The organism is Paraburkholderia agricolaris, from assembly GCF_009455635.1.
GTDB lineage: Bacteria > Pseudomonadota > Gammaproteobacteria > Burkholderiales > Burkholderiaceae > Paraburkholderia > Paraburkholderia agricolaris.
On record NZ_QPER01000001.1, the window covers coordinates 1,375,649 to 1,487,535 of the forward strand.

General features: G+C 61.1%; 122 protein-coding genes, 1 tRNA gene, 3 pseudogenes and 1 riboswitch (2 of these 127 running past the window's edge). Of the genes and pseudogenes, 88 read left to right on the forward strand and 38 right to left on the reverse strand.

The genetic code is table 11. The annotated features are described in order from the left end of the window. The 6 genes from GH665_RS06205 to GH665_RS06230 form a co-directional block, all read right to left on the reverse strand. Nucleotides 1-356: the beginning of a DMT family transporter gene (locus tag GH665_RS06205; RefSeq protein ID WP_153135112.1), read on the reverse strand. The gene continues 571 nt to the left of window position 1, outside the view; the window shows 356 of its 927 coding nt (coding positions 1-356); its start codon is at nt 354-356; the stop codon falls past the left edge of the window. A gap of 356 nt (nt 357-712) precedes the next feature. Next, nucleotides 713-2,311 carry an L-lactate permease gene (locus GH665_RS06210; protein WP_153135113.1) on the reverse strand — a complete coding sequence of 533 codons (1,599 nt, stop codon included), beginning with the start codon at nt 2,309-2,311 and terminating at the stop codon, nt 713-715. Between the two features lie 416 nt (nt 2,312-2,727). Next, nucleotides 2,728-3,261, reverse strand: coding sequence for a hypothetical protein (locus tag GH665_RS06215; RefSeq protein ID WP_153135114.1), 534 nt, complete (start codon nt 3,259-3,261; stop codon nt 2,728-2,730). Nucleotides 3,262-3,534: 273 nt separating this feature from the next. Further along, nucleotides 3,535-3,747, reverse strand: coding sequence for a glycine zipper 2TM domain-containing protein (locus GH665_RS06220; protein WP_153135115.1), 213 nt, complete (start codon nt 3,745-3,747; stop codon nt 3,535-3,537). 279 nt (nt 3,748-4,026) lie between these two features. After that, a complete protein-coding gene (gene thiC, locus GH665_RS06225) occupies nt 4,027-5,958 on the reverse strand; it encodes a phosphomethylpyrimidine synthase ThiC (protein ID WP_153135116.1) in 1,932 nt (643 codons plus the stop codon). Between the two features lie 180 nt (nt 5,959-6,138). Further along, nucleotides 6,139-6,257, reverse strand: a riboswitch (TPP riboswitch). Between the two features lie 153 nt (nt 6,258-6,410). Then, a complete protein-coding gene (locus tag GH665_RS06230; protein WP_046568436.1) occupies nt 6,411-6,821 on the reverse strand; it encodes a GreA/GreB family elongation factor in 411 nt (136 codons plus the stop codon). Between the two features lie 527 nt (nt 6,822-7,348). Between GH665_RS06230 and GH665_RS06235 the strand changes: the two genes are divergently transcribed. From GH665_RS06235 to GH665_RS06255, 5 genes are all read left to right on the forward strand, one after another. Next, nucleotides 7,349-8,191 carry a DUF1223 domain-containing protein gene (locus GH665_RS06235; RefSeq protein ID WP_153135117.1) on the forward strand — a complete coding sequence of 281 codons (843 nt, stop codon included), beginning with the start codon at nt 7,349-7,351 and terminating at the stop codon, nt 8,189-8,191. Nucleotides 8,192-8,236: 45 nt separating this feature from the next. After that, nucleotides 8,237-8,875: a cytochrome b/b6 domain-containing protein gene (locus GH665_RS06240; RefSeq protein WP_153135118.1), complete on the forward strand. Its 639-nt coding sequence runs from the start codon at nt 8,237-8,239 to the stop codon at nt 8,873-8,875. Nucleotides 8,876-8,918: 43 nt separating this feature from the next. Next, nucleotides 8,919-9,722 (forward strand): molybdopterin-dependent oxidoreductase, encoded by an 804-nt coding sequence (locus GH665_RS06245; protein WP_153135119.1) that lies wholly within the window; start codon nt 8,919-8,921, stop codon nt 9,720-9,722. 123 nt (nt 9,723-9,845) lie between these two features. Next, nucleotides 9,846-10,079 carry a pentapeptide MXKDX repeat protein gene (locus tag GH665_RS06250; RefSeq protein WP_153135120.1) on the forward strand — a complete coding sequence of 78 codons (234 nt, stop codon included), beginning with the start codon at nt 9,846-9,848 and terminating at the stop codon, nt 10,077-10,079. A 367-nt stretch (nt 10,080-10,446) separates the two neighbouring features. After that, nucleotides 10,447-11,376: an EamA family transporter gene (locus GH665_RS06255; protein WP_153135121.1), complete on the forward strand. Its 930-nt coding sequence runs from the start codon at nt 10,447-10,449 to the stop codon at nt 11,374-11,376. A 118-nt stretch (nt 11,377-11,494) separates the two neighbouring features. Here GH665_RS06255 and GH665_RS06260 read toward each other — a convergent pair whose 3' ends face one another. Then, nucleotides 11,495-13,606 (reverse strand): NADPH-dependent 2,4-dienoyl-CoA reductase, encoded by a 2,112-nt coding sequence (locus GH665_RS06260; protein WP_153135122.1) that lies wholly within the window; start codon nt 13,604-13,606, stop codon nt 11,495-11,497. 198 nt (nt 13,607-13,804) lie between these two features. On the opposite strand from GH665_RS06260, the gene GH665_RS06265 reads away from it, so the two are divergent. Next, nucleotides 13,805-14,602, forward strand: a complete 798-nt coding sequence (locus GH665_RS06265) for a DUF4397 domain-containing protein (protein ID WP_153135123.1) — start codon at nt 13,805-13,807, stop codon at nt 14,600-14,602. A gap of 237 nt (nt 14,603-14,839) precedes the next feature. Here the strand turns inward: GH665_RS06265 and GH665_RS06270 are convergent, their stop codons facing one another. Together GH665_RS06270 and GH665_RS06275 are read right to left on the reverse strand one after the other, a co-directional pair. Continuing rightward, nucleotides 14,840-14,974 (reverse strand): entericidin A/B family lipoprotein, encoded by a 135-nt coding sequence (locus tag GH665_RS06270; RefSeq protein ID WP_012433647.1) that lies wholly within the window; start codon nt 14,972-14,974, stop codon nt 14,840-14,842. A 231-nt stretch (nt 14,975-15,205) separates the two neighbouring features. Then, nucleotides 15,206-16,651 carry a sensor histidine kinase gene (locus GH665_RS06275; RefSeq protein ID WP_153135124.1) on the reverse strand — a complete coding sequence of 482 codons (1,446 nt, stop codon included), beginning with the start codon at nt 16,649-16,651 and terminating at the stop codon, nt 15,206-15,208. 257 nt (nt 16,652-16,908) lie between these two features. On the opposite strand from GH665_RS06275, the gene GH665_RS06280 reads away from it, so the two are divergent. The 5 genes from GH665_RS06280 (at nt 16,909) to GH665_RS06300 (ending at nt 19,289) form a co-directional block, all read left to right on the forward strand. Beyond that, nucleotides 16,909-17,085: a DUF1328 domain-containing protein gene (locus GH665_RS06280; protein ID WP_153135125.1), complete on the forward strand. Its 177-nt coding sequence runs from the start codon at nt 16,909-16,911 to the stop codon at nt 17,083-17,085. A 118-nt stretch (nt 17,086-17,203) separates the two neighbouring features. Further along, on the forward strand, nt 17,204-17,365 hold the full coding sequence (locus GH665_RS06285; protein WP_006052455.1) for a DUF1328 domain-containing protein: 162 nt from the start codon (nt 17,204-17,206) through the stop codon (nt 17,363-17,365). A gap of 85 nt (nt 17,366-17,450) precedes the next feature. Further along, a complete protein-coding gene (locus GH665_RS06290; protein ID WP_153135126.1) occupies nt 17,451-18,023 on the forward strand; it encodes a ferritin-like domain-containing protein in 573 nt (190 codons plus the stop codon). Between the two features lie 184 nt (nt 18,024-18,207). After that, nucleotides 18,208-18,840 (forward strand): response regulator, encoded by a 633-nt coding sequence (locus GH665_RS06295; protein WP_153135127.1) that lies wholly within the window; start codon nt 18,208-18,210, stop codon nt 18,838-18,840. A gap of 20 nt (nt 18,841-18,860) precedes the next feature. Beyond that, nucleotides 18,861-19,289 carry a response regulator gene (locus GH665_RS06300; protein ID WP_153135128.1) on the forward strand — a complete coding sequence of 143 codons (429 nt, stop codon included), beginning with the start codon at nt 18,861-18,863 and terminating at the stop codon, nt 19,287-19,289. 703 nt (nt 19,290-19,992) lie between these two features. Here the strand turns inward: GH665_RS06300 and GH665_RS06305 are convergent. After that, nucleotides 19,993-21,186 carry an MFS transporter gene (locus tag GH665_RS06305; RefSeq protein ID WP_153135129.1) on the reverse strand — a complete coding sequence of 398 codons (1,194 nt, stop codon included), beginning with the start codon at nt 21,184-21,186 and terminating at the stop codon, nt 19,993-19,995. 281 nt (nt 21,187-21,467) lie between these two features. On the opposite strand from GH665_RS06305, the gene GH665_RS06310 reads away from it, so the two are divergent. Further along, nucleotides 21,468-21,953 (forward strand): DUF2569 domain-containing protein, encoded by a 486-nt coding sequence (locus GH665_RS06310; protein WP_153135130.1) that lies wholly within the window; start codon nt 21,468-21,470, stop codon nt 21,951-21,953. A gap of 18 nt (nt 21,954-21,971) precedes the next feature. On the opposite strand, the gene GH665_RS06315 is transcribed toward GH665_RS06310, so the two are convergent. From GH665_RS06315 to GH665_RS06340, 6 genes are read right to left on the reverse strand one after another with little or no spacing between them, the layout of a single operon-like run. Beyond that, nucleotides 21,972-22,799: a phosphodiesterase gene (locus tag GH665_RS06315; protein WP_153135131.1), complete on the reverse strand. Its 828-nt coding sequence runs from the start codon at nt 22,797-22,799 to the stop codon at nt 21,972-21,974. 46 nt (nt 22,800-22,845) lie between these two features. After that, entirely contained in the window at nt 22,846-23,892 is a 1,047-nt protein-coding gene (locus GH665_RS06320) for an ABC transporter ATP-binding protein (protein WP_153135132.1), read from the reverse strand. After that, nucleotides 23,889-24,800 carry an ABC transporter permease gene (locus tag GH665_RS06325; RefSeq protein ID WP_153138259.1) on the reverse strand — a complete coding sequence of 304 codons (912 nt, stop codon included), beginning with the start codon at nt 24,798-24,800 and terminating at the stop codon, nt 23,889-23,891. Before GH665_RS06325 ends, GH665_RS06320 begins: the two co-directional genes overlap by 4 nt. Before the next feature lie 32 nt (nt 24,801-24,832). Next, nucleotides 24,833-25,657: an ABC transporter permease gene (locus tag GH665_RS06330; protein ID WP_153135133.1), complete on the reverse strand. Its 825-nt coding sequence runs from the start codon at nt 25,655-25,657 to the stop codon at nt 24,833-24,835. Further along, nucleotides 25,654-26,733, reverse strand: a complete 1,080-nt coding sequence (locus GH665_RS06335) for an ABC transporter substrate-binding protein (RefSeq protein ID WP_153135134.1) — start codon at nt 26,731-26,733, stop codon at nt 25,654-25,656. Before GH665_RS06335 ends, GH665_RS06330 begins: the two co-directional genes overlap by 4 nt. Nucleotides 26,734-26,792: 59 nt before the next feature. Further along, entirely contained in the window at nt 26,793-27,863 is a 1,071-nt protein-coding gene (locus GH665_RS06340) for a LacI family DNA-binding transcriptional regulator (RefSeq protein WP_153135135.1), read from the reverse strand. Between the two features lie 194 nt (nt 27,864-28,057). Between GH665_RS06340 and GH665_RS06345 the strand changes: the two genes are divergently transcribed. Further along, nucleotides 28,058-28,142 (forward strand) — tRNA-Leu (locus GH665_RS06345). 68 nt (nt 28,143-28,210) lie between these two features. Here the strand turns inward: GH665_RS06345 and GH665_RS06350 are convergent. Then, nucleotides 28,211-29,221, reverse strand: coding sequence for a tyrosine-type recombinase/integrase (locus GH665_RS06350; protein ID WP_153135136.1), 1,011 nt, complete (start codon nt 29,219-29,221; stop codon nt 28,211-28,213). Between the two features lie 429 nt (nt 29,222-29,650). Here GH665_RS06350 and GH665_RS06355 point away from each other — a divergent pair, with 429 nt between their 5' ends. Next, nucleotides 29,651-30,169, forward strand: a complete 519-nt coding sequence (locus tag GH665_RS06355) for a hypothetical protein (protein WP_153135137.1) — start codon at nt 29,651-29,653, stop codon at nt 30,167-30,169. Between the two features lie 89 nt (nt 30,170-30,258). Here the strand turns inward: GH665_RS06355 and GH665_RS06360 are convergent, their stop codons facing one another. After that, the gene (locus GH665_RS06360) at nt 30,259-30,912 is read right to left on the reverse strand and encodes a hypothetical protein (protein ID WP_153135138.1); all 654 of its coding nucleotides are present in this window, start codon (nt 30,910-30,912) and stop codon (nt 30,259-30,261) included. On the opposite strand from GH665_RS06360, the gene GH665_RS06365 reads away from it, so the two are divergent. After that, entirely contained in the window at nt 30,911-31,558 is a 648-nt protein-coding gene (locus GH665_RS06365; protein WP_153135139.1) for a hypothetical protein, read from the forward strand. The two genes, GH665_RS06360 and GH665_RS06365, sit on opposite strands and share 2 nt — an antisense overlap. A gap of 47 nt (nt 31,559-31,605) precedes the next feature. Here the strand turns inward: GH665_RS06365 and GH665_RS06370 are convergent, their stop codons facing one another. From GH665_RS06370 to GH665_RS06380, 4 genes are all read right to left on the reverse strand, one after another. Beyond that, entirely contained in the window at nt 31,606-32,298 is a 693-nt protein-coding gene (locus tag GH665_RS06370) for a dATP/dGTP pyrophosphohydrolase domain-containing protein (RefSeq protein WP_153135140.1), read from the reverse strand. Between the two features lie 332 nt (nt 32,299-32,630). Continuing rightward, a complete protein-coding gene (locus GH665_RS06375) occupies nt 32,631-33,680 on the reverse strand; it encodes a DNA-methyltransferase (RefSeq protein ID WP_246216151.1) in 1,050 nt (349 codons plus the stop codon). Then, on the reverse strand, nt 33,677-33,769 hold the full coding sequence (locus tag GH665_RS39620) for an LPXTG cell wall anchor domain-containing protein (RefSeq protein ID WP_167530919.1): 93 nt from the start codon (nt 33,767-33,769) through the stop codon (nt 33,677-33,679). The genes GH665_RS06375 and GH665_RS39620 overlap by 4 nt, the downstream gene beginning before the upstream one ends. Further along, nucleotides 33,770-34,498, reverse strand: a complete 729-nt coding sequence (locus tag GH665_RS06380) for a hypothetical protein (RefSeq protein WP_153135142.1) — start codon at nt 34,496-34,498, stop codon at nt 33,770-33,772. On the opposite strand from GH665_RS06380, the gene GH665_RS06385 reads away from it, so the two are divergent. From GH665_RS06385 to GH665_RS06395, 3 genes are all read left to right on the forward strand, one after another. Beyond that, a complete protein-coding gene (locus tag GH665_RS06385) occupies nt 34,497-34,997 on the forward strand; it encodes a hypothetical protein (protein ID WP_153135143.1) in 501 nt (166 codons plus the stop codon). The two genes, GH665_RS06380 and GH665_RS06385, sit on opposite strands and share 2 nt — an antisense overlap. A 125-nt stretch (nt 34,998-35,122) precedes the next feature. Next, a complete protein-coding gene (locus GH665_RS06390) occupies nt 35,123-35,716 on the forward strand; it encodes a hypothetical protein (RefSeq protein ID WP_153135144.1) in 594 nt (197 codons plus the stop codon). Between the two features lie 105 nt (nt 35,717-35,821). Beyond that, nucleotides 35,822-36,466 carry a hypothetical protein gene (locus tag GH665_RS06395; RefSeq protein WP_153135145.1) on the forward strand — a complete coding sequence of 215 codons (645 nt, stop codon included), beginning with the start codon at nt 35,822-35,824 and terminating at the stop codon, nt 36,464-36,466. A 237-nt stretch (nt 36,467-36,703) separates the two neighbouring features. Here the strand turns inward: GH665_RS06395 and GH665_RS39385 are convergent, their stop codons facing one another. The 5 genes from GH665_RS39385 to GH665_RS06415 form a co-directional block, all read right to left on the reverse strand. Continuing rightward, the gene (locus tag GH665_RS39385) at nt 36,704-36,838 is read right to left on the reverse strand and encodes a hypothetical protein (protein WP_281357205.1); all 135 of its coding nucleotides are present in this window, start codon (nt 36,836-36,838) and stop codon (nt 36,704-36,706) included. Continuing rightward, nucleotides 36,838-36,990, reverse strand: coding sequence for a hypothetical protein (locus GH665_RS06400; RefSeq protein WP_153135146.1), 153 nt, complete (start codon nt 36,988-36,990; stop codon nt 36,838-36,840). The genes GH665_RS39385 and GH665_RS06400 overlap by 1 nt, the downstream gene beginning before the upstream one ends. Further along, complete coding sequence (locus GH665_RS06405) at nt 36,987-37,376, reverse strand: MazG-like family protein (protein WP_153135147.1); 390 nt, start codon at nt 37,374-37,376, stop codon at nt 36,987-36,989. The genes GH665_RS06400 and GH665_RS06405 overlap by 4 nt, the downstream gene beginning before the upstream one ends. A gap of 211 nt (nt 37,377-37,587) precedes the next feature. Then, nucleotides 37,588-37,971, reverse strand: a complete 384-nt coding sequence (locus tag GH665_RS06410; RefSeq protein ID WP_153135148.1) for a hypothetical protein — start codon at nt 37,969-37,971, stop codon at nt 37,588-37,590. Between the two features lie 17 nt (nt 37,972-37,988). After that, nucleotides 37,989-39,296: a S24 family peptidase gene (locus tag GH665_RS06415; RefSeq protein WP_217361866.1), complete on the reverse strand. Its 1,308-nt coding sequence runs from the start codon at nt 39,294-39,296 to the stop codon at nt 37,989-37,991. Nucleotides 39,297-39,329: 33 nt separating this feature from the next. On the opposite strand from GH665_RS06415, the gene GH665_RS39390 reads away from it, so the two are divergent. From GH665_RS39390 to GH665_RS06485, 14 genes are all read left to right on the forward strand, one after another. Next, nucleotides 39,330-39,461 (forward strand): hypothetical protein, encoded by a 132-nt coding sequence (locus GH665_RS39390; protein ID WP_281357206.1) that lies wholly within the window; start codon nt 39,330-39,332, stop codon nt 39,459-39,461. A gap of 285 nt (nt 39,462-39,746) precedes the next feature. Next, nucleotides 39,747-39,914: a hypothetical protein gene (locus GH665_RS06425; protein WP_153135151.1), complete on the forward strand. Its 168-nt coding sequence runs from the start codon at nt 39,747-39,749 to the stop codon at nt 39,912-39,914. A 137-nt stretch (nt 39,915-40,051) separates the two neighbouring features. Then, nucleotides 40,052-40,498, forward strand: coding sequence for a phage regulatory CII family protein (locus GH665_RS06430; protein WP_153135152.1), 447 nt, complete (start codon nt 40,052-40,054; stop codon nt 40,496-40,498). Further along, entirely contained in the window at nt 40,498-40,776 is a 279-nt protein-coding gene (locus GH665_RS06435) for a hypothetical protein (RefSeq protein ID WP_153135153.1), read from the forward strand. The genes GH665_RS06430 and GH665_RS06435 overlap by 1 nt, the downstream gene beginning before the upstream one ends. Then, nucleotides 40,773-41,783: a helix-turn-helix domain-containing protein gene (locus tag GH665_RS38695; RefSeq protein ID WP_246216152.1), complete on the forward strand. Its 1,011-nt coding sequence runs from the start codon at nt 40,773-40,775 to the stop codon at nt 41,781-41,783. The genes GH665_RS06435 and GH665_RS38695 overlap by 4 nt, the downstream gene beginning before the upstream one ends. Next, nucleotides 41,780-42,349: a DUF1064 domain-containing protein gene (locus GH665_RS38700; RefSeq protein WP_167530920.1), complete on the forward strand. Its 570-nt coding sequence runs from the start codon at nt 41,780-41,782 to the stop codon at nt 42,347-42,349. Before GH665_RS38695 ends, GH665_RS38700 begins: the two co-directional genes overlap by 4 nt. Before the next feature lie 2 nt (nt 42,350-42,351). Next, nucleotides 42,352-42,696, forward strand: a complete 345-nt coding sequence (locus tag GH665_RS06450) for a hypothetical protein (RefSeq protein ID WP_153135154.1) — start codon at nt 42,352-42,354, stop codon at nt 42,694-42,696. Then, nucleotides 42,693-43,058 (forward strand): DUF4406 domain-containing protein, encoded by a 366-nt coding sequence (locus GH665_RS06455; protein WP_153135155.1) that lies wholly within the window; start codon nt 42,693-42,695, stop codon nt 43,056-43,058. The genes GH665_RS06450 and GH665_RS06455 overlap by 4 nt, the downstream gene beginning before the upstream one ends. Then, entirely contained in the window at nt 43,055-43,519 is a 465-nt protein-coding gene (locus tag GH665_RS06460; protein ID WP_425496031.1) for a nuclease domain-containing protein, read from the forward strand. The genes GH665_RS06455 and GH665_RS06460 overlap by 4 nt, the downstream gene beginning before the upstream one ends. Then, nucleotides 43,519-43,839 (forward strand): hypothetical protein, encoded by a 321-nt coding sequence (locus GH665_RS06465; RefSeq protein WP_153135157.1) that lies wholly within the window; start codon nt 43,519-43,521, stop codon nt 43,837-43,839. Before GH665_RS06460 ends, GH665_RS06465 begins: the two co-directional genes overlap by 1 nt. After that, entirely contained in the window at nt 43,836-44,105 is a 270-nt protein-coding gene (locus tag GH665_RS06470; RefSeq protein ID WP_153135158.1) for a hypothetical protein, read from the forward strand. Before GH665_RS06465 ends, GH665_RS06470 begins: the two co-directional genes overlap by 4 nt. A gap of 182 nt (nt 44,106-44,287) precedes the next feature. Then, nucleotides 44,288-44,677: a hypothetical protein gene (locus tag GH665_RS06475; RefSeq protein ID WP_246216154.1), complete on the forward strand. Its 390-nt coding sequence runs from the start codon at nt 44,288-44,290 to the stop codon at nt 44,675-44,677. A 29-nt stretch (nt 44,678-44,706) separates the two neighbouring features. Further along, a complete protein-coding gene (locus tag GH665_RS06480; protein ID WP_153135159.1) occupies nt 44,707-45,078 on the forward strand; it encodes a phage protein NinX family protein in 372 nt (123 codons plus the stop codon). A gap of 77 nt (nt 45,079-45,155) precedes the next feature. Further along, nucleotides 45,156-45,383, forward strand: coding sequence for a hypothetical protein (locus tag GH665_RS06485; protein WP_153135160.1), 228 nt, complete (start codon nt 45,156-45,158; stop codon nt 45,381-45,383). A 108-nt stretch (nt 45,384-45,491) separates the two neighbouring features. Here GH665_RS06485 and GH665_RS06490 read toward each other — a convergent pair whose 3' ends face one another. Next, the gene (locus GH665_RS06490) at nt 45,492-45,794 is read right to left on the reverse strand and encodes a HigA family addiction module antitoxin (RefSeq protein ID WP_153135161.1); all 303 of its coding nucleotides are present in this window, start codon (nt 45,792-45,794) and stop codon (nt 45,492-45,494) included. A gap of 61 nt (nt 45,795-45,855) precedes the next feature. Continuing rightward, the gene (locus tag GH665_RS06495; protein WP_153135162.1) at nt 45,856-46,134 is read right to left on the reverse strand and encodes a type II toxin-antitoxin system RelE/ParE family toxin; all 279 of its coding nucleotides are present in this window, start codon (nt 46,132-46,134) and stop codon (nt 45,856-45,858) included. Between the two features lie 91 nt (nt 46,135-46,225). Here GH665_RS06495 and GH665_RS06500 point away from each other — a divergent pair, with 91 nt between their 5' ends. The 32 genes and pseudogenes from GH665_RS06500 (at nt 46,226) to GH665_RS06645 (ending at nt 70,735) form a co-directional block, all read left to right on the forward strand. After that, nucleotides 46,226-46,633 (forward strand): hypothetical protein, encoded by a 408-nt coding sequence (locus GH665_RS06500; RefSeq protein WP_153135163.1) that lies wholly within the window; start codon nt 46,226-46,228, stop codon nt 46,631-46,633. 6 nt (nt 46,634-46,639) lie between these two features. Beyond that, entirely contained in the window at nt 46,640-47,038 is a 399-nt protein-coding gene (locus GH665_RS06505; protein ID WP_153135164.1) for an HNH endonuclease, read from the forward strand. A gap of 147 nt (nt 47,039-47,185) precedes the next feature. Then, nucleotides 47,186-47,656 carry a terminase small subunit gene (locus GH665_RS06510; protein WP_153135165.1) on the forward strand — a complete coding sequence of 157 codons (471 nt, stop codon included), beginning with the start codon at nt 47,186-47,188 and terminating at the stop codon, nt 47,654-47,656. A gap of 2 nt (nt 47,657-47,658) precedes the next feature. Next, nucleotides 47,659-47,832 (forward strand): hypothetical protein, encoded by a 174-nt coding sequence (locus GH665_RS38705; protein WP_167530921.1) that lies wholly within the window; start codon nt 47,659-47,661, stop codon nt 47,830-47,832. After that, nucleotides 47,832-49,544 carry a terminase large subunit gene (locus tag GH665_RS06515; RefSeq protein WP_174771703.1) on the forward strand — a complete coding sequence of 571 codons (1,713 nt, stop codon included), beginning with the start codon at nt 47,832-47,834 and terminating at the stop codon, nt 49,542-49,544. Before GH665_RS38705 ends, GH665_RS06515 begins: the two co-directional genes overlap by 1 nt. 7 nt (nt 49,545-49,551) lie before the next feature. Further along, nucleotides 49,552-50,835 carry a phage portal protein gene (locus tag GH665_RS06520; RefSeq protein WP_153135167.1) on the forward strand — a complete coding sequence of 428 codons (1,284 nt, stop codon included), beginning with the start codon at nt 49,552-49,554 and terminating at the stop codon, nt 50,833-50,835. Continuing rightward, complete coding sequence (locus tag GH665_RS06525) at nt 50,813-51,658, forward strand: head maturation protease, ClpP-related (protein WP_153135168.1); 846 nt, start codon at nt 50,813-50,815, stop codon at nt 51,656-51,658. The genes GH665_RS06520 and GH665_RS06525 overlap by 23 nt, the downstream gene beginning before the upstream one ends. A 4-nt stretch (nt 51,659-51,662) precedes the next feature. Next, the gene (locus tag GH665_RS06530) at nt 51,663-52,943 is read left to right on the forward strand and encodes a phage major capsid protein (RefSeq protein WP_153135169.1); all 1,281 of its coding nucleotides are present in this window, start codon (nt 51,663-51,665) and stop codon (nt 52,941-52,943) included. 70 nt (nt 52,944-53,013) lie between these two features. Beyond that, nucleotides 53,014-53,169, forward strand: a complete 156-nt coding sequence (locus tag GH665_RS38710; RefSeq protein ID WP_167530922.1) for a hypothetical protein — start codon at nt 53,014-53,016, stop codon at nt 53,167-53,169. A gap of 3 nt (nt 53,170-53,172) precedes the next feature. Continuing rightward, the gene (locus GH665_RS06535; RefSeq protein ID WP_153135170.1) at nt 53,173-53,514 is read left to right on the forward strand and encodes a head-tail connector protein; all 342 of its coding nucleotides are present in this window, start codon (nt 53,173-53,175) and stop codon (nt 53,512-53,514) included. Then, complete coding sequence (locus GH665_RS06540; protein ID WP_153135171.1) at nt 53,514-53,867, forward strand: phage head closure protein; 354 nt, start codon at nt 53,514-53,516, stop codon at nt 53,865-53,867. The genes GH665_RS06535 and GH665_RS06540 overlap by 1 nt, the downstream gene beginning before the upstream one ends. Next, entirely contained in the window at nt 53,860-54,213 is a 354-nt protein-coding gene (locus GH665_RS06545; protein ID WP_153135172.1) for a DUF3168 domain-containing protein, read from the forward strand. The genes GH665_RS06540 and GH665_RS06545 overlap by 8 nt, the downstream gene beginning before the upstream one ends. Before the next feature lie 4 nt (nt 54,214-54,217). Then, complete coding sequence (locus GH665_RS06550; protein ID WP_153135173.1) at nt 54,218-54,652, forward strand: phage tail tube protein; 435 nt, start codon at nt 54,218-54,220, stop codon at nt 54,650-54,652. Nucleotides 54,653-54,655: 3 nt separating this feature from the next. Beyond that, the gene (locus GH665_RS06555; RefSeq protein WP_153135174.1) at nt 54,656-55,039 is read left to right on the forward strand and encodes a hypothetical protein; all 384 of its coding nucleotides are present in this window, start codon (nt 54,656-54,658) and stop codon (nt 55,037-55,039) included. A gap of 2 nt (nt 55,040-55,041) precedes the next feature. After that, complete coding sequence (locus GH665_RS06560; RefSeq protein WP_153135175.1) at nt 55,042-55,347, forward strand: phage tail assembly protein T; 306 nt, start codon at nt 55,042-55,044, stop codon at nt 55,345-55,347. Then, complete coding sequence (locus GH665_RS06565; protein ID WP_153135176.1) at nt 55,340-55,741, forward strand: HK97-gp10 family putative phage morphogenesis protein; 402 nt, start codon at nt 55,340-55,342, stop codon at nt 55,739-55,741. Before GH665_RS06560 ends, GH665_RS06565 begins: the two co-directional genes overlap by 8 nt. A gap of 79 nt (nt 55,742-55,820) precedes the next feature. Further along, nucleotides 55,821-57,512, forward strand: a pseudogene (locus tag GH665_RS39625) (phage tail length tape measure family protein); the annotation flags it as partial. A 275-nt stretch (nt 57,513-57,787) separates the two neighbouring features. Next, the gene (locus GH665_RS39045) at nt 57,788-58,534 is read left to right on the forward strand and encodes a phage tail tape measure protein (protein ID WP_246216273.1); all 747 of its coding nucleotides are present in this window, start codon (nt 57,788-57,790) and stop codon (nt 58,532-58,534) included. Between the two features lie 2 nt (nt 58,535-58,536). Next, nucleotides 58,537-58,890, forward strand: a complete 354-nt coding sequence (locus GH665_RS06580) for a phage tail protein (protein WP_153135179.1) — start codon at nt 58,537-58,539, stop codon at nt 58,888-58,890. Nucleotides 58,891-58,895: 5 nt separating this feature from the next. Further along, nucleotides 58,896-60,212 carry a hypothetical protein gene (locus GH665_RS06585; RefSeq protein WP_153135180.1) on the forward strand — a complete coding sequence of 439 codons (1,317 nt, stop codon included), beginning with the start codon at nt 58,896-58,898 and terminating at the stop codon, nt 60,210-60,212. A gap of 3 nt (nt 60,213-60,215) precedes the next feature. Beyond that, nucleotides 60,216-60,899, forward strand: coding sequence for a phage minor tail protein L (locus GH665_RS06590; RefSeq protein ID WP_153135181.1), 684 nt, complete (start codon nt 60,216-60,218; stop codon nt 60,897-60,899). After that, nucleotides 60,899-61,642, forward strand: coding sequence for a C40 family peptidase (locus tag GH665_RS06595; protein ID WP_153135182.1), 744 nt, complete (start codon nt 60,899-60,901; stop codon nt 61,640-61,642). The genes GH665_RS06590 and GH665_RS06595 overlap by 1 nt, the downstream gene beginning before the upstream one ends. Nucleotides 61,643-61,645: 3 nt before the next feature. Continuing rightward, a complete protein-coding gene (locus tag GH665_RS06600) occupies nt 61,646-62,221 on the forward strand; it encodes a tail assembly protein (protein ID WP_153135183.1) in 576 nt (191 codons plus the stop codon). 2 nt (nt 62,222-62,223) lie between these two features. After that, nucleotides 62,224-65,496 carry a TipJ family phage tail tip protein gene (locus GH665_RS06605; protein ID WP_153135184.1) on the forward strand — a complete coding sequence of 1,091 codons (3,273 nt, stop codon included), beginning with the start codon at nt 62,224-62,226 and terminating at the stop codon, nt 65,494-65,496. Nucleotides 65,497-65,806: 310 nt separating this feature from the next. Next, nucleotides 65,807-66,553: a hypothetical protein gene (locus GH665_RS06610; RefSeq protein ID WP_153135185.1), complete on the forward strand. Its 747-nt coding sequence runs from the start codon at nt 65,807-65,809 to the stop codon at nt 66,551-66,553. Between the two features lie 74 nt (nt 66,554-66,627). Beyond that, on the forward strand, nt 66,628-67,461 hold the full coding sequence (locus GH665_RS06615; protein WP_153135186.1) for a hypothetical protein: 834 nt from the start codon (nt 66,628-66,630) through the stop codon (nt 67,459-67,461). Between the two features lie 81 nt (nt 67,462-67,542). Then, the gene (locus GH665_RS06620) at nt 67,543-67,857 is read left to right on the forward strand and encodes a hypothetical protein (protein WP_153135187.1); all 315 of its coding nucleotides are present in this window, start codon (nt 67,543-67,545) and stop codon (nt 67,855-67,857) included. Between the two features lie 100 nt (nt 67,858-67,957). Further along, nucleotides 67,958-68,302 carry a hypothetical protein gene (locus GH665_RS06625; RefSeq protein WP_153135188.1) on the forward strand — a complete coding sequence of 115 codons (345 nt, stop codon included), beginning with the start codon at nt 67,958-67,960 and terminating at the stop codon, nt 68,300-68,302. After that, the gene (locus tag GH665_RS06630) at nt 68,299-68,565 is read left to right on the forward strand and encodes a DUF7940 domain-containing protein (RefSeq protein WP_153135189.1); all 267 of its coding nucleotides are present in this window, start codon (nt 68,299-68,301) and stop codon (nt 68,563-68,565) included. The genes GH665_RS06625 and GH665_RS06630 overlap by 4 nt, the downstream gene beginning before the upstream one ends. After that, nucleotides 68,552-69,049, forward strand: coding sequence for a hypothetical protein (locus GH665_RS06635; protein ID WP_153135190.1), 498 nt, complete (start codon nt 68,552-68,554; stop codon nt 69,047-69,049). The genes GH665_RS06630 and GH665_RS06635 overlap by 14 nt, the downstream gene beginning before the upstream one ends. Continuing rightward, nucleotides 69,012-69,428 (forward strand): hypothetical protein, encoded by a 417-nt coding sequence (locus GH665_RS06640; RefSeq protein WP_153135191.1) that lies wholly within the window; start codon nt 69,012-69,014, stop codon nt 69,426-69,428. The genes GH665_RS06635 and GH665_RS06640 overlap by 38 nt, the downstream gene beginning before the upstream one ends. Nucleotides 69,429-69,676: 248 nt before the next feature. Then, nucleotides 69,677-70,735: an STAS-like domain-containing protein gene (locus GH665_RS06645; protein ID WP_217361867.1), complete on the forward strand. Its 1,059-nt coding sequence runs from the start codon at nt 69,677-69,679 to the stop codon at nt 70,733-70,735. A gap of 62 nt (nt 70,736-70,797) precedes the next feature. Here GH665_RS06645 and GH665_RS06650 read toward each other — a convergent pair whose 3' ends face one another. Both GH665_RS06650 and GH665_RS06655 read right to left on the reverse strand, forming a co-directional pair. Next, a complete protein-coding gene (locus GH665_RS06650; protein WP_153135192.1) occupies nt 70,798-71,187 on the reverse strand; it encodes a hypothetical protein in 390 nt (129 codons plus the stop codon). Between the two features lie 37 nt (nt 71,188-71,224). Then, nucleotides 71,225-71,554, reverse strand: a complete 330-nt coding sequence (locus GH665_RS06655; protein ID WP_153135193.1) for a phage protein NinX family protein — start codon at nt 71,552-71,554, stop codon at nt 71,225-71,227. 113 nt (nt 71,555-71,667) lie between these two features. On the opposite strand from GH665_RS06655, the pseudogene GH665_RS06660 reads away from it, so the two are divergent. The 17 genes and pseudogenes from GH665_RS06660 to GH665_RS06740 all read left to right on the forward strand — a co-directional run bounded on the left by GH665_RS06660 (nt 71,668) and on the right by GH665_RS06740 (nt 93,738). Next, nucleotides 71,668-72,588: pseudogene (locus tag GH665_RS06660) on the forward strand (SOS response-associated peptidase family protein). 1,567 nt (nt 72,589-74,155) lie between these two features. Then, nucleotides 74,156-75,358: a pyridoxal phosphate-dependent aminotransferase gene (locus GH665_RS06665; protein WP_167530924.1), complete on the forward strand. Its 1,203-nt coding sequence runs from the start codon at nt 74,156-74,158 to the stop codon at nt 75,356-75,358. Nucleotides 75,359-75,458: 100 nt separating this feature from the next. Further along, nucleotides 75,459-76,643, forward strand: coding sequence for an acetylornithine deacetylase (gene argE, locus GH665_RS06670; protein ID WP_153135195.1), 1,185 nt, complete (start codon nt 75,459-75,461; stop codon nt 76,641-76,643). A gap of 88 nt (nt 76,644-76,731) precedes the next feature. Further along, on the forward strand, nt 76,732-78,120 hold the full coding sequence (locus tag GH665_RS06675) for an MFS transporter (protein ID WP_153135196.1): 1,389 nt from the start codon (nt 76,732-76,734) through the stop codon (nt 78,118-78,120). A gap of 133 nt (nt 78,121-78,253) precedes the next feature. After that, a complete protein-coding gene (locus GH665_RS06680; protein WP_153135197.1) occupies nt 78,254-79,339 on the forward strand; it encodes a porin in 1,086 nt (361 codons plus the stop codon). A gap of 59 nt (nt 79,340-79,398) precedes the next feature. Then, on the forward strand, nt 79,399-80,541 hold the full coding sequence (locus tag GH665_RS06685; RefSeq protein WP_153135198.1) for an aminotransferase class V-fold PLP-dependent enzyme: 1,143 nt from the start codon (nt 79,399-79,401) through the stop codon (nt 80,539-80,541). Nucleotides 80,542-80,590: 49 nt separating this feature from the next. Beyond that, nucleotides 80,591-82,009 (forward strand): amino acid permease, encoded by a 1,419-nt coding sequence (locus tag GH665_RS06690; RefSeq protein WP_153135199.1) that lies wholly within the window; start codon nt 80,591-80,593, stop codon nt 82,007-82,009. 12 nt (nt 82,010-82,021) lie between these two features. Then, nucleotides 82,022-82,774 (forward strand): ethyl tert-butyl ether degradation protein EthD, encoded by a 753-nt coding sequence (locus GH665_RS06695; protein ID WP_153135200.1) that lies wholly within the window; start codon nt 82,022-82,024, stop codon nt 82,772-82,774. Beyond that, nucleotides 82,771-83,868: an LLM class flavin-dependent oxidoreductase gene (locus GH665_RS06700; RefSeq protein ID WP_217361868.1), complete on the forward strand. Its 1,098-nt coding sequence runs from the start codon at nt 82,771-82,773 to the stop codon at nt 83,866-83,868. The genes GH665_RS06695 and GH665_RS06700 overlap by 4 nt, the downstream gene beginning before the upstream one ends. Nucleotides 83,869-83,879: 11 nt before the next feature. Next, entirely contained in the window at nt 83,880-84,434 is a 555-nt protein-coding gene (locus GH665_RS06705; protein WP_167530925.1) for a flavin reductase family protein, read from the forward strand. Nucleotides 84,435-84,494: 60 nt separating this feature from the next. After that, nucleotides 84,495-85,196: a GntR family transcriptional regulator gene (locus GH665_RS06710; protein ID WP_153135202.1), complete on the forward strand. Its 702-nt coding sequence runs from the start codon at nt 84,495-84,497 to the stop codon at nt 85,194-85,196. A 73-nt stretch (nt 85,197-85,269) separates the two neighbouring features. Next, on the forward strand, nt 85,270-86,016 hold the full coding sequence (locus tag GH665_RS06715) for an HpcH/HpaI aldolase family protein (RefSeq protein ID WP_153135203.1): 747 nt from the start codon (nt 85,270-85,272) through the stop codon (nt 86,014-86,016). An 88-nt stretch (nt 86,017-86,104) separates the two neighbouring features. Further along, the gene (locus tag GH665_RS06720) at nt 86,105-87,439 is read left to right on the forward strand and encodes an MFS transporter (protein ID WP_153135204.1); all 1,335 of its coding nucleotides are present in this window, start codon (nt 86,105-86,107) and stop codon (nt 87,437-87,439) included. Nucleotides 87,440-87,459: 20 nt separating this feature from the next. After that, a complete protein-coding gene (locus tag GH665_RS06725) occupies nt 87,460-88,884 on the forward strand; it encodes an FAD-binding oxidoreductase (protein WP_153135205.1) in 1,425 nt (474 codons plus the stop codon). Nucleotides 88,885-88,978: 94 nt separating this feature from the next. Further along, entirely contained in the window at nt 88,979-91,237 is a 2,259-nt protein-coding gene (locus tag GH665_RS06730) for a thiamine pyrophosphate-dependent enzyme (RefSeq protein ID WP_153135206.1), read from the forward strand. Then, complete coding sequence (locus GH665_RS06735) at nt 91,230-92,864, forward strand: indolepyruvate oxidoreductase subunit beta family protein (protein ID WP_153135207.1); 1,635 nt, start codon at nt 91,230-91,232, stop codon at nt 92,862-92,864. The genes GH665_RS06730 and GH665_RS06735 overlap by 8 nt, the downstream gene beginning before the upstream one ends. 88 nt (nt 92,865-92,952) lie before the next feature. Continuing rightward, nucleotides 92,953-93,738 (forward strand): cyclase family protein, encoded by a 786-nt coding sequence (locus GH665_RS06740; RefSeq protein ID WP_153135208.1) that lies wholly within the window; start codon nt 92,953-92,955, stop codon nt 93,736-93,738. A gap of 75 nt (nt 93,739-93,813) precedes the next feature. Here the strand turns inward: GH665_RS06740 and GH665_RS06745 are convergent, their stop codons facing one another. Then, on the reverse strand, nt 93,814-94,704 hold the full coding sequence (locus GH665_RS06745; protein WP_153135209.1) for a LysR family transcriptional regulator: 891 nt from the start codon (nt 94,702-94,704) through the stop codon (nt 93,814-93,816). Nucleotides 94,705-94,905: 201 nt separating this feature from the next. Here GH665_RS06745 and GH665_RS06750 point away from each other — a divergent pair, with 201 nt between their 5' ends. Next, the gene (locus GH665_RS06750) at nt 94,906-96,063 is read left to right on the forward strand and encodes a porin (RefSeq protein WP_153135210.1); all 1,158 of its coding nucleotides are present in this window, start codon (nt 94,906-94,908) and stop codon (nt 96,061-96,063) included. 67 nt (nt 96,064-96,130) lie between these two features. Further along, nucleotides 96,131-98,575 carry a penicillin acylase family protein gene (locus tag GH665_RS06755; RefSeq protein ID WP_153135211.1) on the forward strand — a complete coding sequence of 815 codons (2,445 nt, stop codon included), beginning with the start codon at nt 96,131-96,133 and terminating at the stop codon, nt 98,573-98,575. Between the two features lie 46 nt (nt 98,576-98,621). On the opposite strand, the pseudogene GH665_RS06760 reads toward GH665_RS06755, so the two are convergent. Together GH665_RS06760 and GH665_RS06765 are read right to left on the reverse strand one after the other, a co-directional pair. Next, nucleotides 98,622-99,104 (reverse strand): annotated as a pseudogene (locus tag GH665_RS06760) (MFS transporter); the annotation flags it as partial. Beyond that, nucleotides 99,092-99,229, reverse strand: coding sequence for a hypothetical protein (locus GH665_RS06765; protein ID WP_153135212.1), 138 nt, complete (start codon nt 99,227-99,229; stop codon nt 99,092-99,094). The gene GH665_RS06765 and the pseudogene GH665_RS06760, both read right to left, overlap by 13 nt. Nucleotides 99,230-99,297: 68 nt before the next feature. Here GH665_RS06765 and GH665_RS06770 point away from each other — a divergent pair, with 68 nt between their 5' ends. Beyond that, nucleotides 99,298-100,188: a LysR family transcriptional regulator gene (locus GH665_RS06770; protein ID WP_153135213.1), complete on the forward strand. Its 891-nt coding sequence runs from the start codon at nt 99,298-99,300 to the stop codon at nt 100,186-100,188. Here GH665_RS06770 and GH665_RS06775 read toward each other — a convergent pair. After that, on the reverse strand, nt 100,135-103,731 hold the full coding sequence (locus GH665_RS06775; RefSeq protein WP_153135214.1) for an indolepyruvate ferredoxin oxidoreductase family protein: 3,597 nt from the start codon (nt 103,729-103,731) through the stop codon (nt 100,135-100,137). The genes GH665_RS06770 and GH665_RS06775 overlap by 54 nt on opposite strands. 97 nt (nt 103,732-103,828) lie before the next feature. Here GH665_RS06775 and GH665_RS06780 point away from each other — a divergent pair, with 97 nt between their 5' ends. Then, the gene (locus tag GH665_RS06780) at nt 103,829-104,734 is read left to right on the forward strand and encodes a LysR family transcriptional regulator (RefSeq protein WP_153135215.1); all 906 of its coding nucleotides are present in this window, start codon (nt 103,829-103,831) and stop codon (nt 104,732-104,734) included. A gap of 94 nt (nt 104,735-104,828) precedes the next feature. On the opposite strand, the gene GH665_RS06785 is transcribed toward GH665_RS06780, so the two are convergent. Next, nucleotides 104,829-105,620, reverse strand: coding sequence for an AraC family transcriptional regulator (locus GH665_RS06785; protein ID WP_153135216.1), 792 nt, complete (start codon nt 105,618-105,620; stop codon nt 104,829-104,831). Nucleotides 105,621-105,709: 89 nt separating this feature from the next. On the opposite strand from GH665_RS06785, the gene GH665_RS06790 reads away from it, so the two are divergent. Further along, a complete protein-coding gene (locus GH665_RS06790; protein ID WP_153135217.1) occupies nt 105,710-107,194 on the forward strand; it encodes an SLC13 family permease in 1,485 nt (494 codons plus the stop codon). Nucleotides 107,195-107,225: 31 nt separating this feature from the next. On the opposite strand, the gene GH665_RS06795 is transcribed toward GH665_RS06790, so the two are convergent. Beyond that, on the reverse strand, nt 107,226-108,296 hold the full coding sequence (locus GH665_RS06795) for a rhodanese-like domain-containing protein (protein WP_153138272.1): 1,071 nt from the start codon (nt 108,294-108,296) through the stop codon (nt 107,226-107,228). 36 nt (nt 108,297-108,332) lie between these two features. Continuing rightward, the gene (locus GH665_RS06800; RefSeq protein WP_153135218.1) at nt 108,333-108,989 is read right to left on the reverse strand and encodes a peroxiredoxin; all 657 of its coding nucleotides are present in this window, start codon (nt 108,987-108,989) and stop codon (nt 108,333-108,335) included. Between the two features lie 485 nt (nt 108,990-109,474). Between GH665_RS06800 and GH665_RS06805 the strand changes: the two genes are divergently transcribed. Beyond that, entirely contained in the window at nt 109,475-111,181 is a 1,707-nt protein-coding gene (locus GH665_RS06805) for a glycoside hydrolase family protein (protein WP_153135219.1), read from the forward strand. 222 nt (nt 111,182-111,403) lie between these two features. Beyond that, nucleotides 111,404-111,887: the 5' end (the start) of a TonB-dependent receptor gene (locus GH665_RS06810; protein ID WP_153135220.1), read on the forward strand. It continues 1,688 nt past the right edge of the window; 484 of the gene's 2,172 nt are visible here — the first part of the coding sequence; it begins with the start codon at nt 111,404-111,406; its stop codon lies beyond the right edge, outside the window.

Genomic DNA, 111,887 nt, shown 5'->3' on the forward strand with positions numbered 1-111,887 from the left:
TCGCGCAGCCATAGAAAGCCGACGAGTGCGCCCCACAGCGGTGTCGTCGCGTTGATCACGGACGTCACGCCCGCCGATAGCGTCAGCTCGGCATACGCGAACAGGCAGAACGGCGCCGCCGAATTCACAATGCCAACCACCAGCAGCGGGAAGCCGTGGGTGCGCAGGATGGTTGCGGACTGGTGCAGCGGCCGCCGCACGACCAGCACGATGGCGAGGAAGACCGCGCCGATGCCGACCCGCAATGCCATCAGCGGCGCGACGCCGAAGTCGGCCACGCCGACGCGGATAAAGAGGAACGAGGCGCCCCATAGGGCGGCGAGGATCAGCAACTGGAGCAGGTTTCTGGCATTCATTATCGTGGCGCCGCGCGCGGTTGAGTCGAGACGCATGGGCATCGTAACAGCGCGATTGCGCCAAACGTTTCAGGCTGGAGTGAAACAGCAAGATGCGGGAGAGGACGGGCGTCGGGCTATCGTCATGCTAAGCGTGAACGAGCCGGCCGCAAAACGAGCAATTCTCACGCTGATGTGAGAAAAATTGCGATGAGAGAGGGGTGGTAAGAAGGCGGCGCCAACCCTGTCGGGGTTGGCGGCCACAGAGCGTGAATTATTTTGCGGCCGCGCAGGTGCTTTGACGAGGTTGGCAACGGCTCCCGCCGCGCGCGCAGCGACGGCCGCCCATGCGGCCTCGCGCGGGTCGAATGCCTGCCTCAGTGCGGAATCATTCCTTGCAGGAAGTTCTGCTGCACCCACACCAGCACGCCGAGAATCACCGTCAACAGAATCGAATGCTTGAAGGTCTTGGCGAACACCACGCCTTCCTTGCCTTTGAGTTCGGTCGTCGCCACGCCGGTCGAGATGTTTTGCGGCGAGATCATCTTGCCCATCACGCCGCCCGACGAATTGGTCGCCGCCATCAGGATCGGATTCAGGTTCAGTTGATGAGCCGCCACCACCTGCAGGTTGCCGAACAATGCGTTGCCCGAGGTATCGCTGCCGGACAGGAACACCGCGACCCAGCCGAGGAACGCCGACACCAGCGGAAAGAACGGTCCGACCGACGCCGCGCCGAGCCCGAGCGTATAGGTGAGCCCCGAGTAGTTCATCAGATACGCTAGTGCGACGATGGTCGCCACCGTCAGAATGGCGATGCGTGTCTGGACCCAGGTGTCGACAATGGCCTTGCCAAATTCACTGATCCCCAGACCCGTCACGAGCGACGTGATGATGGCGGCGACCAGAATCGCCGTGCCGGTGGCCAGTGGCTGGAAGTCCCAGATCGCGCCGTACGGCGTGTTGTACAGGGTGATGTACACGGCCTTATCGAGACCCGGCCACGGAACCTTGACGTCGCCGATCAGGAAGATCTTGGCGATGGTCCAGACGATCACCACCGCCGAGACGATGATCCACGGATACCAGCCCTGGCCGCCGCTGATCTTGCCGCGCACCTCACCCACGCGATCGATGTTGATCGCGAACTTCGGATCGACGGCAGGCTTCCATACGCGCAGGAACGCGATCGTCAGGATCAGCGAGACCAACGACGACAGCACGTCGGTCAGACTGTAGTTCACGTAATTCGCCGTGACGAACTGGGTCAGCGCGAAGCTTGCACCCGACACCAGCAGCACCGGCCACACGCGCAGCATGTTACGAAAGCCGGCATACACGCCGATCACGTAGAACGGCAGCAGCAGCGCGAAAAACGGCAACTGCCGTCCGACCATCTTGGCGAGCGAGTCTGCCGGCAGGTGGGTGACCGCGCCGAGCACCGTGATCGGGACACCGAGCGCGCCGAACGCGACCGGCGCCGTATTGAAGATCAGCGTGAAGGTGAGTGCTTCGAGTGTGGGGAAACCCAGCAGGATCAGCAGCGAACTGGTGATCGCGACCGGCGTGCCGAATCCGGAAATCCCTTCGAATAGCGCGCCGAAAGAAAAGCCGATCACCACCAGCACGACGCGGCGGTCGTTCGGCAGGTTATCGATCATCCACATGCGAAAGGCGGCGAAGCGGCCCGAGCGCTGCGAGATGTTGTAGAGCAGGATCGCGCTGAACACGATCCACATAACGGGCCAGCAGGCAAACACCGCACCGTTGGCCACGGAGGCGGCCGCGAGTCCGACCGGGAACTGCCAGACGAAGATCGCCACGATCAATCCGACGATCAGACCCGCGAGCGACGCCTGCCAGGCCGGCCGGCGGGCCCAGCCGAGCAACAGCAACACGACGATGATCGGCAAGGCCGCGACGAGGAACGACAGCAATAGCGAATTGCCGACTGGAGTGAGTAGTTGGTGAAACATCACGTCTCCTTCGTTGTTGTTCGAAATCGACGCGGACTACGCATTGCGGGGCGCGTCGCTCTGGCAGGACGGATGGGCGCCGGCGGCGCATGCAGGACGCGCCGGGTCGCTTATTTAAACAAGTACTGCGTGTGGCTTTCCCAAGCATAGAGCCCGGTTGGGAAGCGTCAAGAAGGGTAAGTACGGGCGAAGGAGAGAGGGCGCCGCCGGGGGCCTGTGAGCGGGGATCGTTGCGGCGTGATGAGCACGAGCCGGGTCTGGCGCGGCATGTATGTGCGTGCTGACGGCCGCGCCGGCTGCCGGGCCTGATTCCGGGCCACAGCGCGTGCGCCGGTTGTACGGGATAGGTCCGCCCCGTGCTCCGATTTCAGCGCACAGGGGACGATCAAGGAAGCCTGGCGAGACGGGTGTGAGCTTCAGTGCCAGTGGCCGTGTCCGCCGCCCCAATAGCCATGCCCACCACCCCAATAGCCATGGCCGCCACCCCAATAGCCGCCAAAGCCTACGCCGATCGAGACCGACGGGCCGTACCAGCCGGGGTAGCCGTAATAAGCGGGATACACCGGCGGCGGATAGTAGGCGGGATAGGCGGGGTAGGCCGGAGCCACGTAGACGGGCGGGGCGGCAGCAACCGTATAAGCCGGCGGCGGATTTTGCTGCGCGTTTTGCGCCTGCTGGGCCCGCTGTTGCGCCGACGATTGCTGCGTGAGCTGTGCCGCCTGTGGATCAGGCGGGCCGACTTGCACGTCCTGTTGCGTTGTAGTCGCGGGGACCGTGGCGTAATACGGATAGTAGCCACCCGGATAGTAACCGTATGGGTAGTAGCAGCCGGACAGCGTCAGCACGCTGACTGCTGCGGTGAGCGCGAGCCCGGTGTGTGAAATACGGGAGAAACGGCGCGGCAGTGGCTGGCCGATCATGCCAGGCGTGTTGATGATGCGGGACTTCATGACGCGCTCCTGTTGCAAACCGACGCCGCCATGCGGGGCGTATTGCCTTGAGCTTACGCCCCCGTCGCGTTCGCAGGATTGCAAAACCGTAACGGCTTATTTCACGTCATTGCAAAAACGTTCTTCGGCGCGACCGGCATGTCGCCGGTCGCGTTCGCGATGTCGCGCCCGCCGGTTCGTTGGTGCGGGCATCTTCGTTCTTTGTGATGGGTTGAGACAGTTGGCCCCGTGCGCCCTCGTGGCGAAAACGCCTCGCTAGTGCTTACTTGCCGCTTACTTGCCGACCTGATTGCCGATGATGCCGCCTGCCGCCGCACCACCCAGCGTCGACAGCGCATTGCCGCCGATCAGACCGCCTGCGGCGCCGCCCACACCGGCGCCGATCACCGTATCGCGTTGCCGGGTAGTCATGTTGTCACACGCGGAAAGACTTGCGGCAACAGCGACGATCGTCGCGAGCGCGCCGAGTTGACGAATCGATTTCATGATGCTGACTCCGTTCATTGTGTCTGGAAGTGGTTGCCTGGAAATGGACAGATCATGCCGTCCTTACACTTGATCTTATCGCCGCAACCCGTATCCAGATGTGTGAGCTTGTCAGTGGATTGTCGGTTTCGTAATCAAATGTTTTCCTTTTGTCAGCATGCGGCGTGCCCGCCGCGCAGAAACGCAAAAAGCCCGCCAGTGGCGGGCTTCGGTGCTGCAGGGCGGTGATGCGGGAGGTTCGAGTGGCGGGCGCGTGCTAATGCACCCACGATCCCTACCTTACTGCCGCTGATAGATCTCAGCACCCTTCTTCATGAACTCGATCGACTTCACTTCCATGCCTTTCTTCAGCGCGTCGTCGTCGGAGAGGCCTTGTTGCGCGGCGAATTCGCGTACGTCCTGCGTAATCTTCATCGAGCAGAAGTGCGGGCCGCACATCGAACAGAAGTGCGCGACCTTGGCCGAATCCTTGGGCAGGGTTTCGTCGTGGAATTCGCGCGCCTTGTCCGGGTCGAGGCCGAGATTGAACTGATCTTCCCAGCGGAATTCGAAACGCGCCTTCGACAATGCATTGTCACGCACCTGCGCGCCCGGATGGCCCTTCGCCAGATCGGCGGCGTGCGCGGCGAGCTTGTACGTGATGATGCCGGTCTTGACGTCGTCCTTGTTCGGCAGCCCGAGGTGTTCTTTCGGCGTGACGTAGCAGAGCATCGCCGTGCCGAACCAGCCGATCATCGCTGCACCAATGCCCGACGTGATGTGGTCGTAGCCCGGTGCGATGTCCGTGGTCAACGGTCCCAGCGTGTAGAACGGTGCTTCGTCACACCATTCCAGTTGCAGGTCCATGTTTTCCTTGATCAACTGCATCGGCACGTGGCCCGGGCCTTCGATCATCGTCTGCACGTCGTGCTTCCACGCGATCTGCGTGAGTTCGCCGAGCGTCTTCAGTTCGCCGAGTTGCGCTTCGTCGTTCGCATCGTAGATCGAGCCGGGACGCAGGCCGTCGCCGAGCGAGAAGGCCACGTCGTACGCCTTCATGATTTCGCAGATGTCTTCGAAGTGCTCGTACAGGAAGCTTTCCTTGTGGTGAGCGAGGCACCACTTCGCCATGATCGAGCCGCCGCGCGAGACGATGCCCGTCATGCGCTTCGCTGTGAGCGGCACGTATTGCAGACGCACGCCGGCGTGAATCGTGAAGTAATCGACGCCTTGTTCGGCCTGTTCGATCAGCGTGTCGCGGAAGATTTCCCACGTCAGGTCTTCGGCCTTGCCGTTGACCTTTTCGAGCGCCTGATAGATCGGCACCGTGCCGATCGGCACCGGGCTGTTGCGGATGATCCACTCGCGCGTTTCGTGAATGTGCTTGCCGGTGGACAGATCCATCACCGTATCGCCGCCCCAGCGGATCGCCCACGTCATCTTGTCGACTTCTTCGCCGATCGAGGACGTCACCGCCGAGTTGCCGATGTTCGCATTCACCTTCACGAGGAAGTTGCGGCCGATGATCATCGGCTCGCTTTCCGGGTGGTTGATGTTGTTCGGGATGATCGCGCGACCGCGGGCGACTTCCTCGCGCACGAATTCCGCGGTGATTTCCTTCAGGCCGTCGGGACCGAATGCGCTCGCACCGAACGCCTGGCCCGGATGCTGGCGGCCCATCATCGCGGCGAGTTTTTCGCCGTTCGGACCGCTCGTCTTCAGGCTTTCCAGATATGCGGCGCGTTGCTGGTTCTCGCGAATCGCGATGTATTCCATTTCCGGCGTGATGATGCCTTTGCGCGCGTAGTGCATCTGCGAGACGTTCTTGCCGGCGACGGCGCGGCGCGGCGTGCGGTGCAGCCCCTTGAAGCGCAGATCGGCGGTCGCCGTATCGGCGGCGCGTTCGCGGCTGAAGTCGCTCGACAGGCCTGTCAGCGCTTCGGTGTCAGCACGCTCTTCGATCCACGCTTGACGCAGCGCGGGCAGGCCGGCGCGAATGTCGATCTTCGCTTCCGGATCGGAGTAGGGGCCGGACGTATCGTAGACGTAGACCGGCGGGTTCTTCTCGCCGCCAAAGCTATCCGGCGTATCCGCCTGGGAAATCTGGCGCATCGGCACGCGAATGTCGGGCCGCGAGCCGGTCACGTAGACCTTGCGGGAATTCGGCAGCGGGGCGACAGCGGCAGCGTCGACGTGGGCGTCGGCGGAAAGAAACTTCGGATTGGCGTTCATGCGTATCTCCTCTGTCGACCGGAGTTAGCGCTTTAGCGCCTTACTCCGGTCCCATGCAACTTGTTGCGGTCGACGAGAGTTGGCGCTTAAGCGCCAACCCCGGTTTCCCAGGTGTGGGGCGGCTAAGCAGGAGACGAGATGGAAGTTGTCGGATTCGCGAGAGATGAAACGGTAGACCAGCTGCGAAATCCGTACGCTTCCCTGCGCTGGCATTATCCAGATCAGGTTCAAAGGGTATTTCTCACCCACGCGACACGGACCTCCAACCTCCGTGCCACGCAGGACCCCCGCGTTAGCAGCGCACACGATACACCGCCTGGGCGTCGCTTGGCAACCCGTCTTGAAAAGTCAGATACCGGAGATAACACCGGGCAGCCGCGCACTATTCTTATGCTGAAAGGGCTGCCGGGAATGATGCGGCGCAGCAGTTCTGCGGCGCGAATGCGTGTTGCCTAGAGCGTGAAGTCGTCGGCAGCTTCGGGCTGGAAGAGGATTTTTTCGAGCTTCAGCACTTTCTCCGTGCCGCTCGGCGGCGTGAAACGGATGCGTTCGCCGCGCTTGGCGCCGAGCAGTGCAAGGCCGACCGGCGAGAACACGTTCAGGCGGCCTTGGGCGAAATCCGCGTCGGGTGGATAGACCACGGTCCAGGTCATCTGCTCGCCGCTGGTTTCGTCGACCAGCGTGGCTTGCGAATTCATCGTAACGACGTTCGCGGGAATGTCGCGCGATTCGACGATCACGGCGCGCTCGAGCACGTCGTCGAGCATGTCTTGCAATTTGGCTTGCGCGCCGGGCGCGGCCGCGTGCTTTTCAAGACGGGCGACGTCGAGCTCGGTGAGGTAACAGGTTTTCGTCTTTTTCATGAAGGGTTCTCCAATTCGATCTGCATGTAAAGGGACTGCGTGCGGATGAGATCAGCCCGGAGCCCGACAACGCGGCTCCGGTAATGGAGGGAGCTGCGTTAGATCGGGCGCCGGGCGGCGAGAAGCGGGAGCGTTCGGGACGGCTGGCCGGCGTGAGGCGTCGCGATCTCCGGGCGCGCACAGCCGGTTGCGCGGCGCGGGCGCAAACGGGTGAGGGCACGGGAGAACGGAAAACGCATTGGGGTAGCCGGCAGATAACGAAAGGGGTTAGGGCGCGTCGCAAAGAAAGCTCAATCGACGCAACCGAAAGGTGAATGTTAGCACGGGCCGCGATGTCTCTTTAAGCGCCGCCCGCAGAGGCCGTGCGGGCGCGGTGCGGCATGTCTGAATTGCATGGAGCTGTTCGAGGACAGCATGAAACGGCCGGGACCGTGGGCGGATATCCCGAATCAAAAATAAAAATCACAACCGGCTGTCATAAGTGGTCTCGTGGTTCGACAAACGTGCAGATCCTGATGGAGCACGCCATGCGAACCGTACGAACCCGCAACGCCACCTGGCATACAGGCCGCTGTATCACCCGCGTAATCGCGCTGGCCGTCGCGCTGACGACCCTGTTTGCCAGCGGCGTTGCAACCGCAGCCGGTGCCGTATGCGCGTCGCACAGCCCGTCGCACCGCGTAGCGCTTGTGGAGCTTTACAGCAGCGAAGGCTGCAACAGCTGCCCGCCGGCCGACAACTGGTTGAGCCAATGGAAAAACAGTGGCGCGACCCAAAGCATCGTGCCGTTGGCTTTACACGTGGACTATTGGAATAGCCTCGGCTGGACCGATCGCTTTTCGCAGCATCGCTTCACCGAGCGTCAGCAAACCCTCACCGATCTGGCCGGCGGGCACACGATCTATACGCCCGAGGTCTTCGTCTCGGGCCGCGAATTGCGCGGCTGGTCGCAACGCGACAGTTTTCAGAGTCGCATCGAAGAGCTTGTTGCCGAACCGGCCCAGGCGAATGTCGCGCTCGAACTGAAACCGCAGGCGAAGGGCGCTTTCAATGTCGATGCGCAATTCACCAGCAAGGCGGCCGACGCCAGCGGCACATTAAATGCCTACGTCGCGCTCTATCAGAACGCGTTGAACTCGCAGGTCAAAGCCGGGGAAAACGACGGCGCCACGCTGCATCACGAACGCGTCGTGCGGCAATGGATCGGCCCCGTGCCACTGGTTGCCGGTCACGCGCAAATCCACCGCGATCTCCACATCGACGATGCCGACGCCAACGCGCCCGCTGACACCTTCGGCGTTGTCGCGTTCGTCGAAAACGCCGCGACCGGCGATGTGTTGCAGGTCGGCGAGCTGGCCGCCTGCCACTGATCGCGCGACACCCTCGCAGCGTTTCTCATTTCATCGGAGATTCTCATGGCAACGCCTCATGCTCTTAGCGAAACCGCTCCGCCCGCGACGCCGAAGAGCGGCACGATTCACCCGGTGTGGGTGCGCGTCACGCATTGGCTCAACGCACTCGCGGCCGTCCTCATGATGCTGTCCGGCTGGCGCATCTATGACGCGTCGCCGATCTTCAAAAGCTTCACGTTTCCCACGGCGCTCACGCTCGGCGGCTGGCTCGGCGGCGCGCTGCAATGGCACTTCGCGGCGATGTGGCTGCTGGTTTTCAACGGCCTGCTGTATCTCGCGCTGAACCTGGTCGGCGGGCGCTTCGTGCGCAAGTTCCTGCCGGTTTCGCCACGTGCCGTGCTGCACGACTTTGTTGCCGCGCTGACCGGCAAGCTCTCGCACGCCGATCTGCGCGTCTACAACGCTGTGCAGAAATTGGCCTATCTGTTTGTCGTCTGCGATCTGATCGTGCTGGTGCTCTCCGGTCTCGCGATCTGGAAGTCGGTGCAGTTTCCGCTGTTGCGCGAGTTGATGGGCGGCTACGACAACGCACGCATCGTGCACTTCTGCGCCATGTCGCTGATGGCTGCGTTCATTGCCGTGCATCTGGTGATGGTGGCGCTCGTACCGCGTTCGCTGCTGGCGATGCTGCGCGGACGCTAAGCGGTCAATCCACGGATACGCAAAGCTTTAAGGATATCGAATCATGTTCAAACCTGAAACCAGAGCCGATCGAAAGCCCGCTTCAATGCCTGACGACAAGCTCGATCGCGAATCGATCCTGATCGACGCCCGGCGCGAACTCGCGATGCCGTCGCGGCGCCTGTTCGGCAAGCGGCTTCTGACGCTCGGCGGCCTGTCGATGCTGACGGGCTGCTCGCTGACCGATAACGATTCGGTCAACACATTCCTCACGGCCGTGTCGCGTCTGAACGACCGCGCGCAGGCCGCGCTGTTCGATCCGAAGCAACTCGCGCCGACCTACACCGAAGCGCAGATCACGCGGCCGTTTCCGTTCAACGCGTTCTACGGTATCGAGGACGTGCCCGACGTCGACGCCTCCGACTACAAGCTGAAAATCAGCGGTCTCGTTACCGGTCAGCGTGTCTGGACCTTGCCCGAGTTGTACGCGCTGCCGCACGCCGAGCAGATCACGCGGCATATCTGCGTGGAAGGGTGGAGTGCGATCGGCCGCTGGGGCGGCACGCCGTTTGCCGATTTTCTGCGGCGCATCGGCGCGGACACGAGCGCGAAGTACGTGGGCTTCAAATGCGCCGACGACTACTACGAAAGCATCGACATGCCGACCGCGCTGCATCCGCAAACGCTGCTCACATTCTCGTATGACGGCGAGCGTCTGCCCGCGAAATACGGCTTCCCGATGAAGCTGCGCATGCCGACCAAGCTCGGCTACAAGAATCCGAAACACATCGTCGAGATGTTCGTCACCAATACGTACCCTGGCGGCTATTGGGTCGACCAGGGCTACAACTGGTTCGGAGGCTCCTGACGCGCGCGAGTCGGCGCGTGCCGGTCCGTACGCGCGACCCCGGGCGGCAGAAGCTTCGGAAGTACCCCGGTGTCCCCTGGACGCCGGTTTAGATTCACCATCCATAACGAAACGGAGTTTCCCATGAAAAAGTTCGCAATCGCAGCAATGGCCGTCGCCCTCCTGACCAGCGGCGGCGCCGCGTTCGCTCAGGCAAGCGGCGCGATGTCCAACGATGCAATGTCCAAGGACACCATGTCGAAAGACTCGATGTCCAAAGACAGCATGAAGAAGGACACGATGAAGCACGACAAGATGAAAAAGAGCGGCGACGCGATGGGCATGAAGCACGAGGCATCGGGCGCGATGGCCAACTGAGTGTTGCCGGAGATGCCGGCCGCATAGTTCAGGCGCCGGTTTCACACGTAAAGCGAAAGCCGGGGATGCGTCCCCGGCTTTTCTGTTGCAAGTACGCAAAAAAGTTACGATTCTTTCAAGCGACGCGGTGGGCGCTTACTGCATAATGCGGCGTCGCGCCCGTTGTTTGGCGCGTGTCAGCCGTGGATCGATTCCTTTCGACCGCCGCGGCGTTGTGGCCCCATTGGCCATCTATCGTCTTTCCGTTCCACCGACATGTCCGCCAGCCTCGCCCGTCAGACCGCATCGCCGATGCGGTATCCGCCATCCCGCCACCGGGTCTTCAGCGGGGGCGCAGCACCTCGAGCGGCATGGGCGGATTGAACGCATGTCGCCGCAACTCCCCAGCCGTTTTCCGCGTGGTTTTCCGATCCGTTTGCCGCAGTCCCGCAACGGACAGATCGCGCTCGCGCTCGCCGTCGTTTATCTCGTGTGGGGTTCGACCTATCTCGCCGTGCACGTCGCGCTCGGTTCTTTTCCGCCGCTGCTGCTCTCGGGGCTGCGCAATCTGTTTGCCGGGGTAGGGCTCTTCATTTTCGCGGCGCGCCGCAATCCGGTTTGGCCGAGCGCCGCTGAAATCCGCAATGCCGGCCTGGTCGGCACGATGCTGGTCGGTTTGTCGAGCGGCATGCTGGCCTATGGCATGCGCACTGTCGGCACCGGCACCGCGGCCGTGATGGTCGCGACCGTGCCGCTGTTCGCGACCGTGATCGCGGCGGTGGCGGGGCGCAAGATCGGCCGGGGCGAGTGGTTCGCGATCGGCCTCGGGCTGGTGGGCATCGCGATTCTGAGTCATGGCGACAGCGCGCCGGGATCAGCGGGCGGCAGCCTGGCGATCCTGTGCGGCGCGCTGTTCTGGGCCGGCGGCGCGCATCTGGCCGGCCGACTGAAACTGCCTTCGGACCTGTTTCTATCGACGTCGCTGCAGATCGGTCTCGGTGGCGCGATGTCGACGCTGGTCGCCTGGGTGTCCGGCGAGCGGATGATGGAAGTGCATTTTCTGCCGGTGCTGGCCTTCGTCTACCTGATGCTGATCGGCACGATGGCCGCCTACGTCGCGTACGGTTTCCTGATCCGGCATACGAGTCCGATCATCGCCAGTAGCTGCATGTACGTGAACCCGGTGGTCGCGGTGGCGCTTGGGGCGTTGCTGCTCGGCGAGCCGGTCACGCATTCGACGGTCATCGCGACAATCGTGATTCTGGCCAGCGTGGGGCTGTCTTTCTGGTTCGATTATAGGAAGAAGGGGCTTGCCTGAGGACGGACGGCGGGCTGTTCAGGTTGCCCGCCGCCTGCGCGCTGATGTTCGGTCTCCGCCGCGTGCCGCGGCATCGGAACGCGTTGACCCTCGCCGCGTTCCGTCGCGTTTCACCGCTTCAGAGCGACGCCGCCACTTCCGCACCTTCGCGAATCGCGCGTTTCGCGTCCAGTTCGGTTGCCACCTTTGCGCCACCGATCACGTGATAGCGCGGAGCGCTCGCATCATTCGAAGCTTTTACGCCGGCCCTGCTGTGGGCCCCGCTGTTGACCCCATTCGAGCCGCTTGATCCACTCGCCGTTTGAGCCGCAGTTTCCGGCACCAGATCCCGCAAGGATTCCTGCCCCGCGCACACCACGATCGTGTCAACTTCGAGCCATTCTTCGACACCCTCGCGCGCGATCTTCAAGCCACGGTCGCTGATTTCCAGATACGCCACCCCGCCGAGCATCTTCACGCCATTTCTTGCCAGCGTCGCGCGATGCACCCAGCCCGAGGTTTTACCGAGCCCCATACCGAGCTTGCCTGGCTTGCGCTGCAGCAGCCAGATTTCGCGGACCGGCTGTGCCGGCGCCGGCGCTTTCAAGCCGCCGCGTTCTTGCACCGTGAGATCGACACCCCATTCGTCGAGCCAGGTATCGCGCGGTATCGGCAGCGGGTCGCCCGTACGATGCAGCAAAAATTCGCTGACGTCGAAGCCGATCCCGCCCGCACCGATCACGGCGACACGGCGTCCCACCGCCGCGCCGCGCAGTACGTCCACATAAGACAGCACGTTAGCGCCGTCGATGCCGGCAATCGCCGGGCTGCGCGGCACGATGCCCGTGGCGACGATCACATCGTCGTAGCCGCCTGCGGCAAGCAGCGCCGGATCGACGCGCGTCTCGAGCCGCACGTCGACGCGGTGCCGCTGCAACTGGCTCTGAAAATAGCGGATCGTCTCGCTGAACTCTTCCTTGCCGGGCACGCGCATCGCCAGATTGAACTGACCGCCGATGGTTGCGCTCGCATCGAACAACGTCACGCGATGGCCGCGCGAAGCCGCAACGGTCGCGGCGGAGAGTCCCGCCGGCCCGGCGCCGACCACCGCAACCGAACGCGCTGCCTGCGGGCTCAAGACCGGCCGGTAGATCAACTCGGTCTCGCGTCCCGCACGGGGATTCACGAGGCAAGTCGCGCGCTGGTTCTTGAACGTGTGGTCGAGGCAGGCCTGATTACAGGCGATACAGGTGTTGATTTCATCCGCGCGTCCCTCGGCGGCCTTCACGACGAATTCGGGATCGGCGAGCAGGGGCCTTGCCATCGACACCAGATCGCCCGCCCCCTCGGCGAGCAGTGCCTCGGCGACTTCGGGCGTATTGATGCGGTTCGATACGATCACCGGCACCTTGACCGCAGCCTTCAGCCGCGCGCTCAGCGCGGCGAATGCGGCACGCGGCACCGAGGTCACGATGGTCGGCACCCGCGCTTCATGCCAGCCAATGCCCGTGTTGAACATCGTCACGCCGGCGGCTTCGAGCGCCTGGGCGACCTGCACGGTTTCTTCCCAGGTGTTGCCGCCTTCGACCAGATCGATCAGCGAAAGCCGGTACACCACGATAAAGCGTTCGCCGCATGCCGCGCGTACGCGCTCGACGATCTCGCGCGCGAGCCGCATACGGTTCTCGATGCTGCCGCCGTAGCGGTCGGAGCGCTGGTTCGTACGTGGACACAGGAACTGGTTGAGCAGATAGCCCTCGCTGCCCATGATCTCGATGCCGTCGTAACCGGCGCGCTGGGCAAGGCGTGCGCAGCGGGCATAGTCGCGCACGGTCCGGGCGATACCGGCTTCGGTGAGCGCGCGCGGTTTGAACTTCGAGATCGGCGACTTGAGCGCTGACGCGGACACGACGAACGGCTGGTACCCATAGCGCCCCGCATGCAGGATCTGCAACGCGATCTTCCCGCCTTCGGCATGCACGGCCTCGGTCAGCAGGCGGTGATTGCGCAGATCGAACACCGAATTCAGCGTGCCGCCGAAGGGCAGCAGCCAGCCTTGCCGGTTCGGCGAGATTCCGCCCGTAACGATCAGACCGACCCCACCCTTCGCACGCTCGCGGAAATAGGCCGCCAGCTTCGGGTAATTCCAGAAACGGTCTTCCATGCCGGTGTGCATCGAACCCATCACCACGCGGTTGCGCAAACGGGTGAAGCCGAGGTCGAGTTCGGCGAGTAAGTGTTGGTAAGACATGCAGGGACCGTGTAAGTATGGGTTGTGCGCGAACAATACACTGCCGAACGCGCCAACTCTCCGAGGGAAAATTCTAATCCGCGTAACGCGTTGCTCCGTAAAGGATTGTTCGGCTGCCGGCCTCCTGTCCGACCCTGCGGCACGTGCTTTGCTCAAGCCGGATGCACGGGCCGCGGGCTCGACACAGAGAGGTGAACAATGAAAATGATCCGAACCATGGCGGCTGTAGTCGCTGTTACATCCATTTTGAGCGCATGCGGTGGCGGCGGCAGCAGCGACGTAGGCAAGGAACTCGGACTGACGAATCCGGAGATCCATTTCATCAATGCGATTCCCGGTGGCCCGTCGGTCGACTTTCTCGTGAATGGCTCCGCGCCGTCGGGACAGACGAACGTCGGCTATAAGGGTGTGACGAATCTCACCAACATCAACACCGGCTCGACCACGGTCGCGTATGCGCCCACCGGCACGACGACCGCGTTGGCGAGCGGTAACTTCCCCGATGCGGCCAAGGGTCACGATTACACGGTGCTGGCGTTGCCGGGCCTGGCCGCGCCGGATATCGGCCTGATCGACGATCCGTTCGACAAGGGCCTGCTGTCCAACAGCGCGCGTCTGCGCGGCTTTAATGCGTCGGCGAACGCGACCAACCTCGATCTGTATCTGGTTCAGTCAACCAGCACCGACATCACCAACGTCAGCCCGACTATGGCGGGCGTGTCGTTCAAGAATGCGGTGCCGGCGAGCGGCCAGGATTCGATCTACGTGTCCGGCGGCCAGTATGTGCTGATCGCGACGGTGGCGGGCAGCAAGACGCCGATCTTCCAGTCGGCAGCCTTCTCGCTGTCGAACAACGCCGACTGGCTGGTGACGTCGGTGCCGATCGGGGGGACGTTGAGCCAGCTCGTACCGGGGCAGATCCATCTGCTGGTCGCGCAGAACGGCAATACCGGCACGCCGAGTGTCGAGTTGACGAACACGCTGACGGGCCAGTAAGGGGCGCATAAAAGGCCAACAGGCTCCCGAAGCTGCATGGCGTGCATGGCACACTGCACATGCAGCCATGCAGCAATCGATGGGAGGGTATAGCGGCGATCCACGTGAGTGGATCGCTGTTCCCGTTTATGTGTCCGGCGACGAAAAAAAGCCCGCCGCGGTTTCCCGCGACGGGCTATGGAGATTCGGCATCCCAGGGCGCCGTGAGGCGCCGGGAATCCTTGAGTTGCTGCTAGCTTACTTTGCCTGCTCGGCTGAATTCGTGATGGCGTTGCCGCCCTTCGAAATATCCTGCCCGGCTCCCGCCATCGTGTTGCAACCCGCAAGAGCGGCTGTTCCCGCAATGAGAAGCAAAGCGATCAGTCGGTTCATGAGAGTTCTCCTTGTCGAGAATGCATCGGTTGACGTGCCCATCCTGGAGGACACGCGCTAGCCTGGCTAGCTGTCGTCCGACCGCGGCTTGCGCCAGTCGATCCGGTCTGATTGCATGTTAAAAAAAGGGCGTGGGAAGCGCTGTCAGTTGCGCTGCGATTTTGTTGTAGGCGTGATCCTGTGTTTGCGTCGGCGCACTCCTACACGCTCGCTTCGATACGCCGAAAAACCTTACTGGACAGGTGTTTCCGAGGGCGGCGATGCAGGCGAATCCATCGACGGCGTTGCCGTGCTGACACTCGGCATCACCACATGGATGTCGGTGCCGTTCGGCACACCGCGTTGAATATCGAAGCGCCCGCCGTGCGCGGCGACCCGTTGGCGCATGCCGAGCAGCCCGTGGGTGTGGGTGCGCTTCAGATCGGCCGCCGTGATGCCGACGCCGTTGTCGGCGATATGCAGCGCCACCTGGCCGTCGCCGACCTGTAGCGCGATCGACACCTTCGAGGCTCGCGCGTATTTGGCGGCGTTCGTGAGCGACTCCTGCGCGACGCGAAAGAGGGCGATTTCGGTTTGCTCGTCGAGCTGGATATCGTCGGCCGGCAAATGCGATTCGAGCGCCCAGTTGTTGCGCTGCGCGGCTTCGTCGGCGAGCGTGCGCAGCGCGGTGACGAGGCCGAAGTTCGCCAGCACCGTGGGCCGCATGTCTTCGATGATGCGCCGTTTCAACGCAATGCCCTGATCGAGATTGGCGAGCGCGCGCTTCAGTTTCTCCGTAATGTCCGGGTGGTTGTCTTTCAGTTTGCGATGGGCCCAGGCTACATCCATCTTGCTGGCGGTCAGAATGGCGCCGAGTTCGTCATGCAGTTCACGCGCGAGCTGCGTCTTTTCGTTTTCGCTGACAGCCTGCAAGTGCCAGCCTAGCGCTTCGAGCTGGCGCGTGCGTTCGTTGACGAGCTGGTCGAGTTCCTCCTGTTGCGTGATCAGTTGACGCTGCACGCGCGCCTGCCGGTCCATCTGGATGCCGAGATTGCGAAACAGCAGAATGAACAGCACGATGTTCAGCGCGGACAAGCCGGCCGCGCATAGCGTGGAGATGCGCTGGTCGGCGCGGCTTGCGTCGAGTGCGTGCTGTGCGCGGCGTTCCTCGTTGTCGCGCAGCAATGTGAGCGTACTGTCGATCAGCGCGGCGTCGGCGGGATTGGCCGTGCTTGCGCTGCCACAGGCAGACAGATTCAACGGCTGCGGTGCCGCGCGTTGCAACGCAGCGGCGCCGGCACCGATGCGCGCGTCGATTAGCACGGCGATCTGCGTGAAACTCGCGAGCTCGGCGCTATCCGCCTTGCCGCTGCGGTAGAACTTGCCCAGTTGTTGTTCGTTCTGCCGTATCTGCCCGGCGGTTGCGCAAAAACCCTGAGCGGCCACCTCCTGCTTCGTCAGAAGAAAATCGCTTTGATGCGCGCTCAGGCGGGATAGCTGGCTTGCAAGCGTGCTCAATTGCACGGTGACGTCGCGTGCCTCGAGCGCCGTTTCGTACTCCGCGGCAATGCGCTCGCGCGCGGTTTCGAGAATCACGAGTCCACCCACCGTAATGACAATTGCCACGGTCATCGCGATTGCCCAGCTGCGATTGCGCATCCAGCCGCTCAATCGCGCTGTGGCCGGGGGTTTCTGCATCTTCGACGCGTACGGCACCTTCGACTCCTTAAATGGGGCATCGGTCTAACGGCCACGGGGCCAGGCAAACGAGCGCCGGCATCGCTTCCCGAGCCGCAATTTCCGTGCGCCTCGTTCGATGCAATCAGCGTAACGCTGCCGTAATTCCATGTAAGCGGATTCTCACACGAAAAACGGAGCATGTCGGAATGCGCCGACTGTCGACGACCGATAGGATGAACCTGATCGTTCATTGACTGATTCTGGAGGAGGCCATCATGTTGAAATGGGCATTGTTCTTCGCCGTCGTGGCGATAATCGCCGGGCTGCTCGGCTTTACCGGCGTAGCGGCGGGCGCAGCGGCGATTGCGAAATTCCTGTTTGTCGTGTTCGTGATTCTGTGCGTGGTGTTCCTCGTTCTCGGTTTCGTGGTAACGAAGAAAATTATCGATTAGCGCCGCTCGACGAGGTGGCCGCGTGCCGTTCCCGCAGGTTGCCGGAGAGCGGTTCGCCTCGGGTTCGTCCCAGTTCGCCTCAGAGTCTCTTTCGCAGACATCTACAAGGAGAATCGCCATGCTTCACTATGCCATCGTCTTTTTCGTGATTGCGATCATTGCCGCTGTGTTCGGTTTTACCGGTATCGCGGCGGGTGCGGCGGAAATTGCGAAGATCCTGTTCTACATCTTCCTTGTCGTGTTCGTGGTCACGCTGCTGCTCGGCGTATTTCGAACGTAGACGAATAGCCTTTCCTTAAACGGGCGTATCAGGCGCGATTCGTGCGGGATACGCAGTTCCCCATACCGGATAAAGGAGAATCTTAATGACGAAATCTTCTGGCGCTCAAGGCGCAGCCTCTCAATCCAGCGATTCGTTCGTGATGGACCTGAAAAAGATCCGCGAGGACGCGCGCAAGCATATGTCGGATGGTCCGGTTACGCAAAGCTACGGAGCTGACCGTAAGACGGTGCTGAAACTGCTCAATGATTCGCTGGCCACTGAAATCGTCTGCGTGCTGCGTTATAAACGGCACCATTTCATGGCCAAGGGTATTAACTCCGAGGCCGTGGCAGCCGAATTCGCGGAGCATGCGGCAGAAGAGCAGGAGCACGCCGACCGCATCGCCGAGCGTATTGTGCAGTTGGGCGGCGAGCCGGATTTTGCCCCGGACGGTCTGAAGACGCGTTCGCATTCGGAATACAAGGAAGGCGGCGATCTCACGGACATGATCCGCGAGAACCTGATTGCCGAGCGTATCGCGATCGATACGTATCGCGAGATCGTGCACTACCTTGGCGAGAAGGACGTGACGACACGCCGTCTGTTCGAGGAAATCCTCGCTGTTGAAGAAGAGCATGCCGACGATATGGCCGACCTGCTCGAGGGCCGCGAGTAAAACGTGGTTAAAAAGCGTGCGGCGATGGTTGGTGGTGGCTGGCGCCGGAGGGTCTGAAGGGTTTCCGGCGCGGGCGCCGCCCGCAGCATTTACCGCTGTGGCTTTGCCTGTTCGGTGGAGGCATTGCCAGAGATCATTACAATGTCTGCATTGGGAGCAATCCTGTAGCAGGGACACCAGACCGATGATTCGAGTGTTGATAGCTGACGACCATGCGATCGTCCGAGGCGGTTTCAGGCAGTTCGTCGCGGACGAGCCGGATATGTGCGTTGCGGCCGAAGCCGCTACCGGCGACGAAGCCATTAGCCTCGTACGGGAGCAGGCGTTCGACGTGGTGTTGCTCGACATCGCGATGCCGGACAAGAACGGCATCGACACATTGCGTGTGATCAGGCAGGTGAGGCCGGAGCAGGGCGTGCTGATTCTGTCGGGCTATCCGGAGAGTCAGTATGCGATCAACCTGCTGCGCGCGGGTGCCAACGGCTACCTCAACAAAGACTGCGAGCCTGAGGAGATCGTGCGGGCGATCCGTGCGGTAGCGCGTGGGCATCGTTATTTGTCGGAGGCGGTGGCCGACACGCTGGCTGACAACCTCGACAAGCCTGCGGCGGGACGGCCGCACGAAGCGCTATCCGAGCGCGAGTTCCAGATATTCTGCAAGCTCGCGGCGGGGCAGATTCCGACCGACATTGCCGAAGAATTGCATTTGTCCGTGAAGACCGTGAGTACTTATCGGGCTCGCGTGTTGGAGAAGATGCGGTTGGCTAACAATGCCGATCTGACTTATTACGCGATCAAGAATGGTTTGATCGAATAGTGGACGATCGAGATACGCCGATGAACAGCGAATCGAACCGTGATGTTGATCCAGCCGGTCGCGCGCCGTTGCGCGTGCTGCTGATTGAGGATTCGCCGCTGATCCGCAGGAGCCTTGTGGAGGCTATCGATGCGTCGGGTTTGTTGCAGGTGGCCGCGTATGCGGATTCTGCCGATCAGGCGATTGCTTTGTTGATCGACGAGGCTTTTGATGCGGTGATTGTGGATTTGCAGCTGAAGCGGGGGTCGGGGGTGCCGGTGCTTGCTTACTTGCAGCGCGAGGGGATGATCGATTCGATTTTTGCTGCCGTGTTGACGAATCATGCGTTGCCGGCTTATCGGGAGCGTTGTGAACAGTATGGTGTTCGGCATTTTTACGACAAGTCGTTTGAGTTTGATCGGGTTATTGATGCTTTACATGAGTATGCGTTTGCGCGGGGCGCTGGATGAAGGAAGGGTTTTTGCCGGTCCGGCAGGTGGGGGCCTGCGCGGCGCTTTTTGTTGTCTGGCTCTTTTTGGCGTTGCCTGGTTGTGTTCTCGTGGTCCGTTCTGGTGTTGGTCTTTTGGCCTTTCCTTGAATTGTTAGTGGTCTATTAGCGTTGCCCCTGTGCGGGGCGGCACCTACTTCTCTTTGCCGCCGCAAAGAGAAGTAGGCAAGAGAAAGCGGCTCACCCCGCCAGCTCATAAGCGGGTCCCTCGCACAGCCACGGTAGTGGTGCATCTGGAATCTGTCGCCTCGCACATTCCGCCTTGGTGACAAGGCCGTCATACCTCCGGCGGCGCTGCGCGCGCCGATACCCGGATCCAGAAAACGATCAGTCATGCAAAGCATCAGCCAGGTTTCCTTGGCAGACCCGTCCGCGACGCACGCAGTGCGGAGTGGGAGCTGATGAGTCCTTTGTCAACGGCGCGGAGTGTGCGGGGGCACGGATTCCAGATGCACCACTACCGCTACTGTGCGGGGGACCCGCTTAAGAATTAGCGGTTTGAGCCGCTTTCTTTTGCCTACTTTTCTTTGCGGCAGGCAAAGAAAAGTAGGTGCCGCCCCGCACAGGGGCAACGCTAATAGACCACTAACAAAGCAAGGAAAGGCCAAAGTGCCAAATCAACAACGAGCAGCGCCGCGAAGGCCCCCACCTGCCGGGCAGGCCATCTACCCTTCGGCTGGAAGCCTCAAATGATTCCACGCCGCCAGCCCGGCAAAAGCCACCCCAGCAACACTAACCCCAACCCATCCAAAAGTCGGCCAAACCACAGCGCCGACCCCCGACCCGACAGCGCCGCCAATAAAATACGCCACCATATAAACGGTATTCACGCGGCTCCGCGCTTCCGGCCTCAATGCATAAATCCGCGATTGATTGGAAATCTGCGCGGCCTGTACACCAATATCAAGGACGATCACGCCAATCACCAACCCAACAATGCTCTTCGCCGACAAGGCAAAAACAACAAACGAAATCGCCACCAGCACAATCGACACGGTGATAATCGTCCGCGGCCCGCGTCGGTCGGAAAACTTGCCGGCCAGCGGCGCGGCCATCGCCCCCGCCGCGCCGACAATCCCGAACAGACCCGCGGCCTGCGGTCCAAGATGAAACGGTGCGCCCGCCAGCAACAACGCCAGCACGGACCAGAAAATGCTGAACGCCGCGAACATCGCCGCACCAGTCAGCGAGGCCTCACGCAGCGCGCGATGCTCAACGATCAGGTGCCACATCGAAACCATCAGCTTGCCGTAAGGCAACGTCGAGGTCGGCTTGCTCTTCGGCAGACGCAGAATGATCACTACCGCCAACGCCAGCAACGCAACCACCGAAGCACCAAACACGGCTCGCCAGCCGAAATACTCGGCAATCAAGCCCGCCGCAGTCCGGGCCAGCAGAATCCCCAGCAACAATCCGCTCATCACCGTGCCAACAGCATGGCCACGCCCGGATGCAGGCGCGAGTTCGGCCGCGAACGGCACGGCCTGCTGCGCGATAGTGGCAAGCACGCCGATCGCAAGGCTCGCGATAATCAGCACCGACAGTGTCGGCGCCGTGGCCGCCAGCACCAGCGCAACGCAGATGCCGGCGATCTGCAACAGGATCAGACGGCGACGATCGAAGCGGTCGCCGAGCGGCGCCAGCAACAGCATCCCGGCTGCGTAGCCAAGCTGCGTCACAGCCGGCACCGCGCCGACCCACGACGCACTGTTCGGAAACGATTGCCGCAAGTTGCCGAGCAGCGGCTGGTTGTAATAGATGTTCGCGACCGCCACGCCGGCAATCGTCGCGAGGAGCAGCAGAAGACCGCGCAAAGACCGGTCTGTGGAAGCAGGAGTGGAGGCTTCGGATGTGGACATGTGAGGAAACCATCGACGGACCGGCCCATGCACAGTCCTCAAGCGTGCCGATCATACCGGAGCGGTCGGAATCGTGCTGACGGCCCCCGCAGCGGGCCGCGCGCACGATTGAAGGAAAGGCTGCGCGGGTGGAAAGCAGTTGCTGTAAAGCGGAGGCCGTAAAGCGGGGCGCGGAAGCTGCTCCAAATACCGAGCAGTAAAAATGAGATGGTCGTTCGGTTTTCGTTCGTAGAATCGGCGCGCGCAGCACGCGCGATCAGATCCATCAAATGACCGATTTCATGAACCTAAGCTCGAAACCCGAACCCCGCCGAATCGGCGGCTGCTTGCTCATCGCCCTGATTGGTCTCGCTGCATGGGCCTTTTCAACCGCGTTCGCCTTGCGCGATCCGCTCAAACTCATGCTCGAATGGGAGTTGCTGGCCGTATTCGCGCGCCCGGAAACGCACGGCTGGTATCGCACCGTGATCGCGATGGTGGGCTGCGACGTGATCATCGGTTTGTTTATCGTCGCCGGTGCCGGCTGGCTGGCGCTGCTCGTGCGGCGCAGGTCGGCGCGGTTTCCGGGTCAGGTGCAGGCGTGGCTGCTGGCGATCGTCGTCATGCGAACCGTCGCCTACCTGCTGGGCGATCACATGACCTACGCCATCGGCATCGCGATCGCCATTCCATTCGACGGTTTCGTGCAAGCCGTCGTCGCCGCCGCGCTCGGGATACCGTATTTCAGGCTGTCCCGGCGTGTGCGGCAAACCTTTGTCGCTGTCTGATCCGGCGCGGCGCCGCCGTCAATCGATCAACGCACCTTCCGGCTCGTAAAACGGATACGGGCCATCGGCCTTGTCGACATACGCATGATGCGTGACGATGCCCGTTGCCGGATCGTAGCGATGCAGCGCATACGCGGGCGGCTCCATCACGAATGCCGAGGGCGCGTCCTCGCGCAGATCGAGACCGACCTGGTGCGCGGGCGCCGGCACCGCCGATGCGATCGTGCCGCCAAACCGCACGAACATCGGCCGATGCACATGGCCGCAGATCACCCGCTCGACGTTCGGATAACGGGCGATCAATGCGGCGAGCTTGTCGGCGGCAACGGGATCGAGCCGCAATTCATCCATGTGTCCGATACCGCAGACGAACGGCGGATGGTGCAGCGCGACTACCGTCGGCTTGCCCTGGGCCGCATCGAGTTGCGTCGCGAGCCAGGCGAGCCGGGCGTCGCACAGATTGCCGGCGCTTGCGCCCGGTACCATCGAATCGAGCGCGATTACCCGCAGCGCTCCGATATCGACCGCGTAGTGCACGAACTCTCCGCCACTGTGTAATTCGGCGCGATCGGCAAACGCCGCGCGCAACGCGGTCCGTTCGTCGTGATTGCCCACCAGCAGGAAGTAGGGGATTTCGAGCGGCGCCAGCAGCGTTTTGAGGTGCGCGTACTGCTCCGGATCGCCTTGATCGACGAGGTCGCCGGTCATGATCACCGCGTCGGGACGCGGCTCCAACGCATTGAGCGCGGCGACCGTGCGCGCGAGATAGGCGCCGGTGTCGACGCGGCGATAAGCCAGCGCGCCGGGCCGTTTGATATGCAGATCGCTAATTTGTGCCAGCAGCATGGGGATGTCCTTCTTTATGGCGCGCTAGAAACACAGCGCTGTGTCTTTACGATAGCGCAATCAGCGCGTCTTGCGCGATCGAAATCCCGACCGGTGCGCCGCGTGCGAGTTCTACCCGGCCCGCGACGTCGATCAGCAAGGCGTCCGGTGCGGCACCGCCGATCGTCAACCGGGTGCGCTCGCCGAGAAACGCGGTGCTTTCGATATTGCCGCGCAATTGCGCCGTGGCCGGGTCGGCGAGGTACGCGTCTTCGGGCCGGAAGAAGAATTCGTGTGCCGCGCTTGCATGCCCGGGGCCTGAGGGCAGCGGGACGGTTCCGCCGGTCGTGGTCAGAAGGCCCTCGCGCCGCTCGCCCGCCAGCCGGTTGATCGTGCCGACAAATTGCGCGACCGTGCGATTCGCGGGACGGTAGTAAATATCGCGCGGCGAGCCGATCTGCTCGATGCGCCCGGCGCTCATCACGACGATACGGTCGCCGAGTTCCATCGCTTCGGCCTGATCGTGAGTCACGTAGACGGTCGTGATGCCCAACTCGCGCAGCAGCGTATTCATCTCGCTGCGCAAGGTGTCGCGCAAGCGCGCATCGAGCGCGGTCAGCGGTTCGTCGAGCAGCAGCACGCGGGGTTGCACGGCCAGCGCGCGCGCCAGTGCAACGCGCTGGCGCTGGCCGCCCGAAAGCTGATCGATCGGCTTTTCGGCGTGAGCGGTGAGACGCATCATCACGAGCAATTCGTCGACACGTTGCCGTGCGGTTTCAACCGGCACGCGTTTGATCTTCAGTCCGTAGCCGATGTTGCCGCGCACGGTCAGGTTCGGAAACAGCGCATAGCTCTGAAACACCATGCCGACCTGGCGTTTTTCGATCGGCAACGCAGTGACGTCTTCGTCGCCGAATGCGATGCTCCCGCCGGCGTCAGGTGTTTCGAGGCCCGCGATCATGCGCAGCGTGGTGGTTTTGCCGCAACCGGACGGGCCGAGCAGGACCAGTGTCTCGCCGGCGCCGATGTGCAAGTCGAGCGGTTCGAGCACACGTGTGCCGCGAAACGTTTTTGCGCATTGCGTGAGCGTGATGGGAACGGAGTCGAGTTTCATGGCGTGGGCGTCGTTGAAGGCTTCGAACGGGAGGCGGCGCGTTTTTTCCCCGCGCTGCGCTGGCCGGTCGCATCGACGCCGAGCCATTGCATCGCGACGAGCAGCGGCATTGTCATGATGAAAAAGAGAATCGTGTAGGCGCTGCCGATTTCGATGCGCAATGACGCGTAGGTGTCGGCGAGGCCGACCGGCAGGGTCTTGGTGTCGGGCGTGTGCAGCATCCACGTGAGGTTGAATTCGCCGATCGAGAGCGTGAGCACCGCCAGCGCGCCCGCAACGATCCCAGGCCGCGCATTCGGCAGCACGATCGTGACGAAGCGTTGCAGGAAACTTGCGCCGAGGCTCGCCGCACCTTCTTCGAGCGTGCGCAGATCGCTGCTCGCGCAGACGGCGGCAACCGCGCGCACCATGAACGGCAGCGTGAACACCACGTGCCCGACGACGATAAACGCAACGCTCATGCGAAACATCGTGAAGCCGCCGTAGACGACCAGCAGCGCAAGCGCGGAAGCGAGGCCGGGCAGGGCAATCGGCAGCACCAGAAATTCTTCGATGATGCGCGAGAGCCGCGTCTTGCTGCGCGCCAGGACGTAGCCGGCGGGCACGCCGGTCAGCAGCGTGATCAGCAAGGTCGCCGCGGCCACTTCGAGCGAGAGAAATACCGAATCGTGATACTGGGTCCACACTTCGCCGAGCCAGCGCAGCGTGAGTCCACTCGATACGCCCTTGAAGTAATTGACCGTGAGTCCGGCCGTGATCGACATCACGACCGGCACGATCAGAAACGCGCACAGCAGCAGCGTAACGAACCACTGGCCGGCTGCCAGCCAGGTGCGCGACGTGGGTAGTCTGAGCCGCCGCGCGCGCGGCTTCGCAGCCGGCTGAAGGGGAGTGCTGATGGAATTCATCGAAGTCTTGTGATCGGGTTTGGACATGCCGCTCATGCGCTTGCCGCGACTGCCGAGCCGCTCACGCTGCGAGCGAATGCCAGCACGGCCCATGTGACGATGCCGAGCACGATCGACAGACCCGCCGCCGTCACCATGTTCGCGTTGAGCGTGAACTCGGTGTAAATGGTCATTGGCAATACGTCGATGTCGGTGGCCAGCGTGAAGGCGGTGCCGAAGGCACCCATCGCGGTCGCGAAACATACCGCGCCCGCTGCGATCAGACCCGGCGACAACGCGGGTAACACGATGTCGCGTGTGATACGCCACGGCGATGCGCCGAGCGAACGCGCGGCCTCTTCGAGCGACGCATCGAGCTTGGTCGCCGAGGCCATCACGGTGACGATCACGCGGGGAATCGAGAAGTACAGGTAGCCGAGAAACAGGCCGCTCATCGAGTAAGCGAACACCCAGCGGTCGCCGGTGAGTTTCAACGACAACGCGCCGATCAATCCCTGGCGCCCCGCCAGCATGATGACCATGAAGCCGACCACGACGCCTGGGAATGCCAACGGAAACGTCAGCAGCGCGAGCAACGTGCGCTTGAGCGGAAACTCACGGCGCGCCAGCAGCAAACCGGCGATTACCGAGAGCACCAGGGTTGCCGCCGTGACTGCCGCGGACAGCACAACAGTCGCGCCGAGGCTCGACATGTAACGCGGATTCGTCAGCATCGCGCGATAGGTCGCGAACGCGTGGCCGTCGCCGCTGATTTGCGCGAGCGCGCCCATCGGCAACAGCCAGAATGCGATGAAAACCACCAGCGCCGGCGCGATCAGGGCGATGCGCCAGCGCAGCGGGAACGTGACATCGTTCAATGCATCACCTGTAGATAACGCTCACCGAAGCTGGACTGCTTTTCAGCCATCTTGCCGAAGTCGACCGGCTTGGCGCGTGCGTAATCGCTTGCGGGCAGGAATCTGGCGGCGATGTCCGGAGTCATTGCATTTGCGCGTACCGGGCGCAGATAGGCTTCGGCCCACAGTTTCTGACCTTCGTCCGACAGCAGGAAGTCGAGCACCTTCTTGCCGTTCGCTTCATGCGGCGCGCCCTTCACGAGGCTCATCACGTACGGAACCGAGATCGTGCCTTCCTTGGGGATCACGAATTCGACATTGGCGTGATCCTTGTACTTTGCGCGGTAAGCGTCGAAATCGTAGTCGAGCAGAATCGGAATTTCGCCGGACATCACGCGCGCATAGGCGGTTTGCTTCGGAACGATCGGCGCGTTGGCCTTCAGCTTGCGGAACCAGTCGAGGCCCGGCTCGAAGTTGTCGAGCGTGCCGCCAAGCGCCTGATTCACCGCGACTGCGCCGGCATAGCCGACAAACGCGCTCGACGGATCGAGATAGCCAATCATGCCTTTGTACTCAGGCTTCAGCAGATCGGCCCACGAACGCGGCACCGGCTTGCCTTCGAGCGCGTCCTTGTTGACGAAAAAACCCAGCGTGCCTGAGTGGATCGTGAACCAGTAGCCTTGCGGGTCCTTCATGTTCGCCGGAATGTCGTCCCAATGCGCGGGCTTGTACGGCTGGATGACGCCTTTGTCTTTTGCCTGGAACGCCGACGACACGCCGAGATACACCACGTCCGCGACCGGGCTCTTCTGCTCGGCCATCAGTTGCGCAATCGATTGACCGGAGTTCTTGTTATCGAACGGCACGCGGATGCCGGTCTTTTGCTGGATCGCCTTGATCTGGCTCGCCCAGTCGGCCCATTCGGGCGGGCAGTTGTAGCAGATCGCGGTTTCGTCGGCACGGGCCGCTTGCGGTGCGAGAGCGGCGAGCGCCGCGGTAACGATCATGCCGGCCGACAGCGCGCCGGCCGTGGTGCGGGCGAGGCGGCGCCAGAGCGGTTTGATCGACGAAGCGAAACGTGTTGAAGAGCGGATCACTGCGGGTCTCCTGAAGAGAAGAGAGCGGGTGGTTTGAGGTTCGGCGTAGTAGTAACGGCTTATGCAAACGGCTCTGCGGCTGACGTCGATGCACGTGCCGGCGGATTGTCGGTGCGGTTCGAAATCGCCGCGATGGTGGCGCCTTCGCGCAAACTGTGTGGCAGCGTTAACGTGAGCGACGTTTCGCCGAGCGATTCGTAGGTGCCGGTTACGCGGCTCAGCAAACGGCGCCAGGCGGCGCAGCCGATCTCGCGATTCGGCGCGCAGACGCTTGCCAGCGGCGGCGACAGCAATTCGCCCATCGCGAGTCCGTCAAAACCGAGAATCGACATGTCGTGCGGAATCTGCAGGCGCGCGCGGCGCAGGCCGCGCATCACGACCATCGCGAGCAGGTCGTTACTGCAGAAGAGGGCGGTCGGGCGGTTCGGGCCGCTGGTCAGATGTGCGAGCACGGACGGCGATAGTTCGTCGGCGTTGAAATCGACCTCGAGTGCCGGCGCGGGGGTGAGGCCGGCTTGCTGCATCGCCTGCGCGTAGCCGAGATGCCGCTGGCGGGCGCGGTCCGAGGCGGCGAGTGTGCCGGCGAGCATCAGGATGCGGCGATGGCCGTGCGCGATCAGCATGCGTACGCCGTCGAACGCGGCGAGCCGGTTGTCGACCGAGACCGCCGGGCGCCGTACCGTGTCGTTGTGCATCAGCACGTAGAGCAGGCCGTCGCGATCGAGTTCGTCGAGCAGCGGATGCGTGTCGGCATCGGCGACGGTCAGGATCAGGCCTTCCACGCGATGCTCGCGCAGGGTTTCGATGGCGTGGCGTTCGCGGTCGGCGTCGTACTGGGTGGTCATCAGCATGAGCCGGTAGCCTTGCGCCGCCGCGAGTTCGTCGATGCCTTGCAGGCATTCGGCGAACACGGGGTTGGCGAGCGTCGGCAGGATCACGCCGATGAGGCGTGTGCGCTCGCCGCGTAATTGCCGTCCCAGTGGGCTGGGGCGGAAGTTGAGGGCGTCGATGGATTGACGCACTTTGTCGAGCGTGACCGGGTTCACGGTGTGCGGCGCGTTGATTGCGCGCGAGACCGTGGCGATGGAGAAGCCCGCGTGGGCGGCGACATCTTTGATCGTTGGGATCATGGGTTACGCTCGTCATGTAAACGTTTTCGTGAGCGGATTATCGGGAACGTTTGTGACTTGCGGATGACTCCAGGTTTTGTCCCTGGATGGAGAGTGTGGGGGGCGAGTTGGGGGTGGACTGCGGCTGGCTTAAGCGGGTTTGGTGCGCTCGCCGGGCAATGGTAGAATTCGCGTCCACGTACGTTTCTACCCCTGCCGGGGTGATGAAATTGGTAAACATAGCGGACTTAAAATCCGCCGCTTCACAGCTTGCCGGTTCGAGTCCGGTCCCCGGCACCACCCGCCCAGAAAAGGATTCGCGGTTTTGCTTAGTTCCGGCGAATTTTCGAGGTGTGGGTTTTTCTGCCTTAAACCGGATTTCCCCGCTTCTGCCCAATCTTGCCGACGGCCGCCGCAAGCCGGTCTGTGACCAGGTGAGAATACCGCTTGGTCGACACGACTGACTTATGCCCGAGCACACCTCCGACCGTGAACAGATCGATGCCGGCGTTGATCATTTCCGACGCGGCGCCGTGCCGCAAGTCATGGAACTTCGTATCTGGGTAGCCGGCCGCTGTCCGCGCGCGCTTCCATCCCTCCTCGAACTGCTTGACCGTTAGCGTAAAGCGCATGCGGCGCGCCAATACGGCGACGCGCGGATGGATTGGGATGATGCGCGGTCGCCCATTTTTGGTATCGTCAAGTGAGAATCCGTAGCGTGTCGGCTTCGCTCGCAATATCTCGCCACGACGCATCCCGGAGTAGAACGCGATGCGAATTGCAGCTCTTACTTCTCGATCGCGCGAAAGGCAGGCGCGGGCAATTTCCAGCATCTCTTTCCGCTGCGGGTAATGGTGCCGCTCGTTGTTGACCGTTGGGATCACCATGCGCGCGGTCTGATCGACCTCTATGTGCCCAATTTTGAACGCGTACTTGATCGCCGCGCGGATGTATGCCAGAACGTTGCGGATCGCTGCATCGGATAGCGGGCGCTTGGGCCTTCCAAGATGGTCGAGGCTTGCCCGCATATACCCGACAAAGCGGATCGACCAGGCGTGCAGATCGGTTGCATCCTGTGTCGCATACTCCGGTCCCCACTTTTCAAGAATCAATGCGCGCTTGCGCCCATCTTTCCAGTCAGCGCCTTTATCCGTCACGTGCACCAGAACACAATCGCCGATCGTGACGACGGCTTTCGTGACGCCCGTATGCAGGGCGTACGTTTCTGCGTCCCACTTCCGGCCTAGTTCGTCGGCCTGCTTTGCAGAAAGGCCCGCAGGGAGAAGCTTGGCTTTTCGAACTCGGCTACCTTCGATGACGCGCTCGAACGTCCAGCGGTAGCGCCGGCGGCCGGCCTTTGTAATGGTTTCGATTGGCATGACGCGAGGAATGTATAGAGTGATTCGAGGTCGTAGACGTGGGTCTTATGACCGAGCTTGTATCTCCGAATGATTTCGCCGGCTCGGTCTATCCGGCTGATCGCATAGCGCGGAACGCCGAGGATCTCGGCGGCCTCTTTCGCGCTAATGCGCTTCCCCTTCGCGATTTCCATTTGATCCCTCAGTGTTTGCGCGTGGTTTTCTGAATTCGTTGTGCGACATTCAATTTTTCAGAGTCGTCCGATGGCGGTTGGCGGGATGGCGGAGCACCATGTTGTTTCTCTCAGCCGCGCTCCCCCGCGGTTTCTGGCCTCGCGATCTGCGAGGTCTTTTTTCGTTAACCCCGCTTTCCCAAAAGTCGCGCGCGTCTTGCAGTTGTCGAGCGGCGCACGTACTATCGCGCCAGAAAATAAGATTGGGAGTTCACGCATGGATTACCTTCTCAATTGGATCGAACACCATCCCGGCACAGCGTCGTGGGTTCAAGGTGTAGGGTCGATCTTGGCCATTGGCGCTGCTATATGGATTGCATCCCGCCAGTCGGCTGCGGCCCAAGAATCGCGGCGAATGGAGTTGGTTGACCGGCTTGAAGCAGTTGAGAAGATGCTCACGACTTGTCGTGACAGGACAAATGACCTCTACCAAGAGTTGGTCGTGCTTCCGGCCAAGGAGGGGCGCAAGTACCCGACCTTGGTGTCTGTTAATGCATTGAGGGTTTCCCTTCAGGTCGTCACGGCCATAGCTCCTGTTCAGGCTCCGACCGCGATGGCTGTCGAAGCGCTGATCGTGGCGCAGACCGCCATTGCAAACGGGATGGGTGTCATTCCGAGCCGGACTCGCGAATTCCCCGTGACATGGGAAGATGGATTCCGCGAACTCAACACGTCGATTGGCGCAGCCGCCGAGATGCTTGGTGCGGAAATCAATCGAGTCAAGAACTCCTATTAGCTGTCGATTTGCCTCTGGATGATTTCTACCTTCGTGACCATTGATGAGCGCACGCACCATTGCAGGGCTCAAAGAGACTGTGCGTTCCTTCATGCTACGATCCTCGCAAGCTTGGGAGAGACAGCTCTATGAACAAGCAAAATTTCGTCGAGGCGGTTTTGCTCGCGGCCCGTGAGCGTGGCTTGCGAGTTGAGCCAAACCGCAACGGCCAGCAACAGATTTGCTTTAACGAGAAAAGCAAAAAGAGCCTTCACGTGAGGCACCTCGAGGATTTGCATCCGGCTATCCTTGACCCGGACCTCAGCGTCACTGAAGTGAATGCCCTGATACAGAAGGTTGCTCCAGGCCGGCCCTGCACCCATCGCGGGATGCGGGAGATCGTTGAAACAATTCGCCGACGCCGTTGAAGAGGCGTCGGACAGTTGAAAATGAACCTCTGGATTCAACCTTGTGCACCATGCGCGACTCTCTACGGCCTGCCGGCCGTCACCGAGCCGCACGAAGCGCTGACGCTGAACGGCACCGGGGCGGTTAATGACTCGCGTATAGAAGAGCACTACACCTGCACGCGATGCCGCGCAGTGTTCGCGCGGATTCTCACTGGCACGCAGAGCCGCCAGATTTGGATGCTGCTGAACGCTGGGCAGCATTAGGACGATCGTCGGTCGAGACGCCAGCTTCTTGTTGCTCGAGGACAATGCACGTACCATTGCGCTAGAAAAAATAACTGGATGTTTAGTCATGACACGCCTCAGCAATGTCGTCTTTTGGATTGCTGCCGTGACGTTTTCGGTCGCGATGCTCGCACTCGCCATGCTTGCGTGTCGGATCATTGAGCAAGCGCTCGATTCTAAGAAGGACTTCTGGGACATCGCGACTGCTATCGGAACGTGCGGCGCGGTCGCTGTTGCCTTGTGGTTTGGCCTTCGACAGGAGACTCTCAGACGAAGAGACTCGGTCGTGCGCGCTCGCTTGATTGGCGCATACCTCACTCCTCGACTGTCCGTCCTCCTCGATGCTGCGTGCAAGACGCGGATCATTCTGCAAACGCCCATAGGGGAACTCCCGCTCACTTCCAAATACGGTCAAGCAGAGAGCGCTTGCCGTCCTATGGGCTGGGTCATACCGCCCGATGACTTGGCGGCGCTGACTCCACTTCCTCGGTCGACGGCCTTTCGACTGGCGCGCGCGATTGCGCTTATGAATGCCGTTGCCAGTGATATACCGGTCAAGGGACCAAGTTTCCAGCGTTTGACTACCTTCCGCACTGCCTTGCTGAACGGCTTTATCGCGTCTTGGGAAGAGCAACTTGACGAGGCGATCGATCTGATGACGGCTGTTCAAGCGGAACTGCTCTCCGTTAGTGCAGGACTTGTACGCCCGGCATAGCGTATTTGAGAGAATGATCGCCACGCGGTTGCGATAGTCCATGCTCATCATTCAGTAATCGGATTCACAGCGGATGAAGCGACAGCCGCCGAGGCTGGCTTTCTCCACTTGGCGCACTCGTCCCACATACGGAGGCCTTTGGCAGACGGGCGATAGCACTTCGAGAGAAAGGTCGTGGCGCGCATACACTGGTAGCCGTGCCATCCGCCCGCGTGCGGCGAGATCAACCGGGCTAACGCGGTACTGCCGTTTTCATAGCGCACGATGTCGCCGGCCATCGGCCATGTATCGGCGGCGCGCGTATGCTCTATCGCCTTGTCGGGGTTGGTGGTGCGCCAATCGGGCCACACCCGCCCCTCGTTCTTCGCCTGCTTGGCGACGATGGTGTCGACGATCTTGCCGGGCGACGCGCCGGCGCGCCATGCGCCATCCAGCGCGAGAACGACGAAGTCGATCCACTCCGGGATGTCGGTCGGTTCTGCTTCGATCTCGCACAACTCTTTCCGGATGTGATCAACTAAGCCTTTTGTCCGCGGGCCGGGACCGAATGGCCGCTCAGACCAGTCGCGCTGCCGTTGAAGATGCGCGAGTATGTCGAACCGTACTGCGTCTGTATTAATAGTCATGGTTTGGTCTCTCTTTATTTGTGTGGTGCATAAACACCGTCTATTCGTGTGGCGGATATTGATCATCCGTTGCTCGATTGCTTCGCGCGTTGCGCGGATGTCCTGTTGCGTCATGCTAGGATGGTGATTTCTTACTTTTTCATTACGGAATCCCGCATGCCTTTCGATACAACGAAGTTCTGCGCACCGTGCAAGGATCTTCACGAGCATCCTAGCCATGACTCGCCTCACCAGTCTCTGTGCGAAAGTGGTTCCGCCAGAGAGCCCCTCGGCAAGCGTATAGAGCAGTACTTTTGCCGCGCGTGCGGTGCAGATTGGACCCGAAACATCGAGACGTTTCGCGGTGGCAAGGTCAAATGGCATTTGATCTGATGTCCCGCCTGAAGGGCTGAGCTACTTACCGGTCTGAGCGAGTAATGCCGGTTGCGTTTTCGTTGGCATGATGTTCACGCGAGTTCAAGGCCGGGCTGACGCAAGCGGTCGCGCTGCAACGGCTCATAGTTGACGTTCAATTCACAGCCGATGAAACGGCGGCCCAGGCGCGAGGCGACTTTGCCCGTCGTGCCACTACCGAAAAACGGATCGAACACGACTTCGCCAGTGCGCGAGCCGGCCAAAACGCATGGCTCTACGAGCGCTTCGGGAAAGGTGGCGAAGTGCGCGCCTTTGTAGGGAGTCGTCGCAATTGTCCAAACCGATCGTCGGTTTGCGCGGCCGCCTTCGCCGGTCCATTCGTTGCCGCTTTTCGTCCGAGACTCTTCGCGGTCGTCGTCGCCGTATTTGTTGCCGCCGAATCGCGGCCCTACTGCTTTCATCGCGCCGTTTGTCTTGCCGGGTACGCGGTCACTGCCGGCCTGATTTGGCAAGTTGGGTTGAGCAAGGCGATCCACGCTTGTTTCAGCCAATGGTTGCGAGATCGCTTCAGAGTCATAGAAGTACTGTTCGCGCTTTGAAAGTAGGAACAGTGACTCATGCGCCTTCGTGCACCGATCACGCACGCTTTCTGGCATGGGATTCGGCTTGTGCCAGATGATCTCCTGCCGTAGATACCACCCATCAGCACGGAGCGCGAAAGCGAGCATCCATGGAACACCGATTAGGTCTTTCGGTTTTAGTCCGGAGTCTTGTGGGATTGCACCAGTCCGTGATGCTTTTTGCGGATGCCCTTCGATCTGGCGAGCGCTGATTATCGAGCGGTCTGCCATTTGGCCGGTGCGTCCTTGCGCGCCCCACGATCCAGCGTAGCTGTCGCCGATGTTCAGCCAGAGCGTGCCGTCGTCCGCAAGAACTTCGTGTGCGCCTCGGAAGACGTCAACCATCGCTGCGATGTATTGTTCCGGCGTTTCTTCTAGTCCAAGCTGGCCGGCATGGCCGTAGTCGCGTAGCCCGTAGTAGGGCGGTGACGTGACGATGGTTTGCACCTTGACGCCGTCCGCGATCATCTTGCGCATTGTGTCGCGGCAGTCACCGAAGTGGCATTTGTCGATCCAGTTCACTTCTTCCTCCGTGCATACAGCCAACCCAAGACCACACCCACCGCCATCGCGCCTAATACGGCGAGAGCGAACCATGCAAAACCGGTCATTCAGGCAACTCGCTTGAATTCGACGACCCAGATCCACGGGTTGGCGTCCCACGAACCCTCGCCGCTGATCGATTCCCAAAGGCAGCGGAACGAGCTGCGCGGCGAGTAGGTGCCATCCACGCCATTTCGACCGTAGGTGCTCCAGAAACTGGAAGCTGTCTTGGCGATGCCTTCAGCAATGGCGTCTTGTTCGCTGATGTCTTGCAAGCGCTCGACACGCACGCCCGTGACTTCGAGCGTGATGCGCGACGCCCAGCGCGGCATGTGGATGGACGGGCATGCCTTGGCGCCATAGCTCAGCAGCGCAGATGATCGAGGGCAGCCGGTGACGCTGTAGCTGGCACCGGATGCGCGCGTTTCCTCGACCCAGTAATCTCCGATCGTCGGCGTGGTCGGGACGTCGTGGCGAAACAGGCCCGGTTTTTCCAGCGTGCCGCGAAGCTTGCTGATGACGCCGCTTTCGCGCACCCACAGACGGTCACCCGGCATGCCGTACGGGCAGGGCAGCAGATCAAACTGCGGGAAGTCGCTGCCGACGCCGCGGCGGATGAAAGCGCCGAAGCGCCCTTTCTTTGGGTGGCTTGACGTGATGCGACCGAACTGCGGCGGGACGTCGAAGGCCCAGCCGTCGGCCGGCTGATGAGCGATCACACGCCGCGTCTGCTTCTTGCGGTCGTCGAGCAGCGCACGTACCATCGCGCCAGAAAACAAAATCGGGAGTTCACGCATGACGTCTTTCCATCGGGGTGATTGGCTGGCGGTGGTTCAAGCAATTACTGCCACGTTTGCTGTCGTGGCTGCATTTGCTGTTGTGTTTGTTCAGAACTGGCTGGAGCGTCGTCGCCAACGCCTCGATGCGATTCGACTGATGCGCTTCGCCTACAGCTATGTTGAAAGCGCTCATGCCCATGCGGAGATGTTCGAGTCCATGATCAAGAAGGAAGCGAACGAAAGCGCCATCGATTTCAGACGCATGAAGCTTGTGATGACACAACTTCTGCGCGAAATGAACTCCGTTCCCACATTGAACTTGCCCACGGTTTTGTCGGCCCGCATTTTCGGGATGGCCAAAGATCAGACCGAGCGCCTTATAGAATTGATCGAGTCGGAAAGTAAGGGCCGGACAGCCGCTTCTTACATCACTTTTCCCTCTCTCGTCAGAACACTCAGAGAAGTCCGCGATCAGCTTCATGCCGAGAACGTCCGGGTTCGAAAGGGCGGCCGGTGAGAAGGTTTGTGTTGGTTTGAAAACATTGCGTGCCCGGCGATTGTGCAGAGCGCGCACCATTGCGCCGCTGAAAAGGATAGGGCGTTCCTTCATGCTAGGATTCCTCAAAATTGGACGGAGGCGGTGTGAAGCAAGTCGAATGGAAATGGCCACTTGGCGTTATCGGATTCGTTATCGCCGCAGCGATCTTTCTCCACTATCAGCCGCATAAGTCCGGTGACGTGGCTGCGTGGGTGCAGGCTGCTGCCTCTGTTGTGGCGATCGCCTGGTCGGGCTGGAGTTCGCGTCGTTTGCAACTGGACGTTCGGCGTGACCAACGATTGGCTGCTGCCGAATCGATCTTTGAGATAGCGCATGGGTCGTTCATGTTCTCCCGATATGTCGTAGATCAACTGGGAGCGCCAGAGATTATGCGAGATGTTCGCGAGGCCAAGAGACACTTCGACTACGCACAACTTCAGGAACTTGAGAGAATTGCTGCTGCAATTCCTCTTCACGGCCTTGAAACGCCTGGTCTTGTAAAACTCATCATCATTTTGGGTGCGACCATTAGGCAGATGAGAGAGGTCGTAAGTCTGGCGCTCAGCATGGACCGTCCAATGGATGAAGGTGAGCGGTCGGAATTTACAATCACACTGACGCAGATGCGTAATAGATGCGACGAGACGCAGCGAGATATTGGTGAAATTGTCGAGCTTATTAGGAGCGGGCGCGGTTAACCGATAGCAGTATTTGCTACGTGGCTTCTCGCCGGTATCCGGCACTGCTGCTCGTATCGTGTTGTCGGTCATGCTAGGATTTCGCCCAAATGCGCGGGGGCGACCATGGACGGCAATAAGAACGACGAGTACGAAGCGAAGCTGCGCGACTCGGTAATGGCGATTGTTGGCTTTGCACTCGGTGCTGTACTCGCTGCGGCGTTCACTCATATGCCTGGGGACTCTTCCGCGTGGGCCTCGTGGGCTCAGACGATAGGAACAGTTGGCACTATTGCCGTGGCGCTGATAGTCGCGAGACGTCAGATCATGGCCGAACGTGCCGCACGTACCGAGGCAACGAACACGGAAGCGGCAACCGTGATTCTTAGCTTGCAGGTCATGGCAAATGAACTTGCACGTATGTGCACCCTGTCGATGTTTCAAAAGCAGGATAAGAGCGGGAGGATTATTTACGCCGATGCTGCTGGAGAATTTGACGCCCTGGCCAGCATGTTTCGCGACTTCCCCATTGACGTCGTCGCCTCGCAAGGCAAAGTTGGAGATTTGCTTCAGCTTCGTCGCATTGCCTTGGAAATGGCTGGGATACTTCGATCCGATCCGGATCTCGGCGGCGAGCAGTTCGTCGCAAGGCACCGAACGCGAAACCGCGAATTGACCAAATCCGCGCGACGAATCTCCATCGCGCTGGCTAACTTGGTTGAAGAAATATGTCCCGGTAAGTTCACATCGCGGATAGTCAGTCACATGTGAAATGTGAAGTTTTTCTTTGCTCAGCATGTGCTTGTACCCTGTAAGGTCTGGTTTGCTTCAATCGCCGATGCGCGGATGGTGCACATCGCATTGGTGTTCACCAAGGGCTTCGTCGTGCACGTTCGCGACGCGACCCATACAGCCGAGCATGAATCCTATTGCCGCTCCGACATGCAGAGCGGAAAGGAGTGCTAACCAGAATGTGACGTTCGAAACCATTGGTGAGCCTTTACGGGATCAGGTGCAGCGCGACAGGCAGGTGAGGGCAGTCCTCGCGCCCCGTTCATCCCATTGCTGCACGGTTGCACACAGCAGCACGACGATCGCGAGGGCTGAAGTCGTCACGGCGACGTATTTGGCGAAGGCGCGCATCACAGCCATCCGTTGGCGCGTGCAAACACCACGCCGTACCAAAGGACTGCGATCACAAGCCCCGTCGCGACGATCTTGCAGCCGAGTGCGACGTGCCCCGAAAAGTCCGCACATGCGGCGAGCAGATCGTTGTCGCAAGTGGCGCGGTTCATGATGCGTAATGCCAATCGTCGCCCGCCAGTTCGACATTGCTACCGACGCGCTTGCTGACTTCATTGAATTTGTCGCGCGTCGCGCGGCCGAGGTCGACGCCACATTGCATTGCGAGGATGTCGAGGTAAGTCACGACGTCGGCGAACTCTTTCGCGAGGTCTGCGCGGGCTTCGTCGATCGTGAGATCGCCGCGCCGAACCTTTTTGATGAGATTCGCGGCTTCGCCGAGTTCGCCGGTGACAGCGGTCACCCATTCGCCCAGCGACCAGTCAGAGCCATCGGCTTTGCTGTGCGCGGGTTCGCCGAGCGCATTCTTGAATTGCGGCAGGCGGGCGGTGTTGGCGCCGCGCAGCGCGTCGAAGGTTAGGCCAGTGTGAAATCCCATCTCAAGGTCTCCCGGTAGGTCGGTGAGTGCGTGAGATGAATTAAACACTATGTTTATATATCAGTCAAACGTTTTGTTTAGTTGGCCTGTGTCGCCACGTCGATGCCGGGGTTGTCGTCCGGCAGATAGTTGATCTGGTCCGCATGACCGACGTAAAAAAAACCCGCCGGGGCGGGTTTTCAGATGCAAATTAGGCGGCACTCAGCCCTTGTCAAAACCAATGAAAAAGAGGGTCGGAAGGCCTCGTTTCATGAATCGGCTGATCGCCATTGAACAGGATGATGTAGTCTTTTCCTCCGGTGTATCCGCCATAACTGTTTTTCGCGTTGACGTGGACTGGCACAGCGTACCCGTACCACGCCACATCACCGCCGCGGAGCGATCCGTTGTTCGCATAAGCCTTCGCCGGGGCGCCAAAGTCATATCGTGCGGATTCCGGGTCCTTCAGTAATGGCTGAAAATGGCCCTTGATCATAGCTTCGTAGAAACGTGGCGGATTAACACGGGCAAACTGATCGGCAGTGGGGTGCTCAAACGCGCAGCCCGATGCAAGAACGGCGGCCGCGATCGAGGCCGCAAAAGTCTTTGTAAGCATTGAATCCCCGTGCGTTTCTAACCTGGTCGCCACGCGGACGGCTTTGCGATCCATCCTACGTAATGCATCTTCTCGATATTGTCTTTGTCGATTGCAATAGGTGCGTGCGCTTCATTTACCGAAATGAGGTGCACCCTACCTGCGCGCTCGTAAAGAAATTCCTTAACCATGACTCGGCCGTCTTTCGATTTGACTAACACTTCGTCGCCTGGCTCTATCACATGGTTTGGCTCAACGACCACGAATTCCCTGTCTTTAATTCTGGGACGCATCGAGTCCCCGATGCAACGGAGTGCGTACGCATCCTTGTCTTCGGTCGGCGCCGCAACGAATCCTTCTCCGTAACCAACGGGATAATCGATGTCGACGAAATGTCCGTTATCGCCCAATTGAGCAAACCCCACGACCGGCGCCCCGCGCCATTTAAGATCCGTGATCGGGTCGAACGCATCCGCGTACCGTACCGCCACCCCGGGCTCTCCCTTGCCCTTGAGCAGCCACACCGAATTCACGCCATAGGTATTCTGTATCGCGACAGCCTGCGCCATCGAAATATCGGGGCCAATCCCACCCAGCCACAGCGCGGCCGCCTCGACGCCGACGCCCGCGACGGACGCGAGTTCGGTCGGTGACACTTCCTTGTCACTGAGCGCGCGACGGAGCCGATGCGTGGATGTTTCCCCGGCTAGCAGTGTATCGCGGACAGCATCAGATTGCGTTTTGATTACGCCTTTCTTTCGATCACTCTTCGTCGAATCGGCTGATCCACCCTCGAGTTTGGCTTGCTGCGCGGTGGCAGCCATCATTGGCGGCACGCCGGTTTCGAGCCAGGTGGCACTGCAGCCGATCTGTTTTTGTGCGTCTAACATCCCGCCCTTCGAGACGCCGCGCCGTTGCCAGTTATTCACCAACTGTTCGGAGATGTTCAAAAATTTGGCGAGCTGCGCCGGCCCCTCGATTTGATGGAGGAGGCGAGCGGCTTCGTACAACCGTTCCATTGTCGCGTGCATGCGCGCAATGGTCGCCGAAGTAAACGTTTTGTTGTTCAACGGCACGTTTAGATTGCTTGCGACAAAACTAAACGTGGTGTTTAATGTTGTTTCATGAACACCGCCACCTTCTCCGTCGATTCCGACCGGGCGCTGATTAAGCAGCTCGGCGGCCCAGCGCGCGTCGCAGAGCTTCTCGGTTTCAAGAGGGGTGGCACGCAGCGCGTTCACAACTGGACCGCCCGGGGCATCCCGGCAAGCGTCCGACTGCGTCGCCCTGATGTCTTCGGTACTCCCACCGGCAATTTCGATAAGGCGGCGTGATGTGGCGCTCACGGGTGTACCCCGAAAATAAAGAGGCTCCCTGACATGAAGAGACTGTATGCGCGACTGGTGCTGTTGCTGATTCGCCCTGCTGTGCGGCTTGCGCTGCTCGAAGCGACGCAGCAGGGCGGCCAGACGCTTAATTTAAGGAAGGTGGTTGCTGTCGTAACTCGGTAAGAGCCTTTTGCAGGGCCTTGACGAATTGTTCTGCAACGTGCGGCTCGATGCTGAGCGCGCGTGAAGTGTGAACCTTTCCGAAGGCAGAGAATTTCGGCTCCAGCGTAATAACTTGTGTCGCTTGGTCGAAGCCTACTGAGCACTCGACCATTGGCCAGAAAGTTGTGCTGGGATCTGGGTTGTTTTCCATGGGGTCTTTGGTTGGTTGTTTCGCAGTGTGGAAGCTCGATTTTGCCATGAGCCCGAAACCCCGCCTTAATACGCAGCACGTTGGAGATAGAGAGCATGGCGCTCACAGCAACCGAACAGAAACAGATCCGCGAGGCGCTGTGCGCGATCGCCGCGCGCGGTGCGCGGTATCCCGACGAGTACGAGACGGCGCGCGTGAACCTGACGGCTCAGTTTGAGGCGCTGAAAGTGGCTGCAGCGCAACCAGCAGCAGTAGTGAAGTAACTGCCGCGCGTCCATCGGGCGCAGCGGCAGCAAAAGATTCCCGTAGCGTTTTCATTCTTCTTTTTCCTGTTTTCTTCTTGTTGAGTTGCACTTTAGTTGTACTAAGCGCAACAAAACACGTTTGTGTGGAGTAGCAATTGAACATCCTCGACACCCTGCACGCAGTTGCGCACGACTACAAAGGTGGCTGCGAATCCCTCGCCCCGCGCATCGGTATGTCGGCGGCTGTTCTCCGTAGCAAAGTCAACGTGGGCAACGAAACTCACAAGCCGACATTGGCGGAAGCGGTCCGCATTACCGAAATCGCCGACGACGACCGCGTGCTCGAGGCCTGGGCGCGTGAGCGCGGCTATGTGCTCGTGAAATTGCCTGATGCCGACAACTGCTCCGACGGCGCGGTACTTGAGCTTATGGCGAAGACCTGGGAAACGAACGGCGAGATCGGAAAGGAAGTAAATCGCACGTTCGAAGACAACCGCGTCGAGAAACACGAGGTCGCGCGAGTGAAGGATCGCGTGTGGAACCACATCGCCTCGCTGTTTGGCCTGGTTGGCCGCATCGAAGGTATGGCCGAGGACAGGTAATGCGGACGACACACACCCAACTGGCCGGCTATGACTCGGTCACGTGCGCGAAGAAGCGCACGCAAAAGCAGATGATTCTTGATCTGTTCTACAGCCCTTTCCTGACCCTCACGCGCCAGGAGATTTCCGACCGTACGAACATGCGGCTGTCGAGCGTTTGTGGCCGCATACGCGAACTGCTCGACGACGAGGCGCTCAAGGTCCGAGGCGAGCAGAAGTGCGCAGCCACTGGCGTGATGAACGAAACCATTGGCTTGCCTGCCGAGGTGAAAGCGTGAGCGTCAAGCTGATGACCGCCGTGTTCGATCGGTATCCGGAAGGCGGCGGCGAGATGCTGGTTGCGCTGAAACTGGCTGACCACGCCGAAGACAACGGAACGCACATTTATCCATCGATCAGCTACATCGCCGAGAAGACGCGCCAGTCTCCGCGCGCTGTGCAGTACCAGATTCGCCGCATGCAGCAGACCGGATTTCTCTTGCTGGTCGCAAACGCCGGTGGTGGTCGAGGCCGCGCGCGCGAGTACCGCATCAATCCCGACTGGATAAACGGTGCAGAGCTTGCACCCATTCCGTCTGGTTCAAAGGGTGCAGAAAATGCACCCAATGCAAAGGGTGCAAGCGAAGGCAAAAAGGGTGCAACTGGCGACAGAAAGGGTGCAAATGAAAGCGCAAAAGGGTGCAAAGCTTTTGCACCCGAATCATCAGGAACCACCAAGGAACCGTCAGAGAACCATCAACCCGCGCGGCGTGCGCCGCGAGTTGCGTTGCATGCTGAACTTCTCAACCTTGAACTTCCGGATTGGCTGCCATTCGACGCGTGGGACGCATGGTGCGAACACCGCGAGGCAAAGGCTACCGGCAAGAACGGAATTCCCTGGACGCGCCCGGCGGCTCGCGTTTCGCTGAAGAAGCTCGAACAGATCCACGCTCGCGGCATGAGCGTTGTTGACGCGATCGACGAATCGGTGCTGCGCGGGTGGACGGGAATTTGGGAAGCAAAAGATGCGGCGGCCGGTGCTGCGTCGGCGGCTGGCGCTGTCGATGGCTGGTGGCTCGAAGAAAAAGGTTGGCGCGAGCAGGGCAAGCGCCTCGGTCTTGATCCCTCGCGTTTCAAGTACTTCGAGCAATTCAAGGCGAGGGTGTGCAAGGCGCTCGGCCCTGGAGGATGGATGGAGTACCTGCTCGCCGCCGTCAGCCGCGAGAGCGAAGAGCGCGGCGAAGCTCTATACGCGTACCTCAACGACATTCCGCGCGAGAAGGTAGCGCAAGCGGAGGTGGTGTGACGAAGCGAGCACCCTGGCCGATGGTGGTTCCGTCAGGCACGACGATCGTAGGCACTGCGCGCGTGCGCGACGACGCCCGGCCGGCCATGACGACCGCACAACGCCGTATCTACGAATTGACCGGCAACCCGCCACAGACAAGCGCGCTGGACGATCCGCCTGATCCGTTCGAACCCAGTCAGCACGGCGGCATCACAACGGCGCACATAGCACCCGCGAAGAGGCCGGCGAAGTACCGCAACACGCGGTGCGAGCACAACGGCATCAAGTTCGACAGCCAGAAAGAGCGGTCACGATGGTTTCACCTGATCCAGTTGCAGGTGGCCGGCGCGATCTGCGACCTCCAGCTGCAAGTGTCGTTCGTACTGACGGAGCGCCGCCAGCGTGACGACGGCACATGGGAGCGCGCATCGAAGTACGTCGCCGATTTCGTGTATGTGGACGTGGCAAGCGGCAAGCAGGTTGTGGAAGACGTCAAATCGACGGCAACCCGGAAGAACCGCACCTACATCCAGAAGCGTAAACAGATGCTCGACAAGCACGGCATCACCGTGAAGGAGATCTAGAAATGGCATACACGACCATGAGCAAGCAGCAGCGCAAGATATGCGAATTTCTTGCCTTGCATCCGGGGTCGAACAGCGCCGAGATCATGGCGGGTACTGGATTCACCTACGAAAGCACGAAAAAAAAGCTGCGCACACTGAAGGAAAGCGGTCATGTGAAGGGGAGCGAATCGAATTATCGATCCACCTATCAACTGACGGGCAAGCCGTTTCCGCGTCTCGACGACTACGAGCCGAATCCGCGGTACCTGGCAGCGAAACAGCGAATGGCATCGCGCAACACGGTCGTCGATGTGCTGGTCGCCTCTATGGATGCGATGGTCAGGGTTGGGATGGGCGCCGCATGAAACTCTATCTCGCTGGTCCGATGACGGGCTATCCGGAACTGAACTTTCCGCTGTTTCACGCCGAGGCAGCACGTCTGCGTGCGCTGGGCTTCGAGATCGTCAACCCGGCCGAACTGAACGACGGCAATGATGATGACTGGCTCGCGTGTATGCGTGTGGACATTAAGGCTGCTGTCGATTGCGACGGCGTCGCGCTCTTGCCCGGTTGGGAGCATTCGCGCGGCGCGCCGATTGAGCACCGCCTTTTGCGCGATCTCGGTCTGCGCGTGTTTCAAGCGACGCACATCATCAATTTGGTTTGTGACATGCCTGTGCTGTCGGACCGGGCTCTGATCGCGCTAATCGATGCGGAGGCGGTTTGAAGCGATCAGCGCCAATGCAGCGTAAGACGCCACTCGCGCGTACCGGCTTCAAACGCCAGGCGCCGGCAGCGGCATTCAAGACGACGTTTCACACGAAAACTGTGTTGCGCAACGCGGCACTCAAGACGCGGCGAAAGCGCGTCACAGTGGCCGAGGGCGGCAAGTATCTCGCGGCATGCCGCGGCGAACCTTGCTATCTGCGTGTGCCCGGCGTTTGTCCGCTCAACCCGAACGATGAAACGATCGTGCCGTGTCATGAAAACAGTCTCGCCGCCGGAAAAGGTATGGGGTTGAAGTCCAATCACGCTCGCACGCTGCCGGGTTGCTTTTGGTGCCATGCGTGGCTTGATCAGGGAAAAGCTGATCGACTGACGAAGGGAACGATATTTCAGATGGGGATGAACGACTGGTTGCCGCGTCGCGCCCGAAAGATGGGATTGGAAATGCAGGAGGCCGCGTAATGCAGGTGTTTGCGCATTTGCCGCTGAAAACGATGCGCGCCGTGCGCGGCCATAGGCAATCGAACTATCACAGCGGCTGGTTCAATGCGGTGCGCCTGATCGGACCGCCGCGACCGTATGTCGCCAGCAGCGATAGAGGTCGCGAGTACATATGGGCCGACATCGATGTACCTGACGATCTGCGCGGGCACATGGAGCGGCAAGCCATCAAGGCAGACGGCACATACCGAGTGCAGGTGAGCGTCAACACGCATCGAAAGACGCTGGCGGCGTTTCTCGCCAGTGGTGATCTGGAATGGGACGTAAGGGGAGTGGCATGAGCGCGTACGCCTACATCGACATTGAGGACGTCCCGGCGAACCTTCGTGAAACCAGCGTTGAGCGCCCCGACGAGATAAGCCCGGAAAAAACCCTCATTGCTTTCGAGGGATGCCCGTTCGCCGGTGAAATATGGAAGCGCCAACGCGCGCATGACGGCGCCGATGCGACGGACGTCATTTTCCCGTTCCCGCGCGCCGTTGGGCCTCGAAACGACCTCGTCGCTTGGTTCATGAATTGGGGCATTCACTTTAGGGTGGTCATGTGACGGCAGGGTCGCGCAGCCTGTATCGCGATCCAGTCGAAGCGCTGATCGCAATCGAGAGTGCGACATGCAAAGGCTGTCCACACGAACGATCTTATGAATTTCTCGGTGCTATGCAAACGATCTGCGCAATTGGAATGAAGCACGGCGAACGCTGCCAACAATACGGAAAGAGGCAACCCAACATGACGACAGACGCCATTGCGGCAGACGAGATCGACGCTGTGCTCACCGAGTGGTACGAATGGAGCCAGGCATACGAGCCCGCGCTCGGTCATGGTCGTGCGTCGGCGAGCTGCCGCGACTTCAAGATTAGCAATCAGTGGATGGATTACGACGATCTGTCCGAGACCGTTGATCGGCAGTTGCGCGCGGCAACCGGGCAGGGTGTCGATCCGCTGATCCAGAAGCTGTCGCTCGCGCACCGCGTCGCCGTAATGACCGCGTGCCGCAATTTCGTCGCCGGTTCAGTCGTGTTCCGCAACCCGCGCAGCCCGACGACACAGGACGCCGACTACGCCGAAGCGAAGCGCCTTTTGCGTCCTGCCCTTATCGCGAAGGGATTGCTCGTGTAGTCGTAGAATGGCGGAAAGGAGGTCTCGATATGAAAGTGGATGCCTTGAATTGTTCGCAACTTGACCATTGGGTCGCGAGGGCTGAAGGATACTCGCATGTGTCACTTGTCCCGCACGACAGGTGTGGCACGTGGTACGCGGGCGAAAGCTCTGGAGGCATCAATGACTGGACTCCGTCGACAAATTGGGGGCAGGGAGGGCCGATCATCGAGCGTGAGCGGATCATTGTTAAGCCCTATAAGGATGGCACATGGGGCGCCGATTACGAGTTCGATCCAGATGCTCGCGGCGGCCACTTCTATATGTCATCAAAGGAAGGTGACACGCCATTAGTCGCCGCTATGCGCGCCTACGTTGCGGCAAAGTTTGGCGACGAATTGCCTGACGTTCGGACAAGTTGACGGCTGGCCTGTCGATGAACCGCGACCCGACGGTGCGTTCTGGTACGGCCCAAGCACCCGCCTTCTGAGGATCTACAATGAAATGGACGACTGAACTGCCGACCGAGGAAGGCTGGTATTGGATGCAACGCGGCGATAAAACCGAGGTTGTCAGAATCGCGATGCTTGGAAGCGATATGGATACTTGGCAAAAGCCTATGCTCCATATCTATTCACCCAGCCTTCCGGGAAGTGCGCCAGTTGTGCGCGCCGAATTCAGCAAGGCGAAATGGGCAGGCCCAATCACTCCACCGAGCGAAGAATGATCGAAGTGCTTGACGATCTCGACGGAGATATGTGATTATTCGCCCGTGGTGAGTTCGCTCGTCCAAAGAAAAGCCCGCTAGGTGAAAACCTCGCGGGCTTTTTGCGTTTCAGGCGGCGTGAGCGTGCTGGCGAATCTCTTCGATCTTTTCCGCGCCGATCTTCTCTTTCGCCATTTCAGTGTCGTAGTGCGTCTGAAGGTTCATCCAGCTTTGCGGGTCGGTGCCGAAGAATGCGCCGAGCCGCACAGCCGTATCGGCCGTGATCGAGCGTTCGCCCTTGACGATCTCATTGATTCGCCGAGCGGGAACTCCGATCGCCTTCGCGAGCGCGTACTGGGTGATGCCCATCGGTTCGAGCCAGTCCACGGCCAGGATTTCTCCCGGCGTGGCCAGCGGAATTTGCCGTGCCATATGTTGCTCCTGGTGCTTGCGTTTGTGCTGTTGGGAAAGCGGCGTTTCCGCCGCTCCCGCCTTAATGGTAATCAACGATCTCTACATCTGAGGCGCTGCCGTTTTCGAACTTGAAGCAGATGCGCCACTGGCCGTTGATTCTGATACTGAACTGCCCTTTCCGATCTCCTTTCAGTGCTTCCAACCGATTGTTTGGCGGGACGCGTAGGAAGTTGAGGTCTGAAGCCGCGTGAATCTGTTGCAGCTTCCGGATTGCGACGCTCTCGATGTTGGCGAATCGTGCTACTCGGATGCCTTCGAAGAGAGCTTTTGTGTCGCGGCATTTGAACGAAGTGATCATGTAAAGGATAGTAACGCATGGCGTTAATAACGTCAAGCGTTACTATCAGTTATTCTCGCCTCCGCGCCTCACTACCAGCATCACCGACGTCATGAATCTCAAAGCCATCATTCAGAAGATCGCCTCATGGTTCAAGACGGAGGCTAAAGCCGTCGAGCAAAACGTCATTGAGAAGGCGCAGGCCGAGTTCGGCACGCTCAAGACTGTGGTCAAAGACGGCAGAACATATATTCAGGGCATCGGTGTTGGCATCGACGGCCCGCTCGACATGTGGTTCATGGCCAAAGACGGCAGCTTTTCAATCACCGACCCTTCTATCGAGGCAAGTATGAGCACTCCCGCAGCAGCACCGGCAGCAACCGCGCCGCAAGCCAGCAACGTCAACGCCGCAGTGCAGATCGCGCTTGTGCTGAAGGCGATCGATGCATCGTTGTCGGTCGAAGCCATTCAGGCCGCGACCACCGCAGCGCTCGCCGCTGCATATCCGGTCGCTGCGTAACACGACATGCCGCGCCTGCGCACATTGGCGACTCGCCTGCAGTCATTGCCAAGCCGAGTCGCCATTGCCGAGTCGCCGTCGTGGCGAACAGGCAAGACGAGCAGCGCTGCGCGCGGCTATGGCTACGACTGGCAGAAGCTGCGTGCCAGGCATCTGGCCGAGCATCCGCACTGCGTCTACTGCCTGCGCGATCTCGGCATGGTCGGCATGTCGCCGGCCGATGTCGTGCTCGCATGCGCCGATCGCGGCGTTGCCGAACCGCTTGGCACGATAGGGGATCACATCGTGGCGCATCGAGGCGATGATCGCCTGCGGCTCGACCCGAACAACGTGCAGACGCTCTGCAAGCCGCACCACGATGGTGAGAAGGCACGCGCCGAGCGCGGTTCTCATCAAATGTTGTAAAAATACGACAACATGCAACGAATGTTGTAGAAAAACAACAATAGGCAACGCCTAACGGGTGGGGGTGTCGAAAGTCTGAGGCTATTTTTCGCCTCGACCGACCGTTCCCGCACGCGCAGAAAATTTTCCCCTTTGAGGATTTTGTTAATGGCTTTAACAGCGAAAAAGAGGCTTTTCGCCGACGCTGTTTTAGCTGGCAAAGCCAATAAGGACGCGGCAATCGCCGCTGGTTACAGTGCCGCGACGGCCTCGGCTGCAGGTTCGCGCCTTGTTAAAGATAAGGATGTGGCCCTTTACATGGCCGCGCAGCGAATCGAGCAGGAATCGAAGGCCGCCGCAGCGGCAAAACCCGCCGTTGATCGATCGCCGCCGCCGGATTTCGATCCGTACGCGTTGACGAGCTTCACAGATCCGAAGGCTTTCCTGATCGCTGCGATGAACGACGGCCGGACCGAACCGAAGCTTCGTGTAACGGCTGCGGTGGCGTTGATGCCGTTCGTGCACGCAAAGGTCGGCGAGACGGGCAAGAAGGATGCGAAGGGCGCGGCCGCCGAGAAAGCGGCGAACAAGTTTGCGTCGCTTGCGACGCCGAAACTCGTCGTCAACAACCGGAAATAGCAATGGATGAGATCGCTGGCGCAGTGGACACACTGGAAAACCTAATCGCGGCGCTTAGTCTGCCCATGCCGGATTCGATCCACTTGCAGGCATTGCGCGCCAAACTCCCCGAGGTGCGCGACGCTGTGAAGCGCGGCTACCTGTCGGCCGGTGGCGAGGACGTCTGGGCTAACTGATGGAGTGGTCGACAGCGTGTCCGGATTGGCCTGATCGGATTCGAGCCGGTCGCTCGATCATCCCACCGCCGATTTTTCCGGAGCAGGCCGAAATCGCGCTGAACGTTTTCAAGCAGCTCAAGATCGTCGATGCGCCTGGCAGTCCGACGTTCGGCGAGTCTTGCGCTCAGTGGGTGTTCGATCTCGTCGCATCGATCTTCGGCGCGTACGACCCGGACAGCGGGCGGCGCCTGATCACCGAGTGGTTCGTGTGCATCCCGAAGAAGAACAGCAAATCGACGCTGGCCGCCGGGATCATGATGACCGCGATGATCCTCAATTGGCGCCAGTCTGCCGAGTACGCAATCTTGGCGCCGACGATCGAGGTCGCGAACAACAGTTTCGCGCCGAGTCGGGACATGGTGAAGCACGAAGAAGACCTCGACGAACTGTTTCAGGTGCAAACGCACATCAAGACGATCACGCATCGCGTCAGTGGCGCGGCATTGAAGGTCGTCGCCGCTGACGCAAATACCGTCAGCGGTAAGAAGAGCGTCGGGACACTGATCGACGAGCTTTGGCTGTTCGGAAAGCAGCCGAACGCCGAAGATATGTTGCGCGAAGCGACCGGCGGTCTCGCGTCGCGGCCCGAAGGCTTCGTGATTTACCTGACGACGCAGTCGAATGATCCGCCGGCGGGCGTGTTCCTGCAGAAACTGCGTTACGCGCGAGACGTGCGCGACGGAAAGATCCACGATCCGTGCTTCGTACCGGTGATTTTTGAGCATCCACCAGAGATGGTGAAGCGCAAAGAGCACCTGAAGGTCGAAAACCTTTCGATGGTCAATCCGAATTTCGGTTATTCCGTCGACCAGGCATATCTGGAGCGCGAGTTCCGCAAGGCGCAAGAGGGCGGCCAAGAGTCATTCCGCGGCTTTCTCGCGAAGCACGCCAACGTCGAAATCGGGCTCGCGCTGCGCAGCGATCGTTGGGCCGGCGCAGAATTTTGGGAGGCTGCCGCGCTTGTGCCGGGTCTGACGCTCGACCAGTTGATCGAGCGCTGCGAAGTGATCGACGTTGGCATTGACGGTGGCGGCCTTGACGACCTGTTGGGTCTTGCTGTCGTCGGGCGGGAGCGCGGTACGCGCAACTGGCTGGCATGGACGCACGCTTGGGCACATCCATCAGTGTTCGAACGCCGGAAAGAGATCGCAGACACGCTCCGCGACTTCGAGAAGGAGGGCGACCTGACGGTCGTCGAGCAAATCGGCGACGACGTCGAGGACGTTGCACAGATCGTCGCGACGATTCATCAGGCCGGACTGCTGGATAAGGTTGGCGCCGACCCGGCTGGAATTGGTGGCGTGCTCGACGCGCTCGTCGCCGCGAAGGTGCCGGAAGACAAGGTGATCGGCATCTCGCAAGGCTGGAAACTGTCCGGCGCAATCAAGACGACCGAACGACGCGTCGCCGCGGCGAGCGGCCGCGGTCTCGACGAAGGTATCGGGGACGGCGGCGTACTGGTCCACGGCGGCCAACGCTTGATGGCGTGGTGCGTCGGCAATGCGCGCGTTGTGCCGGTGGGCAATGCCGTGAACATCACAAAACAGGCCAGCGGGACGGGCAAGATTGACCCGCTGATGGCTATTTTCGATGCGGTATCGCTGATGGCGCTCAATCCGCCGGCTCAAGGGCCGTCGGTGTACGAGTCGCGCGGCATTCGATTTCTTTGAGGTGTGAATGGGTTGGTTCGATTTCATCCGGCGGGGCAACCAGCCGGAGGCCCAAACTCGCCCTGAAACTCCATCGCCGCGCGCGGAAGCGCCGGCGGGCAGCGAGACGTTCACCGGCTTAGACGATCCACGCCTGCTCGAGTACATCCGGCGCGGCGAGTTGGATGGTCGCGATCCACGCGCGGCGCGCGCGCTACGGAACATGGCCGTTTTGCGCTGCGTGACGCTGATTTCCGAAGCGATCGGCATGCTGCCGTTGAATCTCCAGAGCAGCGACGAGACGAAAAGGGTGCAGACCGACAACCCGGCGCACCGGCTGCTCAAGTACAAGCCGAACGACTGGCAGACGCCGATTGAGTTCAAGAGCCTCATGCAACTGCGGGCACTGCTCGACGGCCAGTCGTTCGCGCGGACTATCTGGTCGGGAAACAGGCCGATCCGGTTGATTCCGATGGATCGCGGTTCGACGAAGCCGCGGCTGACGGACGCCTGGCAGATCGTCTATGACTACACCACGCCAGGCGGCGACCTGATTACTCTGCAGGCGCGCGACGTTTTTCACTTGCGCGACCTCTCGCTCGATGGCGTGAATGGCGTGTCGCGTATCAAATTGTCGCGTGAAGCGTTGGAACTTGCTGAACAGGCTGAGCGTGCCGCATCGCGCACATTCCGCACCGGTGTAATGGCGGGTGGCGCGATCGAGATTCCGAAAGAGCTTTCCGACAACGCCTATAAGCGCATGAAGGAGTCGCTCGCCGATAACCACTCGGGCGCGGAAAACGCCGGTAGCTGGATGCTGATCGAAGAGGGTGGCACGGCCAAGCAATTTTCGATCACGGCTGTGTCGGCGCAGCAGATCGAGACCCGCAACCATCAAATCGAAGAGGTCGCGCGCATGTATGGCGTGCCGCGGCCGCTTCTCATGATGGACGACACGAGTTGGGGCAGCGGCATCGAGCAGTTGGCAATCTTCTTTATCCAGTATGGCCTCGGGCACTGGTTTGTCTCATGGGAGCAGGCCGCCGCGCGCAGCTTCATCCCCGACAACCAGCTCGATAAACAGCAATTCAAGTTCAACGAAGGCGCGCTATTGCGCGGCACGCTCAACGATCAGGCGTCGTTCTTCTCGAAGGCGCTCGGCGCTGGCGGTCAGGCGCCGTGGATGTCCCAGAACGAAGTGCGCGAGCTCTCCGACCTGCCGAAATCCAGTGATCCGCAGACCGATGCGTTGCGCAATCCAATGACACAGAAACCGAAAGGGACTGGCGATGAGCCTCCTGCAACTGCCTGAGATTCGTGCCGATTTCCGCCTGGGCGCGGCGCAGTTTGATATGCGTCCGGATGCGCTTGAGCGCTGGGAGCCCGAGGTGCGCGCGGCAAATGATGGTTCGCCGTCGATTTCGATCTACGACACCATCGGCGACAACTGGGAGGGTACCGGTGTAACGGCGACGCGCATCTCCGCCGCGCTGCGCAGTATCGGTGCGAACCAAGCCGTCACGGTCAACGTGAATTCGCCCGGTGGCGACTTCTTCGAAGGCGTCGCGATATACAACCTGCTTCGCCAACACCAGGCGAAGGTCACTGTGCAGGTGCTCGGTCTTGCGGCATCTGCCGCATCCGTGATCGCGATGGCTGGCGACGAGATTTTGATGGGTGAAGGCTCGTTCCTCATGATCCACAACGCGTGGACGGTCGCGATCGGCAACCGGCACGATCTGGCTCAAGCGGCGCAGACGCTCGAACCATTCGACGCGGCAATGGCGAACTTGTACGCGAAGCGGGCAGGAATCACGCAAGGCGACGCGGCGAGCCTGATGGACAAGGAAACGTGGATCGGTGCCGACCAAGCTGTGAGCAACGGTTTTGCAACCGGCTTGATCGAAAGTGCCGAAGTCAGCAAGACACAGACGTCATCGTCGACTACGCGAAAGACGCTCGCGATTGTCGAGGCGTCGATGGCTAAGGCGGGCTACTCTCGCTCGACCCGTCGCGAAGCAATCAAATCACTTTTGTCCGGCACGCCGAGCGCTGCTGGAAACCCTGCCATGCCGAGCGCTGGCGAAGACGTTGCAGCATCGCTGCAAACCCTCATCAACGCATTGGGAAATTGAAACCATGAACAAACGCATTCTCATCGCCGCGATCGCGGCATCCCTGACAGGTAACGCCGGCGCCGTCACGCGCGGCATCGTCTCGGTGCGCGCGGACAGCGGCGCCGGCGACGTAAAGGCGCTCATCGAAGGCGTGAACAAGGCTTTTGCCGAGTTCAAAACCGAGCATACGAAGCAGCTCGAGGCGGTCAAGGCCGGCTTGCCGGCGTCGGACATCAACGCCAAGGTGGAGAAGATCAGCGCTGATCTGGATGCATTCCAGAAAGCGCTGGATGATCACAGCATCAAGATGGCGGCCCTTGAAATGGGCGGCGGCGGTGGTGCGAAGCTGCGCGACGCCGAATACACCGACGCCTTCCGCGCGCACGTGAAGCGCGGCGAGATCAACGCAGCGCTCAACAAGGGTGCCGACGAGCAGGGTGGCTATCTGACGCCCGTCGAATGGGATCGCACGATCATCGACAAGCTGGTGCTGATCTCGCCGATGCGCCAATTGGCGCAGGTTCAGACGGTCTCGAAGGCTGGTTTTTCGAAGCTGTTCAACATGGGCGGCACGGCGAGCGGTTGGGTCGGTGAAACGGATGCGCGACCGCAGACTGGCACGGGCACGTTCAAGTCGCTGTCGTTCGCGTCGGGCGAGATCTACGCGAACCCGGCGGCCACGCAGCAGATCCTCGACGACAGCGAAATCGATCTCGAAACTTGGCTGGCTAACGAAGTGCAGACCCAGTTCGCGAAGCAGGAAGGTCTCGCGTTCCTTTCGGGTGACGGCGCCAACAAGCCGAATGGCATCCTGACGTATGTTGCCGGCGGCGCGAACGCTGCAGCGCACCCGTTCGGTGCGATCCCGGTTGTGAACAGCGGTGCCGCAGCGACCATCGCGTCGGACAGCGTCATTGATCTGATCTACGACTTGCCCAGCGCTTTTACCGGCAATGCGCGCTTCACGATGAATCGCAACACGCAGCGCGTCATCCGCAAGCTGAAAGACGGCCAAGGTAACTATCTGTGGCAGCCGTCGTATGTCGCGGGGCAACCGGCGACGCTGGCGGGCTATCCGATCACGGAAGTGCCCGACATGCCGGACGTTGCGGCGAACTCGACGCCGATCCTGTTCGGCGACTTCAAGCAAACGTACCTGATCGTCGATCGTATCGGCGTGCGCGTGCTGCGCGATCCGTACACGGCCAAGCCGTATGTGCTGTTCTATACCACGAAGCGCGTGGGCGGCGGTTTGCTCAATCCGGAACCGATGCGCGCGATGAAAATCGCCGCTGCCGCGTAACTCGAATCTCCGTAGGGTGTGTGGTTTAAGGGGCGTCCTTGTGGCGCCCCTTCTTTTTTTGGAGGCAGATATGAAGTTCATCAAGGCGTTCCGCGGCGTGCCGGAGGGCGAGATTTATCCCAAGCAGTTCGAAGCCGGCGACGAGTGCCCGCCGGAACTCGAGGCAGGTGCGAACGAGCTCGGCGCGCTCGAAAGCGCCAAAAAACCGGCGAAGGTCACCGAATAAGCAATGGCACTCGTCGATCTAAGGCTGGCGCTCGGCTTCCTTCGGCAGGACGCCGGCGTGGAAGATGACGTCGTGCAGGCGCTGCTCGACGGCGCGACGCAGTCGGCGATCGACTATCTGAATCGCCAGGTGTTCGACGATGCTGGTTCGATGGCCGCCGCGGTCACTGCCGGCACGGCCGGCGATAACCCGATGGTCGTCAACGGTGCGGTCAAGGCGGCGATCCTGAAGACGACCGGCGAACTGTATGCAAACCGTGAGGATTCTGCTCTCGGACATGTAGTCGAGCTGCCGTTCAATGCGCGGACGCTGCTGCGCCCGCACCGAATCGTGCCGGGCCTCTGATGCGCGCGGGCGATCTTAACCGGCGTGTGCGCATCGAGCGTAACGGTGGCGCCGAGGATGAGCTTGGCCAGCCGATTCCCGGCTGGGTCGAGGTCACTACCGTCTGGTGCAACGTCAAGATGCTGACCGGCAAGGAAACGTTGACCTCCGAGGCTGAAGTTGCCAACGCAACCGCAAGCCTCCGAATTCGCTATCGAACGGGCATCGATAACGGCATGCGCGCTGTGCTGCTGAAGTTCGTCGACGGGCAATCGGTCGAAGACGTCGTTTTCAACATTCTCGTGCCGCTGCCGAATGTGGCGAGCCGCGAATACACGGATCTGGCCTGCTCGGCCTTTTCTAACAATGGCTAGTGCTGAATCCATCACCGCGGTGGCGCTGAAGCCGCTCGCCGGCGGTCGCGTCTATCCCGACGTTGCGCCGGCGTCTCCAACGAAACCGTACATCGTCTATCAGTCTGTCGGTGGCGTCGATGAGACGACATTCGACGGCCCCGACACGCTTCAAAACAGCCGCATGCAGGTGGCCGTATGGGCAACCACGCGCGCCGAGGCGGCAACCATCATCAAACAGGTGCGCTCTGGGCTGACTGCCGCGCCTGTTCTCGGGACGCCGATTGGCGCGCCCGTGAGCGTCTACGAGGACGACACGAAGCTTTACGGCAGTCGGCAAGACTTTTCTATCTGGTATCAGGAGTGAAACCATGACCAGCACCGCGATTAGCGCGCAGGGCAGTAAGTTCTTCATCGACACCGCAGTTAAGGGTGCCGCACAACCCACCTGGACGCAGGTAAAGAACGTGAAGTCGTACAGCGGATTCGACGGCAGCGCGACAGAAATCGACATTACCGATCTGGATTCCGAGGCGAAGGAGAAGCGCCTCGGGCTGATGGATAACGGCTCGTTCTCTATGGACGTCAACGTGAATATGGCCGACCCCGGCCAGGCCGCGCTCAAGGTCGCGCAGAAGGCGTCGAGCCTGGAGTCGTTTAAGTTGCAGTACCCCGATGGTACGGCCGACGCATTTAGCGCGTCTGTGAAGTCGTTTCCAATCGCCGGCTCGACTGATGGCGTGATTACGTCAACCATCGCGCTCACCGTGTCCGGTGCGGTTAAGCCGGTGGCAGCGGGGGCTTGAGCAATGCTGACAAAAGAACAGATTTTCGCGGCGCGGGATTTACAGACCGAAGACGTCGATGTGCCCGAGTGGGGTGGCAAGGTGCGTATCAGCGTCATGAGCGGACGAACCCGCGAGGCGCTGATGGCTTTGTTGCAGGAGCCGCAAGCTATGTCGCGGTTTCAGGCGCTGGTGCTCGCGAGCACGGTCGTCGGCGACGACGGCGCGGTCGTGTTCTCCGAAGGAGACATTGAGCAGCTTCGCGACAAGAGCACAGATGTTCTCGTGCGCCTTGTCGACGTCGCCATGCGTTTGAACAAGATCGGTGCGAAGGCGACGGAGGAAGTGGAAAAAAACTCCGAAGCCGCCATGAGCGGCTCTTCTGGTTCCGACTCGCCCGCGAATTAGGAATGTCGGTTGCGCGCTGCCAGGAAGAGGTTAGCAGCGCGGAATTCGCTGAATGGCTCGCGTACTACCAGATCGAACCCTTCGGGACGCGAATGGATGATCTTCGAGCGGGCGCGATCGTGGCGGCGATCTACAACGTCAACCGTGACACAAAGAAGGCGCCGGATCCATTCGGCCCTAGCGACGTCATTCCGTGGATAAATGGCCTCACACCGGCACAGGATGCAGAGCCGGTGTTGCTGGACGATCCAGCTGAGCAGACTGCAATGCTTCGCGCCTCACTCTTTGGCAGGACGGCGCATGGCTAGAGCGTTTGAGACATCGAATCCGGGTGCGCTCACGGCGCAACTGGACGCACTCGACACGGCGGTTAGCGAATCGACGCTGCGCAAGGCTGCGCTCGTCGGCGCAAATATCTTTCTGGCAGAAGAGAAACTGCGAATTCCCCGCGATACAGGCAAGGGCGCGCAGTCGCTGATCATTGCCTATGACGCTGAGCAATCTGTGCCAGGAAAACTGGCGTCGTACATCGTGACGTGGCTCAAAGACGCGTATTACCTGCGGTTTGTCGAGTACGGACGCTCAGGTATGGCCGCGGAGCCGTTCAAGAGGCCGGCATACGAGGCAAAGAAGAAGGCGGCAGCCCAAGCGGTTGCCGATGCGATCGACTCCGAGATCAAGGCGAAAACAAGTGGCAAATGAGAGCGTAACGCGGGTCACAGCCGATGCGAGCGGCTATCGATCGGAGCTGGATTCTGCGCGCAAGTCGGCTCAGGCCTTCATGCAGACGCAGGATCAGGCGTCGCAGCGTGTTGCCGCCGCTCAAAGGGCAATTTCCGAAGCTACCGAAAATGGTAGCAAGGCGAGTGCGCGAGAAATCAATTCGTTTGTCTCGTCGCTTACGCGCGCCGCGGACACGGCGGGCAAAACGCGCGCCGAAATTTTGCAGCTTCGCGCGGCCTCTTTGGGAGTTGCCAGTTCGACCCAGCAGTACATCGAAAGGATTGCAGAGGCGTCGAAGCACACCGAAGAGTTCAGCCTCAAGACTGCCGGTGCGCGCCGAGAGTTGCTGGTTCTTGCGCACGAAGCATCGCAAGGGAGTTGGAAGAATTTCGGCGGCTCGCTGATGGTGTTGGGCGAAAAAACTGATGCGATGGCCAGCATCCTTTCGCCGGCTGGGATGGGAATCAGCGCCGCACTCGCTGCAATCGGCGCTCTCGGTATTGCGATGTACAAGGGAGCGACGGAATCCGATGCGCTCAGCGCGGCACTGAAGAACACGGGAAACTTCGCGGGTAAGACCGCGGGGCAGGTGAGTGACCTTGCTGTCGCAATTGGTAGCGTTCAGGGCGGCACCACCGAGGTCCAGAAGGTCCTCACCGGCTTGATCTCGACCGGCCGCTTTAGCGGCGATGCGCTGGGAGCAGTTGCGAAGTCCGTCATCGCCATGTCGGATGCGACCGGCGAGAGCGCCGACAAGGTGATCGAGCAGTACGTGAAGATGTCGGACGGCGTTGCGAAGTGGGCCGAGGAGCAGAACAAGCAATACCACTTTCTAACGCTGGCGCAATACGACCATATTAAGGCACTGGAGGAGTCCGGCGCGCAATCGGCAGCCCAGGCGCAGGTTGCAGATCAACTTACCGAGGCTCTCGGAAAACAACATACGGAGCTGGGGTGGTTGCCCGCTGCGTGGCATGCCGTCGGTGAAGCTGCCCAATCAGCATGGCGCCAGATGATGAATCTCGGCAAACCAACGAGCGCCGAGGATAAGTTGGGCGCGCTTAAGGCCGAGCTCGTGCAGGCAACGGCGGATATGGCTGCCGGCGGAACGTCGGTTTCTGCAGATGGTGTGTCGGTCTTCGCTTCAAAAGACGATATGCAGGGGCGCATAAAGCAGTTGCAGTCACAGATTGCGAATCAGCAGGCCTTCGTCGATAACGAGCAGAAATTTGCCGCGCAGCAAGAGCAGAACGGCAAGGTCCACCAGGCCGCCATCGATGCCAACAACGCGCTTACCAAAAGCCTCGAGTCGCTCGACAAGGGTTATGCGAAAGACGAGGCGATGCGCAAGCTGTATCAACAATTTGTCGCGCTGAAGAAGGAATATGAGAACACCGGTGTGATGCCCTCGAATTATCGGGGCGTTTCGTTCAACGTGCACACCGGTGATTTCAGCGGCGGACTTTATGACAAAGCTGCGGCTGACATCGCGGACAAGTTTAAGGATAAAACGCCGAAGCACCAGAAAGCGTACACCGACGACGCTGCTACCCGATTCATCCAGCAGCTACGCGATCAGGGCGCGCAGTTGCAGGCGCAGCTCGATACCACCGACAAGCTGACGGCGGCCGAGAAGGATCTCGTTAAATTCAACCAGCAGGTTGGCGACTGGAAAGGCAAGACCCTTACGGCGGATCAAAAGAGCTTCTTGGCTAACCAGGATGCGATCCGCGCACAGTTGCAGAAGAATGTCGAGCTTGAAAAAGAAGTTAAACACAACGAAGACATTGCCAAACTGAAGGAGCGCTCCGCGCAAATCGATGCGTCAATTGCGAGCTATCAGAACGGGCTGAACGAACAGTATGGTCGTCAGCTCGACGCGTTCGGAATGGGAGCGGATGCCGTCCGTAATGCGCAGGCCGTGAAGTCGATCTATGCAGAGTATCAGCGGCTTCAGGAGCAGCTCGACAAGGTGACGCCCAAGGACCTGCTGGGGGCACTGACTATACGAAGGCTTCCGCTGACATCCAGGCCGGCCTCGCCCAGTCTCTCCAGGATTACGACACTTACTACTCGTCGCTCAAGGCGAAGCAGGCCGATTGGACGAATGGTGCGTCGGAGGCCTTGGCGAACTATCGCGATAGCGCAGCGAATGTTGCGGCGTCCGTTGCGTCAACGTTTCAAGGTGCGTTCCGCGGGATGGAGGATGCCTTCGCGTCGCTCGTCACGACTGGCAAGGCCAACTTCGGCGATCTCGCGAAGAGCGTTATCGCCGACATCGCTCGCATGCAGGCGCGCGCAGCGATCTCAGGTTTGTTCAGCTATGCGACCAGTGCGTTCGGCAGTTATTTCGGCGACTCACCTATGCTGGGACATGCCACGGGCGGTTACATCAGCGGCCCGGGAACGGGCACCAGCGATAGCATCATGGCGCGCTTGAGCAACGGCGAATTCGTCATGACGGCGGATGCTGTTAAGCGCATTGGTCCGGCAAACCTCGACGCGATGAACAACGGGGCGAGTGTGCACAGCATGGCCCGTTTTGCGTCGGGCGGCCTCGTCGGATCAAACGTCGCTTCCGCTTCGGCCGCTCGTGGTGATGGCGCCGCGGTCTCTCTTACGGTTCAGACGAGCGAAGGGGGCAATGGTCTGACGGCATCCGATGCGAAGTGGCTGCAAGGCCAGCTCAAGAATCTTGTCGACGCGCGTATCGCCGCCAAGATGAAAGGGCAGGGTGGCTACGCCTGGCAGCTTGCTAACCGGTCGGTGTAAAGATGACGACGCAGACTTTCACCTGGGTACCGACGGTTGCTGGATCGTCGGGTGACGCCATGCTTCTTGTGCGCAAGGCGCAGTTCGGCGATGGATACGCTCAGCGTGCCCCGGACGGGCTCAATAACCGTTCATCTTCGTACAACCTGACATTCATTGGCGACGCCACGAAGATCTCGGCAATCATGGCCTTCCTCGACGCGCGCGCCGGCGGCGAGGCGTTCTACTGGACGCCGCTGCTGCGTCCTCAATCGCTGTTCACCTGTGAGAAGTATTCAGAGCCGACGAAAGACGGCAACGTCTACACGATGACGGCGCAGTTCGATCAGACGTTCGACACAACTTCCGCTACCTGAATTCCATGAGCAACCTCCAGAAGGTCGTCCTCGGCACCCCGCCGAAAGGAGACGACGGCGATACCGTGCGCGTCGCAAATGTAAAGGCGAATGCGAACGTCGATGTGTTGAATGCCCAGGCGACGCTTTCAAGCGCGAAGGACACAATCACTGCGCCGCAAGCGCTTACGGTCGCAGATCATCTCGGCAAACGCGTGAACATTGCTCTCGCCGGCGATGGTGCCGTAAATCCACCTCCCGCGTCGAAGTGCGCGGCCGACAGCGTCATTCTGATGCGCAACATCGGTACGACCGTCGTATCCCTGCCCGCTAGCGTCGGTTCGGGCGACACAGTTGCGCTATCGAAGTTGAACCCGGGTGAAACCGCCCTGATCGACACGGACGGCATACATGCGTGGACCGTTCTGATGCGCGGGCGGACGAACGGCGATAACGAGACGGTAAACGGTAACTGCGCGGTAGCGGGCGATGAGACCGTGGGCGGTGCGCTCAACGTGGTCGGTAAAGCTACCGTTGGCGGCACGCTCGCGGTGGGCGACCTGCTAACGGCCGGCGCGGGCGTTGCGCTTCCGGACGGAACCAGCATAGTCACTGCAGTCACGGCGCCGGTATTCCAGTGCTATCTGTCTCAATCAGGAACCGGTCTTGTCCTGTCGCGTAAGTCTGGGAGCTATGTGACTATCCAGGGGATAGCCAGGCAGATCCCAGCGGCGGGCGTAACGCTTGCGGCTACTAGTGTCGCGGCGAACACGCTTTATTACATCTATGCCTACATGTCCGGCAAGAATATGGCTCTTGAGGCGTCCACTACAGCCCGTGCGGTGGACGCAACCACAGGCGTCGATGTCAAGAGCGGGGATAGTACGCGCACGCTTGTGGGGATGGTTTACACCACAGCGGCTAATAGTTTTGCAGCGGTCGCCACTGCCGGTCTCTTTACCCCGATCAATTGTCTCAGCTTCCACAACCGGAAACTAAGGGTGACTAGTGCGATCAATGACAACGGCCAGGCTCAGGTAGATACGGTTTGGCTTTCTGCCATTGTCGCAAACTGGGCAGATGAACCAATCGAGGCTAGTGCGGTAGGTTCGGGCTCTACGCCTACCTCCGGTAACACCAGCCTGGTCTATATAGCCTACAACGGAAACGGATTAGGTAAGCCTCAGCGCTATTCCAATATCAATGGTGGTTATTCGTTCCCCGTTGGGTTTGAGGTCGCCTATCCATTAGCAGAGGGTGCTTACGCGTGGCAATTGCGGGGGCTGAATGACGGTCAATTGTTGACCATGTCTGCAGCTTTTTTTGTGAAGACAAGGGGTTAACTTGTGACAATCACCGCAGACATTCAGCAGCTAGAACCGGGCAATATTATCGAGTTGTTCGAGGTTGACTGCACCGCGATCGGTGGCGACATGCTGCGCTTTCATGCGCATTTGCAATCGACCTCGATTTTCTGGCAGGGCAACGAATACAAGCCGTGGCCGGTTCAGGCGACTGGCTTTGAACATACATCGGACGCACAGCAGCCGTCGCCGAAGCTTATCGTTGGCGACATCAACGGCACGATCACAGCGCTTTGCGTCTACCTAGACGATATGGTTGGCGCGAAGGTGACGCGCCGGCGCACTCTCGCGCAATACCTCGATGCCGCGAATTTTGCGGGGGGGAACCCGACCGCGGACGCCAACGAGAGCATGGCGACAGAGATCTGGTTCATCGAGCAGAAGAGCAACGAGCAGCCGGGCATTCAAGTCGAGTTCACACTCTCATCGCCGACAGATTTCGGTGGACAGCAGGTGCCTGCGCGTCAAATTGCGGGGTTGTGCGGCTTTAAATATCGCGGGCCGGAGTGCGGCTACGTCGGCATCGCATTTTTCGACAAGAAAGATCAGCCGGTGAGCGACCCTGCGCTCGACCGGTGCAGCCTCAAGACAAGCGGCTGCGAATGCCGCTTCGGCGTGAACAATCCGCTCCCATGGGGCGGCTTCCTCAGCGACACCCTTTCCTGATGAACGAGCAAATCAAGAACGCGATCGCGGAACACGCGCTCGCGGAATACCCGCGCGAGTGCTGCGGTCTGCTGGTGCTGAAAGGCGCCCATGAGGTGTATGTGCCGTGCCGGAATATCGCACCGAAGCCGACTGACGATTTCAAGTTGGCGCCCGAGGATTACGCGCGCGCCGAGGACATGGGCCGGATCGCCGCTGTTGTGCATTCGCACCCGGGAGCATCGGCGCGGCCGAGCGGTGCCGACCGGAAGATGTGCGAGCAGAGCGGGATCGACAAATGGGTGATCGTTTCGCTCGGCGTACAGGGCGATGGGTCGATCGCGCTCGATGATTGGTTCGAGTTCGGGCCGACCGGGTATGTCGCGCCGCTCATCGGCCGCCAGTTCGTGCACGGCGTGCACGACTGCTACGACCTGATTCGCAGCTACTACCAGCTCGAGCGCGGCGTGATGCTTCCCGATTTTGAACGCCCCGATAACTGGTGGGACGACGGCGTTTCGAATCTCTACCTGGACAATTTCGACAAGGCCGGTTTCGTCGATATGGGGCAGGACGCCGAGATCGAAGTGGGCGACGTGCTGCTCATGCAGATCCGGAGCAAGAACGGCGCGCCGAACCACGCCGGCGTCTATCTGGGCGACAACGTGCTGCTGCATCACATGTATGGGCAGCTTTCCGGCCGCACCGTCTGGGGCGGCATGTGGGCGCATTGCCTGCGAACGGTTCTTAGATACCGGGGATAACCAATGAGCGAAACACTCAGGACCGTACGTCTTTATGGCGTCGCGGGGAATCGGTTCGGCCGTACTCATCGGCTCGCCGTGTCGTCGACGCGGGAGGCAATCCGTGCGCTTTGCGTCGTGGTGCCGGGATTCGAAAAATTCCTGATGAACGCCAAAGACAACGGGCTGACGTTCGCCGTGTTCATGGGCCGCAAAAACCTCGACGAGAAAGGGCTTGAGTATCCGGTCGGCGCCGATGAAATCCGCATTGCGCCAGTGCTGGTCGGCAGCAAGAGCGCCGGTCTCTTCCAGACGATTCTCGGCGCCGCGCTCGTGGTGGTCGGCGTGGTCACCAGCGAATTCGGTGGCGGCGCACTGATCGGCCTCGGCGCGTCACTGGCGCTGGGCGGTGTCATGCAGATGCTGAGCCCACAAACGGCGGGACTCGCCGGTACCGGCCCGGATAACGGCACTTCGTATTACTTCAACGGCCCGGTCAACAGCTCCGCTCAGGGGGAGCCGGTACCGCTCGTCTATGGCCGTATGCGTGTTGGCTCGAAGGTTATCAGCGCGGGCATCTACGCCCAGGATCAAGCCTAAACATGCGCATTCAGGGTTCGAAAGGTGGTGGCTCGGGCGGTTCGCCCAGCGAGTCGCCGGATAGCCTGCACTCGATTGCTTATGCGCGGGTGCTTGACCTGGTGTCGGAAGGGCCGATCGCAGGGCTTGTGAATGGCCTGCAATCCGTCTATCTCGACGACACGCCGATCATCAACGGCGATGGGTCGAGCAACTTCTCGAACTACAGCGTCGACTTTCGGCTCGGCACGCAGGATCAGACCTATATGTCTGGTTTCCCTGCCGTCGAGAACGAAAATGCCGTAAGCGTGCCGCTGACGTCAGATATGCCGTGGGTGCGGCAGGTCGAGAACACGCAGCTCACCGCCGTGCGCATCCGCTTTGGTCTGCCCGCGTTTCAGAAATCGGATTCCTCAAGCGGGAACGTGACAGGCTATCGCGTCGAGTATGCAATCGACCTGGCGACTGATGGAGGTTCTTATGCACAGGTAGTGACCGGCGCATTCGATGGCAAGACGACGACGCTCTATGAACGCAGCGTGCGCATCGAGCTGCCGGCGGCGGTCACCGGCTGGCTCGTGCGCGTGCGCCGCATTACGCCGAATGCCCATAGCTCGCTGATCGCCGACACGATCAACATCGAGGCGATCACCGAGATCATCGACCGGAAATTGCGGTACCCGATGAGTGCGCTGTTCGGCCTGTCGTTCGACGCCCGGTCTTTCAGCTCGGTACCGACGCGGGCCTACGACATCAAAGGTCTGCTGATCCGCATCCCGTCGAACTACGATCCGGAGGCGCGCACTTACTCCGGCGCATGGGATGGCACGTTCAAGACCGCATGGTCGAATAACCCCGCGTGGATCTTCTATGACCTCGTTCTGAACACACGGTACGGTCTCGGCGCTCGCATTGACGCGTCGATGGTGGACAAGTGGGGGCTGTACGCGATTGGACAGTATTGCGACGTGATGGTGTCGGACGGCAAGGGTGGTCAGGAACCGCGCTTCACGTGCAACGCCGTCATTCAGTCGCAAGCCGACGCGTACAAGGTTCTGCAGGATCTGGCGACGACGTTCCGCGGCATTGCGTATTGGGGGCCCGGCGCCGTGGTCGCGAGTGCCGATATGCCGTCCGATCCGGCATACATCTACACGGCGGCGAACGTTGTCGACGGCAAGTTCCAGTATGTCGGCTCGGAACGCAAGACGCGCTACACCATGGCGCTGGTCAGCTGGAATGACCCGGCAAACGGCTACAAGCAGGCAGTTGAGCCATACCCCGATGATGATGGAATCGCGCGTTACGGAATTGTCAAAGCGCAGATCACCGCATTCGGCACGACGTCGCAAGGGCAGGCGCACCGGCTCGGCATGTGGACGTGCCTGACCAGCCGATACGAGACGGCCACAATTTCGTTTCAGATCGGACTCGACGGCACGCGGTGCGCCCCTGGTCAGGTGATCGCGGTCGCGGACCCGGCGAAGGCCGGTAAGCGGATGGGCGGCCGCATGCGGGCGGTCAACGGTCGAAATATCACTCTCGACAAGGCGCCGACCGTCGCTGCGGGCGATTCGTTGACGGTGATTCTGCCGACGGGCGTCGCTCAGAAACGGACGGTATCAGGCGTGGCCGGCGACACAGTGACTGTGTCGGCCGCGTTTGATACGACGCCCGTGCCGGGTGCGGTCTGGATGATCGAGAGCGCCGACCTTGCATCGCAACTCTTCCGCGTGATCAGCGTGCAGGAGGGCGACGACAACGGACAAATCACCTACACCGTCAACGCCACGCAGTACGAGCCGGGCAAGTATGCGGCCATCGATAGCGGCGCGGCCATCCAGGTTCGACCGGTCACCGTCGTGCCGCCATCGGTGCAGCCGCCGCCTACCGGCGTCGCGGTCTCGACGTACTCGGTGATCGATCAGGGCATTTCCAAGACCGTGATGGTCATCGCGTGGAATTCCGCCGACAAGGCTGTCTCGTATCTGCCTGAGTGGAGAAAGGACAACGGCGAGTGGGTGACCATGAACGCCGTCGGCGGCCTGCAGGCGGAGGTCATCGGCATCTATCAGGGTACGTATCTCGCGCGCGTGCGCGCCGTGAATGCGATGGGCGTCACGTCGATCCCCGCCTATGGTGTAGATACGACGCTGACCGGCAAGACGAGCCCGCCGCCACAGGTCACGTCGCTCACAACCGAATCGATCGTGTTCGGGATCAATCTGAAGTGGACGTTTCCGGCAGACGGTTCCGCCGGCGACACGCAGCGCACGGAGATCTGGTACAGCCGCACGAGCGTGCTCGCTGACGCTATCAAGTTTTCGGATTTCGCGTATCCGCAAGCTTCGACGTCGTATCAAGGGCTGGCGGCCGGCCAGTCGTTTTTCTTCTGGGCTCGTCTGGTCGACACATCCGGGAACATCGGCCCGTGGTATCCGGCCGGCGCCGGCGTGAATGGGCAGAGCAGCAGCGACCAAAGCGACTACGAAGCTTACTTCGCGGGAAGAATCACGCAGTCCGCGCTTGGCGGCGATCTGCTCACCGCGATCGACGCGATTACCCCGCCAATGGCCGGCCAGGCCGATATATACGCTGGCGACGATACGTCGTATGCGGGTGTCTGGTCCTTGCAGTCTGCAACCCAGGAAGGCGACCTCGCGCTGGCGCAGCGCACCGACACCGTCGCCGCACAGCTCAAGACGGCTACCGACACGCTGAACGCGGCCGTACAGACCGAGACCAGGGCTCGCGTCGATGCCGACAGCGCGCAGGCAAAGCAGATCACCACTGTGCAGGCGCAGGCAAACGCCAACACTGCAGCGGTGCAGACCGTCGCGAGTTCGTATGCGGATCTGAACGGGCGCGTCGCCGCGTCTTACCAGATCAAGACGCAGATCACGGCGAACGGTCGCACCTACATCGCCGGGGTCGGCGTTGGTGTGGACAACAGCAGCGGCGTCGTCGAATCGCAGGTACTTCTTTCCGCGAGCCGCGTGGCGATCATTGACCCCAATGGAAACGCGGTGACGGCGCCATTCGTCGTGCAGGGCGGCCAGGTGTTCATGAGCCAGGCGCTTATTGGTACCGGCTGGATTCAGAACGCGATGATCGGCGACGTGATTCAGTCGACGGCGGTCGGCGCGAACGGTCAGCCGCGATGGATCTTGAACAAAAACGGCTCGCTCACGCTCAACGGGGCGAATGGTGGCAGCGGCTACATGACGCTGAACGATTCGACGTTGCTCGTCTACGACAACAACGGGACGCTGCGCGTTCGACTGGGGCTCTGGTAATGGCGACGGGGCTGCAGATTTGGGATGCGTCGGGAAACCTTGTTCTCGACGCATCGTATCGCGTGATGAGGGTTATCAACTACGCATACCTCAACGGCGGTGGTGGGAGCGTGACTGACGGGAGGTTTTCCCAGGGCGGATGGGTTTCCTTCCAGCCGGAGAAATCTAACGGCGACGGTTATTTGGATCACGGTGTCATTTTCCCCGTCTTCTCGTTTAATGGGAGCGTTCTTTCATGGAGTTACCCGCCTCCCCGTAGCGGCTCTTATGAAACATTTGCAAGTGGCTTTCTCTTCTACGGATCGTACTAATGACCGCTGGCTTTCAAGCATGGACAGATAGTGGTTTGGTGCAGATAGATGGGCTCACGCAGAACTATGCGCTTCGGCAGAAGATCGTCGTGACGACCGGGCCCGGCAGCATTAATGCCGGCAAGGCGAACAGCGGAAACATGTATCAGTTCTCGGCCAACGTCGCGACACTTTCAATTGCTGCAGTTGCGCCGCTAATCGCAATTTATTGCTCGGCCGCGAACGCAACAATACTGAAATGCTGGAGCGTTGGAGTCAATTCCTGGAGCGTGCAGGTGTGGTCGAGTGTGGCGACCACGGTGGAAGTGTTTGTGTTTGACCAGTCGGCCGCGGCCGCGCCTTCGGGTGCCGGATATGGCCTGCAGGTGTTTGATGGAAACGGGACACTCATAGCCGATGCTCGGCAGCGCCTCGCTCGCGTTCTCGGCGTTGAGACCGGAAACATTCACGACGCCCCGGGAACAGGATGGGGGCAGTGGGGGCATATTGATTCCCGAGACTATTCGTTCTCGTACGGAGTTTCCAAGGTTGGGGTTGCCGCTATACAGAACGCCATGCAGTCATTTCCGACCGGCGGTAACAACAACGGTTGGTACAACCTCAGCGGCTTCAATACCGCGGGGGGCACTGTCGTTCACCACTATGGCTATTACCAGGTCGGCAATACCTCGCACCCCTCGAATGATGCCGGCTATGGGACGGCATTCGACTGGCGATTTATGGCAATCGATCTTAGTAATCTTTGATAGCAAATCGTAATTTCGTGTAAACTTTTTTCGCTGCGCGATGGGTCTCACAAAACAACTAAACCGAGAAAACAATGATCAAAACAATCTTGACTTGCATTTTCGCTGCGCTGTGTGTGGCCGCATGCGGCGGAGGCGGGGGCGGTGATAATGTTCAGCCCGCATCAAAATCCCTGACTATCTCCATGTACGGTCAGCCGCTCGTATCGAGCGCACCTGCCGTGGCTCATGCGCAATTGAGCGCAGTCTCCAAGGTTGACGCGGCGCAGTCCGCATCTGGCGCTTCGGATGTCCAGGCGACAGTTCAGACCCTGCAAGACGCGTTGGCTGCACGCGGCGTGACCGCCAACATCTCGGCCAAAGTGATGGACGGCACGACCTTGCATCAGATCGTAATGGGCGAGAACAACGGCCTACCGCCGACGCCAGATCAGTTCAAGACCGATCCGAGTGAATGGATGATCGTGAATTTTCAGCTTGACGATATGGTAACGCCCGCCACCGATCCAGCGCAGCAGGCGGCGATGGATCAATTCGCACAAGACTTGACGGTCTTTTCGAAACGCGCGGCCGTAGCCGGAAAAGCTGTATTTGCTGTGGTGCCGATCCAGACGTGTGACAGTCGCTATTCGGCCGCAATCGGATTGGATGTTGCGGTTTCCAGGGCGTCGAACGACGGGGCTCCGGTCCAGATCATCGGGCAGATTCCATTGACGATCTCGTTTGACACGTCGGGGAAGGCGGTTCCATCGCCTGATTTGGCCCACCTGGGTAGCGATTGCCGCTCTCCGGACGCGTATCTACAGAATCTCCGGGTTCAGGCGATTGCCGATTCGATTGCTGCTGGCTACAAGGACGCAGCTGCAGCAGCCAGCCCGACAAGCGGCGCCTCAGCAGCAGGGAAATAAAACCCAAGCCCGACCAAGAAAGCCAGCCTAGCCGCTGGCTTTTTTTATGCCCATCGACCTAAGCAATCCGCAGGAGAACACATGCCGCTTCAAAAGGATTATCTGACGCCGGCTACCGGCGCCACAGCCAGCTATCACGTTGCTCAGCTCGTGACCCTCGACAAGGTGGGGCAGAACACGTCAGCGATGGTCTCTTCATTCTTGAGTGCGGACATGAAGGCGGCCGGCAAGGTACCGTTGTATTCGCAGCAGATCGTTGTCGACGGGCTACCCCCGGATGGGCAAGACGCCTTTGCCTATGCAGAAGCGCAGCTTGCCGCCGCAGCCCCGGCCGACGACCGCACTCCGACATACACCAATCGATATGTGTTCGCCGGCGCGGAGATCGTCGAGTAAGAGACACAGCGAGAGCAGGACGCCGGCCCTAGGGCTGGCTTTTTATTGACCGCCTTCGGGCGGTTTTTTTATGCCCATTCGCGGCACAGAAGGAGACCGCATGTCGGTAGCACAACAACCTCCCGATTCTCGCCGTAGCTGGTTCGACGGAACGATCAACATTCCGACGGTCCTCTCGGTCATTGGCGGCGCTATTGGCGCCACCGTGTTTTGCATCGGTCTCTACAACAACGTTTCGCAGCGCGTCCTACTCCTCGAGGAGCACGACCGACAGCAGGAGGTTCACTTCCAGGCTGTCGAGCGGGATCAGGCCGCGCTGCGGAGCGACGTGAAGGAGCAGCTCAAGGGCATCAGCTCAGACGTGAAAGACACGAACCAGAAGCTTGACCAGCTTCTCTACAACCGGGCAGGCGTGCGGCCAGATACAAGGGGATGGACTCGATGAAATTCAAGATTTCGCTGGCCGATGGCTGGCAGCAGTTGCATAAGCGCGGCACCGTCATCTTGTCGTCTGTGCTCGCGACGGTCTCGGCGTTTGGGCCGGTGATTCGCGACGCCTGGCACAACGTGCCCGACGACCTGAAGTCGATCATTCCGGCGCACGCGCAACAGGCGATCGCCTACGCGATTCTGTTCGCGTCGATCGTGGCAGTGCGCTACACGGCGATCCGGCGCGTGGCGAAGGAGGTCGACGATGGTACTCAGTGACGTCATTCGTTCCGCTATCGCGCCAGCACTCGCGATTCTCCCGCCGCAGATGGACACACCGCAAGCGCGCGTGATGCTTCTGTCGATTGGCCTTCAAGAGTCGCGCTTCATATACCGCCAACAGATCGGCGGCCCGGCGCGCGGCTTCTGGCAGTGCGAACAGGGCACCGAGAAGACGCGTGGTGGTGTCTGGGGTTTCTATTTGCACCCCGCTAGCCGCTATTGGCTGTCTGTCCTTTGCGCCGCGCGCGGCGTCGCGTTCGACCCCGTTGCGATCTATGGCGCCCTGGACCGCGACGACGTGCTCGCTGCTGGCGTCGCGCGCCTTGGGCTCTTCACTGACCCCAAGGCGCTGCCCGCCGTCGGTGACGTTTCGGAATCATGGGCGCTGTATCAACGCGTCTGGCGGCCGGGCAAGCCGAAGCCAGACACATGGCCAATGCTTCATGCGCAGGCCGTTGCGTCACTTGGCGCGCTTACTTAATGAGGGACGGGAAATGATCGAGCTGCTACTCAAAGCCGGGCCGTGGATCGGCGTCGCACTCGCCGCGGTGTTCGCGGCCATCACACATTTCAATGCCAAGGCGAAGGTTGCATCCGCTAATCAGAAAGTCGCCGAGGCGCAAACAACCGCGGCGAAAGCGCAAATCCAAACCGCCGAGGTGCGTGACGCCGAGGCTCAAGCGAACGCGGCGGCCGCCCAGCAGGGCGCCGCCGCACAGAAGGAGAGAACCGATGTTGAAAACTACGTTGCTGCTTTGCCTGCTGGGTCCGCTGCTGACCAGTTGCGCAACGAATGGAGCCGGTCAGGCGAAGACGCAGGGCGGGGAGCCGCTGGTTCAGGTCAAGACCCGGTTCATTGATACGGCGTGCGACTGGACAAAGCCGATCTATGTGAGCAAGGGTGACGTTCTCACCGACGAAACTGCCAGGGCAATTCTGGCGCACGACTTGGCCGGTGCGAAGCAGTGCGGCTGGAAACCGACGGGCAAGTGATCGAACTGCGAAGTATCTTCCGACATTCTTAACCGTGTGGTCCCGTCATTTTTGGTACTATGCCTATGTCAAGGCAGGATACAATTGCTTGACATAGCATTGAGGCGAAATTGACATGAAAAATGAAGCAGCGACCGAGCTGATGATGCACTTGCAGCAGCTTGATCCCGAAATCAGCCGAATTTTATGGGCTAATTTCGATCATCGAAACCCTTCACCTCTCAGCAAGGCAATTCAAGATGCTAGGGGGATTAGCAGGCAGGCAGCCTCGCAGATACTGTCCCGCCTGGTCAGGCAGGGATTGATAACTGAGGGGGCGGGAGTACGTCCTAAGACCTATGAGCAGCAAACACTGTTTACGCATTCGGTAACGCTGCCGTTAGATGGCCTCGAAGAGCATGTCGTATGGAGCGAACATTTTCGGCCCGCCTTTTCGCAATACATGGGAGAGGCGGCGTTGAGCATATGGGAATACGGGTTCACTGAGATACTCAATAATGCTCGTGAGCACTCGCAGGGAACGGAGGTGAAGATAAGCTCAAACATCCGCGCCGGCTGCACATCAGTTTGGATGGATGACAATGGCGAGGGAATCTTCAAGCGCATCTCGAGAATCTGTAAACTCCCTGACGAGCGTCAAGCGATCTTGGAGCTTGCCAAGGGGAAATTGACAACTGACCCGGAGAATCATTCTGGCGAAGGAGTATTTTTTTCCGCAAGGGCATTCGACATGTTTCAAATTACCTCGGGCGGATTGCTTTTCGATCACCAAGATGGCGAAGAGGATTTCCTCTTCGAACGAGACAAAGAGAAGGCTGGCACGCTGGTGTGGATGGCGCACGGAAACCATACTCAGCGCACTCTCAAAGAGGTCTTTGACGAATACTCGATGCCGGACGAATACACATTCAGCAAAACTGTTGTTCCGGTGAAGCTAGCGCGTTTTGGCCAAGAGGGTTTGGTGTCTAGATCGCAGGCTCAGCGTCTTCTGGCTAGAGTTGATCGGTTCAAAATTGTACTTTTCGACTTTTCGGACGTTGAGACGGTCGGGCAGGCGTTCGCGGACGAGATATTCCGCGTGTACGCCAAAGGACATCCAGAGGTCGAGTTGCAGCCGATCCACGCAACCCCGCAGATTCAACAGATGATCACGCGAGCGACCGCCATGACGTAGTTTCAACATCATGCTTGCCGAAACATTGCAGATCAAAGCCGCACGACGGAATGCAGATGCCGCTAGCGACGTTTCCGGTGCGCCATCGCAGCCTGCCACGCGGCGCGGTCGACGGGATCGTCCGGATCGTAATCGAATCCCTCCGCACCGCCGGTCAATACTGGCGGCGTGCCAAATTTCCCTTTTCCTCCGATCGGGCCAATACGAAACATCTCCGCTTCGGCAACCGAGCATGCGTTTAGCAGTGGTGCAGCTTCGCCGGTGAGCCGCCCAAACTCAGCGCGGCGCGCGGCGCGCGCAGTTTGAGTGAGCAGCGTATTCAGGCAGGCCAAGGTTTGGCGGCCATGTTGAACCTCAAGGATCAATCGCCAGATAACTTCGTTTTCCCTATGCAGCCGATACCACTGGCGCAGCTCGTCGAGGGTTGGTGGGGTGAAGGGAGGGAGTGTCACAAGCGTGCGGACTCAATTTTATCGGCGCCGGATTGGGCTACGCCACTTCGGGGCCGAACCTCTTGTAAACATAGCAGCGCATGGCAGCCTCAGAAGCCGTGTCTCCCAGGCAATAACCATCCTCCGAAGGTGGCAGAAAACGCCCGTCTGATTCTCCGATACAGGCAATCGCCAGATTGCCAAGCTCGGAGTCACAGATTGATCCAACATATATGCGCTCGCGGTCGATGATCGGCTGGGCGAGCGCCAGGTCCGAAGAGAATTTCAGGACCGGTTCGCATTGGGTTGGCATTTTCAAATCCGGAATGCCCTCGGCGCGGCCAACCCAGTAGTCCAGCCAAGGCCCCTTCAAGTCGGATACGTACATCGCCCCTCCTTTCACGTAAGGTCGTCAAAATACTGTATGGATGTACAGTAGTATATCCAGGATTTTGACGTTTGCATCTGGCACTATCATTGGAAGGTTCGAGGGAGGTGTCTATGTGCTATTCGGCCCAGATTGAAGCGGACTACAAGAAGTACGTGAAGATGTTCGGTGCCGCCATGAGCCTCCGGGAGTTCGCGGAGTTGTACTGGGAGCATGGCGGGCGAGAGCTGAAACTCCCGCTGGCCATGGAGGCGGCGTTTTCGAAGGCCCAGACGGACGACGAGCGGAACATTCAGGCGCTGATTGCCGAAACCAAGGCGCTGCGCGCGACAAAGCTCGAACAGGAACTTTTTAAGCAGTGAACGCGGCTCACCGATGCTGAGCGCGTACTTGAAACGAAGACGACGAAAGCGGCCACTGAGAGCAAGCGGATCGCAACCGACAAGATCGATGCGGCGGTGCGCCGCCTCGCCGATCTGAACCGTACGAACATGAACGATTCCGACTCCCGGATCTATCCTGGCTGGTATGCGCCGGTGATGATCGTTCAGGACGGCCAGCGCGTCGTTGTTCCTATGCGCTATCGCTGCCGGTTACCGGGCTGGACTGAGACGATGGAGAGGGAGAAGCCGGGCACCTATAACGCTCGACGAAACAATCTGCGACGGGTCTGGGGAAAGCTGTTCGGTCACAACCACGGCATCATGGTCGTCAATCGCTTCTACGAGAATGTCGATCGCGACGGAACCAACGTCGTATTGCGGTTCGATCCGACGCCGGCGCAACAGATGCTGGTCGCCTGCCTGTGGTCTCGCACGCCGATACCTGGTGAGCCCGATCTATGGTCCTTTGCCGCAATCACAGACGACCCGCCGCCCGAGGTGGCTGCGGCCGGCCACGACCGCTGCATAGTGCCGATCAAGCCAGAGAACGTCGACGTGTGGCTCAACCCGGATCCGTCGAACCTTGCGGTGTTGTACGCGATTCTTGATGACCGCGAACGGCCTTACTACGACCATCGGATCGCAGCCTGATTTGACTGCGGCCGATGCATTCGCCAGATGGAGAACGGATTGAAGGCGATCGGTTCGCTTCTGGACCATGAAAACGTGATTTATGAGATTGACCGTACTAAGTTCGCATCGACAATGTGCACAAGATGGGCAAACAGTGCGAACTCGCACGCAACTTTTCCGCGGGCGCCTGACGTTCCGTCTAACGGGATCGGAGCTCGCAAAGGCTTAGCCAGCAAGCCGCGCAACGCTGGAGAGTGTCAAGAGCGGAAGTCATTTTTTCAAATGATGTTTGTAGGAAGGGCGGCACGGCGCGATTTTCTCGACGCAGCCCGTGAAATAAAATTTAAAAGGGTTTAGGATTGTTTCTGAGGGCAGCATAGTTTGTGCCTTCGAAAAAAAGCGGCACACCTTGGGTCTCGCGAACTTTCAGGTGTACCGCTCGACTACAACCTATTAGGAGTGCTTGTAATGCCAAACTTCTACATCATCATGTCGTGGCTATACGCAATGATGGCCGTTATGTATGCCTTCAGTGCGCTAAACCCTCACTGATCCATTCCGTGGAACTGGCGGCCTACTGCTCGGGCACAACTTCAATTTAACACCGGGCAGAGGCTTGTCAATAAGAATCGCTCCTGCGTGTCGTGTCGTGTTGGATTAACGTGCCTGCCGCTGGTGTAGATGAACCGATGTCTACGGTTGAACATTGACGCGTGATTGATCCTCAGCCTTCCAATCTGGCTGCGCAGTACGTCGTTCTTGACGGTCGGGAGCAGCGGGATTGTCGTTCCTTCTGTTCAGCGTTCCCATCGGAATCATTGTCTTCGCCCCCCCTTGCTTTGAGAACCTAAAGGAGCAAGGACATCAATTCACCCGCGTTCACAGGGACGAGATGGGTGTGGGTTTTTCTGCCCCAAACCTGCCTAACACTGTTCGCATGCACAGTATAGTGATACCTCGCGAAGCCTTATAGCGCCGTGCAAACCACGTCAGTAGCCTGTGCTTCCATACAGTGAGTAAGGACTTAAAATCCGCCGCTTCACGGCTTGCCGGTTCGAGTCCGGTCCCCGGCACCAGGTAAATCGCCTGGTAAAGATCCATCGCCATCTCCGCAGCAGGCGCCTTCACGCAAGCATAGTGCGTTCGAGTCGCTACCAGCTTTCCACCACCAGAAAACGAACCTCGACAGTGCTCGCCAACGCCATCGGCGGCGTTGACCCGCGGCCGCCGCAGTACTGACCATACGCGACCTGTTGAGATCGGTCCGGGTATCCGGCGTTTCCCGCTGACTTCTCCCTATCTGCGCCCTCCCTGATCCGTCTTCCTCTCCCGCAAGCCCCATGCGGCGCGACCTCCTTCCCGGCGCCGCACCTATCAGCAAGCGCCGCCGCCCTCCCTGCAAGTCAACCCCCACAAGCCTTCTGGCCCCCAACGGCCACCTATCCGTAGAGACCCCTAGCCGGGAAAAGCTTGACACCTAAATTATGTGCAAATAATCTGAATTCAGAATGTTGAATTTAGTTCGAAGCCCCGGGTTGGCGATCCCTCGTGGAGGATTGCCTCATCAAACAGGAAGGAACTAGCCGTGCCAGACGCATTGCAGGCTGCGCGCATCGTGAAGCCGACGATCTCAGCGCTTGAGGATTCACCCATCATCGACGTATGGCGGCTCGGGATCGACCGCCCGGACGTAATCGGCCTGTGGGCCGGCGAGAGCGACCTGCCGACCCCGGCATTCATTTGCGACGCGGCCAGCGCCGCGCTGGCCCAAGGCAAGACGTTCTATTCGCAAAATCGCGGCATCCCGCCGCTGCGCCAGGCCATTCGCGACTATTACGCGCGTCTGTGCGGCGTCGGGATCGACGATGGCCGGATTTCCGCGACATCGTCCGGTATGAATGCGGTGATGCTGGTCGCGCAGGCGATTGTCGGCGCGGGCGATAACGTCGTTTGCATCACGCCCTCGTGGCCGAACATCCTGCGCGCCATTTCGATTCTCGGCGGGGAAGTGCGCGAGGTGCAGCTCGGCCATGACGAAAGCGGCTGGTCGCTCGATCTGGAGCAACTGTTTGCGGCCTGCGACGGCCGCACCCGCGCCATCTATTTCGCTTCACCTGGCAATCCGACCGGCTGGATGATGGAACGCGCGGAGCAGCAGCGCCTGCTCGATTTTGCGCGTCAGCGCGGCATTGCGCTGATCGCCGACGAGGTCTATCAGCGCATTGTCTACGATCGCGACTACGCGCCTTCGATGGTTGAAATCGCGCAACCCGACGACCCCGTCTTTGTCGTCAACAGCTTTTCCAAAGCCTGGGCGATGACGGGCTGGCGCATGGGCTGGATGATCTTCCCCGAAAGCATGACGGCGGATTTCGAAAAACTGATTCAGTTCAATACGAGCGGCGGGCAGGTCTTCTCGCAGGAAGCTGCCGCACTCGCGCTGACCGAGGGCGAACCGTTCGTGAAGTCGTTCGTCGAGCGGTGCAGGCGCGGACGTCAGATCGTACTCGACCGTTTCGCGCAGATGCCCGGCGTGCAGGTCGTGCCCAATCTCGCGTCGTTCTACTTGATGTTCGAGATCGAAGGCGTCACGGACACGCTCGAATTCTGCAAGCGGGCCGTGCTCGAAGCCGGCGTCGGTCTCGCACCGGGGATTGCCTTTGGCGCCGAGTCGGCACACCAGATCCGGCTTTGTTATGCACGCAGCGACGCTAGCCTGAGCGAAGCCATGGACCGTCTCGCACCGTTTATCGCACGCGTCGCCCAGCCCGTCGTACAGACCGGCTAGCGGCTCTCGTCGCTGTTCTTTCTGACTCGCATCGATCGCAGGCGCCATGCGCCCGCGAGGGTGCAACACGCATGCAGTTTGACCGTATCGGGGATTCCAGATGACAGACGCTGCCAACGCCAGGCCCTCGCAAGCAACGCTCGATTGCCTGACTCAGCTGATCGGTTTCGACACCACCAGCCGCAACTCCAACCTGGCGTTGATCGAGTGGGCCGCGGACCGTCTCGAGTCGGCCGGCGCGACGCTTCGTTACGACTACAACGCGGAGCGCTCGAAGGCGAATCTGTTCGCCAGCTTCGGCAACGGGCCCGGTGGCGTCGTGTTGTCGGGTCATACCGACGTGGTGCCGGTGGATGGCCAGGCGTGGACCAGCGATCCCTTCGCGGCACAGATTCGCGACGGCCGTCTGTATGGCCGCGGCGCGTGCGACATGAAGGCGTTTATCGGTGTCGTGCTGGCGCAGGCCCAGCGCTTCGGCACGGCGAAGCTGCGTGAACCGCTGCACGTTGCGCTGAGCTATGACGAGGAGGTGGGCTGTCTCGGCGTGCCGGGCCTGATCGCGGCGATGAAAGACGCGGGACTGACGCCGTCGGGCTGCATCGTCGGCGAACCGACCGGCATGCGGGTGATCGCCGCCCACAAGGGCGGGCGCATCTACCGGTGCCACGTGCGCGGTTGCGCGGCGCATTCGTCGCTGACGCCAAAGGGGCTGAATGCGATCGAGTACGCGTCGCGAATCATCTCGCGCATTCAGGATCTTGCGGAGGAAGAAGAGTCGCATGGCGAGCGTATCGACGGTTTCGACGTGCCGTTCTCGACCATCTCGACCAACACGATCGAAGGTGGCAATGGCCGCAACATCATCCCCGCCGACTGCGAGTTTTACTTTGAGTACCGCTTCCTGCCGGGTGTCTCGCCAGACCGCTTCATCGACGCGCTTAAACACTACGTGGACGGCACCGTGTTGCCGAAAATGCGCGCCCGCAACCGGCTGGCCGACGTCTCGTTCGAATGCGTGGGCAACATTCCCGCGCTCGACGTAAGCGAGGCGGACGAAATTCACCGTCTTGCGATGGCGCTCCTCGGCGACGCGCATGGCCGCGGTGGCAAGGTGGCCTACGGCACCGAAGCGTCGTTCTTCCAGAACGCCGGGGTACCGGCAATCGTGTGCGGACCGGGTTCGATCGACCAGGCGCACAAGGCCGACGAGTACGTATCGCTCGATCAGCTTTACCAGTGCGAGCGCTTCATCGGCAACCTGATCGAGCGCGTGAGCATGACCTGAACGCGGCCGCTTCATCCGGGTTTTCGTTTTAACGCCGTCGTTTCCTTCGCCGTTCCATTTCGAGCTACACGACCAGCGACCAGCCTTCATGCCAACCGCCCAATCCTCACTGCCGATGCCTGACGCCATTGAAACCACACGCGACGCCGACCTGTTCCGCAAGGTGACGTGGCGGTTGATGCCGATTCTCTTCATCAGCTACATCGTCGCGTATATCGATCGCGTCAATATCGGTTTCGCCAAATTGCAGATGCTCGACGATCTGCATTTCAGCGCGGCGGTCTACGGTTTCGGATCGGGCGTGTTCTTCGTCGGCTTCCTGCTCTTCGAGGTGCCGAGCAATCTGATCCTGTACCGCGTCGGCGCCCGGACGTGGATCGCGCGAATCATGGTGACGTGGGGCGCGATTTCGATGCTGACGCTATTCGTGAAGACACCGGCGGCGTTCTACACGATGCGTTTTCTGCTCGGTGCGGCCGAGGCGGGCTTTCTGCCGGGCGTGGTCTATTACCTGACCCAGTGGTATCCGAAACGCCGGCATGGACGCGTAATCTCGCTGTTGATCACGGCAGCGGCGGCCGGCGGCGTGGTCGTCGGTCCGCTGTCCGGCTGGATGATGGACGTGTTCACCAACGTCGGCTCGCTGCGCAACTGGCAATGGCTGTTCCTGCTGCAAGGCATTCCCGCGCTGATCGTCGGGGCGGTGGTCTTCATCGGCCTCGCGGATTCGCCGGTCAAAGCGAAGTGGCTGAACGCGGCCGAGCGGGAACGCCTGCTCGCGATCGTCGAAGCGGACCGTAGCGGCACGCATCAGCGCGCACGCATCCGGGACGCGTTCGGCGAAAGCAAGGTCTGGTTGCTTGGCGCCGTGCTCATCGCGCTGAATCTCGGCATCTATGCGGTGGTGTTCTGGACGCCGACGATCATCAAGGCCGCCGGCTTTGTGCACTACCGGACCATCGGTCTGATCTCCGCGATTCCCTATCTCGCCTCCGGCGTGGCGATGCTCCTGCTCGGGCGCAGCTCCGATCGTTTCGGTGAACGGCGCTGGCACATCGCCGGTGCGTGTGTCGCCGGGGCAGTGGGACTGGTTTTCAGTGTGGCCTTCACCGGACGGCCATTGTTCTCGATCGCGGGCATCGTGCTCGCCACCGCGGCCTTCATCGGTGCGACGCCGCTGGTGTGGGCGCTGGCCTCGAATTTCATGAAGGACCGCGCCGCGGCAGCGGGTTTCGCGCTGATGAACGCGCTCGCGGCACTCGGCGGGTTGTTCGGCCCCTACCTGATGGGGGTTGCCCAGGACCTCACCGGCAACACGGCGATATCGATGCTCGGCGTGGCTGCCTGTGCGGTGGCCGGCAGCCTGATCGTGCTGTTCCTGCCCGCGCCGCAGCGCCTCGCGGACGTGCACGCAGCACGCTTGAACCCGGACGCAGGCGATGCGCGTCAGGTCACGGATCACAGCAGGACGCAGTAAGACGCGCGGCTGGGCGCGCAGTTAGACGATTCGTTTTGAAAAGCAGCCGGTTCACCCGCCGACGCGCGGTGCTGTGGCGCGTCTCCCTCAATTCGCCTGACGCATTCGTCTCACCCTAACCTGATCGCGATCGATGAAACCGACGCCTAAAAAAATTGCCGCCACCACGCTCCTCGCCGGCTCCTGTGCCGGCATGTCGATGGCCGCACACGCGCAAAGCGCAGTCACGCTGTACGGCATCATCGATGCCGGTATTACCTGGGCCAGTAACGAGGGCGGCCATTCCGTGCCGTTTCTCGACACTGGTGTCATGCAGGGCAACCGCCTCGGCTTCAAAGGAGTTGAAGACCTGGGCGGCGGCATGAAGGCCATCTTCGACCTCGAAAACGGCTACCAGTTGCAGAACGGCAAGCTGGGGCAGGGCGGCGCGCTGTTCGGCCGCCAGGCATGGGTGGGATTGTCCGGTGACCGCTGGGGCGTGCTGACCGCCGGGCATCAATACGACTTCATGTGCGACACGCTCGAGTCGTACTACACGCCGACATGGTCGGCTGGCGGCTACGCGAACAATCCGCTCGATAACGACCGGATGAGCGGGCAGCGCGTCGACAACTCAGTCAAATACATGTCGCCCGATCTGGCCGGTTTCAAGCTAGGGGCGATGTACGGCTTCTCCAACCTTGCCGGCGATATCAATGGCAAGGGGCGCACCTACAGCTTCACGGGTGTCTACTCGCGCGGCAACTTCAGCGCGGGAGCGGCCTATACGGAGATCGCCGGAACCACCCTCGATATTTCGCCGCTGGTGGGTTCGGCGGCGCCGGTCAATGTCGGCGGCAGCAAGCTGCGGACATGGGGCGCGGGCGCGGACTATCAGTTCTCAAAAGTGACGGTATACGGCGTGTACTCGCAGGCGCAGTACGAGTCGGCGAACGGACTGCCTGCCGCGATGTTCCGCAACTACCAGGGTGGGTTCTCCTATACGAACGTCGCGCAGGTCTACGGCATTGGCTATGGGCTGACGACCCTGGGGGCGAACAAGTACCACCAGCTGAATCTGACCTTCGACTATTTCCTGTCGAAACGGACCGACGTGTATGTGCAGTCGATCATCATGCACGCGACCGGCGACTCCGCCACCGCGGCGATCATCAGTATTCCTGCCTCGTCGAGCGGCAATCAGGTGTTACTGCGGCTCGGCATGCGCCACAAGTTCTGAGCGCTGGCGCAGCGGCCAGATCCCTATCTTCTATCGCAGCACCTCACACACACGTATTCATGCAACCGAACACAAACTCATCGCCGGGCACGCACGACGGCTGGCTCATGTACCACTCGGTCGGCCTGTTTCCCGATCAGGAAGCGGTGGTGCGCGACGCGCTGGCGCAGTTCGCGTCGAGCTGGTGCGCACCGGGTCTCAAGCGCTGGGACGAGGGGCTTGCCGCGCGGCAAGGCGTGCTCGACAACTGGGCTCGCCTCGTCAACGCGCAGCCGCGCAACGTGTTCGCCGCCGAGAACGTCACCGAAGCATTCGGGAAGTTTGTGGCGGCGCTCGGTACGCGGCTAGCCGGCCGCAAAGTGCTGATTGCCGCCGATTGTTTTCCGAGCCTGCATTTCCTGTTGTCAGGTCTTGCCGGCAGGCTCGGCTTCACGCTCGAAACCGTGCCGCTGGCAGCCGGTGCGTCGTGGGTCACAGACGACGCTTTCATCGATGCGTGGCGCGACGACGTCGGGCTCGCGGTCATCACGTGGGTCACGTCGACCGCGTCGAAGCGAGCCGATCTCGACCGGCTCGTTGCGCACGGCCGCAAGCAGGGCAGCCTGATCGCGGTCGACATCACGCAAGGCGCGGGCATTCTCGACTTCGATGTAACCAGGCCGGCAGTCGATTTCGTCGCGACAACCACGCTTAAATGGTTGTGCGGGGCGCCCGGCACGGGGCTCGGGTATGTGTGCCCCGCCTTGCTCGACAGCGGACTCGCACCGCAGATGACCGGCTGGTTCAGTCAACCGGATCCGTTCAACTGGGATATCACGCGCTTTTCGCTGGCGGCGGAAGCGCGCCGCTTCGACACCGGCACGCCGTCGTTCCTGCCGTTCGTGGCGTCGGCACCGGGCATCGCGTGGCATTTGTCCGGCGCGTCCGACGGGCTGCGCGAGCGCAATCTGCGCCTGTGCCGCGCGCTGATCGAGGTGCTCGACGCCAAGGGCTATGTGCTGCATTCGCCGCGTGCCGACACGGCCCGCGGCGGCAGCGTGATGGCGGTGGTGCCCGCGCATATCGAGCCGCAAGCGCTGGAAGCAAGCCTCGTCGAAGCGGGTGTCGTGGTCGATACGCGTGGCCGAGTGATGCGCTTTTCACCGGGCGTGCTGACGCACGATTCGATCGCGAGCCGGCTCGCAACGCTTTTGCCTGACTGATCCGCGTTTCTGTCGACGTGGTTTTGCGCCTGTTTAAGGGAGTCTTCAGATGGAAGTCACACCCGTAACAAACCGGGAAGCCGGCCTCGAAAAAGCACTGAGCCAGCGCCAGATCACGATGATCGGCATTGGCGGTGCGATCGGCACTGGGCTTTTCATGGGCAGCGGTATTGCAATCGGTTATGCCGGCCCTGCTGTGCTGATCAGCTATGCGATCGCCGCACTGGTCGCGGTCATTATGGTGTTCAGTCTCGCGGAGATGGCGGTTGCCCATCCGTCGGCAGGGTCGTTCGGCACCTATGCGGAGATGTATCTGAACAAGTGGGCCGGGTTCGTCGTGCGTTATACGTACTGGGTGATCGAGGTCGTCGCGGTGGGCGGCGAGGCGATCGCGGTCGGCATCTACATGGGTTTCTGGTTTCCCGGCATACCGGTCTGGTGGTGGTCGCTCGCCTTCGGCGCGGTGCTGGTCTATGTGAACTGCCGTTCGGTGACCAACTTCGGTTCGTTCGAATACTGGTTCGCGCTGATCAAGGTGGTTGCGATCATCGCCTTCATCGTGTTCGGTCTTGCCGCGATCTTTGGCTTCGGCGGGCTGGGGATATTCGGTGCAGGCGCGCATACGGAACCGGTGGGTATGCATAACCTGACCGGCTTACCGGGCGGCTTCATGCCGCACGGCTTCAGCGGCGTATGGATGGGCGTGCTGATGGCGATCTTCTCGTTTTACGGTGTGGAAGTGGTCGCCGTGACATCGGGTGAGGCGCGCGATCCGCAGAAAGCGATCCCGCACGCGTTGCGCTCGATGGTGCTGCGTCTCACGCTGTTCTATCTCCTCGCGCTCGGCATCATGATTACCTATCTGCCGTGGACGGAGGCTGGCGCGAAGATCGTGCAGCAAAGTCCGTTTGTCAGGTTGTTCGAGCATGCGGGCGTGCGCCATGCCGCCGGGTTGATGAACTTTGTCGTCGTTACCGCGGCGCTGTCCAGCATGAACACGAACCTGTACCTGTCGTCGCGGATGATGTTCTCGCTGGCCCGCGGCGGCTTCGCACCGCGCTGGCTGGGCACACTGACGGCGCGCGGCACGCCGCTCGCGGCCACGCTGGTGTCCGGGCTCGGCGTGCTGGTGGCCGCGCTCATCTCGTTCCTGAGTCCGCTGGCGTACAACTATCTGTTCGGTATCGCGCTGTTCGGCGGGATCATGGTGTGGATCGTCATTCTCGTCACGCACCTGCAGTTCCGGCGTGCATGGCGCGGCCGCAAGCTGCCGGTGCGCATGCCGTTCTTCCCGTATGCGCAGATTCTCGGCATTGGTTTGCTGGCTGCCATTCTGATCACCATGGGGCTCGATACCAGCTTCTGGAACATTTCGTGGATCGTCGGCGTGCCGTGGCTGCTGCTGGTGTCGCTCGTGTACTTCATGTTCCGCAAGCGGCTCAGCGGACTTGCCGCTGTATCCACCTGAGCGGGTCCCGTCATGCAGATCAGCTATTTCCTGTTATGGCATGCGAGTAGTGCACGGCCACCGGTGCTCGACGTCGAAGCAGCCTATCGATGCCTGCATGCCTGGTCCCGGGATGTGCCGCAATTGACGCGGTTTGTATTGCATACGCGCGGTGCGGCCAGCGACCCTTACGGTGACGATGTCGGCGGTCCGGCTCTCGTCTTGCAATGCTACTTCGACAACCCCGTGGCGCTCGACCTCGCGCTTGCCGGCAACGGCGCATTCGAGCGCCTGCTGCAACACGGCGTGTTTCGCGATCTGCAGGAAGTATCGGCATGCGAGGTGTCGCAGCAGGCGATGCTCGCGCGCCGCTATACGCCGCCCGCTGGTGAGGCGCCATGTGAGACGCAGCGTTGCACCTATCTGGTCGCATACGAACGCGGCACGGCGTCATCCGCTGGCTTCGACGCGTGGCTCGCGGATTATCTGACGCATCATGTGCCGCTGCTGCAAGCGTTGCCCAGTCTGCTCGAGCTGGAGGTGTACACGCCGATCCACTGGCCGAGCGCGTTGCCCTTTCCGCGCGCACAAGCCGCGCAGCGCAACAAGGTTGTATTCGCCGACAGCGCCGCGCTGACCGACGCGCTGCATTCACCGGTGCGGCACGCGCTGCGTGAGCATTCGCGCCATGCGCCGTCGCTGGGCGGCGACAGCACCCACTATCCGATGACAAGCCGCTCGCTGCAACTGCAGTTACGGCAACTCGAACGCAGGGAGACAACGTGAGCCTGACTCCGAATCCAATGCATGGACCCAACCCCTTCAAGGTCGGGGTTTTTTCGGCCAATGCCGACGGCGGTTTGAGTTTCACCACCGTTCCCGAACGCTGGCGCGCAAGCTGGGACGACGTGCAGCGCGCGGCGCAGATCGCCGACCAGGGCGGTCTCGACTTTTTCCTGCCGATTGCGCGCTGGCGGGGTTTCGGCGGCGCGACCGACGTGCGCCAGTGGTCGTTCGAAACGTTCACGTTTGCCGCCGCGCTCGCCGCGGTGACGCAACGCATCGCGTTGTTCATGACGGTTCACGTGCCGCTCGTGCATCCGCTCTATGCAGCCAAGGCGCTGGCCACGGTGGATCACATCAGCCATGGGCGCGCCGGGCTGAATATCGTCTGCGGCTGGAACCCCGACGAATTCGCGATGTTCGGCATGCAGCTGAATCCGGAGGGCTACGCCCAGGCTGCCGAATGGACGGAGATTCTTCAGCGGCTCTATACGTCGGCGGAGCCGTTCGATTTCGACGGCCGTTTCTATCAATTGAAAGAGGCGATTTCACGGCCGGTGGCGGTGCAGACGCCGCGCCCGGTGACGATGAACGCCGCGTTCGGGCCGCCTGGGCGCGACTTCGCCGCACGGCATTGCGATTGCCTGTTCACGACCTTTTCCGAACTCGATGCAGGGCGCCAGCACATCGACGATATTCGTCAGCGCGCGCAGGCGGTGCAACGCGAGGTTCTCGTCTATACGGTAGGGCATGTGGTTTGCCGTGAGACCGAAGCGGAAGCACGTGCCTACTACGACCACTATTCGCGCGATCATGCGGACGAAGCCGCGCTCGATTACCACATGCGTCAGAAGAAGGGTTTCAGTCAGAGCCATGACGACGCGGCCTACCGTCTCTACCGGCAGCGGTTTGCGGCGGGTACAGGCACCTTCCCGCTGGTCGGCACGCCGCAACAGATTGTCGATACGCTGGTGCAGATGCATCAGGCCGGATTTGCCGGCGCGGCATTGTCGTTCGTGAACTATGTCGACGAATTGCCGTTCTTTTGCGAGCGAGTCGTGCCGTTGATGCGCGAGGCCGGCCTGCGAGTCGATTGATGAGGCACACGATGAACCCAAGCTCCGAAACGCTTTCTCCCACGAACCTGCCGGTAGCCGAGGTGTTCCGCGCCGGCATGCGCCGTCTTGCTGCCGGCGTGTGCGTGGTGGCCGCGCGCAATGCGCAAGGCATACCGTTCGGCGTCACGGCGACCGCGTTGTGCTCGCTGACGATCGAACCGCCCGCGTTGCTGGTGTGTGTGAACCTCAGTTCGCCGCTCGCGCAGTGGCTGACAACGGGGGCCCGTTTTTCGGTCAATCTGCTTGGCCATGAACATGAAAGCCTGGCGCGCGTATTCGGCGGAATGGCCGGTGTGCCACGCGAAGCGCGCTTCGATCATGGTGAATGGCGCGAAGGGACGGGCGGCGCGCCCCATCTCGCGGATGCGCTGGCGAATTTCCAGTGCAGCGTTGCGAGAACCACCGACTACGGTACGCATCGCGTGGTGATAGGTGCGGTCGATGCGGTGTCGCTGGGCGAGGCCGGGGCGGGGCTGGTCTATCGCGACGGGACATTTCATCCTCTCCCCGCGAAGCAGGCCAACGCTAGCGCATCTACTGCTTGACTAACGCGTCCCTTCACCATAATCTGAATTCAGAATTCGTAAATTAGAAAAGGAACTACTGTGGCCCAGTCCGACGACAAGGTTGTCAAACTTCCGAGGCGAACCGCGCTTAAGCCAACCACGCTTAGCGAGAGCATTTATCAGGAAGTGCGTGGCCGTCTGCAGCGCGGCGAGATCGGCGCGGAAGAGCGCGTGCTCGACTACGAAATTGCTGCGGAATTCGACTGCACCCGCATGCCGGTTCGTCAGGCGCTGTTGCGGCTCGCGAACGAAGGCTATCTGGTTGGCACCACGCGCGGCTTTGTCGTGCCGACCATTACCAGCGACGACATCCACGAGATTTTCGAAGTGCGCCGGCTGCTCGAACCGGCCGCCGCGGCAAGCGCTGCCGCGGTACTGACGGACAAGCAGGAGGGCGAACTCAAGAAGGCGTATCAGAAGGCGCGCCGTGCGTACGACAAGCAGGATGCCGATCAGATGATTTCGGCCAACGTCGAATTCCGTGCGACGTGGCTCGAGGCAGTCCAGAACGCGCGCCTACGCTCCACCATCCTGCGCTTCGTCGATCACGCGCAGCAGGTCCGGATCGGCACGCTCAACAACCGCTCGACGCAAAAGATCGTGATCGACGGCATGCGGGCCTTGCTCGAAGCATTTGTCGAACGCGACCCGAAGCTGATCAAGGTGGCCATGCTCGAATTCATGCTGAACGCCGAGCAGCAGTATTTCGCGTTGCTCAACGGCGACAAGTCGGACGAGTAAGCCGAGGCAGCCCCGCAGCTAACGGCGAACGGCGCCGCCAGCGCCGAATTTCAGAACCAGAGCAGGAGACAGTGTGCACGACACCCCGATTCTTTCGATGCTGCATGACAGACAACCGATCGACCTCATCTGGCTTTCATTGGGCAGTCCGGCCATTGCGGAAATCGCCGCGCAGGCGCGGCCAGGCGCAATCGTGATCGATATGCAACACGGCTTGTGGGACCGGGCATCGCTCGAAGCGGCGGTGGGTGTCGTGCGTAACAGCACACGCGTGATCGTGCGCTGCGCCGACGACTCGCCGACTTCGATCGCACAGGCCCTCGATTCGGGCGCGCACTCGGTCCTGATTCCCCTGATCGAAAGTGGGCGCGCGGCGGCGGATGCCGCATCGGCGAGCCGCTATCCGCCGGAAGGCACCCGCTCGGCGGGGGGCGTGCGGCCGCTGTTGCGCGGCGTCGAGACACTGCTCGAAGCCAATCGCGAAGTGGCGGTCGGGGTAATGATCGAAACCGTCGCGGGCGTCGATCAGGCCAATGCGATTGTGCGGGCAAAGGGCGTCGACTACATATTCATCGGCACGGGCGACCTCGCCATGTCGCGCGGTGCGAACCCGCCTGCCGACATCGAACGCGATTGTGAGCAGGTTCGCCGGGCCGCGCTCGAAAGCGGCCTGCCGTGCGGCATTTTTACGTCCAGCGCCACCGATGCCGCCAGGCGGCTCGAAACCGGCTACGCGCTGGCGGTGGTCGCCAACGATATCGAACTGGTCAGACGCGGTGTGGCCGACGCGCGCGCGGCGCTGAAGACACGCACGACATAACGAAGCCGGTAGAAGCAGCAGGTTTGCGGCGATGCGTGTTGCGCGCGCCGCGGTCTGCGCACGTCCATTCTTTTTGTCTGGAGTCACGATGACTGCACGCAGCACCGCTCTCGCGTCCGCGCCGACGCTCGAGCACGGAGTCGAGCGGGCGCTGTTCGGCAGAATCGCATGGCGTCTGATGCCGTTTCTGTTCTGCTGTTATCTGATCGCGCAGATCGACCGGATGAACGTGAGCTTTGCGAAGCTCGAGATGCTACAGGACCTCGGTTTTTCGGAGACGGTGTATGGCCTCGGCGCAGGTATTTTCTTTGCCGGCTATGTGCTGTTCGAAGTGCCGAGCAACATGATGCTCAAGCGCTTCGGCGCGCATCGCTGGATCGGGCGCATCATGATTTCCTGGGGACTGCTATCGGCCGCCACGCTGTTCGTCACTACGCCTACCCAGTTCTACATCATGCGCTTCCTGCTCGGCGTGGCGGAAGCGGGATTCTTTCCGGGCATCATTTTCTATCTGACCCAGTGGTTCACCACGCGTTATCGCACCCGTATGACCGCGATTTTCATGACGGCGATCGCGGTGGCGGGCTTGCTCGTCGGCCCCGTTTCGGGCCTGATTCTGCGCAGCATGCCGGGATGGCATGGCTTGCACGGCTGGCAGTGGCTGTTTCTGATCGAGGGCGTGCCCGCGGTTGCGCTTGGTCTTGCTTCGCTCATCTATCTCGACGCCACGCCACAGCACGCAAAATGGCTGAGCGCCGAACAGAAGCTCGCGCTCAGCGAAGCGCTGGCCGCCGAGCAAACCGGTGCGGCGGATTCGCGGCTTGCCGACGTGTTCCGGTCGCCACGCGTCTGGCTGCTCAGCGCGATTTACGGTTGCTACGGCATGTCGTTTTTCGGTTTCGTATTCTGGCTGCCGACGATCGTCAAATCGGCCGGCGTCGATAACCCGCTGCAAATCGGTCTGCTGACCGCGATACCGTGGGCTGTCGCCGTACTCGCGATGATGCGCATAGCCGCTTACGTGGATCGCCATCGCAACACGCGCGCCGTGCTGATCGTACTCGCCGTGCTGGCCGCGTTCGCGTGGGCGCTGAGTCCGCTCGTGCTGCACAACGTGGTGTTGTCGATGGCCGTGCTGACGCTGGCGATGTTCGGTTTGATGGCCTCGTTGCCGGTGTTCTGGAATCTGCCGACAAGTCTGTTTCGCGGCTCGGCAGCCGCAGCGGCGATCGCAATGATCACTTCGCTCGGCAATCTGCCGGGATTCTTTTCACCCTATATCGTGGGCTGGATCAAGCAGACCACGGGTTCGATGAACCTCGCGATGGCGCTGTTCGCCGCCGTCACCCTGCTTGGCGCAATCCTGCTCGCCGTGCTGCGCGACGACGCGCGCGAGCCGGCCCGCTCACAACCTGCCACCTGATCCCGATACGCCTGATCATCATGACCCAGCCTGAACATGAAGACGCTGCCTCGTCTGCCGACGTCATCGGCGAATTGATCGCCCAGCTTGGTGCCGATGTCGTGACGCTGCCGGACGCATTCGGCAACCGCAATTTTGCGGACTGGAGCGGCGTGCCGGGGGCGCTGCCGCGCGCGCTGATCCGGCCGCGCAGCACTGTCGACGTGGCGCGCGCGCTGGCGATCTGTCAGCGCCACCGCCAGCCTGTCGTTACGCAAGGCGGTTTGACCGGGCTGGCAGGCGGAGCGTGTCTCTGCGGCGGCGAAGTGGCGCTGAGTCTTGAGCGCATGAATGCGATCGAATCGATCGACACCGTATCCGGCACGATGACGGTTCAGGCGGGTACGCCGCTGCAAACCGTCCAGGACGCCGCCTTGGCGGCCGGATGGTTCTTCCCGCTGGACCTGGGGGCGCGCGGCAGTTGCACGATCGGCGGCAATCTGGCGACCAACGCGGGCGGCAACCGCGTGATCCGCTACGGGATGATGCGCGACCAGGTGCTCGCCGTCGAAGCGGTGTGTGCCGACGGCGCGGTGATCGGCGAGTTGCAGCCGATGCTCAAGAACAACTGCGGCTACGACACGAAAAACCTGCTGATCGGCAGCGAAGGAACTCTTGCCGTACTGACGCGCGCGGTGCTGCGTTTGCGGCCCCGGCCGCGCTCGGTGGCGACAGCATGGTGCGGGCTCGCCGATTACGCGGCGGTCACGCGTCTGCTGACGGTTGCGCAGGCCGAACTGCCGGCGGGCGTATCGGCCTTCGAGGTGATGTGGCCGGGCTATTACGATTTCGTGCTCGACCGGTTGCCGGCGTTGCGCGCGCCGCTCGCGCAGCGTCACGCGTTCTACGTGCTGCTCGAAAGCACAGGGGGCGACGCGGCGCGGCATGCCGAAGACTTCGAGAACGTGCTTGCTGATCTGCTTGAAGACGGCACCGTGACCGACGCCGCGATCGCGTCGAACGAGCGCGATGCGCTGGCGTTCTGGGCGATCCGCGACGCGCCGGGCGAGTACCCCAAGCTGATTCCCGGCATGGTGGCGTTCGATATCAGCTTCTCGATCGCGCAGATCGGCGAGGTCGCGCAACGTTGCGAAGCGGCGCTGAAAACGCGCTGGCCGGACTGCGTCGCACTGGTCTATGGCCATCTCGGCGACGGCAATCTGCATGTCGTCGTGCATCGCCCGGATATCTCGAAGGAGACGGCACGGGAAATCGAAGCGCTCGTCTACGACCTCACACGCGAATACAACGGCTCGGTATCCGCCGAGCACGGGATCGGCTTGAAGAAGCGTGACGTACTTGGCCATACGCGCAAGCCCGAGCATGTCAGATCGATGCGTGCCATCAAGGCCGCGCTCGATCCTTACAACATTCTGAATCCTCACAAACTGTTTGGTACTGACTGAGCCGTATCGGACGGCACAACACAAGGGGTTGCTGCGCGCAGCAGACCGCCTTGTATGCCGCGACCGGTACGCTCATCGCAAGGAAAGCATCGACATGGCTGAAAGATCGTTTAAGGCTGAAGTAGAGAAGCTGCGGACGCCGGCAGGCGAGGAGTTTCGCGGCGAAGGGATTCTGGGCGTCACCAAGGCGCTGCTGCAATCGGGCGTGTCGTACGTGGCGGGTTATCAGGGGGCGCCGATTTCGCATCTGATGGATGTGCTCGCGGACGCCAATGAGATTCTCGAAGAACTCGGCGTGCACTTCGAGAGCAGCGCGAGCGAAGCGACGGCCGCGGCGACGCTCGCGGCCTCCGTCAACTATCCGCTGCGCGGCGCGGTTACGTTCAAGGCGACGGTGGGCACCAATGTCGCCTCCGATGCTCTGGCCAATCTCGCCTCGGGCGGCGTGACCGGCGGCGCGCTGATTATTGTGGGCGAGGATTACGGCGAAGGCTCCAGCATCATGCAGGAACGCTCGCACGCCTTCGCCATGAAGTCGCAGATCTGGTTGCTCGATCCGCGGCCGAACTTGCCTTCGATCGTCCATGCCGTCGAAAAGAGCTTCGAGCTATCCGAAGCGAGCAACACGCCGGTCATGCTGCAGATGCGGATTCGCGCGTGCCATGTGCATGGGCGTTTCATCGCCAGCGAAAATATCCGCCCGACGTTTACGCTCAAGGATGCGATCGAGAACCCGGTGCGCGACGTCAGCCGGATTGTCCTGCCGCCCGCGAGTTTTCTTCACGAAGAGGAAAAAATCCAGCGCCGCTGGCCGGCCGCGATTGAATTCATCAAACGTGAAAAGCTGAACGAGTTCTTCGGCAACGAACACGGCGATATCGGCATTGTCACGCAAGGCGGCATGTACAACACGCTGATGCGCGCGCTTCAACTGCTCGGCCTCGCCGACATTCATGGCAACACCGATGTGCCGCTCTATGTGATGAACGTCGCTTACCCGCTGGTCGACGACGAGGTCCGCGGCTTCTGCGAGAACAAGCGTGCGGTGCTCATGATCGAGGAAGGCCAGCCGGAGTTCGTCGAACAGTCCGTCAGCCTGATTCTCAGGCAGGCGGATATCGACGCGCGGCTGCACGGCAAGGACATGCTGCCGCGCGCCGGCGAATACACGCCGGTTGTGGTGATGAAGGGCCTGCTGAAGTTCTTCGAGCGCTATTGGCCGCGCTGGAACGGCCGGGCGGCGCTGTCCGAGGGCGTGCTTGCGGCCATCGCGCCCCAGCGGCCAGTGTCCGTGCCGGTGCGCGTCGCAGCCGTCAGCGAGGCGGCGGATGATGCGGTGGCAGGGCAGGTGGTGGCACAGGTGGCCGAATTGCCAGCGCCAACGCCAACGCCCGTGCCCGTGCCTGAGTTGCACCCCAGGCCACCGTCGTTCTGCACCGGCTGTCCGGAGCGGCCGATTTTCACCGCGATGAAACTGGTGGAGCGCGAGCTCGGACCACATCATGTGAGTTGCGACATCGGCTGTCATCTGTTCTCGATTCTGCCGCCGTTCAATCTCGGCGCGACCACGATGGGTTACGGACTCGGCTGGGCCGGCTCCGCCGCGTTCAATACCCACGAAACGCAGCGTCGCACGATCAGCATGATGGGCGACGGTGGCTTCTGGCACAACGGGCTGACGAGTGGCGTCGGCAATGCGGTGTTCAACAAGAACAATAACGTGCTGGTGATTGTCGATAACGGCTACTCCGCCGCGACGGGTGGCCAGGACATCCTGTCGTCGCGCGCGGCCAACGCGATCCGCGCGACCAACAATCCGATTGAAACGGCGGTGCGCGGCGTCGGTGTGAAATGGGTCAAGACGATCACGCATACCTATAACGTCGCGCAGATGCGCGATACGTTGCGTGACGCGCTCACCACACCCGAGACCGGGCCGAAGGTCATCATCGCGCAATCCGAATGCATGCTGAACCGGCAGCGCCGCGTCAAGCCGCTGGTGAAGAAGCTGGCGAGCGAGGGCAAGCGGGTCGTGCGCGAGCGCTTTGGCATCGATTCCGATACCTGTACGGGCGATCATTCGTGTATCCGCCTGTCGGGTTGTCCGTCGCTGACGGTGGCGGACAATCCCGATCCGCTGCGGCGCGAACCGGTTGCCGCCGTGCTGAACAGTTGCGTGGGGTGCGGTTTGTGCGGCGAGGTTTCGCACGCGGCGGTGCTGTGCCCATCGTTCTATCGTGCGGAGGTCATCAGCAACCCGAGCCGGTGGGACAGGTTGTCGACGCGCGTGGCGGGCGCCGTCATTGGCTGGTTGCAGAAGCGCGTGGCCGCGCGGGAGATCCGCTATGTCTGAGCGTCCGATTGGTATTGCGATTCTGGCGATGGGCGGCGAAGGCGGTGGCGTGCTCGCCGACTGGATTGTCGATCTCGCTGAGCATGAAGGCTATCCGGCGCAGACTACATCGGTGCCTGGTGTTGCGCAGCGCACCGGCGCGACGATCTACTACGTCGAATTTCATCCCCGCGCGCTCGACGTTCACGACCGCGCGCACGAACCGGTTCTTTCGCTAGTGCCGACACCGGGCGACGTCGACATTGTGCTGGCATCCGAGTTGATGGAAATGGGGCGGGCGATCCAGCGCGGACTCGTCACGCGGGACAGGACCACGCTGATCGCTTCCACTCACCGGGTGTATTCGATGACGGAGAAGACGTCGATGAGCGACGGCCGCGTCGATCCTCGGCCATTTGTCGCGCAGGCGCAGAAAGCGGCGAAGCATTTCGTCCACGCCGATTTCGCGCGAATTGCCGAGCAGAACGGGAGCGTGATCAGCGCGGCTTTGTTCGGTGCATTGGCAGGCGCCAACGTGCTGCCTTTTTCTCGCGAGCAGTTCGAAGCCGCGATCAAACGGGCGGGCGTCGGCGTGCAAAGCAGTCTTAACGCTTTTGCGGCGGGATTCGCAACGGCGTTAGCGGCAAACAGCGATACGGCGCAGGCGAAGGACCAGGTGCCGGGCGATGCCGCGCCGGAACGGGGGCGTCAGCCATTCGATATCGGCTCGACGAACCATCCGGAGATCGCCGCACTTGACCGGCGCATACAAAGCGAATTCCCGGCGCAAGCCGCGGACATTCTGCACCGTGCGGTGCGCCGCCTCGCGGACTATCAGGACGTGAGGTACGCACAGGCGTATCTGGACCGGCTCAAACCGCTGCGCGCGGCGGACGATGTCGCCACCTATGCGGTACGCGGCGACGACTTGCTGCTCGCCGAAACGGCACGGCACCTTGCGCTCTGGATGTCGTATGAAGACACCGTTCGAGTTGCCGAACTGAAAATCCGCGCTACCCGTTTCGCCCGCGTGCGAGACGAGGTCAAAGCCGCACCTGAACAACTGCTGCATATCAACGAATTTCTTCATCCGCGCATCGAGGAAATCGCCGACACACTGCCTGCCACGCTGGGGCGCTGGTTGCTGAAACCGGGCCCATTACGCTCGATGGTTGAGCGCATGACGTCGCGCGGCCGCGTGGTGCGGACCACGTCGTTGCGCGGTTTCCTGATGCTGTATGGGGTGGCCTCGCTGCGCGGCACGCGGCGCCGTTCGTTGCGCTACCAGCGTGAACAGGTGGAAATCGACGCCTGGCTGGCCCGCACGCTGCGCTACGCGGCTCACGACTACGCACTGGCGCTTGAAATTGCACGCAGCCAGCGTCTCGTGAAGGGCTATGGCGACACGCACGCGCGGGGCATGCGTAACTACAGGAAGATCGAAGCCGTCTTACCGCTCATCGCTCGAACCGTTGCGCCGGCTGCGCGTCTGAAAGCGCTCTGCGAAGCCGCGTTGGCCGACGAGGAGGGCGTGTGTCTCGATGCGCTTCTCGATGAACTACGGCGCAACGAGGGCGTATCGAATGCGCACGCTGGACACGAAAGCGTGAACGTGGCGCGTGCCCCCGTGAGTTCCGCCACGCCTTGACCGCTTGCACAACCGGTTGCCGATGCCTTCATCCCGACCCGCAGCCGCCCGTATTGAACCGACACTCGACCGTACCAGGGAACCCGTCATGCCGACTCTGCTGAACCAGCTTGCCCACGCGCTAGAACAGGGCTCGATTCAGGTCATCGATCTGAGCCAGAGCCTTCACCACCGTACGCCGATCATCTCGCTGCCACCGCAATATGGGCAAAGCGCGCCGTTTCGCATGGAGGAGATTTCCCGTTACGACGAACGCGGCCCGGGCTGGTACTGGAACAATTTTTCCTGTGGCGAGCATACGGGTACGCACTTCGACGCGCCGGTTCACTGGGTCACGGGCAAGGACTTTCCCGACAATACGACCGATGCGATTCCGGTCGGCAACTTTATCGCGCCCGCCTGCGTGATCGACGTGTCGGCCCGCGTGAAAGACGATAGCGACTATCTGCTGACCATTGCCGACGTGCAGGCATGGGAAGCGGAGCATGGCCGCATTCCCGCGGGTTCGTGGGTGTTGATGCGTACGGACTGGTCGCGGCGCACCGACCCGGACGCGTTCCTGAATGCACGCGAGGACGGCAGTCATACGCCGGGGCCTCATCCCGATCTGCCTGAGTTCCTGGCGCGCGAGCGCGATGTGCTCGGCTGGGGCGCGGAGGGTGTCGGGACTGACGCGGGGCAGGCATACGCGTTCTCGAAGCCGTTCCCGTGTCATTCGACAATGCACGGCAACAACAAATTCGGCCTCGCGAGCCTGGTCAATCTGGACCGATTGCCTGCCACTGGCGCGATGCTGATTACGCCGCCACTCAAGATCGTTGGCGGCTCGGGGAGTCCTTGCCGGGTGCTCGCGCTGGTTGAGCACGGCGTCTGATTCTGACGCGCTGCCGGGGCCGGTTCCAGGGCCCGCTCGCGGTTGTATTCCACTCGCTTGCCGGCGCCCGGCGCGCTATCTGCGCGCCGCATCCTCCAGACACGACACGAACTGCGCAACCGCAGGTGTCGGCAGCAAATCGCGCCGCGAAATAATGCTGAGATCGTAGCCGGGCAGCGTTTCTTCGATGTTCGCCACATGAATTCCGAGCGGCGTCACCATGGTCGCCAGTGCCTTGGTGAAACAGCCGATCATATCCGTCTGCGAAACGAGCCCGAGCGCCACCGCAAATGACGAAGGCGCATGCAGCAATCGCCTGGGTACAGGCAAGCCATGCGCGGTGAACATGCTCGTCAGCACGCTCTGGGAGAAATGATCGGAGCCCCCCGTGGCAATCCACTCCGCGTCGAGCAACTGTTCCAGCCGCGTTGCGTTTTCGAGCGGATGACCGGCGCGCATCGCAACGACGAACTGCGTTGAATAAAGCGGCGCCTGGACCAGATCGCTCTCGAGTTCCGGGATATGGCGAATCGCCGCGATATCGATCTTGCCGCTCCGTAGTTGCGCCACTGCGTCCAGCACCGTGACCTCCTGCATATGCAGCTTGACGAGCGGCATGGCACGGCGAAACGCCGTCACCGCCTTCGGCAGGAACGTCAGCGCGACAGACGGCATGGTTCCGATACTGACCTTGCCGGTCAGTTCGCCGCTCACCTGTTTCACCGATTCAATGGTGCGTTGCATGTCGGCCAGCAATTGCTCGGCGCGTGGCAGCAGCGCACGGCCGCAGGCGGTGAGCTCGATGCCGCGTACACCGCGCGTCACCAGTTCCACTTTCAACGCACCTTCCAGTTCGCGGATCGTCCGCGTCACCGCGGGCTGCGTAAGGTCGAGGTCGCGCGCTGCGCCTCGCAGGCTTCCGTGATGCGCGGCGGCGACGAATGCCTGTAGCTGCTGGAGTTTCATAGGGTTAACGCGGGAGATAAGGTCTGGTGATCGGGGTGAATAAAAAAGCATCTTATTTGAAAAAAATGGCGCCGATATATTGAGCGCCAATTAATCGCGTTGACCCGAATTGTGCACGACGCACGACAACGTGAAGCATCGCATCGACTGATGCCGAATCCAGGATCCGATCTGTTAATTGAACTGAGCGTCTCAACCACAATGAAGAAAAAAATCATTCTGATCGCCACGTTAGGATTGCCAGCACTCGCCGTCCCCGCTTTCGGACAAAGCAGTCTTTCACTGTCGGGCGTCATAGACGAAGGTTTGGTCGTCACCAACCACGCCAATCCGCACGGCGATGCCGCCTATCAGTTTCAGAGCGGCTACGCGCAAAGCAACATCGTCACGCTCAGTGGCACGGAAGATCTCGGTGGCGGACGAAAGGTCACTTTCGTGCGCAAAACCTCGTTCGACGTGAACAATGGCCTATCCGCTCCGGCTCGAACCTATATCGGCATGTCGGATGAAAAGCTGGGTACCGTCACGCTGGGCCGTCAGTACGACTCCGTCCTCGATTATCTTGCCCCCGTGACAGCCAACGGCAACTGGGGCGGCGTGCTGCTTTCGCACCCGCTGGATAACGACAATACGGACGGGTCGTTTCTGGTGAACAACGCCGTCAAGTACGCGAGCGTGGAGCTTGCCGGTTTTCAGTTCGGCGGCATGTACGGTTTCAGCAACGACACGAAATTTGCCAATGACCGTCTGTACAGTTTCGGGGCGCAGTATGTGCACGGCCCGCTGCAGCTTGCCGCTGCCTACCTGCAGGCCGACAATCCCGGCGCGCAAAACAGTGGCGCGACGCCGGTTGGAGACGTGAACTTCACGGCGGCGCGGTTGCGCATCTTCGGCGCCGGCATCAACTATCAGATCGGGTCCGCGACACTCGGCTTCGTCTACTCCAATACTCATGTCGGGAAGCCGGTAAGTTCGAGCTGGTACTCGTATGTGCCGGGCACAGCCCAGTTGCCGGGTAGCGGCCCGGATGCGTTCAGTTTATTGAGGTTTCAGAACCTGGAGTTCACCGGAACCTATCAGGTCACGCCGAGTTTCTTCGTGGGCGCGCAGTACGTCTATACGCTGCTTGACGCCAACACGGCGGTCAGAAACATGAGCCTGAAATTTCATACCGCGGGGCTGATGGCGGATTACGTCCTGTCGAAGCGCACAGACATCTATGTGCAAGGCGCCTATGAAAAGGTCGCGGGCGACAAGACCGGCACCGCACTTGACTACGCCTATATCACCGGGGCCGGCGGGGTGTCGTCGTCCTCGAGTCAGATCGCGTTGCGCGCCGCGATCCGGCACAGATTCTGAACGACCATACGCCGCGCAACGTCTTCCTCACGTGCTTTCCAATAACTGAAAAATTCCAGAAGGTACTATGAATCGCACAGTTGTGATCTCTCCGCTGCTTATCTCCGTGTCGCTCGTGGCCGGGTGTGCGCAGGCGCCCAGACCTGAGCCCGTCGCGGCTCAAACCGCTCAGTCCGCTCAACAGGTCCGTATCGATCGAGACGCCATGGGCGTGCCCCATGTTTTCGGCAACACGTCGGCGGCGGTGATGTACGGGGCGGGCTACGCGCAAGCGCAGGACCGGCTCGCCGACATGGAACTGTCGCGCCGGCGGGCGTTGGGACGCACGGCCGAAGTGCTGGGGCCGTCGGCGATCCAGTCGGACATCATCTCGCGCGATCGAAAGCTCGACAGCGCCGAACTGTTGCGCATGTATCACGAGATTCCGCCCGAGCATCAGCGCATGATGCAAGCGTACGTCGACGGTGTGAACCGGGAGATCGCCGAGATCGAGCAGGACCCTGCCCATAAGACGCCCTATGAAATCGCGCACTGGGGCGTGAAGCCGGAGCGTTGGACGCTCCTCGATTACCTGTCGATGATTTCCGGTTTTCCGCGCGATCGCGGCGGATTCGAATTGCAGAACCAGGCCTTTTATAACGCGATGGTGACGCGCCATGGCCAGACAGCCGGACGCGAAATCTTCGACGATGTCGTACCGGTGAGCGACCCCGAGTCCCCAACCGCAATACCGGCCGGAGAGGATCTCGCACCCGTGCGGCCGATGCCGAAAGCGACCTATCTGACACTGGCGCAAACCGAAGAGGGCACACCACCCGCTGCAGCCCCGGCGCCGAGCAACAATCATAGCCGGTGCCTCGTCATCGGCCCGCAGCGATCCGCGAGCGGTAAGGTGTTGATGCTGGAGTCGACGGCCGACGGCGCTGAGATTCATCTGTATGGCGGCGGCTTTGACAGTGCCGGTTTCACGTTGCCCTCGTGGGGCATTCCGATCATGGGGCGCGGCCCGCATCATGGCTGGCTCATCACCTCCGGCCAGGAGGACACGACGGACACCTTTGCCGAGCGTCTCAATCCGCAGGATCCTCACCAGTACTGGTACAAGGGGCAGTGGCGTCAGATGGACGTCCACAACGAGAGAATCCTTGTTAAAGGCGCGGCGCCTGTCGATCACGAAGTGGCGCGCACCCTTCACGGAACGGTCGTCAGTTGGGACAAGCCGCATGGCGTAGCCTACACGCAGCGCTTCGCCGAACGTGGACACGAACTGGACAACTGGGTCGCCGTCGTCGAGATGCAGCGGGCGCGTTCGCTCGCCGATTTCGAAACCAAAGGAATCGCGCGGGTCTCAACCGATTTCGGTATCTGCTACGGCGACGAGAGCGGGCAGATCGGTTTCTGGGAGACGGGGCTGCAGCCGAAGCGTGCGCCCGGCACCGACCCGCGCCTGCCCACGCCCGGCACCGGCGACTATGAATGGCAGGGCTTTCTGTCGCTCGCCGAGCGGCCGCATATGCTCAATCCGAAGCAAGGGTATATCCACAGCTGGAACAGCAAGGCAACCACCTGGTCCCGCGAGGGGGACGAGGGGCGTTTCGGTGCAACGTTCCGCACCTGGCTGGGCAATCGTCTCGGCGCCTCCGCCACATCCGTCACGCTGCTCGATATGGAGGACTACAACCAGCAGATCTGGAACGCGATGGGCGCGCGCGACCGGAATCAGACCTCGCCTGACTTTTTCGCGCCGGCCTTGCGCGCGGCGGCGGCTGAAGCGCACGACCCACAGGTGTCGCAGGCCGTCGATCTGATGCTCTCGTGGAACGGTCTCTATGAGGATCGCGACGGCGACGGCTACTACGATAGCCCCGGTCTCACCCTGTTTCGCACGTGGCTCGAGGTCGCCCCGAAGATGATCTTCAGCCGCGATACGGACGACTGGTGGAACAAGGTCGATGCCGATCGCTATCTCAAGTATCAGACGAGCTTGCTGTATCGCACCCTGCAGGGGCCGAAAGCAGGTCTGCCGGTCAAATTCGACTATTTCAATGGACGTTCACGCGATTCAGTCGTGGTCGACACCATTCGGCAGACGATCGAAACGGCGCGCAAGAAATTTCCGGGCAGGCCGATGGAGGCCTGGCGCATGCCGATCTACTGGAAATACTTTACGGATCAAGCTGACGATCCGGCGCATCTGCCGCTCCCCGATGACGATGAACGCAGCAGCACGACGTGGGCAGAACTTGGCCTCGGGCCGAAGATGGTGCCGTTGAATGGCGGCGAGCAGTGGGTCGGCCTCATGGAACTGGGGAATGGCCACCCGGTGCTCTACTCCGTTACCGAGGCGGGCGGCCAGAATCAGTTCATCGACCCGTCGGGACATGGAACGCCCCATCTCACCGACCAGGTGCAGATGCATGCGCAGAACCATCTCAAACGTATCGACCTCGATCCGGAGGATGTCCGGCGCAGCCGGAGCGCTTCGGTGACGCTCGAGTACGGCGGATCGTGATTGCCGCCATGCACCCGGACTGCGGCACCGGGTGCCGTCCGCGCGCCGGGAGCCGTTGGCGTTGCCGCGCGATCTGAATCAACACCAACGCGAGGCCTGCCGCGGCGATAAGCGCGCCGGCAATCGGGGCGGCCGAGTAGCCGAATCCCGTTGAAATGGTCGCACCGCCCGCGGCCGCACCCAATGCATTGCCGAGATTGAACGCGCCCACGTTGACCGAGGACGCGAGCCCGGGCGCTTCGGCTGCGGCGCGCATCATGCGCATCTGCAACGGCGGCACGACAGCGAAGGTTGCAATTCCCCACACGAGCAGGCCAATGGCGGCGCCGACGTGGCTTGTCGCGATCGTAGGGAAGGCGAGCATGACCGCGATCAGCAGCACGAGAAAGCCGATCAGGCTGCCGTCGAGCGAGCGGTCGGCGAATCGGCCACCCACGACGTTACCGATCGAAAAACCGGTGCCGATCAACGCGAGCATCGCGGTAATGAACACGGGCGATGCGCCGGTGATGTGGGTCAGCGCGCCGGCAGCAGTCCCATCGGCGAGAACTCGGTTGTGCCGATGCCGAACGCGCCGACCGCAAGTGCAAGCAGCGGCAGCGTCGCGCTACCGCGCGGGGCTTCGCTCGAAGACAGGATCAGAAGATGAGGCAAAGTGTGCGCGCTTTACTTTTGCAGAAAAACTGGTCTATAAAGGAAATTATTTTGATTTAAAGTCAAGAATGAAAATCACGCTGGATGAGCTGCAAACCTTCGCGACGGTGGTCGACACGGGATCGATCACGGCGGCCGCGCAGCAGCTCGAGCAGACGGTCTCGGCGGCGAGCCGGACCCTGGGCAGGCTCGAGGAGAAGCTGAAGACGACCTTGCTGCGTCGAACCACGCGCCGGCTGGAACTGACCGAGGAGGGGCGGACGTTCCTGCAGAATGCGCGGGCGATTCTCGAATCGGTGGAGAGCGCGGAGGAACAGATGGTGGCGCGGCGGGACAAGCCGTCTGGGCGGCTGCGGGTCGACGCCGCGTCGCCGTTCATGCTGCACGTGATCGTGCCGCTCGTGCGGGGCTACCGGGAGCGCTATCCCCATGTCGAGCTGGAACTGAACAGCAACGAAGGGATTATCGATCTGCTGGAACGGCGCACCGATGTGGCGATCCGGATCGGCCGCCTGAAAGATTCGACGCTGCATAGCCGGCTCATTGGCAACAGCCGGCTTCGGATTCTGGCGAGTCCCGGTTTTCTGGAGGCGCACGGCCAGCCGCGCAAGGTCGAGGATCTCGGCAAGCACGCGCTGCTGGGATTCAATCAGCCGGAGTCGCTGAACGTCTGGCCCGTGCTCGGGGCCGACGGGGAACTGCATCGCATCGAGCCGACGGTCTACTCGTCCAGCGGCGAGACGCTCAGGCAACTGGCGCTGGATGGCGTCGGCATTGCCTGCCTGTCGGACTTCATGACCGGACAGGATCGCGAATCAGGACGGCTCGTGCAGGTTCTCAGCCGCCAGACCCAGGACATCCGGCAGCCGATCCACGCCGTCTATTATCGGAACACGGCCATTTCCTCAAGAATTGCTTCGTTTGTCGACTACCTGGTCAAAGCGTTCGAGACGCGCTGAGTCACGATAGTCGCGCAGCCACTGCTCGCGTTTTAGCGCCGCGGCAGTAACATTGCGTTCCTTGACGTGACCGAAACCGCGGATTTCATCGGGCAGGTTGGCGAGCTTCATCGCAACATCGAATCGCGTGCTGTCGAGCGTCGTGCAGAACTCGTCGATCAGCGTGACGTACTGTTCGATCAACTCACGTTCATTGCGGCGCTCGGCCGTCTTGCCGAACACATCGAGCGCGGTGCCGCGCAGGACTTTGAGTCTGGCGAGCACACGGAACAGGCTGAGCGTCCATTGGCCAAAGCGCTGTTTCTTCAGGTGGCCGTGTTCGTCGCGTTTAGCCAGTAGCGGTGGCGCAAGATGGAAAGCGAGCTTGTAGTCGCGGCCCGGTTCGCCTTCGAATTGCGCGCGCAGTTTGTCCAGGTACGCCGGGTCCGCGTAGAGACGGGCGACTTCGTACTCGTCTTTATAGGTCATCAGTTTGGCGAGATTGCGCGCGACTACCGGCGTGAGGCGTAGCTTTGCACCCGCTGCCAGCTTCGTTTCGGCGGCGCGCATCCGTTCGACCACGTTCACGTAACGCGCCGCATAGCGTGCGTTCTGATAGAGGCCAAGCCGTTCGACGTTGCGTTCGATCAGACGTTCGAGCGACTCCGGCATCTGCACGACAATCGCCTGCTGCTTTTTTGCATGCGGTGCAAACGCACCTGCTGCGGCCTCGCCGTGCTGCGCGACATAGCGCCCCCACTCGAAGGCGAGTCGATTCTTTTCGACCGCCACACCGTTAAGCTCGATGGCCCGATCGAGGCTTTCGTAGCCGACGGGCAGCCAGCCGCGTTGCCATGCAAAACCGAGCAGCAACGGGTTGGCGTACAGCGTGTCGCCGAGCAGATCGAGCGCAAGACGATTCGCATCGATGAAATCGCAATCGTCGCCGATACTTTGCTGCAAGTCGTGCCGCGTCTCATCGGCAGGGAAGCTCCACTGCGGGTCGCGGACGAATTGCGCGGTCGGCGTCGCGCTATTGTTGATCGCGGCCCTGGTCACGCCGCGTTGCGTGCGGGAAAGCACTTCGGCGGAAGCGGAAACGATCGCATCGCAGCCGATAATCAGACGCGCTTCACCGGTCGCAATGCGGGTGGCATGCAACTGCCCGGGCGTCGCCGCGATCTGCACGTGGCTGAGCACTGCGCCGCCTTTTTGTGCGAGGCCGGCCATGTCGAGTACGGTGACGCCCTTGTTTTCCAGGTGAGCGGCCATGCCCAGCAGGCCGCCGATCGTCACCACGCCCGTGCCGCCAACACCGGTCACCAGCACGCCATAGGGCTTCGACAGGGCGGCAATCACAGGCCGGGGTAGCGCCGCGAAATCCGGCAGTGCGGCGTCTGAACTGGCCTTACCCGGTTTCTTCACCTGCGCGCCTTCCGCCGTCACGAAGCTCGGGCAAAAGCCGTTCACGCATGAGAAATCCTTATTGCACGAGGACTGGTTGATCTTGCGCTTGGTGCCGAGCGGTGTTTGCAAGGGTTCGACCGAGAGGCAGTTCGATTGCACCGAGCAATCGCCGCAACCTTCGCATACCGCATCGTTAATGAAGGCGCGTTTGGCGGGATCGGGATAGGTGCCGCGTTTGCGGCGCCGGCGTTTTTCGGTGGCGCAGGTCTGGTCGTAGATCAGGATCGAGGTACCCGCCATGTCGCGCAACTCGCGCTGCAATCGATCGAGTTCATCGCGGTGGTAGACCTTCACATCGTCGGGAAGACGCACCTTCGCGTCGTATTTCTCCGGCTCGTCGGTGACGATCAGCACGCGCTTCGCACCCTCCGCGACCACCTGAAACGCGATCTGCGGAACCGTGAGCACGCCGTCGACCGGCTGGCCGCCGGTCATCGCAACCGCGTCGTTGTAGAGCACCTTGTAGGTGACATTCGCACCCGCTGCAATCGATGCACGAATCGCGAGGAGACCTGAGTGAAAGTAGGTGCCGTCGCCGAGATTGACGAACACGTGCCGCTCGTTCGTGAAATGCATCTGCCCGGTCCACGCGACGCCTTCGCCGCCCATCTGGCTGAACGTCTCCGTATTGCGGTCCATCCACATCGACATATAGTGGCAGCCGATGCCGGCCAGCGCGCGTGAACCCTCGGGCACGCGGGTCGACGTGTTGTGCGGGCAGCCGGAGCAAAACCACGGCTGCCGTTCGGCGACGGAACGCGGCGTGGCGGCTTCACGCTCTTTTGCCTCGATGATGGCAACCCGCGCTTCGATCCGCTCCCGCACGTCGGCCGGCAGGTCGGCCTGCGCCAGGCGCCGCGCGATCGCCTTCGCGATCAGGGCAGGCGAGAGCTCGTAATGCGCCGGCAGCAGCGTCTGTCCGCGCGGCACGGACCATTCCCCGCCGGCGTTGTCGCGCTGATCGAACTTGCCGAATACCTTGGGACGGACATCGTCGCGCCAGTTGTACAGCTCTTCCTTCAGCGCATATTCGAGAATCTGTCGCTTCTCTTCAACAACGAGGATTTCGTCGAGGCCGGTGGCGAAGTCACGCGCGTTCTGCGCATCGAGCGGCCATACGCAGCCCACTTTCAATACGCGAATGCCGATGCGCGCGCAGGTCTCGTCGTCGAGCGACAGATCGGCGAGCGCCTGGCGCACGTCGAGATAGGCCTTGCCCGCGGTCATGATGCCCAGACGCGGCGTGGGGCTGTCGATCACCACACGGTTGAGTTTGTTCGCGCGAACGTAGGCGAGCGCCGCATACCACTTGTGATTGAGCAGGCGGGCTTCCTGGGCGAGCGGCGGATCGGGCCAGCGGATATTGAGCCCGCCCTCGGGCATGTCGAAGTCGTCCGGCAAGACGATCTGCAAACGGTCCGGATCGATATCGATCGACGCGCTCGATTCGACCACGTCGGTCACGCATTTCATCGCGACCCACAGGCCGGAATAGCGGCTCATTGCCCAGCCGTGCAGTCCGTAGTCGAGATACTCCTGCACGCTTGCCGGATAGAGCACCGGAATGCCGCTCGCGACGAACATATGCTCGGACTGGTGCGCGACCGACGACGACTTCGCCGCATGATCGTCGCCCGCGAGTACCAGCACGCCACCATTCGGATCCGTGCCCGCGGAATTCGCGTGCTTGAAAACATCCCCGGTACGGTCGACGCCCGGACCTTTGCCGTACCACATGCCGAATACGCCATCGACCTTGGCGCCGGGCCACAGGTTGATCTGTTGCGTGCCCCATACGGCCGTGGCCGCCAGATCCTCGTTAACCCCTGGCTGGAACACCACATCGTGTTCCTTGAGATGCTTCTTCGCTTTCCACAAGCCTTGATCCAGCGCGCCGAGCGGAGAGCCGCGATAGCCGGACACATAGCCCGCGGTATTGAGACCGGCGCGCTGATCGCGCGCCTTCTGCAACATCGGCAGACGGACCAGCGCCTGCGTGCCGCTCATGTAGACACGGCCTTTTTTGAGTGTGTATTTGTCGTCGAGCGATACGGTGGCGAGTGCGTCACGTAGCTCGGGCGATAGCGGGGCATTCATGGTCCATGTCTCCGATGGCTTTATTTGAGCCCGAGTATAGGAAGCGGAATTTCCATCGTAAAATCACGAATACCGAATCCTGCTATTCGAAAAACACATGTCAAAAGACATCACCCTGCGGCAGATGCGTTACTTCGTGGCTGCCGCGCAAAGCGGGCAGTTTTCAATGGCGGCGACGGTCGAACATGTGTCGCAATCCGCGATTACCAACGCGGTACTCGCGTTAGAGGAAACCCTGGGTACGCGCCTGTTCGAACGCCTGCCGCAGGGCGTCGCGCTGACACCGGATGGGCAGGACTTCCTGAATCACGCGCGGCACATACTCGATTCAGTGCGCGACGCGGTCTACAAGGCACCTTTTCGCTCGCACGATCTGAAGGGGACGGTGCGCATCGCGGCGTCCTATACGTTGCTCGGCTACTTTCTGCCGGAACTGATGGCGCGCTTTCGTGCGACTTACCCCGACATCGAGATCGATCTGCACGACACGGACCGTGCGTCGATCGAGCAGGCGGTGCTCGACGGCGATGTCGACCTTGGCATTGCTCTGTTGTCGAATGTGGAAAATATCCGGCGTTTTCAGCACCACACGCTGATTCGGTCGCGCCGGCAGTTGTGGACCTCGCCCACGCATCCGCTCACGCAACTCAACGCGCCTTCGCTCGCGGATATCGCGAAGTATCCGTATATCCTGATTACCGTAGACGAAGGCGAGCAGTCCACATTGCGCTACTGGAGGCGTAACGAAATCGAGCCGAATATCGCATTTCGCACCAGTTCAATGGAAGCGCTGCGCGGTCTCGTCGCGTATGGTTTCGGTGTGACGATTCTGTCCGACATGGTATTTCGCCCGTGGTCGCTGGAGGGCAAGCGGATCGAAGCGCGGCCTATTCTCAACGCGATTCCGCAGATGGATGCGGGCATGTTGTGGCGCAAGGGCGCGACGTTGGATACACCGGCCGTTGCGTTTCAACAGTTCCTGATTCATGCGTGTGGAAGTTGACGGCAGGGCGTGTTCCGTCAGGCCAGCTTCGAATCAAACGGACACAGTCATGGCGCCGGTGTTTTGCCTGTATCTGTTTTTCGCATACCAGAATTCAGTGTAAGGACTCTCCGGAGTTGGCGAGATGCGACGGCGGAAAGCCAAGCGCTTGCCGGAACATGGTCGAGAACGCCGGTGTATTCGCATAGCCCAGTTCGGCAGCGACTTCCGCGAGCGGGATACCACGACCGATCAGGTCAATCGCACGGGCCAGCCGTAGCTGCCTGCGCCACACTCCGAAACCGGTCTGCAGTTCCGTCTGGAACAGACGGGCCAGCGTCCGCTCACTGGCGCCGATGACAGGCGCCCATTCGGCGAGCGTCCGGGCGCAACCTGGATCGTCCATCATCGCGGTACATAAGGCGCGCAGACGCCGGTCGTCGGGCAGGCGCAAGCCCAGAGGCAACGAGGGTGCCTCGCGCATTTCCTCGATCAGCAAACGCATTGCAAGCTGCCGGTGGCGCCGTGACGCGACGGCGTCGCTCGCAAGGGTATGCGTAAGCGCACGCATCAACGGGGAAACCTCGATCACCGAACAGGCGTCGAGCGGCAGCGGCGCCGCCTTGGGTTCGACATACAGCGCGTGAAACTCGACGCGTCCGAGCATGACCACCTCGTGCTCGATGCCGGGCGGAATCCAGACCGCGCGAAAGAGCGGGACGATCCACATCATGCCCGGCGTGCTGACACGAATGCTTCCCTGCCGGGGGTAGACCAGTTGTCCCCAGGTATGCCTATGCCGTTCGATGATCCCGTCGGGCGGCGGCAGGCGTAGATGGACCATGACCGGTTCGTTGACGCTCGGTCCGAGTTTGGGCAGCGGATCGTAGGAAATTCGTCGTGGCATGATTTCGTAAATAACTGTCATTGAAACGAATTCATGCCATTGTAAATCCGCCTACCATGCACAGGAAGCGTCGAGCGGAGAGCGAAGTTATGAGTCAGCCAATCAAACGGCGGGAGCGGAAGGAGTTGGCATCTTCCGCCTCGGCGGGGCAGGATGGGGGCGCTGCGCGGTCCACGGGTCTTGCGAAGCATGGCCACGAAATCGGTACGGGTCTGCTCCTGATCTGGCTGGTCGCCGCGATGGTCTTGCCGCACTATGTGCCGCTCGTTCGCGGGCATCCCGAAGCGACCTCGAAAGCGGCCGTCCTCGTGCTGTTCACGGTGTGCTCATGGGCGCTTGGCCTGTTCAAGGAACCGCTGACGACGCTGCTGTTCTTTCTGTTCTGCATGCTTTTCGCGGTCGCGCCGGCTGAGACGGTTTTCGGCGGATTCGTATCGCCTGCATGGTGGCTGGTGTTCGGCGGCGGGATCATCGGTGTTGCCGTACGCAGCACGGGTCTCGCCGATCGTTTCAGCACGCTGCTGCTGGCGATGAACGTGAGCAGCTACCGGTATTACGTAGCGGCGGTCGTGCTCGGAGCGGTCGCGCTGGCGTTCGTCATGCCGTCCACCACGGGACGGGTGTTGCTGCTTACGCCGATTGCCCTGACGCTGTCCGACCGGCTGGGTTTCGTGCCCGGACGCGCGGGCCGCACGGGTCTTGTCATGGCAGTCGCCGCGGCCAGCTATATGCCGCCGACCACGATACTGCCGGCGAACATTCCCAACTCGGTTCTTCTCGGCGCAGCGCAGGCCCTGTATGGCGTGCGGCTGCACTATGGACCGTATTTCCTGCTTCACTTCCCGATACTGGGCGCCCTCAAAACGGCGATCCTGATCTGGCTGATCTGCCGGTTTTTCCCCGACAAGGTTGAAGTAGCGAAGACTCAGGCAACTGACGCGGGAAAACTATCCGCGCGCGAGATTGCGCTTCTCGGCGTCCTCGCACTGTCGCTGCTGTGCTACGCGACCGACTTCTGGCATGGGATATCGCCAGCCTGGGTGAGCCTGGCCGCGGGAGTGGCGTGCCTTCTGCCGCAGACCCGGATCCTGTCCGTCCAGGATTTCACGGAGAAGATGCACATCACGCCGCTCGTGTATGTGGCCGGCTTTCTCGGACTGGGGGCGGTGATCGCGCAAAGCGGTCTTGGTGCGTGGGCGGCACATCTGCTGCTCGGGTGGACGGGCATGGCGCCTGGGCATCCCGCCGCGAATGTGCTGCTGCTCGTTCTGATCGGCGCGGGTATAGGACTGTTGACCACCTTGCCGGGACTGCCTGCCGTGCTCACGCCGGTAGCGGGCCAACTGGCTGAGGCGAGCGGCTTGCCGCTGTACACCGTGCTGATGCTTCAGGTGCCGGTCTTCTCGACCGTTTTTCTGCCGTATCAGTCGCCACCGATGATGATCGCGATGCATCTGGGTGGGGTGAGCCTGAAGGACGGTGCAAAGCTTTGCCTCGCGCTGGCGGCCATCACGGTGCTATGCCTGTTGCCGCTTGATTATCTCTGGTGGCATGTTGTCGGGGTCTTGCGGTAAGAGGGCGGTTCGCTCTCGGCCGCCGATACCGTTACATGCTGCCGTTTTCGACGACGCGGCCTTCCGCGCGCCAGCGGAGCATGCCGCCGGCAAGGTTGGCCACCTGCTCGAATCCGGCCTGCCGCAAAATGACTGTGGCCTGGGCCGACCGTCCGCCGGCCCGGCAGACGGTCACGGTTGGGCGTTCCTTCGTCAGTTCGGCGGCGCGCCCGGCTAGCTCGCCCAATGGAATGAGCTTGGCTGACGGAATGCGTCCCAATGGTCCGTCGAATTCGCCGGGCTCACGCACGTCGACGATTTCGACCGCGTGCAGATTTTCTTCGAGCCACTGGGCATTGATTTCCCAGATGCCCGCGAAACTGCATGTCAGCGGCGCCCAATCGGGCTCGGTCGTCTGCGCGGGGGAGAGCGTCGCGAGGCCGCATTTCAGGTTCGCGGGCACCGCTATGTCGATCTGCTTCGGATGTGGCAAACGCAGATTCGTCATGTAACCGGCGAAATCGTCTTCACACAGTTCGCCGCCCAGGCGCGGATTGAAGCGCCGTTCCTCGTCCACGCTCGTGACCGTCAAACCGCGATAGTCGTGAGCCGGGTAAAGCAGGCACGCGGCGGGCAGCGTAAAAATGTGGTTGTGGATTGCGCGAAACATCGCGTGCGCGTCGCCGCGCTGAAAATCCGTGCGGCCGGTGCCCCGGATCAACAGGCAATCGCCGGTAAACGCCATGGTCTCGTTGTCGAGCACGAGTGTGATGCATCCGTCGGTATGACCCGGTGTCGCACGGATCGTCAGGTACCGCGTGCCGAACTCGACCCTGTCGCCATGCTTCAGATAGCGATCCGCACCTTCGGCGCCGCTCGCCGCCGATATCGCAATCCTGCTACCTGTACGGCGATTCAGCATCCATGCGCCGGTCACGTGATCGGCGTGGACGTGGGTATCGATCGTGCAAAGCAGATGCAATCCCAGCTCTTCGATCAGGGCGGCATCCCGGCGCACCTGTTCAAAGACCGGATCGACCAGCACCGCTTCTCGCGTTGTGCTATCGGCAAGAAGATACGTGTAGGTTGACGACTGCTGGTCGAATAGCTGCCGGAAGATCAACACTGTTTTTCTCCGAGGCTCGCTGCTGCGAGCGCTTTACTTGGGTTGCGTCACGTACCGCAGATAAGGCTTCACGGTTTTGAAACCCTGCGGATATTTTTGCGTCGCGGCGTCGTTGGAAACGGAGGTTGGAATGATCACGTCTTCACCCGGTTTCCAGTTCACCGGCGTTGCCACTGCGTGCTTCGCGTTGAGCTGCAGCGCGTCGAGCAGGCGCAGCACTTCGTCGAAATTGCGGCCCGCACTCATGGGGTAGACGAGCATGGCTTTAACCTTCTTGTCCGGGCCGATGAGAAACACCGAGCGTACGGTCGCATTGTCCACCGCGGTGCGCGGACCGCCGCCGCTTGCCTCGGGATGAATCATATCGTAGAGCTTCGCGACCGTCAGGTCCGGGTCGCCGATCAGTGGGTAGCCAACCGCGTGGCCCTGGGTCTCCGCGATGTCCTTGACCCATTCGTTGTGGTCACTGACGGGATCGACACTGAGCCCGATAATTTTCGTGTTGCGTTTATCGAATTCGGGTTGCAGGCCCGCCAGATAGCCGAGTTCCGTGGTGCAAACGGGCGTGAAATCCTTGGGATGCGAAAACAGGACCGCCCAATGGTCACCGATCCATTCGTGAAAGCGGATCGTCCCTTCAGTCGTTTCGGCAGTGAAATCGGGGGCATCTTCTCCTAGTCGGATTGACATCATCAGTCTCCATGGGGGTGGGTGGCTCAAGGGGGCGGTACCGCAGCCGGAGCGACGTCCGCCGGGGCGGCGCTGCGGGTCGCCTATATAGCGTAGGACAAAAAAGCCCTTCTCTACAGGCAGACTTCAGGGGGAATCCGCGGTTGGGGGGCCGGCTCGCCGGCACGTCGAAGAACTGGCATCCGCTCGTTGATTCGGCGTCGATCCGGCCCGTACCCGGATGGCCGCCTTGCCGCTTGCCCAGTTTATGTTCGTAAGATCTGTGACCCGTCATCGACACGGCGCTTTCGCATCATGCGCTCACGTTAGAAACGGGATCTGCAGACCCATTGCCGCGACGCGTGACATTCAGCTCAAGCCTCGCACCTCTGCGGTCCAAACAGTTCCACGCATTTTTCAGTATCCCGCGGTGCACGCTCAGGCGCGCACCGCGGGCTTGTGTCTGGTCTGTGGGCTCCATCAATCAAAACATGCAGAGGGGAAGTATGAGGAAAGCTTCGTTCATGGCGCTGTCGGCGATCACGCTGGCGAGTGCGCTGGTGGCCGCCTGCGGCGGCAGTCTCAACAACGACCCGGCCGCTACGGCCGCCACGTCGCCGGCGGGGGCGTCGGCGCCCGCCGCATCGGCGCCTGGGGCCGCCTCCAGCCCGGCGGTGGCGGCAGCAAGCGTCAAGTGGTCGCTGGATAGCGGCGTGCAACCGGCGGCCGCACAGATCAACGTGGGCACGTCGATCGGCAAGGGCGCCGGCGCGACGCCGTTCACGCTCGACAAGCTGGCGCTCGATCCGAAAAACACGCAGAACACGACCAACCCGTTTCTGACGACAGGCACCGTTCCCGACACGGCCGCCGGCTATTGCGACTACACGGTTACGCCGCCGGTCCGGAAGACGTACGCCACCGGCTCGAAGTTCGTCATGCCGCCGACCGACCCGCTCGTCAACATGGCGCCGTTCTATTTCCCGTTGGTGTACACCAGCAATCTGACGACGACGGGTAACGTGAATGGCACGACCACGCCGATTATCGGTCTGTTCGACTGGCGTCCGAAGGACATCAACGAATCGGTCGTGGCGGCCGAATCGGACGACAACGGCAAGACCTGGTACTTCATGCAGAACGTGCTGGAACTCAATCCTGGCGAATGTCCTGCCACGATCACGAGCACCAATGCCGCCACCACGGCCGATAACGGCTGGGGTCACGCATCGCTTCTGCAACTGCCGGGCACGCAGGCCGCTACCGGTCAGATGCTTTACACACTGAACCGCGATCCGGCCAAGGTCGATGTGGCGCCGCTGAACGTGATCTCGCTGCCGCTTGCCAGCGCCAAGTTCCCGATCTGGAACACCAACAACACCAACGTGGGCGGCCAGGACATCGCCGCAGTCGCGACGGCGACAACCAACACCGCGGGCGCGGTGAACCCGGTTGTCGTGCAGCAGACAAGCGGTTTGTTGAACCCGGACGGGATCATGGCCGTCGTGCCGAACACCGACCCGACCAAGCCGACCACGGTGCTGTACGTGCAGAAGATCCTGAATGGCGACAATACCGGCAGCACCGCCATGCCGGTTGCCAACCAGTGCACGAAGGCGCCGTTTAGCGGCAAGACCAACCACGATATCTCGAACGTGCGCCTGGCCACGACGAAGGACGGCGTCAACTTCACCGACCTGGGCGTGGTAAGCGGCCTGAACGATCCGACCACGGTGGACTACAACGGCACCCGCTGGATCAGCCCGCGTGGCACGCTTATCGATATCAATGGCGACGGCAGCCGCTGGGGTCTGTACTTCTCGGGCGGCAACTGTCTGGACGGCGACTCGGACGCCTTCCACTACATCGGCTACGCGGAATCGAGCGACCTGAAGACGTGGACGGTCTATAACGACATCAACAGCCCGATCGCCTCGATCAACTCGATCACGACGACCAACCAGGGCGGCGCGAAGACCTCGGTGACGATTCCTGCCAATGCGCCGATCATCCCGACGCAAACGTGGTTCGCTCAACGTCTTTATGCACCGACCGCCATTCAGATCGACGCGACACACCTGAGCGTGACGTTTGCCGGTTATGGCGTGCAAACGCCGAATACCAATCTGCTGAACTATCGTCAGATCGGCAATGTGGTGCTGACGGCCAGCAAGTCGCTGCCGAAGGCGCCGAACAATATCAACAACCAGTAATGTGCAGGTTCCACCCGGGCACGGTGCGGCAGCGTCGTACCCGGGTGGATAGCAGGCAAGGCCGCCCCGGTTGGCAAACCGCGGCGGCCTTTCTGTTTTCTGTCGCACATGCAAGCTGATTAGGTTCGTAAGGTATCCATCACGATCGATTAACGCCCGGTCTTTAGCATGTCCTTATTCGCTGATCACTCTACGGTCGTTCAAAACAAGGATGCATGAAACATGCAACGGGTACGTTCAAGGTTCCGCAAGAAACCGCTCACGCAATTCGTTCTGGCTTCGCTTTGCGCCGCCGGCACCCAGCTTTCCTTCGGCCAGACCTCCGGAGACCTCGGCTCGGTGCAAAGCACGGCGACGGGCTCGTCGGCTAACGCCGCGGCGCCATCCGGCAACGCGCAATCGGCGCCGGCCCAGGCGCCGTCGCAGGGTTCGCTGAGCGCGAGCGAGCCGAAATCGATTATCAGCCGGCACTACATCGAAAACAGCACGGCGCCGAGCGCGAACTATAGCGACATCATTCAGATCTCCCCGAGCGTGTCGAATATCGACCCTGACGGTGCGGGTTTGATGGAGTCGCAGAGCCTGTCGATTCGCGGCTTTCAGGACGGTCAGTACAACGTGACCTTCGACGGTATTCCGTTTGGCGACTCGAACGATTTCACCCATCACTCGACCTCGTTCTTCTCGTCGCGCAATATCGGTTCGA

Bases quoted from the DNA above. Each gene is read 5' to 3' on its own strand.
- GH665_RS06210 (WP_153135113.1), bottom strand. From the start codon at position 2,311: ATGTTTCACCAACTACTCACTCCAGTCGGCAATTCGCTATTGCTGTCG.
- GH665_RS06215 (WP_153135114.1), bottom strand. From the start codon at position 3,261: ATGAAGTCCCGCATCATCAACACGCCTGGCATGATCGGCCAGCCACTG.
- GH665_RS06220 (WP_153135115.1), bottom strand. From the start codon at position 3,747: ATGAAATCGATTCGTCAACTCGGCGCGCTCGCGACGATCGTCGCTGTT.
- thiC (WP_153135116.1), bottom strand. From the start codon at position 5,958: ATGAACGCCAATCCGAAGTTTCTTTCCGCCGACGCCCACGTCGACGCT.
- GH665_RS06230 (WP_046568436.1), bottom strand. From the start codon at position 6,821: ATGAAAAAGACGAAAACCTGTTACCTCACCGAGCTCGACGTCGCCCGT.
- GH665_RS06235 (WP_153135117.1), top strand. From the start codon at position 7,349: ATGCGAACCGTACGAACCCGCAACGCCACCTGGCATACAGGCCGCTGT.
- GH665_RS06240 (WP_153135118.1), top strand. From the start codon at position 8,237: ATGGCAACGCCTCATGCTCTTAGCGAAACCGCTCCGCCCGCGACGCCG.
- GH665_RS06245 (WP_153135119.1), top strand. From the start codon at position 8,919: ATGTTCAAACCTGAAACCAGAGCCGATCGAAAGCCCGCTTCAATGCCT.
- GH665_RS06250 (WP_153135120.1), top strand. From the start codon at position 9,846: ATGAAAAAGTTCGCAATCGCAGCAATGGCCGTCGCCCTCCTGACCAGC.
- GH665_RS06255 (WP_153135121.1), top strand. From the start codon at position 10,447: ATGTCGCCGCAACTCCCCAGCCGTTTTCCGCGTGGTTTTCCGATCCGT.
- GH665_RS06260 (WP_153135122.1), bottom strand. From the start codon at position 13,606: ATGTCTTACCAACACTTACTCGCCGAACTCGACCTCGGCTTCACCCGT.
- GH665_RS06265 (WP_153135123.1), top strand. From the start codon at position 13,805: ATGAAAATGATCCGAACCATGGCGGCTGTAGTCGCTGTTACATCCATT.
- GH665_RS06270 (WP_012433647.1), bottom strand. From the start codon at position 14,974: ATGAACCGACTGATCGCTTTGCTTCTCATTGCGGGAACAGCCGCTCTT.
- GH665_RS06275 (WP_153135124.1), bottom strand. From the start codon at position 16,651: ATGCAGAAACCCCCGGCCACAGCGCGATTGAGCGGCTGGATGCGCAAT.
- GH665_RS06280 (WP_153135125.1), top strand. From the start codon at position 16,909: ATGTTGAAATGGGCATTGTTCTTCGCCGTCGTGGCGATAATCGCCGGG.
- GH665_RS06285 (WP_006052455.1), top strand. From the start codon at position 17,204: ATGCTTCACTATGCCATCGTCTTTTTCGTGATTGCGATCATTGCCGCT.
- GH665_RS06290 (WP_153135126.1), top strand. From the start codon at position 17,451: ATGACGAAATCTTCTGGCGCTCAAGGCGCAGCCTCTCAATCCAGCGAT.
- GH665_RS06295 (WP_153135127.1), top strand. From the start codon at position 18,208: ATGATTCGAGTGTTGATAGCTGACGACCATGCGATCGTCCGAGGCGGT.
- GH665_RS06300 (WP_153135128.1), top strand. From the start codon at position 18,861: ATGAACAGCGAATCGAACCGTGATGTTGATCCAGCCGGTCGCGCGCCG.
- GH665_RS06305 (WP_153135129.1), bottom strand. From the start codon at position 21,186: ATGTCCACATCCGAAGCCTCCACTCCTGCTTCCACAGACCGGTCTTTG.
- GH665_RS06310 (WP_153135130.1), top strand. From the start codon at position 21,468: ATGAACCTAAGCTCGAAACCCGAACCCCGCCGAATCGGCGGCTGCTTG.
- GH665_RS06315 (WP_153135131.1), bottom strand. From the start codon at position 22,799: ATGCTGCTGGCACAAATTAGCGATCTGCATATCAAACGGCCCGGCGCG.
- GH665_RS06320 (WP_153135132.1), bottom strand. From the start codon at position 23,892: ATGAAACTCGACTCCGTTCCCATCACGCTCACGCAATGCGCAAAAACG.
- GH665_RS06325 (WP_153138259.1), bottom strand. From the start codon at position 24,800: ATGAATTCCATCAGCACTCCCCTTCAGCCGGCTGCGAAGCCGCGCGCG.
- GH665_RS06340 (WP_153135135.1), bottom strand. From the start codon at position 27,863: ATGATCCCAACGATCAAAGATGTCGCCGCCCACGCGGGCTTCTCCATC.
- GH665_RS06350 (WP_153135136.1), bottom strand. From the start codon at position 29,221: ATGCCAATCGAAACCATTACAAAGGCCGGCCGCCGGCGCTACCGCTGG.
- GH665_RS06355 (WP_153135137.1), top strand. From the start codon at position 29,651: ATGGATTACCTTCTCAATTGGATCGAACACCATCCCGGCACAGCGTCG.
- GH665_RS06365 (WP_153135139.1), top strand. From the start codon at position 30,911: ATGACACGCCTCAGCAATGTCGTCTTTTGGATTGCTGCCGTGACGTTT.
- GH665_RS06360 (WP_153135138.1), bottom strand. From the start codon at position 30,912: ATGACTAAACATCCAGTTATTTTTTCTAGCGCAATGGTACGTGCATTG.
- GH665_RS06370 (WP_153135140.1), bottom strand. From the start codon at position 32,298: ATGACGCAACAGGACATCCGCGCAACGCGCGAAGCAATCGAGCAACGG.
- GH665_RS39620 (WP_167530919.1), bottom strand. From the start codon at position 33,769: ATGACCGGTTTTGCATGGTTCGCTCTCGCCGTATTAGGCGCGATGGCG.
- GH665_RS06385 (WP_153135143.1), top strand. From the start codon at position 34,497: ATGACGTCTTTCCATCGGGGTGATTGGCTGGCGGTGGTTCAAGCAATT.
- GH665_RS06380 (WP_153135142.1), bottom strand. From the start codon at position 34,498: ATGCGTGAACTCCCGATTTTGTTTTCTGGCGCGATGGTACGTGCGCTG.
- GH665_RS06395 (WP_153135145.1), top strand. From the start codon at position 35,822: ATGGACGGCAATAAGAACGACGAGTACGAAGCGAAGCTGCGCGACTCG.
- GH665_RS39385 (WP_281357205.1), bottom strand. From the start codon at position 36,838: ATGCGCGCCTTCGCCAAATACGTCGCCGTGACGACTTCAGCCCTCGCG.
- GH665_RS06400 (WP_153135146.1), bottom strand. From the start codon at position 36,990: ATGAACCGCGCCACTTGCGACAACGATCTGCTCGCCGCATGTGCGGAC.
- GH665_RS06405 (WP_153135147.1), bottom strand. From the start codon at position 37,376: ATGGGATTTCACACTGGCCTAACCTTCGACGCGCTGCGCGGCGCCAAC.
- GH665_RS06410 (WP_153135148.1), bottom strand. From the start codon at position 37,971: ATGCTTACAAAGACTTTTGCGGCCTCGATCGCGGCCGCCGTTCTTGCA.
- GH665_RS39390 (WP_281357206.1), top strand. From the start codon at position 39,330: ATGAAGAGACTGTATGCGCGACTGGTGCTGTTGCTGATTCGCCCTGCT.
- GH665_RS06425 (WP_153135151.1), top strand. From the start codon at position 39,747: ATGGCGCTCACAGCAACCGAACAGAAACAGATCCGCGAGGCGCTGTGC.
- GH665_RS06435 (WP_153135153.1), top strand. From the start codon at position 40,498: ATGCGGACGACACACACCCAACTGGCCGGCTATGACTCGGTCACGTGC.
- GH665_RS06450 (WP_153135154.1), top strand. From the start codon at position 42,352: ATGGCATACACGACCATGAGCAAGCAGCAGCGCAAGATATGCGAATTT.
- GH665_RS06455 (WP_153135155.1), top strand. From the start codon at position 42,693: ATGAAACTCTATCTCGCTGGTCCGATGACGGGCTATCCGGAACTGAAC.
- GH665_RS06465 (WP_153135157.1), top strand. From the start codon at position 43,519: ATGCAGGTGTTTGCGCATTTGCCGCTGAAAACGATGCGCGCCGTGCGC.
- GH665_RS06470 (WP_153135158.1), top strand. From the start codon at position 43,836: ATGAGCGCGTACGCCTACATCGACATTGAGGACGTCCCGGCGAACCTT.
- GH665_RS06475 (WP_246216154.1), top strand. From the start codon at position 44,288: ATGACGACAGACGCCATTGCGGCAGACGAGATCGACGCTGTGCTCACC.
- GH665_RS06480 (WP_153135159.1), top strand. From the start codon at position 44,707: ATGAAAGTGGATGCCTTGAATTGTTCGCAACTTGACCATTGGGTCGCG.
- GH665_RS06485 (WP_153135160.1), top strand. From the start codon at position 45,156: ATGAAATGGACGACTGAACTGCCGACCGAGGAAGGCTGGTATTGGATG.
- GH665_RS06490 (WP_153135161.1), bottom strand. From the start codon at position 45,794: ATGGCACGGCAAATTCCGCTGGCCACGCCGGGAGAAATCCTGGCCGTG.
- GH665_RS06495 (WP_153135162.1), bottom strand. From the start codon at position 46,134: ATGATCACTTCGTTCAAATGCCGCGACACAAAAGCTCTCTTCGAAGGC.
- GH665_RS06500 (WP_153135163.1), top strand. From the start codon at position 46,226: ATGAATCTCAAAGCCATCATTCAGAAGATCGCCTCATGGTTCAAGACG.
- GH665_RS06505 (WP_153135164.1), top strand. From the start codon at position 46,640: ATGCCGCGCCTGCGCACATTGGCGACTCGCCTGCAGTCATTGCCAAGC.
- GH665_RS06510 (WP_153135165.1), top strand. From the start codon at position 47,186: ATGGCTTTAACAGCGAAAAAGAGGCTTTTCGCCGACGCTGTTTTAGCT.
- GH665_RS38705 (WP_167530921.1), top strand. From the start codon at position 47,659: ATGGATGAGATCGCTGGCGCAGTGGACACACTGGAAAACCTAATCGCG.
- GH665_RS06515 (WP_174771703.1), top strand. From the start codon at position 47,832: ATGGAGTGGTCGACAGCGTGTCCGGATTGGCCTGATCGGATTCGAGCC.
- GH665_RS06520 (WP_153135167.1), top strand. From the start codon at position 49,552: ATGGGTTGGTTCGATTTCATCCGGCGGGGCAACCAGCCGGAGGCCCAA.
- GH665_RS06525 (WP_153135168.1), top strand. From the start codon at position 50,813: ATGAGCCTCCTGCAACTGCCTGAGATTCGTGCCGATTTCCGCCTGGGC.
- GH665_RS06530 (WP_153135169.1), top strand. From the start codon at position 51,663: ATGAACAAACGCATTCTCATCGCCGCGATCGCGGCATCCCTGACAGGT.
- GH665_RS38710 (WP_167530922.1), top strand. From the start codon at position 53,014: ATGAAGTTCATCAAGGCGTTCCGCGGCGTGCCGGAGGGCGAGATTTAT.
- GH665_RS06535 (WP_153135170.1), top strand. From the start codon at position 53,173: ATGGCACTCGTCGATCTAAGGCTGGCGCTCGGCTTCCTTCGGCAGGAC.
- GH665_RS06540 (WP_153135171.1), top strand. From the start codon at position 53,514: ATGCGCGCGGGCGATCTTAACCGGCGTGTGCGCATCGAGCGTAACGGT.
- GH665_RS06545 (WP_153135172.1), top strand. From the start codon at position 53,860: ATGGCTAGTGCTGAATCCATCACCGCGGTGGCGCTGAAGCCGCTCGCC.
- GH665_RS06550 (WP_153135173.1), top strand. From the start codon at position 54,218: ATGACCAGCACCGCGATTAGCGCGCAGGGCAGTAAGTTCTTCATCGAC.
- GH665_RS06555 (WP_153135174.1), top strand. From the start codon at position 54,656: ATGCTGACAAAAGAACAGATTTTCGCGGCGCGGGATTTACAGACCGAA.
- GH665_RS06560 (WP_153135175.1), top strand. From the start codon at position 55,042: ATGTCGGTTGCGCGCTGCCAGGAAGAGGTTAGCAGCGCGGAATTCGCT.
- GH665_RS06565 (WP_153135176.1), top strand. From the start codon at position 55,340: ATGGCTAGAGCGTTTGAGACATCGAATCCGGGTGCGCTCACGGCGCAA.
- GH665_RS06580 (WP_153135179.1), top strand. From the start codon at position 58,537: ATGACGACGCAGACTTTCACCTGGGTACCGACGGTTGCTGGATCGTCG.
- GH665_RS06585 (WP_153135180.1), top strand. From the start codon at position 58,896: ATGAGCAACCTCCAGAAGGTCGTCCTCGGCACCCCGCCGAAAGGAGAC.
- GH665_RS06595 (WP_153135182.1), top strand. From the start codon at position 60,899: ATGAACGAGCAAATCAAGAACGCGATCGCGGAACACGCGCTCGCGGAA.
- GH665_RS06600 (WP_153135183.1), top strand. From the start codon at position 61,646: ATGAGCGAAACACTCAGGACCGTACGTCTTTATGGCGTCGCGGGGAAT.
- GH665_RS06605 (WP_153135184.1), top strand. From the start codon at position 62,224: ATGCGCATTCAGGGTTCGAAAGGTGGTGGCTCGGGCGGTTCGCCCAGC.
- GH665_RS06610 (WP_153135185.1), top strand. From the start codon at position 65,807: ATGACCGCTGGCTTTCAAGCATGGACAGATAGTGGTTTGGTGCAGATA.
- GH665_RS06615 (WP_153135186.1), top strand. From the start codon at position 66,628: ATGATCAAAACAATCTTGACTTGCATTTTCGCTGCGCTGTGTGTGGCC.
- GH665_RS06620 (WP_153135187.1), top strand. From the start codon at position 67,543: ATGCCGCTTCAAAAGGATTATCTGACGCCGGCTACCGGCGCCACAGCC.
- GH665_RS06625 (WP_153135188.1), top strand. From the start codon at position 67,958: ATGTCGGTAGCACAACAACCTCCCGATTCTCGCCGTAGCTGGTTCGAC.
- GH665_RS06630 (WP_153135189.1), top strand. From the start codon at position 68,299: ATGAAATTCAAGATTTCGCTGGCCGATGGCTGGCAGCAGTTGCATAAG.
- GH665_RS06635 (WP_153135190.1), top strand. From the start codon at position 68,552: ATGGTACTCAGTGACGTCATTCGTTCCGCTATCGCGCCAGCACTCGCG.
- GH665_RS06640 (WP_153135191.1), top strand. From the start codon at position 69,012: ATGCGCAGGCCGTTGCGTCACTTGGCGCGCTTACTTAATGAGGGACGG.
- GH665_RS06645 (WP_217361867.1), top strand. From the start codon at position 69,677: ATGAAAAATGAAGCAGCGACCGAGCTGATGATGCACTTGCAGCAGCTT.
- GH665_RS06655 (WP_153135193.1), bottom strand. From the start codon at position 71,554: ATGTACGTATCCGACTTGAAGGGGCCTTGGCTGGACTACTGGGTTGGC.
- argE (WP_153135195.1), top strand. From the start codon at position 75,459: ATGACAGACGCTGCCAACGCCAGGCCCTCGCAAGCAACGCTCGATTGC.
- GH665_RS06675 (WP_153135196.1), top strand. From the start codon at position 76,732: ATGCCAACCGCCCAATCCTCACTGCCGATGCCTGACGCCATTGAAACC.
- GH665_RS06680 (WP_153135197.1), top strand. From the start codon at position 78,254: ATGAAACCGACGCCTAAAAAAATTGCCGCCACCACGCTCCTCGCCGGC.
- GH665_RS06685 (WP_153135198.1), top strand. From the start codon at position 79,399: ATGCAACCGAACACAAACTCATCGCCGGGCACGCACGACGGCTGGCTC.
- GH665_RS06690 (WP_153135199.1), top strand. From the start codon at position 80,591: ATGGAAGTCACACCCGTAACAAACCGGGAAGCCGGCCTCGAAAAAGCA.
- GH665_RS06695 (WP_153135200.1), top strand. From the start codon at position 82,022: ATGCAGATCAGCTATTTCCTGTTATGGCATGCGAGTAGTGCACGGCCA.
- GH665_RS06705 (WP_167530925.1), top strand. From the start codon at position 83,880: ATGAACCCAAGCTCCGAAACGCTTTCTCCCACGAACCTGCCGGTAGCC.
- GH665_RS06720 (WP_153135204.1), top strand. From the start codon at position 86,105: ATGACTGCACGCAGCACCGCTCTCGCGTCCGCGCCGACGCTCGAGCAC.
- GH665_RS06725 (WP_153135205.1), top strand. From the start codon at position 87,460: ATGACCCAGCCTGAACATGAAGACGCTGCCTCGTCTGCCGACGTCATC.
- GH665_RS06730 (WP_153135206.1), top strand. From the start codon at position 88,979: ATGGCTGAAAGATCGTTTAAGGCTGAAGTAGAGAAGCTGCGGACGCCG.
- GH665_RS06735 (WP_153135207.1), top strand. From the start codon at position 91,230: ATGTCTGAGCGTCCGATTGGTATTGCGATTCTGGCGATGGGCGGCGAA.
- GH665_RS06740 (WP_153135208.1), top strand. From the start codon at position 92,953: ATGCCGACTCTGCTGAACCAGCTTGCCCACGCGCTAGAACAGGGCTCG.
- GH665_RS06745 (WP_153135209.1), bottom strand. From the start codon at position 94,704: ATGAAACTCCAGCAGCTACAGGCATTCGTCGCCGCCGCGCATCACGGA.
- GH665_RS06750 (WP_153135210.1), top strand. From the start codon at position 94,906: ATGAAGAAAAAAATCATTCTGATCGCCACGTTAGGATTGCCAGCACTC.
- GH665_RS06755 (WP_153135211.1), top strand. From the start codon at position 96,131: ATGAATCGCACAGTTGTGATCTCTCCGCTGCTTATCTCCGTGTCGCTC.
- GH665_RS06770 (WP_153135213.1), top strand. From the start codon at position 99,298: ATGAAAATCACGCTGGATGAGCTGCAAACCTTCGCGACGGTGGTCGAC.
- GH665_RS06775 (WP_153135214.1), bottom strand. From the start codon at position 103,731: ATGAATGCCCCGCTATCGCCCGAGCTACGTGACGCACTCGCCACCGTA.
- GH665_RS06780 (WP_153135215.1), top strand. From the start codon at position 103,829: ATGTCAAAAGACATCACCCTGCGGCAGATGCGTTACTTCGTGGCTGCC.
- GH665_RS06785 (WP_153135216.1), bottom strand. From the start codon at position 105,620: ATGCCACGACGAATTTCCTACGATCCGCTGCCCAAACTCGGACCGAGC.
- GH665_RS06790 (WP_153135217.1), top strand. From the start codon at position 105,710: ATGAGTCAGCCAATCAAACGGCGGGAGCGGAAGGAGTTGGCATCTTCC.
- GH665_RS06800 (WP_153135218.1), bottom strand. From the start codon at position 108,989: ATGTCAATCCGACTAGGAGAAGATGCCCCCGATTTCACTGCCGAAACG.
- GH665_RS06805 (WP_153135219.1), top strand. From the start codon at position 109,475: ATGAGGAAAGCTTCGTTCATGGCGCTGTCGGCGATCACGCTGGCGAGT.